Genomic DNA, 105,700 nt, shown 5'->3' with positions numbered 1-105,700 from the left:
CGTTGACGAGAAGCCCGCTTCGACCAACGCTGGCCTCGTCGTTCCGGCTCTGCTGCTGCTGGGCGTCATCGCCGCCGTCGCTTCGGACGACGACGACAGCTGATCGCCGAACGGAACTTCGGTTCCGCAAAGTTGAAGGGGCTGGCCCTTGGCCAGCCCTTTTTTTCATGTCCGGCCATCCGTCGCCCGCTCGGCTGCTGGCATAAAAAAACCGGCCGCGCGGGCCGGTTTTCCTATCGTCACTTGCGGCCTGTCAGGGGCGCAGCGTCTGGATGGTGATATAGCCCAGCCTCGGGCCAAGCCATTGCCGCGACACCGGCAGATGCCCGCCCTGCGGCATGAAGCTGTTCTGGAAGCGCGCGCCGTGGCCTTCGCAGCTTTCCAGGATCACCCCCGCCGCCGGTCCCGGCCCGGTGGTGCAGTCGAAGCTCAGCGGCCGTTCCAGCCCGTCGCCGCTGTAATAGCGCATGACGCGCGGGGCCGAGCCCGAGCGGCCGGCGCGGATCAGCGCCTCGGTCTGCGGTTCGGCGACCGACAGGTCGTTGCCCAGCCCCCGCGTGCCGATCACCATGCCGTCGCGCAGGATCAGCGCCTCTTTCGAGGGCGCCATATAGGTGCGCATGGCGCCGTTCTGGCCGGTCATCGCCATGACCTGCGTGCGGCCCAGCGATTCGAAGCCCACCAGGATCAGCGGCGCCGGGTTGACCCGCAGCGCCTCGGCGGCCATCTGCTCGGGCGTGCGCGGGGCCGGGGCCTCCTGGGCCGCGCCACCGCGCATTCCGGCCAGCGTGCCGCCGGCCGTCTTGGCGGCAATCAGCAGCGGGTTGGCCTCCCGGCCGGTATCGTCGTTGCCGCAGGCGGCCAGGCCGGCGATCAGCAGCGCCGAAAGGGCGGCCTTGTGGATACGGGTCGCGATCATCGCCAGAACCTCCCCCAGCCTTGGTAAAGTTTGACGGATTGCGCGTCCCGGACCTTGTCGTAGAGCCGCCCGTCCACGTTCACGCGCGCCCCGCCGTCGCGCGACAGCGACCGCAGCGTGCTGCTTGCGCGATCCCGCGTCGGCGTGCCCGCGGCCCAGGCCACCGGGATCGAGATCGTCAGCCCCTTGTCGAAGGAACCCTCGCCGAATTCCTCGTCGCTGAGGTTGGTCTTGGTGGCGAAGGCGCCGATGCGCCAGCCATTGGCGAATTCGCGGGTCAGGGTGAAGGTCGCGCCCTTGTCACCGGCCAGGTATTTGCCGACGTCCAGCTGCGCGGTGAAGCCATTGGCGAATTCGTAATAGGCCGAGACATGGCCGGTCGTGACCTCGTAGTCGCGGAAGCCGAAGACATCCTCGAAATCGCGCTTCTTGACCCGGTTCACCTCGGCGCCGAAGGCCAGGGGCGAATTGGCCGGCTTCCACAGCACCTCGGTCGAGACGCCGCCATAGGCGCGCTCCAACAGGCCGACGGTGACGCGGGAATAGATCGCCTCGGTCGGCTGGGCATACCAGGCCAGCGTCAACTCGGGGATCGTCGGGCTGTCGTTGCCGGTATACATGCGGGTGTCCGAACGCACGCGCGGCACGCCGTTCAGGTATTCGTTGGCCGGATCCGAGACATATTCCTCGGGCGTGTAATGCTCGCCGCGCTGGCCGGGGATGCCGGGGCCGCGCTGCTCCATGCTGCCGAAGGCGCGCTGGCGGATGGTGCCCGAGACGATCAGCCCCGGCATGAACTCGTAGCTCGCCTTCAACTGCGCCCCGGTCTCATAGCGCAGCGGGTCCTGCGGGTCGAAGAGCCCGATGTCCAGATAGGGCGCCAGGTTCCAGCGGAAGCGCGGGAACAGGCCCGGTGTCGTGACCAGGTCGCCCGGCCGCGGATCGGCATCGACCAGCTGCGAGGCATCGGCGATGCGGCCGGCCTCGGTATTCTCCAGCCGCTCGACGTCCGAGCGTTTCAGCACCACGGACGAGGTCGCCATGCCGTCGGTGTTCGAGGTGATGACCAGCGTTTCGACCGAGGGCGGCAGCGCGCGGGTCATCAGCCGGGCGGTGCGGCCCACGGCCTCGGACTGCTGGATATAGCGGGTGTTGCGGATGCGCACCTCGGCCCGGTTGCCGGACAGGGACATGGATTCGAGGATCTGGCCCTCGTCCTTCAGCGCCCCGGCCAGCGCAGTCTGGATCGCCGGCTGCGCGGTCGGATCTGCGGACCAGGCGCCCGACCAGCCCTCGGGATCGGCCGAGGGCGCGGGGCGCGGCTTGACCGGCGCCGGCGCCTTTTCCAGCCCCGAGGGGAAGGGCGCGTTGCGCGGGTTCAGCGCAAAGCTGAACTGGGCGCCGAACATGTCGCCGCCGATGGTATAGAGCCCGACCTGATAGCTGGGGCTGAAGGTGTAATAGGCGCCCAGGTTCAGCTTGCTGCCCGGCTCGCCGTCGCCCTGCGGGATCTCCTCGACATGGCCGTCGGGGAACAGGTTGCGGACCAGATACTTGTCATTGGAATATTCCGCCACCAGCCGCAGCTTGTCGGTGGCCTGCCAGGTGATCGAGCCGAAGGGCCGGGCCTTGCCGCGGAACCATTCGTCGACCTGCGGCTTGCCGCCGGTGTCGCCGATCTCGATCAGGCGCGGATCGCCCCCCAGCGTGCCCCAGCCGATGCCGACGCTGGCACGCAGCCGGGGCGTGATGGTCTTGGTGGCGACGATGTATTCGCCGGAATAGATGCCGGTGCCCAGGAAGTCCTGCAGGCCGATGGCCACGGCCGGACGCCAGCCCTGTTCGTCCACGACCTGGAAGCGGATGTCGAACGAGCGGTCCCAGATATGGCCCAGCTCGTTGTGGTCGTTGATGCCTTCGACCCGGGAATAGCGCAGCGCGGTGGTGATACGCGGATGCAGCTGGAAGATCACGTTATGGCGCCGCGCCGCCTTGTTGTAGGACACGGTGCCGCCCAGGGTGCCGTCGGGCAGCATTTCGGCCGTGGGCGTTTCGACCCCGCCCGGCAGGCCGTAGCTGTTCAGCACATCGCCGATCAGCGGGTCGGTGCGGGCCGGGCTGGTGCCGAGACCCAGAAGCAGCGCAACTGGCACGGTCGAGGCCAGCAGGCGACGGGTAAGCATCGAATGGGCGCGCATCGCGGCTCCTCTCAGGTCGTGGCCCGCAGCGAGGCGGCGGGTGGGCCGGCGCCGCGCGGGCCTTGCCGCACGGCGCCCGGATCTTGGCTTATTCGCTCGGGGCGGGCGGCTCGGGCAGGATCAGGGCCGGGGCCGGGACACCGCTTGTCGTATCCGACCCGCCGGAAGCCGGAGGGGTCGCCGGCGCCGCCGAACCGTCGGTCGTGGGCGTTTCGGCGTCCGGCGCGCCGGTCGCGGCGCCGGACGCCGGCGTCTCGGCCGTGCTGCCCGCCGAAGGGGCGGTTGTCGGCGCGCTGCCGGTCGCCGGCGTTTCGGGCGTCGTGTTGGTGGTCGGCGTCGTGCCGGTGGTGGTCTCCGCCGGTGCCGGTGCCGGTGCCGGTGCCGTCGTGGGGGCTTCCGTCTCGGGCGTTGCGGTCGCGGGCGTGGTTTCGGGCTTGGCCGCGGGCGCTGCCGGTTTCGGCTGGGCCTTGGGCTTGGGCGCGGCCGACGAGGCGCGGACCTGCGCCTTGGGCATGGTGTCGGTCGGCACGGCGCAGCCGCTCAGGCGCTGGCTGCCGACGCGCAGCCGCGCGGTGAAGGGCGTCTTCTGCCCGCCCGCCTCGCATTCCGCCGCCTGGATGTTCAGCGCAAAGACCGAACCGTTCATCGAGCCGATGAACTCGACCCCCCGGCCATAGGCCATGCGCCGCACGGTGACGCCGACCGATTTCGCGCCGGGCCGTTCGTAGACGGCGGTCTTGTCGGCGGCGGTCGCGGTCCAGCCGGGGCCGGCGGCGCGGAACATGGCCGTGCCCAGCGTGCTGGCCTCGGCGGTGGCGACGGGCTTGCCCTCGGTCCCGGTCTCGATCGGCGCTTCCAGCGGCGAGACGCCGGGCGGGCCGGAATGGGCGGGGGCCTCGGGTTCGGAGGACTGGAAGGGCAGTTCGCCGCAGGCGGCAAGGGCTACAGTCATCGAAAGAACGGCGAATGCCGAACGGAATTTCATCTGCTCTGTCCCGGTTCCGTGGGTTTTGCTTATGCTGATTGGCTACAGGAAGGGCAGGGCTGGGGCAAGCGCCGACAGGGCCCGGCTTGCGCCAAACCCCCGGTTTGCGCGATTCTTTGCACGCGGTTCAGCAGTTGGGCACATTGACGGCTAGGCCGCCGAGCGAGGTTTCCTTGTATTTGTCGCTCATGTCGCGGCCGGTCTGGCGCATGGTCTCGATGGCGGCGTCCAGCGGCACGAAATGCTGGCCGTCGCCGCGCAGGGCCAGGCTGGCCGCCGAGACCGCCTTGATGGCGCCCAGGCCGTTCCTTTCGATGCAGGGCACCTGCACCAGCCCCTTCACCGGGTCGCAGGTCATGCCCAGGTGATGCTCCAGCGCGATTTCGGCGGCGTTCTCGACCTGGGTGACCGTGCCGCCCATCACGGCGCAGATCCCCGCCGCCGCCATGGCCGAGGCCGAGCCGACCTCGGCCTGGCAGCCGCATTCCGCGCCCGAGATCGAGGCGTTGTGCTTGATCAGCCCGCCGATGGCCGCCGCCGTCAGCAGGAACTCGTCGAGCTGGCGCTCCGAGGCGCCGGGCACATGGTCGAGCCAATAGCGCACCACCGCCGGCACCACGCCCGCCGCGCCGTTCGTCGGCGCGGTCACGACCTGGCCGCCGGCGGCGTTTTCCTCGTTCACCGCCATGGCATAGATCGACATCCAGTCGTTGATGACATGCGGCGCGGTCAGGTTCATGCCGGATTCGGCCTTCAGCGCCTCGTGGATGGCGGCCGCGCGGCGGCGGATCGACAAGCCGCCGGGCAGGATGCCGCCCGTCGCCAGCCCGCGGTCCATGCAATCGCGCATCACCTGCCAGATGCGGCGGATGCCGGCGGAAATCTCGGCGTCGCTGCGATACACCCGCTCGTTCTCGCGCTTCATCTGGGCGATGGACTTGCCCGATCTTTCGGCCATCTCCAGCATCTCGGCGGCCGAGGCAAAGGGGAAGGGCACCCTGGGAGAGGCATCCGTGCGGGTATCGTCGCCGCGCGCCTCCAGCTCGCCCTCGGTCATCACGAAGCCGCCGCCGATGGAATAATAGACCTCGCGGAAGATCACGTCGCCCTGCTGGTCGGTCGCCATCAGCACCATGCCGTTGGCATGGCCGGGCAGGGCGCGGTCGTAGTCGAAGATCAGGTCGCGCGCCGGATCGAAGGCCAGCTCGCCCAGCCCCTCGGGCGACAGGATCTTCGTCTCGCGGTTGCGGGCCAGCGCCGCCTCGGCCGCCTCGGCATCCATGGTTTCGGGCAGGAAACCGGCCAGGCCCAGGATGGTGGCGCGGTCGGTCGCATGGCCCTTGCCGGTAAAGGCCAGGCTGCCGTGCAGGCTGGCGCGCAATCCATGCGCGCGGAACGGCTGCTGGCGCAGCGCGTCCAGAAAGCGGCCTCCGGCCACCATCGGCCCCATGGTATGGGACGAGGAAGGGCCGACTCCGATCTTGAAGATGTCGAAGACGGAAAGAAACATCGCGCACTCCTAGCTGGCGTGGAAAGCCTAGCCGCCGCGGCCCGTCCAAGCCAGCGCGGTTGCGACAGGCGACTTGAAGCTCCGCGACATTTGACGAAACCGGGCCTGCCGACTATTTAGGCATCAAGCATGAAAAAGCGGCAAATTCGGGCATGGCGCAAAAGCCTGCCGATCAGGCACAAGCCGTTTTCTTTCGCATTCCCGCCGACTGGCATACGAGTTTTCCCATGACACTGCCCGAACCCATCACCCTTGGCACCACGCGGCTTGGCCCGCCGGTCTTCCTGGCGCCCATGGCCGGGATCACCGACCTGGCCTTTCGCCGCGCCGTCGCGCGCCATGGCGGGGCGGGGCTGATGGTCAGCGAGATGGTCGCCTCGACCGAGATGGTGACGCCGCGGCCGTCCACCCGCGCCGCCGTGCGCGCCAAGGCGCTGACCGAGGGCGCATTGCCGGTCAGCGTCCAGATCGCCGGGCGCGAGGCGGGCGCCATGGCCGAGACGGCGCGGATCGTTGCCGGCATGGGCGCGCGCATCGTCGACATCAACATGGGCTGCCCGGCCAAGAAGGTGACGGGGGGGCTGTCGGGTGCGGCCTTGATGCGCGACCTCGACCATGCGCTGGGGCTGATCGACGCGGTGGTCGCCGCCGTGCCCGACCTGCCGGTGACGCTGAAGATGCGGCTGGGCTGGGACGCGGATTGCCTGAACGCGCCGGAACTGGCGCGCCGCGCGGCCGGGGCGGGGGTGCGGATGCTGACCGTGCATGGCCGCACGCGGGCGCAGTTCTATACCGGCAGCGCCGATTGGGCCGCCATCCGCCAGGTCGCGAACCTGCCCGGCCGGCCGCCGCTGGTCGCCAACGGCGACGTGGTGGACGCGGCCTCGGCCCGCGCGGCGCTGCGGCAATCGGGCGCCGATGCGGTCATGGTCGGACGCGGCGCGCAGGGCGCGCCCTGGCGGCTGGCGCAGATCGCGCACGCGCTTTGGGGCACGCCCCGGCCCGAGGTGCCGCAGGGCGCCCGGCTGGCCGAGGCGGTGGCCGAGCATTACGACGACATCCTGTCGCTTTACGGGCGCGAACTGGGCCTGCGCGTCGCCCGCAAGCACCTGGGCTGGTATGCCGAGGCGAACGGCGCCCCGAACCGCGCCGAACTGCTGCGCGCGCCCACGCCCGAGGCGGCGCTGTCCGCGATCCGCGCGGGCTTCGGCGATGCGCCCGCTGCCGATGTCCCCGAACAGAACTCCCCGGCCACTGAGGCGCCTTCATGACCAGCCGTGCCGCGTCCGACATGCTGCCCGATCCCGAGATGGAGGCCGGCGGCGGCTTTGTCCCGGCAGAGGTGGGGCCGAACTGGTCGGCGCTTCCGCTGCCGGCGATCATCCTGGACGCGCAGGGCCGCATCGCGGCGATGAACGACCTGGCCGAGGCCTTCCTGAATATCTCCTGCCGCTCTTCGCTGGGGCAGGCGCTGGAGGGGGCCGAGATGCTCAAGCGGCTGCGCATCGTGCCCACGCTGGGCTCGATCCTGGAACGGATGCGCGAGGGCCATGACGCGCTGAACCGCGCCGGCGTGCGTTTCGAGATCGGCGACCGCTCCGGCGGGCATTCCGACCGCATCGGCACCATCCATGCCGGGCCTGCGCCCAGCCCGGCGGGGGGCACGGTGATCCTGATCTCGCCCCTCGACGGGGCCGGGCGGCTGGGGCAGGGGCAGGCGGCGCGCTCGGCCGCGCGCTCGGCCATCGGCATGGCCGAGATGCTGGCGCATGAGATCAAGAACCCGCTGGCCGGCATCCGCGGCGCGGCGCAGCTGATCGGCATGAACCTCAAGGCCGAGGACCGCGACCTGGCCGACCTGATCGTCGCGGAATCGCGCCGCATCGTCGAGTTGCTGGACCAGGTGGAACGCTTCGGCGACACCTCGGCGCCGCGGCTTTCGGCCGTGAACGTCCATGACGTGCTGGAGCGGGTGCGCCGCTCGGCCGCGGTGGGTTTCGGCAAGGGGCTGCGCATCGTGCCCGACTATGACCCCTCGCTGCCGCCGGCGCTGGCCGATCCCGACCAGCTGGTGCAGGTCTGCCTGAACCTGGTCAAGAACGCGGCCGAGGCGATCGGGCGGGCGCGGCGGGGCGGCACCATCCGCATCCGCAGCTTCTACGACGGCACCCTGCGCCTGGCGCCGACCGAGGCCGAGCCGCAGGGCCGCAGCCTGCCCCTGCAGATCGAGATCGAGGACGACGGCCCCGGCATCCCCGAATCGCTGATCGCCGAGGTCTTCGAGCCCTTCGTCTCGGGGCGCGAGAACGGCACCGGCCTGGGGCTGGCGCTGGTTTCCAAGATCATCACCGACCATGGCGCCTGGATCGCGCTCGATTCGCGCTCCGGTCGCACCGTTTTCCGCATCTCCCTGCCCAAAGCCTGAGGTTTTCCCATGGACGGCACCGTTCTGATCGCTGACGACGACCGCACCATCCGCACGGTCCTGACCCAGGCCCTGACCCGCGCGGGCTGCCGGGTCCATGCCACCGGCTCGCTGGCGCAACTCCTGCGCTGGGTCGAGGAGGGGCGGGGCGACCTGGTCATCACCGACGTGATGATGCCCGACGGCAACGGCATCGACATGATCCCGGCGATCCGCAAGGCGCGGCCCGACCTGCCGGTGATCGTGATCTCGGCCCAGAACACCATCGTCACCGCCATCCGCGCCACCGAGGCCGCCGCCTTCGACTACCTGCCCAAGCCCTTCGACCTGCCGGACCTGATGGCGCGGGCGGGCCAGGCGCTGTCGCGGCGGCTGCGCAAGTCCGACCCGGCCCCGGCCCCGGCGGCGCCCGAGACCGGCGCCGATCCGGCCCTGCCGCTGATCGGCCATGCGCCCTCGATGCAGAACCTGTTCCGCATGGTCGCGCGGGTGCTGAACGCCGACCTGCCGGTGATGATCGCGGGCGAGGCGGGGGTGGGCAAGACCGTGGTCGCGCGCTCGTTCCACGACCTGTCGGACCGGCGCGAGGCGGGATTCGTCGTGCTGACCTCGGCCGACCTCTCCGAAGAGACCATTCACGGCACCGCCGACCGTGCCCAGGGCGGCACGCTGCTGATCGAGGATCCGGCCGGCTTCGACGCCGCCGCCCAGGCCCGGCTGATCGGCATGATCGAGGCATGGGAGGTCGGCCCCGGCCGCAACCTGATGCCGCGCCTGATTTCCACCACCGGGCCCGATCCGCAGGCGGACGTGGGTTCCGGGCGGCTGCGGGCGGACCTGTATTACCGGCTGGCGGGGGTGACGATCACCGTGCCGCCGCTGCGCGCCCGGCTGGACGACATCCCGCCGCTGGCGCGCCACCTGCTGGCGCGGGCCGCCGCGCAGGGCCTGCCGCAGCGCACGCTGTCCGAGGGCGCGGCGGCGCTGATCCGCGCCTATCCCTTTCCCGGCAACGTGCGCGAGCTGGAAAACCTGATGCGCCGGCTGGCGCTGACCGCCGCCGCCGCCGAGATCACCGAGGCCGAGGCCCGCACCGCCCTGGCGGAATCCAGCCCCATCGTGCCGCCCGCCCCGGCCGCCGGCCCCGCCGCGGCACCGGCCGGTCCCGCCGCGGCGCCGGTCCCGCCGCTGGGCGAGCCTGCGAACATGCGCCTGGCGCAATCGGTCGAGATGCATCTGCAACGCTATTTCGACCTGCACGGCGACGACCTGCCGCCGCCCGGCCTTTACGACCGCATCCTGCGCGAGATCGAAAAGCCGCTGCTCGAGATCGCGCTGGACGCGACCGGCGGCAATCAGCTGCGTTGTGCCGATCTTCTGGGCATCAATCGCAATACCCTGCGCAAGAAACTGACCGACCTGAATATCGAGGTGACACGGCGCCGCAAACTGATGTAAAACAGCCACAGATGGCCTTGCGAGAGTCGCTTAACGGCCACAGAAAGGCTGCGGCACAGCGGCGAAACCGTGAGGACGGGCAAAGGTGGCGGGAACGCTGTCCAGGGACACATGGGAGCGCGTCGCAAGGCTGCGGCGCCTGCGGCTTTATCGCAATACCGCGACGCTTGGACTTGCCCTGCTGGGGCCGGCGCTGGCGGGCCTGACTTTTGCCGTGATGGGGCCTTTCGCCGGCGCCACCTCGGGCGGGTCTGTGCTACGGCTGGTGCTGCTGGCGGACCTGCTCTACCTGATCGTGCTGACCGGCCTGGTGGTGGCGCGCATGGCGCGGATCGTCGCGGCGCGGCGCAAGTCGGCGGCGGGCTCGCGGCTGCACATGCGGCTGGTCGGGGTGTTTGCCACCATCGCGCTGGTGCCGACGGTGCTGGTGGCGCTGTTTGCCGGGCTGACGGTGAACATCGGGCTCGAGGGCTGGTTCTCGAACCGGGTGCAGCAGGTGGTCTCGACCTCGCTCTCGGCCGCCGAGGCCTATCAGGACGAGCATCGCCGCGACCTGACCAACGACGCCAAGCTGCTGGCCGGGGCGCTGACCCAGGCCGCGCGGCAGAACCCGATGCTGGACGACGGCGACCTGCGGCTGCTGCTGTCGGACTATCAAAGCCAGATCCAACGCGGGCTGCGCGAGGCCTATATCGTCGATGGCCGCGGCACCATCCGCGCGCGGGGCGAGCGCAGCTATCAGTTCTGGTACGAGGAACCCTCGCCCGCCCAGTTCGACGAGGCGGCGATGCGGGGCCTGGTGCTGATCGAGGATTGGCAGAACAACGAATTCCGCGCCCTGGTGCCGCTGGTGCCGCTGGCGGACCGCTATCTCTACGTCACCCGCGACGTGGACGGCAGCCTGCTGGGCCTGCTGGACGACACCCGGCAGACGGTGGGCGAATACCAGCGGCTGGAACAGGAACGCGGCCGGGTGCTGTTCGAGTTCTCGCTGCTCTACCTGGGCTTTGCGCTGCTTCTCGTGGCGGCGGCGATGTGGCTGGGCCTGTGGTTCGCCGACCGGCTGTCGCGGCCCATCGGCCGGCTGGCCGAGGCCTCCGAGCAGGTGGGCGAGGGCAACCTGGACTTCCAGATCCCCGCCCCCGATACCGGCGACGAGATCCAGACCCTGGGCGAAAGCTTCAACCGCATGACCCGGCAGTTGAAGCAGCAGCGCCAGGAGCTGGTCGAAAGCTACCGCGCCGCCGACGACCAGCGCCGGCTGTTCGATTCGGTGCTGTCCTCGGTCACGGCCGGGGTGATCGGCCTCGATGCGGCGGGCGAGATCGACTTCCTGAACCGCTCGGCCACCCGGCTGCTGGGCCTCGACCCGGCGACGGCGCATGACCGGCTGCTCTCCGAGGCGGTGCCGGAATTCGCGCCGCTGTTCGAGCGGCTGGCGCAATCGGTCAACGAATCGGTGCAGGACGAGATCCGCCTGACCCGCGAGGGCCGGGTGGAAAGCCTGCTGGTGCGCATGGCGATCCGGCGCGGCGCGGCCGGCGGCCTGGAAGGCTATGTGGTGGCGCTGGACGACGTGACCGACCTGGTCTCGGCGCAGCGCATGGCGGCCTGGGGCGACGTGGCGCGCCGCGTCGCGCATGAGATCAAGAACCCGCTGACCCCGATCCAGCTTTCGGCCGAGCGGCTCAAGCGCAAGTTCGGCCCCATCGCCGGCGAGGAACGCGAGGCGCTGGAGCAATACACCGAGGTCATCATCCGCCAGACCAACGACCTGCGCCGGATCGTGGACGAATTCAGCCGCTTCGCCCGCATGCCCGAACCCGACCGCAAGGAAACCGACATCGCCAAGCTCTTGCGCGATGCCGAGCTGATGCAGCGCGACGCGCTGCAAGGCGCGCTGGTCTCGGACATCCCCGACGAGCCGGTGATCGTCGATGCCGATGCCGGCATGATGCGGCAGGTCTTCACCAACCTGCTGAAGAACGCGGGCGAGGCGCTGGACGAGCTGCGCGCGAACCCGCCCCAGGGCTGGGTGCCGCAGGTCCGCGTCTCGCTGCGCTCGGCCCCCGATGCGGTGACGATCCGCATCGCCGACAACGGGCCCGGCCTGCCGCAGGACCGCACCCGGCTGTTCGAGCCCTATGTGACGATGAAGCCCGGCGGCACCGGCCTCGGCCTGCCGATCGTCAAGAAGATCGTCGAGGAACACGGCGGCAGCCTGATGCTGACCGACACTCCCGAAGGACGCGGCGCCATGGCCGAAATCCGCCTGCCGCGCGAACGCCAGCCGGTGCGGCTTTCCGCGCGCCGCCAGAAAAACGAGCAGGAAGCAATGAAATGAGCGATATTCTGATTGTCGACGACGAGCGGGACATCCGGGAACTGATTTCCGACATCCTGCGCGACGAGGGCTTCTCGACCCGCCTCGCCGCCAATTCCGACCAGGCGGTGGCCGAGCTGAACGCGGCCGAACCGGCGCTGATGATCCTCGACATCTGGCTCAAGGACAGCAAGATGGACGGGATCGACATCCTCAAGCAGGTCAAGCGCAACAATCCCGAGGTGCCGGTGGTCATCATCTCGGGCCATGGCAATATCGAGATCGCGGTGGCGGCGATCAAGCAGGGCGCCTACGACTTCATCGAGAAGCCCTTCAACATCGACCAGCTGCTGGTGGTGATCCGCCGCGCCATGGAGACGGCGCGCCTGCGCCGCGAGAACTCGACGCTGAAGCGCGGCGAGGCGCGGGCGGCCGAGATGCTGGGCAATTCGGCGCCCTTCCGCAGGCTGCGCGAACAGCTCGACAAGGTGGCGAAATCGAACGGCCGGGTCATGCTGACCGGCGAGCCGGGGGCGGGCAAGGAAATCGCCGCGCGCTATGTCCACGCCCAAAGCCCGCGCGCCCGCGAGCCCTTCGTCACCGTGCCCTGCGCCACCATCGAGCCCGAGCACATGGAAGAGGTGCTCTTCGGCCGCGAAACCCCCGAGCGCGGCATCGAGGCGGGCCTGCTGGAACAGGCGCATGGCGGCGTGATCTATTTCGACGAGGTGGCGGACATGCCGCTGGGCACCCAGCCCAAGATCCTGCGCGTGCTGACCGAGCAGCAGTTCCAGCGCGCCGGCGGCACCGACAAGGTGCGGGTGGACCTGCGGGTGATCTCCTCGACCAACCGCGACCTTTCGGCCGAGATTGCCGCCGGCCGCTTCCGTCAGGAGCTTTACGACCGGCTGAACGTTGTGCCGGTGGCGGTGCCCTCGCTGGCCGAGCGGCGCGACGACATCCCGCTGCTGGCCACGCATTTCATCGAGCAGTTCCATGCGGCCCAGGGCCTGCCGGCGCGCGCGCTGCCCGAGGAGACCTGCGCCGCGCTGCAGGCGATGAACTGGCCGGGCAATATTCGCCAGTTGCGCAACGTGATCGAACGGGTGCTGATCCTGGGCGACGGCACCGGGCCGATTCAGCCCTCGGAACTGGAAGGCCAGAACGGCAGCACCAGCACCAGCGAGGCCCTGGCGCTCGGCCCGCAGATCACCAGCCTGGCGCTGCGCGAGGCGCGCGAACTCTTCGAGCGGGAATACCTGCTGGCGCAGATCAACCGCTTCGGCGGCAATATCAGCCGCACGGCGCAATTCGTCGGCATGGAGCGCTCGGCTCTGCATCGCAAGCTCAAGTCGCTCGGCGTCGTCGGCGGCATGCGCGTCGAGGAGGAGCTGATGGGGAAATGATGGCGGTGCCATGCCGGTGGCGCGGTTTCATGGGTATTTATGGAACAGAGAAGGCCGGAAACTGCGCCCCGGCCACCCCCACGGTTCAGGCGGGACAGGTTTTGGCCAAATGACCGGGGCGACTTCTCCGTTCGCGGTCATCGGCTCCCCAGCCTGTACCGCGCAACCAGGCTAGGCGCAAAAGATTGAAAAACCCTTAACGACTTCTTCGTTCTGCAAATACCCATGCGACCGTCCAGCACGCATCAAAGGCGCACGGGTGGTCCTGACGCTTTCCCTGTATCCGTCGCCCGCGCCGCGCGCTAGGATCGCGCCTCACGAAGGGCATGAACCGGGGCCGGAATGAAGATCATCATCTGCGGGGCGGGGCAGGTCGGCTGGCACATCGCACGCCATCTTGCGGGCGAGCGCAACGATGTCACCATCATCGACACCAATGCCGAGCTGATCCGGCGCGCCACCGATGCGCTGGACGTGCAGGGCGTGACCGGCTTTGCCAGCCACCCCGACGTGCTGGACCGGGCGGGGGCGCGGGACGCAGACCTGATCATCGCCGCGACCCATTCGGACGAGGTCAACATGGTCACCTGCCAGGTCGCCCATTCCGTCTTCCAGGTGCCGCGCAAGATCGCGCGGCTGCGCAGCTCGGCCTATCTGGACGCGATCTATTCCGATCTCTACCGCACCGACCACCTGCCCATCGACGTCGTCATCAGCCCCGAGCGCGAGGTGGCGCGGGCGGCGATGCAGCGGCTTTCGGCGCCCTCGACCTTCGATGCCGAGACCTTCCTCGAGGGGCGGCTGCATCTGCTGGGGATCTCGCTCGAGCCCGACAGCCCGGTGCTGAACACGCCCCTGCGCCAGCTCAACGACATGTTCATCAGCCTCAGCGCCATCGTGGCGGGGGTGCGGCGCGGCGGCAAGCTGTTCGCGCCCGAGCCGGGCGACCAGCTTTTCGAGGGCGACCAGGTCTATGTCTTCACCCTGGCCGAGGACGTGCCGCGCACGCTCGAGATCTTCGGCAAGCCCATGGCCAAGCAGGAAAGCGTGGTCATCATCGGCGCGGGCAACGTGGGCCTTGCCGTCGCCCAATCGCTCGAGGCGCGCCCCGAGCGCATCCGCGTCAAGCTGATCGAGCGCAGCCGCGCGCGTGCCGAGGATGCCGCCGATGCGCTGAACCGCACCATCGTGCTGAACGGCGACGGACTGTCGGCCGAATTGCTGGAGGAGGCGGCCGTGCCGCGCGCCGATGCGGTCCTGGCCATCACCGACGACGACAAGACCAATATCCTGGCCGCGGTGCGCGCCAAGCAGGCAGGGGCGAAGCTCGCGATCTCGCTGGTCAACGACCCCACGCTGATGTCGCTGATGGAGCCCCTGGACATCGACGCCTTCATCAACCCGCGTGCCAGCACCGTCTCGACCATCCTGCGCCATATCCGGCACGGGCGGGTGCGCGACATCTATTCCATCGGCGATGCCGAGGCCGAGGTGATCGAGGCGCAGGTGCTTTCGACCTCGCCCATCGCCGGGCGGGCCGTGCGCGACATCGACTTTCCCGAAGGCGCGCTGATGGGCGCGGTGCGCAAGGGCGACCGCGTGGTCAAGCCCACGGGCGACCTGCGCATCGAGGAGGGCGACATCGTGGTGATCTTTGCCCTCGTCTCCGACATCCCCGAGGTCGAGCGCCTGCTTCAGGTCTCGATCGACTTCTTCTGAGTGCCGGGATGAGACTGCTGCTGCGCCTGCCGCTGATCGTGATCCTGGGGGGGATCGGCGCGCTGGCCATGGTGCTGCCGGGGCTCTACGCCCATGCGCTGGACGAGCACAAGACCGGCTCGATCTTCCTGGGTGCGGCGGGGATCTTCGTGATCCTGGCCGCGATCCTGGGCCTGGCCACCGCCGACCGGCCCGAAGGGCCGCGGGCGCGCAGCGTGCTTCTGACCATGCTGGGCACCATGGTCCTGCTGCCCGCCATGCTGGCCGTGCCCTTTGCCATGGCCCTGCCCGACACCGGCTTCTTCAATGCCTGGTGGGAGATGATCTCCTGCCTGACCACCACCGGCGCCTCGCTCTACTCGGCCGACCTGCTGCCGGCGCCGCTGCACCTGTGGCGCGCCATCGTCGGCTGGCTGGGCGGGCTGTTCATGCTGGTCGCGGCCATCGCGCTGCTGGCGCCGCTGCGGGTGGGGGGCTTCGAGATCATGTCCTCGCCCTATGGCCGCAGCGAAAGGTTCGAGCGGCTGCCGCGTTCGGCCGAGCCCTCGATCCTGGGCCAGCGGTCGCATCCCGCCTTCCAGACCGAACTGGCCGACCCGGTGCATCGGGTGATGCGGGCGGGCAGGGTGGTGCTGCCGGTCTATGCCGGGCTGACGCTGCTGATGTGGACGCTGCTTCTGATGCTGGGCGAGACCGGGCTGGTGGCGCTGACCCGCGCCATGGGCACGCTGTCGACCAGCGGCATCAGCCCCGTCGCCGGCCCCGCCGGGCAGGGCAGCGGCATGGCCGGCGAGGTGGTGATCTTCCTGTTCCTGATCCCGGCGCTGTCGCGCCGCTTCTGGCCCGGCGGGGGCGAGCTGAAGGCCAGCGAGAGCTGGATCGAGGATCCCGAGCTGCGCATGGCCGCGGGCGTGGTGCTGCTGGTCTCGGCCCTGCTGTTCGCGCGGCATTTCGCCGGGGCCATCGGCGTTTCCCCGACCGGGGCCAAGGGGGTGCTGGACACGCTCGACAGCGCCGCCTCGGCCGCCTGGGGCGGGATCTTCAACGGGCTGAGCTATCTGACCACGACCGGCTGGAACTCGGTCGAATGGCAGGGCGCGCGCAACTGGTCGGGGCTGAGTTCCCCCGGCCTGATGCTGGCCGGGCTGGCGATGATGGGCGGCGGCGTCGCCACCACCGCGGGCGGCGTCAAGCTGCTCCGGGTCTATGCGCTGGCCCGCCATTCCGAGCGCGAGCTGGAGCGGATCGTGCATCCCGCCTCGGTCGGCGGCGGTGGGCTGATGGCGCGGCGGCTGCGGCGCGAGGGGGCCTATCTGGCCTTCATCTTCTTCATGCTGTTCGCCAGTTCGATCGCGGTGACGGTGATGCTGATCTCGCTGCAGCGGATCGAGTTCGATTCGGCCACCATCCTGTCCATCGCGGCGCTGACCAATACCGGCCCGCTGGCCGGGGCGATTCCGCTGACCCCGACCTTCCAGGGCTCGGCCGGCATGGCGGGGGCGCCATGGGCGGGCTGGGCCGGGCTGCCGGCGCTGACCAAGGCGGTTCTGGCCGGCGCCATGGTCGTCGGCCGGGTCGAGACGCTGGCGATCCTGGCGCTGGTTTCGCCCGAATATTGGCGGCGCTAGGCGGGATCACATGCTTGCAAGCCGCCGCCCGCTCGCCTAAGTCTTGAAAACCAGCGATAAGAACAAGGTGCATCGAATGGCCGGCGACAAACAGAACCTCCAGGACGCTTTTCTGAACCATGTCCGCAAGGGCAAGGTTCCGGTGACGATTTTTCTTATCAATGGTGTGAAATTGCAGGGCGTCATTACCTGGTTCGACAATTTCTGCGTGCTTCTGCGCCGCGACGGGCAGTCGCAACTGGTCTACAAGCACGCCATCTCGACCATCATGCCGGGGCAGCCGATCAGCCTCTATGAGGGCGAGGACTGATTGGGCGAACCGACGGAAACCCGCGAGCGCCCGACACGCGCCTATGTGATCCATCCCGATCTGGGCAATTCGCGCACCCGCCGCTCGCCCGAACTGGCGCTTGAGGAAGCCGTGGCCCTGGCCCATGCGCTGCCCGCCATCGAGGTGGCTGGGGCCGAGGTGACGCGGCTGCGCAGCCCCGATCCGGGCATGCTGTTCTCCAAGGGCAAGCGCGAAGAGATCGGCCAGCACCTGAAGGCCGCCGCCGAGGGCGAGGGGGCCGAGCTGGTGCTGATCGACGGGCCGGTGACGCCGGTCCAGCAGCGCAACCTGGAAAAGGAATGGGGCGTCAAGATCCTGGACCGCACCGGGCTGATCCTCGAGATCTTCGCCGACCGGGCGCAGACGCGCGAGGGCGTGTTGCAGGTGGAACTGGCGGCGCTGGCCTATCAGCGCACGCGGCTGGTCCGGGCCTGGACCCACCTGGAACGCCAGCGCGGCGGCCTGGGCTTCGTGGGCGGCCCCGGCGAGACGCAGATCGAGGCCGACCGCCGCGCCATCGACGAGCAGGTGGTGCGCCTGCGCCGGCAGCTGGAGCGCGTGGTCAAGACCCGCGAGCTGCACCGCAAGGCCCGCGCCAAGGTGCCCTATCCCATCGTGGCGCTGGTCGGCTACACGAACGCGGGAAAATCCACGCTGTTCAACCGCTTGACCGGGGCCGAGGTCCTGGCCCAGGACCAGCTTTTCGCCACGCTGGACCCGACCATGCGGCAGATGGTGCTGCCCGGCGGCCGGCGGGTGATCCTGTCGGATACGGTGGGCTTCATCAGCGACCTGCCGCATGAGCTGGTTGCCGCCTTCCGCGCCACGCTGGAAGAGGTGCTGGCCGCCGACCTGATCCTGCATGTCCGCGACATCAGCCATCCCGAGACCGAGGAGCAGGCCGGCGACGTGGGCGAGATCCTCGATTCGCTGGGCGTCGAGGAGGACGTGCCGCTGATCGAGGTCTGGAACAAGATCGACGCGCTGTCGCCCGAGACCCGCGCCGCCCTGCGGCGCACCGATGCGCGGACCCAGGGCGTGCAGGCGATCTCGGCCCTGTCGGGCGAGGGGCTGGACGATTTGCTGGCCGCCATCGAGGCGCGGCTGGCCGAAGCCCTGGACGAGCCGCGCCGCGAGGCCGAACTGGTGCTGCCGCATTCGGACGGCCGGCGCCGGGCCTGGCTGCATGAGCAGGGCGTGATCGTCGCCGAGGAGGTGGCCGAAGAGGGCGTGCGGCTGCGACTGCGCTGGACGGACCGGCAAAGGGCGGCCTTCGAGGCGCTTTGACAGCCTCTCTCGGTCGCGGCGAGCATGGGGCCTTGGCTTGCCGAAGCCCGCGCGGCGGCGGCACGCCCGCCCCGGCGAGCCTTTGCGCCATCGGGCCTTTCATCTGCGATCCCATTGCCGCGGTCCGCAGAGCGGCCTCTTGTCGAAGCCCGCGGTGGTGGCGCAACTGCGCGAGCCGGCGGGCTTTTTTACGTTAACCCTCGGCCATTTCCGACGGGGCGCGACGCCGTTTCCCGTCGCCGGTCTGGCATGCCGGGTTCCCATGCCGGAACCGCGCGGGGGCGTTCACGCCAGCCGAATGCGCGGGGTTCAGCCGGCCGGGCGCTCGCCGGGGCGGCTGCGGCCTTCTTGCATCAGCGCCCGATAGGCCTGGGGCGTGCGGCCGGTAGCGGCCAGGAAGGCGCGCATGAAATGGCCAAGCCCGCTGTAACCCAGCCGGTCCGCGATCTCGGCCACCGGCTGGGTGCCGTCGCGCAGCGCCTCGGTCGCGCATTGCAGCCGCAGGTCGTAGAGCAGCTCCAGCGCGCTGCGTCCCCGGCTCAGCCGGCAGGCGCGGTCCAGCTGCGCCAGCGAGCAGCCCAGCCGCCGCGCCAGTTCGGCGATGGTCTGGCCGGATTGCAGCTCGGCCCGCGCCAGTTGCAGGAAATGCCCGGACAGCGCCCGCGCCTCGGCCAGGCTGGCGGGCGAGGGGGTGGATCGGCCCCCGCCGGGCCCCTCGTCCAGCCGTGACAGCACCGTGGCGATCTGCGCCAGTTCGCGCGCGGTGGCGGCATCCTGCGCCTTGTCGTGCGGCGCCCTTGATCCCAGCGCGGCCATGGCCCGATCCAGCAGATCCGCATCTGCATCCGCGCCCGCCGGCAGGCCGTGGCGCATCTGCGCGGGCAGCGCCAGGCCGCGGCACAGGGCGGGCGGGATCAGCAGCGCCAGCCCCCGCACCTCGGGCGGCGGCTTCAGCGAAAAGGCGGTGCCCGCGGGGATGAAGGCGACGCGGCCGGCCGGCAGCGCATGGTGGTGGCGCGGGAACATGATCGCGACCATGCCGCCGGTCGGGCGAAGCAGCACATGGTCGCCGCGGACCCGCGGGCTGCGCGGCGCAGCCGGGCTTCGCACCGGCCCGCCCCAGTGAAGGCCGGCGAGCGGGATCAGCCGCAGCCCGTCGCCCGCCCGGCCCTGCGGCAGCAGGGAACGGGGCCGGGGCCCGCCCGCCTCGGCCAGCCCGACCACGGTGGGCGACAGGACCGACGGGCGGCCCGCGGGGGCGGCAGGCGCCGGCAACCGGGGATCGGTATCCGCCGGTTCGAGGATCGTGCCGATATTGACGCCCGCCGCGGCCAGCCGCGCCAGGACGGGATCGGGCGGGACGATGTGGCGGCGGGCTTCATCCATCAGCCGCGGCTTTCAGCGAATCCATGACCAAAGGCTATCCCCACGACGCGAGTCGATGAAGGATATAGTCATCCCAGGGTTGCTAAAAGATTAATATGTCTTGCCCTGCTTGCGCGGTGCGTCGGTCAGGGGATCAATGCTGAGATAGAGCCTCCGCGCGCCCTCCTGCTTGCGCGGGCGCGCCGGTCAGGGGCCGATGCCGATGCGGGGCCAATCCCCCAGCCGCCCGCGAAAGAAGCTGCGCTGCGCCTTGGCATATTGCCGGGTGGCGATGACCGCACGGCGGATCGCCTCGTCGAGGTCGATCTCGCCTCGTAGATGCGCGACCAGTTCCGGCGCGCCGATGGCCTTGGCCCAAAGCGCATCGGGGCTCCAGCGCGGCAGCAGGGCGCGCACCTCGTCCAGCGCGCCCTGGTCCAGCATCAGCCGGAAGCGGCGGTCGATGCGTCCGGCCAGCCAGTCGCGGTCGGGGTCCAGCACCAAGAGATGCGCGGCGGCGGGGTCGATCAGCGGCGGCGGCGTCTCGGCCTGCCAGGCGGCGATGCCGCGGCCGGTGGTGGTCAGCACCTCCCAGGCGCGCTGGACGCGCACCGGGTTTCTCAGGTCGATGCGGGCGCGGGTCGGGGCGTCCAGATCCGCGACCATGCGCGCCAATCCGCCGGGCTCGCGCAGCAGCTGGTCGGCCCAGGCGCGGATTTCCGGCGGGGTGGCGGGAATCGCCGCCAGCCCGCGGCTGAGCGCGTTCAGGTAAAGCCCGGTCCCGCCGGTCACGATCAGCCGGCCGCGGTCCAGCAGCGCCGCCACCTCGGCCAGCCAGGCGCCGACGGAATAGTCGCGGCCCGGCGCGACATGGCCGTAAAGCGCATGCGGCGCGCGCGCCTCGTCCTCTGCCGTGGGCCGGGCGGTCAGCACGCGCCAGCAGGACCAGACCTGCAAGGCGTCGGCATTGACGATGGTGCCGCCCTGCCGCTCGGCGATCTCCAGCGCCAGGGCGGATTTGCCGCTGGCGGTGGGCCCGGCGATCAGGACATGGCGCGCCGGGTCCAGCCCGGCCAGGATCGGGTGACGCAGGGTCATTTCGGGTCGGGTCGGCAGTGGTTGAACATGGGGCCTGTTTGCGACATTTTGCCCGGCAATGAAACTGCCGCAAAAAAGGTGAACCATGTCGGAAAGCGCGTCCAAGACCCGCGGAAGCTATTCGCGCGTGATGCTGAAGATTTCGGGTGAGGCGCTGATGGGGGACCAGGGTTATGGCCTGCACCCGCCGACCGTCGCCCGCATCGCGCAGGAGGTCAAATCCGTCCACGACATGGGCGTCGAGATCTGCATGGTCATCGGTGGCGGCAATATCTTCCGCGGCCTCCAGGGCAGCGCGCAGGGCATGGAGCGGGCGACCGCCGACTACATGGGCATGCTGGCGACGGTGATGAACGCGCTGGCCATGCAGGCGGCGCTGGAGGCGCTGAAGATCCATACCCGCGTGATCTCGGCCATCCGCATGGACGAGGTGGCCGAGCCCTATATCCGCCGCCGCGCCGTCCGGCATCTGGAGAAGAAGCGCGTCTGCATCTTCGCCGCCGGCACCGGCAACCCCTATTTCACCACCGACACCGCCGCCACGCTGCGCGCCAACGAGATGAATTGCGAGGCGATCTTCAAGGGCACCAAGGTCGATGGCGTCTATGACAAGGATCCGAACAAATTCCCCGACGCGCGGCGCTATGACGACGTGACCTATGACGAGGTGCTGCAAAAGCATCTTGGGGTCATGGATGCCTCGGCCATCGCGCTGGCGCGCGACAACGATCTGCCCATCATCGTCTTCTCGCTGGACGAACCGGGCGGTTTCCGTGGAATTCTGGCCGGCACCGGCACATATACGCGCGTGCATGGCTGAAAAACCCGTATAGGCTTTGCCATGTCGGCGTGGCTCGGCTAAAAGCGGCGAAAATCACAGCACAGAGGCCATGACCGAGCATGTCCGACGAGATCGAGATCGACACCGACGACCTGGAACGCCGCATGAAGGGCGCGATGGAATCCCTGCGCCATGAATTCGCCTCGCTGCGCACCGGCCGCGCTTCGGCCAGCATGGTCGAGCCGATCATGGTCGATGCCTATGGCTCGCCCACGCCGATCAACCAGATCGGCACGGTGAACGTGCCCGAGCCGCGCATGGTCACGATCAACATCTGGGACAAGGCGCTGGTCGGCAAGGCCGAGAAGGCGATCCGCGAATCGGGCCTGGGCATCAACCCGCAGCTGAACGGCACCATCATCATGCTGCCGATCCCCGAGCTGAACGAGGAGCGTCGGCGCGAACTGACCCGCGTCGCCGCGCAATATGCCGAACACGCCCGCGTCGCCATCCGCAACGTGCGCCGCGACGGCATGGACCAGATCAAGAAGGCCAAGTCCTCGGGCATGTCCGAGGATGACCAGAAATTCTGGGAGGGCGCCGTGCAGGAACTGACCGACAAGATGATCGCCTCGGTGGACCAGGCGCTCGAGGCCAAGCAAGCCGAAATCATGCAGGTCTGACGCATGGCCGAGATCGCAGCCAGCCTGTCCAAGCCCGGCGGAGGGGACCAGCGGCCCCGTCATGTCGCCATCATCATGGATGGCAACGGCCGCTGGGCCAAGAACCGGGGCTGGCCGCGGCTGGTCGGGCATCGGCGCGGCGCCGAGCGCGTGAAGCAGATCGTGCGCGCCTGCCCCGACCTGGGGGTGAACTGGCTGACGGTCTATGCCTTCTCGACCGAGAACTGGAAGCGCTCGACCGAGGAGGTGCTGGGCCTGATGGGCATCTTCGCCCGCTATATCGAGCGCGAGGCCGACGGGCTTTCCGCCGAGGGCGTTCGCATGCGCTTCATCGGCGGGCGCGAGCGGCTGGAGCCCAAGCTGCAGCGGCTGATGGCCGGGATCGAGGCGCGCACCGCCGGCAACACCCGGCTGAACCTGACCGTGGCGATCAATTACGGCGGCCGCGATGAGCTGACCCGTGCCGCGGCGCGGCTGGCCGGCCGCATCGCGCGGGGCGAGGTGGCCGAGCCGACCGAGGCCGACCTGGCCGATTGCCTGGACACTGCCGGCCATCCCGACCCGGACCTGGTGATCCGCACCTCGGGCGAGACGCGGACCTCGAATTTCCTGCCCTTCCAGGCGGCCTATTCGGAATATGAGTTCACCAAGACGCTCTGGCCGGATTTCACGCCCGAGCATCTGGCCGAGATCCTCGACCGCTACGGGCTGCGCGAACGGCGCTTCGGCGGCGCATGAGCGGGGGCGGGCCACGGCCGGGCCGGCTGCGCGGCGCCTTGCAGCGCGGGCGCGACAAATGGGCCGATCTCTGGCCGCGCCTGCTGTCGGGCGTGGTGCTGGCGATGCTGGGGCTGCTGCTCCTGCTGTCCTCGGGGCTGTGGATCCGGCTGGGCGTTTCGGTCGTGATCGGGGCGATGATGTGGGAACTGGCGCGGCTGACCGGCTGGCGCCACCCCGAGTTCCGCAGCCCGCGCCATCCGGTGCTGATCGGCATCCTGTCGGGGCTGGTGATGCTGGCCATGCTGGTGCTGCCGGGCGACTGGCCGATGGCGCTGGCGCTGGTGCCGATGATCGCCGGCTGGCACGGCACGCATGAACACGAACGCCCGGCCTATCTGCTGTTCACCCTGGCGATCCTGGGCGCGGGCTATGCGCTGGTGGTGATCCGCGAGGTGATGGGCCTGCCGACGCTGGCCTGGATCGTCGGCACCGTGGTGCTGTCGGACGTGCTGGGCTATTTCATCGGCCGCCGCTTTGGCGGTCCGCGCTTCTGGCCCGCCATCAGCCCCAAGAAGACCTGGAGCGGCACCATCGCCGGCTGGGTGGGCGCGCTGGTGCTGGCGCTGGTCCTGCTGCTGGCCGGGCAGGCGCCCTGGCCGGTGCTGGTGCTGGGCCCGCTGCTGGCGCTGGCCGGGCAGTTCGGCGACATCGCGGAAAGCTGGCTCAAGCGCCGGGTCGGGGTCAAGGACAGTTCCGACCTGATCCCCGGCCACGGCGGGGCGATGGATCGGTTCGACGCCATGGCCGGGGCGCTGCTGGTGGCGCTTGTGTTGTTGATCGGCAATCTTTTACCCGTGATCGGAGGCTGAGAGCATGCGCAGCATATCGGTGCTGGGCGCGACCGGGTCGGTCGGCGAAAGCGCGTTCGATCTGGTGATGCGGGCCGGCGGGCCCGAGCGGTTCCGCACCATTGCCCTGACCGGCGGCGCCAATGTCGCGCGCCTGGCCCAGATGGCCCGCGCGCTTCGGGCCGAGATCGCCGTCACCGCCTGGCCGCAATGCCTGGCCGAGCTGCGCGCGGCGCTGGCCGGCAGCGGCATCGAGGCCGCCGCGGGGCCGCGGGCCGTGGCCGAGGCCGCCGCGCGTCCCGCCGACTGGACGCTTTCCGCCATCGTCGGCGCCGCCGGCTTGCCGCCGGGGCTGGAGGTGCTGAACCGCGGCGGCACGCTGGCGCTTGCCAACAAGGAAACCCTGGTCGCCGCCGGGCCGCTGGTCATGTCCCGCGCCCGCGAGACCGGCGCCCGCATCCTGCCGGTCGATTCCGAACATTCCGCGATATTCCAGGCGCTTCAGGGAGAAGACCTCGAAAGCGTCGAGCATGTGACCATCACCGCCTCGGGCGGCGCCTTCCGCGACTGGCCGCTGGAGCGGCTGGCGCAGGCAAGCGTGGCCGAGGCCAGCCGGCATCCGAACTGGGACATGGGCCAGCGCATCACCATCGACAGCGCCAGCATGTTCAACAAGGCGCTGGAAGTCATTGAAGCGCATGAGTTCTTTGGCCTTGGTGTCGAGCGGTTGCGGGTGCTGGTGCATCCGCAGTCGATCATCCACGCCATGGTCACGCATCGCGACGGCGGCAGCATCGCGCATCTGGGGGCGCCGGACATGCGCCATGCCATCGGCTATGCGCTGAACTGGCCGGCGCGCGCGCCGCTGCCGGTGCCGGCGCTGGACCTGGCGGCGCTTGGCAGCCTGACCTTTGCCCAGCCGGACGAGGCGCGCTGGCCCGCCCTGCGCCTGGCGCGCGAGGCGATCGAGGCGGGCGGCGCCGCCGGCGCGGTGCTGAACGCCGCCAAGGAACAGGCGCTGGACGATTTCATCGCCGGGCGCATCCGCTTTACCGACATGGCCCCGGCGGTCGAGCATGCGCTGGCGCTGGCCGCGCGCGAGGCGGGTTTCGGGCAAAGCCCGCGCGACCTTGCCGAGGTGCTGCATTGGGACGGCTTCGCCCGGCGTGCGGCGGCGCAATGGCAGGGGGCGGCATGAGCCTGGTTCTGGACGCGATGGGCGGATTCCTCTGGACCGCGGCGGCCTTTGTCGTCGCGCTGTCGGTCATCGTCACCGTGCATGAATATGGCCATTACATCGTCGGCCGGCTTTGCGGCATCAAGGCCGAGTGCTTTTCGCTGGGCTTCGGGCCGCGGCTGGTCTCGCGCCGCGACCGGCATGGCACGCTGTGGCAGGTGGCGGCAGTGCCGCTGGGCGGCTATGTGCGCTTCCTGGGCGATGCGGATGCGGCCAGCGCCGGCTCGGTGCCGGTCGAGCCGGCCCGTGCGCGCCAAAGCCTGACCGGCGCGCCGCTCTGGGCGCGCTTCGCCACGGTGGCGGCGGGTCCGGTCTTCAACTTCGCGCTGTCGATCCTGGTCTTTGCCGGCATGGCGATCTGGCAAGGGCTGCCGGTCGATGAGGTCGAGGTGGGCCGGCTGCACCCGACGCCGCCCGGCATCGAGATGCGGCTGCAGACCGGCGACCGCGTCCTGGCGCTGGACGGCCGGCCGGTCGAAAGCTGGCGCGACCTCGGCACGGCCGCGGCCGACCTGCCCGCGCGGGCCAGCCACGACTGGACCGTGCTGCGCGACGGCGCGCGGATCACCGTGCCCGGCCCGCATCCGATGCCGCCGCTGGTCATCGGCATTGCGCCGCGCAGCCCGGCGGCCACGGCGGGGCTGAAGCCGGGCGACGTGATCCTGGCCATGGACGGCGCCCCCGTCTCGCGCTTCGACGAGCTGCGCGAGCATGTGGCCAAGGCCGAGGGCCGGCCGGTGCTGCTGAAGGTCTGGCGCGAGGGCGAGGGCGAGGCCGACTATACCCTGGCCGCGCGCGAGCAGGATCTGCCCACCGACGACGGCTATACCCGGCGCTGGCTGATCGGCGTGACCGGCGGCGGCACCTATTTCGAGCCGGCGACCCGGCCCGCCGGCGCCGCCGAGGCGCTGGGGATCGGCGCCGCGCGCACCTGGGACATCATCGCCTCCTCCGTCTCGGGGCTCTGGGCGATGATCACCGGCCAGATCGGCAGCTGCAACCTGGGCGGCGCGATCTCGATCGCCGAGACCACGGGGCAGGCGGCTTCGGCGGGGGGCAGCAACTTCATCTGGTGGATCGCGGTGCTGTCGGCGGCCATCGGTTTCCTGAACCTCTTGCCGGTGCCGGTGCTGGATGGCGGGCACCTGATGTTCTATCTCTACGAGGCCGTGGCGGGGCGGCGCCCCTCGGACCGGGTGATGGACATCCTGTCGGCGCTGGGGCTGGCGGCGGTTCTGTCGCTGATGGTTCTGGGCCTCACCAACGATCTTTTCTGCCCCTGAGCGGCGCTAGGCTTTTGACAGCATGGCCCGCTTCGCGGTATCCATCGGGGCAAATATGGCGGGGCAAACCCGCCGGGCAATGCATTATTCGCGAGGGGCGGCGATGACGGACAGGAAACTCGGCAAGGGCGCGCTGGCGCTGATCTCGGCGCTGGCGGTGGCCGCGCCGGTCGCGATGGTGGCGACCCCCGCCTCGGCCCTTGTCTTCAGCAACGTGCGGATCGAAGGCAACCAGCGCATCGAGCCGGCCACGATCCTCTCCTACCTGGACCTGCCGCGCGGCCAGGACGTCTCGGCCGGGGCGCTGAACGACGCCATGCAGCGGCTGCAGAATTCCGGGCTGTTCGAGACGGTCGAACTGGTGCCCTCGGGCGGGACGCTGGTGGTCAGGGTGGCGGAATATCCCACCATCAACACCGTCGCCTTCGAAGGCAACAAGCGGCTCAAGGACGAGAACCTGGCCGAGATCGTCAAATCGCAGTCGCGCCGGGTCTATTCGCCCGCCCAGGCCGAGGCCGATGCCGCCGCGATCAGCCAGGTCTATGCCTCGCAGGGGCGCCTGGCCGCCCGCGTCGATCCGCGCATCATCCGCCGCGGCAGCAACCAGGTCGACCTGGTCTTCGAGATCCGCGAAGGCGACGTGACCGAGATCGAGCGCATCGGCTTCGTCGGCAACCGCGCCTTTTCCGACCGCCGGCTGCGCAACGTGCTGCAAACCAAGCAGGCCGGCATCCTGCGCACCTTCATCCGCCGCGACACCTTCGCCCCCGAGCGGGTGCCGCTGGACGAAAAGCTGCTGACCGATTTCTACCGCTCGCGCGGCTATGCCGATTTCCGCGTGCAGGCGGTGGCGCCGGAACTGGCGCGGGAACGCGACGCCTTCTACATCACCTTCCAGATCCACGAAGGCCCGCGCTATACCTTCGGCACCATCAACACCGTCAGCGAAATTCCCGGCGTCGATGCGGCGGAATTCGCCGCCCAGAACCGGGTCAAGCGCGGCGCGGTCTACAACCCGACCGACATCGACACCACCATCCGCCGGATGGAGGCGCTGGCGCTGCGCAAGGGGTTGGACTTCGTCAGTATCGAGCCGCGCGTCACCCGCAACGAGCGCAGCCAGACCCTGGACCTGACCTTTGCCCTGACCCGCGGCCCGCGCGTCTTCGTCGAGCGCATCGACATCGAGGGCAACACCACCACCCTGGACGAGGTGATCCGGCGCCAGTTCGCCACCGTAGAGGGCGACCCCTTCAACCCGCGCGAGATCCGCAACTCGGCCGAGCGGCTGCGCGCGCTGGGTTATTTCGCCGATGTGCAGGCCGAAAGCCGCCAGGGCTCGACGCCCGAGCAGGTGATCGTCGACGTGAACGTCGAGGAGCAGCCGACCGGCAGCCTGAACTTCGGCGTCAGCTATGGCGTCTCGACCGGCGTCGGCTTCAATATCTCGCTGTCGGAAAAGAACTTCCTGGGCCGCGGGCAACAGGTGGACCTGGCCTTTTCGACCGGCACGGATACGCAAAGCTCGGGCCTGACCTTCGTCGAGCCCTATTTCCTCGGCCGCGACCTGCGGGCGCGGGTGCAGGCCTGGTACAACACAACCGACCGGCTGAATTCCGACTACAACACCCGCACCGTGGGTTTCTTGACCGGAATCGAATTCCCGGTTTCCGAGAACGGCCGGCTGGAACTGCGCTACAAGCTCAGCAAGGATACGCTGTTCGACGTCGAAGAGCCTCATGAGGATTCCGAAGGCAACTTCGTCGGTTCGTCGCAGATCCTTTATGACGAGCAGGGTGGCTATTTCACCTCGGCGCTTGGCTATACCTACAGCTATGACAGCCGCATCGCCGGGCTGGACCCGGTGACCAGCTACCGGCTGCGCGCCGGCCAGGATTTCGCCGGCCTGGGCGGCGACGTGAAATCCGTCACCAGCACGCTTTACGCCGGCGTCGAAAGCCGCGCCTGGCGCGAGAACGTGACCATGCTGGCCGAGTTCGAGACCGGGGCCGTGCATATGCTGGACGACGAGGACAGCCGTTTCCTGAACCGCTTTACCGGCAACGGCAAGATCCGCGGCTTCGAGCCGAACGGCCTGGGTCCGCGTGACCTGGCGGCGCCGAACGAGGATGCGCTTGGCGGCAATTATTTCTGGGCGCTGCGCACCGAGCTGCAATTCCCTCTGGGCCTGCCCGAGGAATACGGCATCACCGGCGGGCTTTTCGCCGATGCCGGCTCGGTCTGGGGGCTGGACCGGACCAGCGGCACCAACGGGGTCGAGGTCGACGACGGCATGAAGGTCCGCGCCGCGGTCGGCGCCTCGATCTTCTGGACCACGCCGATCGGGCCGCTGCGCTTCAACTTCGCCAAGGCCCTCAAGAAAGAGGATTACGACGAAGAGCAGTCCTTCGACCTGACGATTTCGACCCGGTTCTGATGGCAGGGGGACGCGGCATCGCGGCGCTGGCCCTGGCCGCGCTGCTGGCGGTGCCGGCGCGCGCGCCCGCCCAGCCCGTGCCCGAGCAGCCTTCCGGGCAGGCCGGGACGCCCACGCCCGAGGCGGCGCCCATCGTGGTCGAGACGCCGCCCCCGAACGGCCAGGCGGTGCTGCCGGTCCTGACGCTGGACCAGGATGCGCTGTATCTGCATTCGCGCTGGGGCCAGCGCGTGCAGGCCGAGCTGGAGCGGCGCGGAAGCGAGATCGCGGCCGAGAACGAGCGGCTGGTCGAGCAGTTCGCCGCCGAGGAGCAGGAGCTGACGGCGCTGCGCCAGACCCTGCCGCCCGACGAGTTCCGCAAGCGGGCCGACGAGTTCGACAAGCGCGTGGTCGAGGTGCGCCGCGCCCGCGACGCCGCCCCCCGCGCCTTGCAGGCCGAGGCCGAGGAAGAGCGCCAGGCCTTCTTCCGCGCCGTGCTGCCGGTCCTGGCGGCGGTGATGCGCGAGCGGGGCGCGGTGGTGGTGCTGGACCAGCGCGCGATCTTCGTCGCCTCGCAATCCATCGACGTCACCGAGGTGCTGATCGAGCGCATCGACCGCGAGATCGGCGCGGGCCCGCTGGCCGATCCGCCCAAGGCCGATGCGCCGGTGCAGAGGGGGAACGGCGCGCCGCAGGATGGCTCGGGACAGGACGGGCAGGACGCGCGGGCGCCGGGTGACGATGCGGCGCGGGATGATGCGGCCCCCGAATCCCCGGCGGCACCCGAACCCGACCCCCAGCCGGGGGACGGCGCGGGCCCGCTGGCCGACCCGCCCAAGGCGGATGCGCCGGTGCAGACGGGGAACGATGCGGCGCAGGATGGCTCGGGACAGGATCTGTCGGTGCCGGGAGACGATGCGGCGCGGGACGATGCGGCCTCCGAGCCCCCCGCGGCACCCGACCCCAGGCCCGGCGGGGCGGAGGAATAAACCCCCACCCGCCCGCGGCAGGTGTGGCTGCTATCCGACCCTGCGGTCCAGATCGCCGATCCGTTCCGTCAGCAGCGCGAAGAAGGCATCGGCCTCGACCTCGCGGATGAAGGTGGCGTTGGGCGTCCGGCCGCTGACCCGCCACCAGTCGGCGACTGTCATGCCCAGGGTGTATTCGCCCTGGGTCTCGATCTCGACATTGATATAGCGGCCGGTGAACAGCTCGGGCTTCAGCAGCCAGGCGATGGTGCAGGGGTCGTGCAGCGGCGCGCCCTGGCTGCCGTATTTCTCGCGGTCATAGCGTTCGAAGAAATCGGTCCAGCTGGCGACGGCCTGGCCGACGCGACCCATGGCGCGCATGCCCTCGACCCAGGCGCGGCTGGTCAGGGCGCGATGCGTCACGTCGAGCGGCATCACCGTCAGCGGTGCGCCGCTGGCAAAGACGATCTTCGCCGCCTCGGGATCGACATGGATGTTGAACTCGGCGGTGGGGGTGATGTTGCCCACCTCGAAATAGGCGCCGCCCATCAGCACGATTTCCTGCACCCGCGGGATGATGTCGGGCGCGCGCAGGAAGGCGGTGGCGATATTGGTCAGGGGGCCGATCGGCACCAGCGTCACGCTGCCCGGCTTTTCGCGGCGCAGGGTCTCGATCAGGAAATCGACGGCATGGCCGGGGGCGAGCGGCATGGTCGGCTCGGGCAGGGTGACGCCGTCGAGCCCGGTCTTGCCATGCACATGCTCGGCCGTGATCAGCTTGCGGTGCAGCGGCGCGTCGCAGCCGGCATGGACCGGCAGGTCGGGTCGGCCGGCCAGTTCGCAGACCATCCGGGCATTGCGCTGGGTATGGTGCAGCGGCACGTTGCCGGCGACCGCGCCGAGGCCCAGCACCTCGATCTCGGGGCTGGCCAGGGCCAGCAGGATCGCCACGGCATCGTCCTGGCCGGGGTCGGTGTCGATGATGATCTTGCGCGCCATGGGCTGTCCTTCGCTGCGTCCCGGCCCGCAGGGAAGCCCGGCCGGGCGCGGGATGCAAGCCCCCTAGTCGCCGGCCGGTTGCAGGTGGGTGATGCCCGCCGCCGCCGCCCGCGCCAGCGCCGGGTCCAGCGACATGACCACGTATTCGCCGCGCCGCCACAGCTCGGCCATGTCGTCGTAATGGCGCGAAAAGGGATGGCCCGATTGCCCGGTCGAGATGACGAAGACCGAGCTGTCGGGGTCGGCCAGGTCATAGACGCCGCGATAGGCGGCCCCGGTCACGTTCAGCCAGGGATTGCGGCCCCGGCCCAGGAAGCCGGCATGGGCGATCGTCGCCTCGCCGCCCGAGGTCGGCTGGATCAGGTTCACGATATAGGAGATGCCGCGCATGTCCCCCAGCGCCGGGTGAACATGGCGGGCGCGGTGCAGGTCGCCCCAGCGCCAGCTGGCAAGGTCGGGGCCGAAGCGCGCCACCAGGTCCAGCAGCGCCGCGTCCAGCGCCTGCCGGGCGATCTGGGTGCAGGTCTCGACAGGGGCGGACTGGCGGATGTCGCACCATTCCGAGGCGCCGCCGGCGTCGCGAAACACCCGGTCGATGAAAACGGGGAACAGCTCGGTCAGGTCCTGCGCCAGCGGGCCGAGGTCGTCGCGCACCAGCCGGTCCTGCAAGGCCCGCATCCAGGCGGCATAGATCAGCGGCTCGGGCAGATGCTCGCTCATCGCGCCGTCCCAATTGGCCAGCAGCGCCAGCGCATCCTGGCGCAGCCGCTCGGGCGTGCCCTGGGCCGCGGGTTCGCCGGTGAACCACAGCTCGGCCCCGACCAGCGGCAGCAGGCCGCGGGCCACCGGGCTGACGATGTCGGTCTGCGCGGCGATGAAGCTGTCGCGCGAATGCACCTCGCGCGATTCGATCAGGTGGCGCAGCCGGCCCAGTCGGTAGCCGTCGGCCCGGTCGTGGCCCAGCCCGGCCCAGCCCGGCTCGGCCGCGCCGGTTGCGGCGACGATGCCGCTTTCGGGGCTCAGCTCGGCCAGTTCGGACGGTGCGGGGTCGAGCCCCTGCCAGCGGTTCTGCACGACCCAGCCTGGCGCGGGCATGCGTCCCGCCGTCTGGTGCCCGGCGGGACGCTGCGGCAGGGCGCCGGCCAGCACCTGGCCCACGCCCCGCGCATCGGCCAGCGTCACCGTCAGGGCCGGGGCGACCATGCCGCGCAGCGCCTGTGTCGCCGCCTGGCGGTCCTGCGCCCGCATCAGGCCGATCAGCGCCGACATGCTGCGGTCCTCGCCATGGCCGCCGGTCCAGGACAGCGCCGCGACATGGCCGGCCGGCAGGATGCTGGCAAGGTCCAGATGCGCGGCGGGGATGACCGGGCCGTTCTCGGTCTCGCGCAGGGTGATGGTCTGCGGCTCGGCGCCGCGGATGCGCAGGGTCTCGCGCCGGGTCGCGAACTCGGTCCAGCCCTGCGCGCCGCGATAGCGGTTGGGATCGCCGGGCTGGACCTCCTCGATATACAGGTCCTGGTCGTCGATCCAGGCCGGGGTGATGCCCCAGGCCAGGCCGGTATTGCGACCCGACAGCACCGCGGGAATGCCGGGGATGGTGCCGCCGATCACCCCGCCCGAGCCAAGCTCGATCCGTGCCAGATACCACAGGCCCGGCGCGGTCAGGGCGAATTGCGGGTCATTGGCCAGCAGCGCCCCTCCCGCCGCCGTGCGGCCGGCCGCGGCGGCAAAGCCGTTGGCCGAGGCCCCCGCCGCCGGCGCCAGATAGCCGGCCAGCGTCGCCGTCCAGTCCCGCGGCCCGGCGCCGCGTTCCGGGGCGGCAAAGCGGGCGCCCGGAAAAAGCGCGGCATAGCCGGGCAGCGGCGGCTCGCCCGGCATGGCGACCAGATCCTGCCCGCGTTCGGGCGCGGCCAGAGACAGCCGCGCGCGCAGCACCTCGCGGCGCAGCTGCACGCTGGACGAGGCCGCCAGCAGCTTCAGGATCGCCAGCGAATCCGCCGGTTCCCAATAGGCGATGTCGTCGGGATAAAGGAAGAACTCCGGCGCCCCGCGCCCGCGCGCGCCCAGGTTGACCTGCTCGATCCAGGCGTTGATGCCCGCGGCATAGGCTTGCAGCGCGTCCAGCACCTCGGGGTCCTGGGCCTCGAGCGAGGCGCGGGCATTGCGGTAAAGCCCCAGCCGGCGTGCCAGGTCGTCGGCGGGCAGCGCGCCCATGCCATAGATCTCGGCCAGCCGGCCTTGGGCCGCACGGCGCAGCACGGTCATCTGGAACAGCCGGTCCTGGGCATGGGCAAGCCCGAGCGCAAAGAACACGTCGCGGTCGCTTTGGCCGAAGATATGCGGCACGTCCTCGGTCGTGCGCACGATCTCGACCGGGGCCGAGATGCCCTGGACCGCATAGCTGCCGTCGTAATCGGGCAAGGAGCGGATGGCGAAATACCAGGCCAGCGTCACCAGCGCCAGGGTCAGCAGGATCAGCCCGACCGTCAGGCGCACAAGCCAGCGGAAAAGTGTCACCATGAAAAGGCACGGTCCCGAGCTTGGGCACGAGAGGTTGACCCCCGCGCCGGGTGATGAAATTCATCGGGGTGAATAGGGCAGGGCGCGGGCCGGATCAACGCGCCTTTTCGACACGAAAGGGAGAATCTGATGGCGCGGGTGGCATTTCTGGGACTTGGGGTGATGGGCTTTCCGATGGCGGGCCACCTGGCCGCGGCCGGGCATGAGGTGACGGTCTGGAACCGCAGCCCCGCCAAGGCCGAGGCCTGGGCCGCGCGCCACAAGGGCCGCCTGGCCGCCACCGCACGCGAGGCGGCCGGGGGCGTCGAATTCGTCATGGCCTGCGTCGGCAATGACGACGACCTGCGCCAGGTCTGCCTGGGCGAGACGGGCGCCTTTGCCGGCATGGGCCGGGGCGCGGTCTTCGTCGATCACACCACGGTCTCGGCCGCGGTCACGCGCGAACTGTCCGCGGTCGCTGCCGAGGCCGGGCTGGGCTTCGTCGATGCGCCGGTCTCGGGCGGGCAGGCGGGGGCCGAGGGCGGCCAGCTTTCGGTGATGTGCGGCGGCGCGCAGGCCGATTACGACCGCGCCGAGCCGGTGATCGCCGCCTATGCCAAGATCTGCAAGCTCATGGGCCCCTCGGGCGCGGGGCAGCTGACCAAGATGTGCAACCAGATCGCCATTGCCGGGCTGGTGCAGGGCCTGTCGGAATCGCTGCATTTCGCCGAAAAGGCGGGGCTGTCGATCCCCGAGGTCGTCGAGGTGATCAGCCAGGGCGCCGCCGGCAGCTGGCAGATGGCGAACCGCCACCAGACCATGGCCGAGAACCGCTTCGACTTCGGCTTTGCGGTGGACTGGATGCGCAAGGATCTGGGCATCTGCCTGGCCACCGCCGACGAGACCGGGGCAAGCCTGCCGGTGACGGCGCTGGTCGACCAGTTCTACAAGGAGGTGCAGGCCATGGGCGGCGGGCGCTGGGACACCTCGTCGCTGATCGCGCGGCTGCGCCGGTGACGCCCGTGCTTGCCAAGGACGCCGGGATCGCGCTATCAGCCGGCACGGGGGCGGTTAGCTCAGTTGGTAGAGCGTCTCGTTTACACTGAGACGCTTGACCGCGAAGCGCCCGGAAACTAAAGGCAAAATCACGGCTTGTTCCCAATTCTGCAAGCCGTGTTCCCAATCGGGGCGGTAGCTCAGCGGTAGAGCGACACGTTTACACCGTGTTGGTCGGGGGTTCGATCCCCTCCCGCCCCACCATTTTCACGCCTCATCCTGCTCCCCGATCCATGCCGGCGTGCTGCCGATCTCGGGGATCAGCAGCAGGGTTTCGGCGTTCATATGCTCGACCTCGGCCCGGCGCGCGTAGTGCTTCGCCATCTTCTCGGACAGGTGGCCCAGCATCGATTTCACCCGCTGGATGCCGCCGAACACCTCGGGGTTCCTGGCCACGGCATTGGCGATCTGGGTCGCGTTCGTGTGCCGCAGGCCGTGGAAGGTCGGTGCGAACGCCCCCTCCTCATATTTGTCCTTTCGATCCGGTCTCAGCTTAAGGCGAATCAGTTCGGTTCGCCATGAAGCTCCGAAGCCGCTGCTCGTCCACGGCCGGCCGCGCGAGTTGGTCAGCAGCGGGCGGCGCGGATCCACGACGCCGGCCTTTCGGCGCCCGGCACGCTCCATGTCCAGGATCGACAGCACCACCGGGTGCAGCGGAATCGGCGTAGCGTTGCGGGTCTTGCCCTGCTGGAGATACCAGGTCCCGCCGTCAATCCGGCTGTCGCTCAGGCGCAGCACCACGTCGCCGCGCCGCTGGCCGGTGTAGATGGCGACCAGGGCGACCTTGACGATCTCCCGCTTACCCTTTCCGATCAGCGTTTGCAGCGCATCCTCCGGCCAGGGCTCATAAGCCCCCTCGCTCTGCACGCGATCGATCCCGCTGCACGGGTTGGCATCGACAAAGCCGCGCGGCTTGCTCCATGCAAAAACAGCGCTGATATCGTCCAGTCGACGGTTGGCCGTGGCCGGTCGATCCGCGAGGCTGTCATAGAGCGCCTGCACATGGATCGGCCGGATCGCCCCGGCCTCGAAGCTGCCCCAGCGCGCTTCCATCAGCGCCAGCGCCAAATCGCGCATCGCCTTGGACTGTCTGGGCAGCGTCTTATACCGCTCGCTGTCCCGGTGCTGGCGAATCATGGCGGCGATGCCTGTCGGACTTTCGGCCTCGCCAGGTGCCGCACCAAACACCTTGCGGTGCGCATCGTCATATGCGGCGCGGTATTCGGCCGAGAACGGGTGCGGCAGCGGCGCCCGCTCCTCTTTGCCGTTACGCACCACCCTGAAATAGAAGAACTCCCGGCCGGCGCGAACCTTGCGCTGCACGTATTTTTCAAGCCTCAGTTCAGCCGCCACGGCTCGCCCTCAAGATCGGATCGTCATCGCCCTGATCCTCGGGGGCGATCCGCTTCTCAACTTCCGCCCATTTCCATCGCGAGGAAACCCCGATCTTCACAGGCCGGGGCAGGTGGCCTTTGCGCACCCACTCCCACAGCGTGCTCTCGCTGATATCGAGCATCTCGCAAAGCGTCCTGGAGCCGACATAGGCGATAATGCGCGGCTCCAGGGTGACGCGCTCGGGCACTGTCGCTGGCTGAATGTGCTGGTGCTTGCCCATCACGCCATCCTCCTCTCTTCTTCGATCAACAGATGCTGGCAGGTCATTCCCCGCCCCCTTCGATCGCCGTCGGCGCGCTGACATCGCGCGCGGCGGCCTCGATCGTCTTCACCGCCTGCATGTAGAGCCGGACGCCGTTGAACATCTGCTTTGCTAGCGCAGCGCGGGCGAGAGCCTCGTTCGGACTGATCTTGCCGTCGCGCAGCTGCTGGAGGTCGGCGGCAAGCCCGAGGATGATATCCCGCAGTCCCAGGCTGTCTGCGACCGGCGTGCTGACATAGTCCCGCTCAGCCATAGCGAGCCTCCTGATAGATTTTCCGATTGGCTTCGTCGGCAATGACCTCGGCTAGCGCGCCGATCTGCTTGACGATCCGCATGTCCGGGTTCCGGTTGATCGGGCCGGTGCGATAGGAGTGCTGTTCGCATCCCCAGCAGATCGGCGGATAGTCCGTTTGCGCAGGGTCTTGCCAGCGCAGCGGCCGCTGCTTGCCGCAGATGGCGCATTCGAAGGGATCAGGGCGGGGCGGATATATCGGCATTATGCCTGGCCCTCCTCGCTGTCGATGTTGGTGAGCACCGGCCGGAAGGTCACCGCGACCACCCACGGGTTGCTGGCCCAGGGCGCGCGCTCGGCGTTCAGGCTGTCCCAGAGAACCTCGAATGCATCAGTCGCCTTATGGTGCCAAATGCCCGCCCGCACCGCGCCCTTACTGACGGTATGGTCGTAGTAGCCCCTGCCACTTTTCAGCCGCTCGATGCCCTCGGCCCGCGCATCGTCCTCGCTGATGTCCTGCAGCCGCTGCACGCGCACATCGGTGACGTGCAGGGTCAGGCGGCTGGCCCAGCGAGGCATGTGGATGCCGGGGCGTAACTTTCCGGCACGGATCATCATGCAGGCGGGCTCGATGATCCAGTCATTCGCCGGATACCCACGCGGCTCATAGGGCGAGCATTTCGAGGGTGCAACATGATCCATCTGGGCATCAAGGCACCATGCCTCGCGCACCCAGAGGCGGTCGCCGGGGGCGAAGCGCGGAACGACATGCAGGCCGCCCGGCATGTCCAGATCCTCGGTGAACCAGTAGTGCCCGGCCTCGGCGGCCGCCCGGCGGCGCTGGTCAAGATGCCAAGCAGGGTCCACATTGAGGAGACGCCGCGTCTGCGTCTTGCCGGTGCCGGGCGCCGCGATCTCGCGCAAGATGGCGCGGACCATGGGGGCGGAAAAGAGGATGGGACGGTCAGCCATCACCGCTCTCCCGCCAAAACGGCCCGGTCATGTTCCGCCTGACGTTCTTCCGCGGACGGGAAGAACACAGCGGCGTGCCGGTTCAACACGTCGGCCACCTTCAGCATCGTCTCTTCGGGATCGGCCCACATATCCTGCGGCATCAGCAGCAGCGGTGCCCGCAGCGGAATGGACGTGCGGCCATCTGCCGTGCGGCGCGGCTTGTCGCCGCAGTAGATCGCAAGGGCGCCGCGAGTCGGTATCGTGCAGGACGTGGGCAGCACGGTGAAATAGTCGTCGTCAGCCATCGCCCACCTCGCATTCCTCCGGCTTCTCTCCCTCCGCGGTCGGCGGAAACCCCGTGCCGCGCAGCCATTCCCATTCCGCGTCGGTGCCGAGGAATTCGACCCATTCGCCTTCGCCGCGCATCTGGCCGGGTCCGGGCTGCTTGATCCAGCGATCAGACATGGTCCCGGCCCTCCGCCTGCGCGCGCAACTCCGGATCGAGCGGATCAAGCCCCTTCTCGGCCCGCCACGGCTCAAAGCAGTGATCGCCGTCCAGGACCATGCGCATTGCCATGACCGCGACCTGCACGGCCTCCTTGCGCACCCGGTCCGCGCTTTCCTCAAACGTGGCCGTCGCCAGTTCGCCGACCTCCTCGACCAGAGCGGCGAAGGTGACGTTCTTGCCGGGGAATTTCGCGCGGGCGCGGGTAAGCTCGGCGAGGATTTCGCCGGCCAGGAGTTCCTCGCGAGTTGCTAGGCGCGCATTTTCCCCCTCGCGCCCCGGCGCCTCCTCGGCCGGCCCCTGCCAGGTACTGCGGCCGATCTCGACAGATACGATGGGGCCGGTCATGCCCGGCCCTCCGACAGTGCGCGCAGGGCGAGCGTGATGATCTGCTTCATTGCAGTCCAGGACACCGACCGCTTGTAGCTCGCTTCCTCGCCGTCCTCGTCGGTGTATTCGATGGTCTCCGTCACCTCGCCCATCAGGACGGGCTTTAGGTGGTCGAAGACCGGATTCGGGCAAGCATCCAGCAGCACCTTCGCCGCCTCCGCGATCCCCGGTGCCAGCTCAGCGCGCTGGTTCCACCGCCTCGTGCAATCCGCCTTCGCCAGGGCAAACCGCACATCTGGGCCTCCCTTGGCCGAGCCGACGACATCCTTCGTCCACCGTGGCGTCATGATGGTGTTGCACGCGAAGTTGTTGCACCGGACGGCCGCGCCGGTGTAGCTCGCGGTCCCGCCGCAGAACGGGCAGGGAAGAAGTTCTGTCCCGATCATTGGAATTGCACCCCCGTGACCAGAACCGCGCGATCATCCTCGGCCAGGCAGCGGCACCACATTTCGTCGAATTCGGCCGAAGATCCGCTGTTGCGGATCCAGAAGCGCGTCACCTCGAAATCCTCAAGGGGCAGATCGTCCTCGGAGTAGTCGGCATAATATGCTGCCGCTTCGAGGATCCGCTCGCGCGTGATCGTTTCGGGCCGCACGTCGCCCCAGGCAAAGCACGCCCAAGGTTCGCCATCCGCGTCGGTAAAGAACTCAAGGCGATGCGCCGTGTTCATAATCGGTGCCTCCTGACAGCTGACCATTCTGGATGGCCGCCCGCGCGGGGCGACACACCGGAAGGGTCAGGAAAACCGGCCCATATAGACCGGCAGGCCGGTCTCCTCGCTGGCCGCGGTGGCGATCTGCGTGAAGTGCGCGCGGCGCTGGTATTCGACGCGATGCCACTGGAAGCCCAACCCGACACCACCGCCACCAGCCGCGCGCCAGCGGAACAGGCAGGTCAGTTCCTCGGGCTCCTCGCCGTTGTAGATCGGGATCGAGAGAGTGAACTTCTCGGGGATGATCACCCCCTCCTGAACCTTGGTATCGCTTTCGAACACAAGCTTGCGGTCGCCATTGTCCAGGCGCACGGCGGATTTGTAGACCTGCCCCACCGTCGCCTCGAAATCCCGGCTGATCTCGATCATGGTCGCGGCTTCGGGCGTGCCGACATCGACGCTGTTCTCTTCCAGGAACCGCGCAAAATCCGCCTGCGGATGGATCTTGCCCTCCATCTCGTCCCAGCGGGAAAACTCCTCGGATGGCCGCAGGGCGAGCGTCACGGCATGGGCATTGTGGCCCGGTTCCGGGAAGGCTTCGCCCTGGTTGTGCTCATGCCAGTCCAGCCGAGCCGAGATCGTCAGCGCGTCGAAGTCCGCGATGATGATGGACCGCCCGGACTTGTAGCGGTTGGCATAGGCCGAGAGCGACGCGCGATCATCGACGGTGACCGTCTGGCGCACACGCGAGGCCAGCCGATTGGGGTCGCTGATGTCATGCAGCTTGATGCGCTCGGGCAGGGCCGCCCAGGTGCGGCCGTCCGGGCCGTCGATCACCGGCGATGCGATGCGTGCGGCTTCCATCGCCGCGTCGAGAGCCTTCTGGGGTTCGGCCTCGAACACGACATAGGGCGGGGTTCCGGGTGCTTGTGCCATGGTGCCTCCTTTGGCGATAGGCGTGGATCAGGATTCGCTGGAACGGCGGCGCTCCAGCTCGTCCTCGAAATCCATCTGGTTGGGATCGCGCCGGGTCAGCCGGCCATCGTCGGTCGCGAAATAGATGCCGGTGCCCATGCTGCGCGTCGGCTTCTTGATGGTGATATCGGGCACCACTTCGAGCTGGCCGGCCTTGTTCACCTTGATGCTGACCTTCATCGACAGGCTGCCGCCGTTGCCGGTCTCGCGGATCGCCTCAATCAGCTCGGACAGCTTCTGATCGCCGGTCTCCAGCAGCTCGCCGCGGCGAAAGCCCTGGATGAATTCGAGGAAGTTGAGCTCGTGGCGGGCCATGCCTCAGGCCTCCTCGTCCTGCTCGATCCGCGCGCGGACGAAGCAATCCTTGGCCTCGACCAGCTTGCGCATCCCGGCGGTCTTCTCGGCACCCTCGGCAAGCGTGCCGTCCATCTCCTGCGCCAGAGCGTCGATGGGCTTCACCACCGCCTGCAGATGCGGCGGCAGGTGATCGTGGCGGAGCCACTTCAAAAGGCGGTTCATGCGTTTCTCCTATGCAAAGCCCGGAACCGCCGGGCACGGTGTGAAAGGAAAGGTGCTGGCCGCCCTGGACACGGGAGGGAGGGAGGAAGCTCAAGCCAGAGCGGCCAGCCAGTAAGGGTGCGACGAAAGCAGCCAGGCACACCCAACTCGACGAAGGACCGAAGCCCTCCGACAATCTCAGACCTGATCGGCAAGCACCTTGCGGGCTTCGACCAGCAATTCGGAATTTCCCAGATGCGCCAGCTGCTCGGTCATGCGCCGAACCAGATCCCGCAAGCGCAGGTTCTCCTCGATCAGCGCAGGCGCGCGCTCGGCCATCAGCTGCGGGTCCAGGATCGTCACGGCCGAACTCCCGCCCGCTCCGACAGCGCCACCCAGCCCGCCTCGCGAGCCTGCACGGCTGTCGGCGACAGCAGGTCCAGCACCGCGCCCCAGTCGATCTGACCGAGCAACACTCCGATCCCGATCCCCAGGATCACAAGCAGCACCACGCCGAGCCAGACAAAGACCACCGCCCAGGACACCGGCCGCCGCTGATCGGGTTCGCCCCAGCCAAGCCCGGCCTCGGGAACGCCACGGATGCGCACCAGATCGTCGGGCGCATGGTCATGCACCGGCACACCAGCCCCGCGCCGATAATGCATCCCGCGCAGAGCGATCTCCTCGGCCTCTGCCTCGACCCGCCGCCGGCGCGCATCCAGAGCCGAGCCGTGATTGCGAGCGGGGGTCATGCTGCACCCCGGCGCTTAAACCGGACGGCGGACACATCAACCAGGTTGATGGCCACGGACCGCTCGGGCTGGCGAATGGCCGCAAAGCAGTTCGAAATTCCGTCCATGGGCATGTTGGCCAAGTGCCCAAACAGCGTGTCAGCGTCCTTCGCGCTGACGTTGAGGATCGTGAGATCCTGCCCATCGCGAAAACGAACCATCAAATCACCAGCAGCCGAAGCCTCGGCCGCCTGCGTCTCGGTCTTGAGGGGTGCTGTCGTCACCAGAGGTCTCCCAGTCGGCGGGGTGCCGATGGACCGAATGTGCGATTATCGCATCATATGGTCAAGCATCAAAATGCGATAATCGCACTATTAGGGCTGACAGCCCGATTCGCGCTCGCTATCCTGCCAGCAGGGTGGGCGACGATGCGCACCTGCCAGCGCCGGGCCTCGGCGCATGAAAAAGCCCGCCGGGTAGCGGGCCTAGGGGTGCCTATGCGCGGTGCGGTTCAGGAGATTTTGGGCGCCATGATTGCGGCCGCACTGTTAGCGGGTGGTCCGGTGATTATCGTCTTCGCCGCCTCTGGCCAGGTCAACGAAGCGCCAAGCGAGCCAGAGCAAAAGCAGCAATACGATCTGTGCGCCTGCGACCCAGACGAGGGGATCGCTGAACAAGGCGTCGGTTTCATGCCGGTAGTAGCGGCGGACAAGCACGCTGCCTTCGGGCCATCTTGTATCTTCAGGGTTGATGGATCGGCGGATGATTGCCTAAAGTTCTTGATATGTTCTTGCGAGTCGGAGGGCGGGGTGACCGAAGAAGAGCTTAGGAAAGCGGTGGAAAGGGCCATCCTCAGTCTACCCCCTCACCGGGCCCATTGGTTGGCGGAGTGCTTTCGTCTCGCTCAACAAGAGATGGAGTTTGAAGCATCTCATCCAACTGCCTTTGTAGAAGCCGTAATCCATCGCTGTTCAGTTGATCGACCCCCCGCAGCAACACCTCCCGGTCGCGCGCTATGCCCTCATCGGCGATGATTCTGGCGTTGAAGAACGACAATACCTTCGGCACCTCATCTTGCTGAAGGAGGCGCTTCCCCGACATGATTTTTGACATCATGTTGCTTGCAATGCCGAGATGATCAGCAAGCCTCTTCTGTGTTCCGCGAGGCATTCCAGCTAGGCGCGCTCTAATCCAGTGGCGATCGATCTTCTCCATGGTGTGAGATGTTGCGGAAATCGCACGTGAATGATACGGGCGATTTTCGCACGATTGGCGGTTGACAAATGGTGCGATAATCGCATCATTTGTCGCCATGATGGAACCTGCGCACACAATCATTCAGATCTGCGGCGGTCCGCAGGCCGTTGCTGAGATGACCGGCCGCGACGTTTCGCGCGTCCGGCGATGGGCATATCCAAAGGACCGGGGCGGTGCCGATGGCGCGATTCCCGCGGACGTGCAAGGAAGGCTGCTCCAGCAGGCTGTGAAGCGCGGCATACCGCTTACCCCCGGACACTTTTTCCCCGATTTTATCTCCCCCACCTCCGAGGACGCGGCATGACTGTCCATCATCCCGCGCCCTCTTTCCGTTCTGGTGATCGTTCTTCTGCACGGGGACACAACAGCACAGGACCATCTGAAATGTCTTTCCGAAAATGCGGCGGCGAGGAGGCCGAGCGCGCCTGGTTCGCCGGGCTGCTCTGGCGGGCCTTTCCCGAGGCGCGGAGCGAGAACGAACTGGCCGAGCTTGCGGCCGAGGTTCTGACCTCGGACAGCCGTCCGGTGACCTCTCGCACGGTGCGCAACTGGCTGCGCCGCGAGAACGCCCCGCATTTCCGCTATGTCCTGAAGGTGATCGCGTTGGTCGGCGCCGAAGCCGTGTTCCAGGTCATCGATCCGGAGGTGCAGTGATGCGGGTCTGGTGGCGCATCGCCCAGCGGTATTACGCGGCCCGCCATCGGCGGGCCCTGCGGCTGGCCGGCGAGTCCTCGGCAGCGGCGGATCGATTCAAGTCGCAGTCGGAAAAGTTTTTCAGCAAGATCAAGGGGGCGCGGAAGCAATGAGCAGTTCGCGCAAAGGCTGTGGCGGCGGCCTCTACATCTGGAAAGGCCAGCAGTATCGGGGCGCGGCCGCCGTGGCCGAGGCTGCGGGTGTCAATGCGCGCACTGTGCTTTATCACCTCGACCGGCATGGTGATCTTTCTCGCCTCGGCATCGGCTCGGGCGGCCACAACCAGAAGCCCGGCCGTCGCGGCAGGCAGGTGTCTTTGTGCGGGCGTCGGTGGAACTCCATCCAGGCGATGGCGCATGATCTCGGCATCAGCAGCAAGGCGGCGCATCGCTATATCAGGGCCGGAAATGTTGATGGGCTGATACGTGCCCTGATGGCCAAGCAGGTCGGCGGGGTGCCGGCATGATCCTGGCGGGGCCCTCCTCAGTGCGCCGCATGGATTTCCGCGCGCGCGGCCGAGGACAGGAACGCGCTGCGCGTCATGCCGCGCCGCGCCGCCTCGGCGTCGATGGCGTCCAGGAGGCCAGGGTCCAGGGAAATGTTCACCCGCTTGGGCGATCCGCGATCCAGAATCAGCGCCACATGGGCGATCTGTGCGCCCTCGCGCCATTCGGCAAGGTCGGGATCGGCCAGGATGTCGTCTACACTGCGGGGGGCCGGGACGTCGAGGCCGTCCTCGCGCATGCCCTGGACATGGAAGGCCAGTGCCCGCTCGCCGCGCTGGATGGCCTGTTCAACGGTGTCGCCGTCCGAGATGGCGCCGGGGAAATCGGGAAAGCTGATGCCGAAGCCGCCGGCTTCATCGGTGTGCAGGAAAGCAACGTAACGCATGGTGGTCTCCTTTCAGCGCCATCCGGCCTGTCGATAGATCGACATGACGGTGCCGGCCTTGATGTCCTTGTTCGGGTGCGGAACGGTCACGCGGCCGGGCTTCTCCGGGTGCTTGAACTGCCAGTGATCGCCCTTGACCGCGACCCGGACCCAGCCGTCCGCCTCAAGCATCTTGATCAGCTTCCGGCTGTTGCGTTCCATTCCCGCCCCTCTTTCTTGTGTATAGTGATACACAACAGCGCCGGACAATGCAAGGCGCTTGTGTTTTATGATACACAATATCAGGGGCGAATCTGCCTCTCCGTGTTGGATCGGGCGAACTGCCCCCAAGCTTGCCGCCCGATCCTTTTTTATGGCAGCGGAGCGAACCGCCGCCGGCACTCAAAACAGCGAACCTTGGCCTTGGCCACCGCCGCTCCTGCCATTGCCATGGCCAAGCGCTTCGTTTACCCGGCCTTGGTTGGTTCCGAGCATTGCTGCAATGTGTTGCTGCTTGAGGCCTTGCTGGTAGAGCAGGCGAGCGGTTGCTGCCTCCTTGTCGTCAAGGCTGGACCGCTGAACCGTGATGTGGTTCAGCAAGACACCCGTTTCCGGGTGATAGTAAGTGGCCATGGTTTTTCCTTTCACATGGCTGCTCTGGGGCCGTCCTTTGCTGCTGGGCGACGGCTTCACCCGCAGGGCGACTCGTTGGCGCGAGTCGTCCTGCATCTCCCATTGTCTGGCACGAAGAGGGAACAGTTCAATCCATATTTAGTGGATGGATCATGTGCAGCCCCAAGCTTCTGGGGTGTTCGTCGCCTGAACGGGTGCGGACGAGGTGTAGAATGACCGCGCCCTCCGCCAAGCCGCTTTTCCGGGCCATCAGCGGCCAGGGTGCGACGGTCAAGGAGCCGCTGACGCTGATGCCTGAGGCCCCGATCCATGTCCGGCCGCGTGTCGAGGTGCGCCGGGCCGAGGATTTCTATCCGACCGGCCAACCCGAGGCGGTGCGCGGCCTGCTGGCGCGCGATGGCGCCCGGATTCGCGAATGCGGCGGCGTCTGGGAGCCGGCCTGCGGCGACGGGGCGCTGGTGCGTGAGATCCGCGCCGCCGGAATCGCCTGCCATGCGTCCGACCTGATCGACCGCGGTTGCGATGGCGCGGTCGTTGCTGACTTCTATTCCTTCGACCGCAGCCCGGCGCGGGCGATCATCACCAATCCGCCGTTCTGCGAAATCAACGCGCGGGACGGACATGGCCGCTGGCTGCGCCATACGCTGGACATGCCAGGCTGGGATTACCTCGCGCTGCTGCTGTCCTGGGACTGGCCAGCGGCGCGGGCCAACGGGCTCGGCGCGCTGCTGGACGCCCGGCCGTTCTCCTACTGCTATCTGATGCGCTGGAAGCTGGATTTCACCGGCGAGGGCTCGCCGCCCCAGCGTAATGACTGGTTCATCTGGGACCGCAATTGGCAGGGCACGGAACCGGCATTTCGGTTCATGAACCGCGAGGACGGCCAGGCGCTGCATCAGGGGGTGCTGCTATGACGATGGACGCCATCGAGGCGCTGACCAATGCGGTGATCGGCCTGGCGGCAAGCTGGCTGGTAACCTGGGCCGTTTTGGGGTTCTCGCCTGCCGCCAGCGCCGGGATCACCGGCATGTTCTTCGGACTGTCCACCGTCCGCACATTCGTGCTGCGTCGCGTGTTCCGCCGGATCGGGCGCGGAAGGGGGTGCTGACATGAGAAAGCACCGTGACAGGCTCGGCAACGCATACCGCAAGGGCGGGCGCGATGGCATCCGCGATCTTCGCGACGACCTCCTGGCGCTGCCTGAGCCGATCACCCACGCCGACGTGGTGCGGGTGACGGCGCTGAACATCTCCCGCCCGAAATTTCAACGCATCGACCGCCGCGCCCAAGGCGCGGGAAGTGTCGATCACCAAGAGGAAGAGCATGGACCCGATTGCTGATTTCTGGGCCTATCCGCTGCGCCATGGCGACCGGCTGCAAAGCTACGACTGGATGCCGCTCTATGTGGATCGCCTGTTGTCGTCGCATTTCGTGGCCTCGGCGATCTACAACGGCCGGCGGCAGGATATCAGCACCGCGCTGCTGCTGTGGGCCGCCAGCATGAAACAGGATCCTGCCGGCACGCTGCCCGACGACGATATCGAGCTGGCGCAGCTGGCGCGGTTCGGGACCGATATCGAGGGCTGGCGCGAGGCCCGCGCCGGTTCCCTCTATGGCTGGCGGCCGGTGCATATCGACGACGCGCCGCCAGGTGCGCGGCCGCGTCTCGGCCATCCGCTGATCGCCGAGATCGCGCGCGACCAGTTCTCCCGCAAGCGCGGGCGCGAGCGGGGCCGCGAGGTTGCGGCCTGGGCCACGATGAAATCGCGCGTCCGGTCCAAGCTTCGCGAGGCGAAACATCCGCGCATCGCGGAAAACGAGTTCGCAGTCGAGCAGATCGCGCAATGGCTGCGGGACAACGATCTCTATGTGACCACCGAGAACGTCCGGGTCGCGATGGAAGCCGTCATGGGCGGGCCGAAGGTGGTTTCGATGAACGGGTGAGGTGTCTGACGGTCGGGTGACCGTGGTGTAAAACGCTGTAATCGCGCTGAAATCAACTGAAATGAACTGTAATGATTACAGTTGATGACAGTCAGATTTCAGCATGATTTCAGGTCCGCAACTGTAATTGCCCTACAGGACAAGGACAAAACATCACACCGACAAGACACAGACATGAAAACCCTTACAGGCGGCAAGGGGGTCGCCTGTGGATAAGTCAGCAGGCTGGAGAAAAAGGGTGATGGGATGAACAGCGAGGAACAGGCACAGGGCGAAAAGCGCGTAATGCAGCTTCTGGTCGAGCCGCTGAAGAAGCGAGGGCTGGCGAAGCCGACGACGCTGACCGTTGCGGGTTTCGAGGAGATGGTCAGGGATATGTGCGCGCGCCTGGCCTATATGTCGGAGGCGAGCCTCATGGCTCTGGAAGAGCAGGTCGCCGCCAATCCGGGCGGGAAGGATCGCGACCGTTTCCCGATCGCCAACCTGATCCTCTCCTGGGCGGCGGACATCCAGCCGCCGGGCGACGGTGCATCGCCGTTGATCAGGGCCGTCTTTGCTCATGCCTGCGGGCAGGCGGCGCTGGCGGAGGGCTGGGCGCCGGAGCTGCTGGCCGAGTTGCGCAAGACGCGGCGCTGGCCGGGCGGGTGGGCGCTCAAGACTATTCGGGATGCCGCAGCCAGATCTGTGCAGCGACTGCAGGATCTCGACGCCCGGTTGGCGCGGGAAGGCGAACTCGCACCGGCGGACCGGGAATGGCGGGATCAACGCATCGCGGTGCTGCAGCGGTGCCGCGAAATCGCGGAAGGGCGGGCGTGATGAACGCGATGTGGCCGCGTCGCGCCGCGGTGCGCGAGATGACGATCCAGCAGGCGCTGGAATGGGCTTTCGCTGTCGAGCATGCCAGGATCGACTTCGACGAAACCGGGGCGCATGAGTTCGACCGGCCCGGTGTCGACACCATCTGGATCTTGCAGCGCCATCGGGAGCTTGGCTGCCGGGTCGATGGTGGCGGCACCAGCGAACCGCATCCCGATGCGCAGATCATCGCGGCTGCGGTCGAGGCGCTGCCGATCGGTGTGGGCGGGCGGCGCATGGCGCTGCTCGTTGCCGAATGCGCTCGGGCGCGGCGTGTGCCGGACTGGCGGGAGGATGAGAAGCTGGGCGTTTTGCCCTGCGGATGGGATATGACCGACGATGGCGAATGGTTGGCCGGCACGCGCAAGCTGGATGCCGTGACCTTTCGAGACGCAAAGAGCAGGACGAAAACCTATCGGCCGGTGATCTGTCCCATCAGCTATACCGGAACGGCTGCTGTCCTGGCCAATCGGCGTCGCGAGTATCTGGCATGGTATGGCGCGCTGCTGCACCTGCTGTCGACGTTGTCGTGGTGCAGCGCGTTCACCGCTATCAGGCTGGTGGACGGGCTTCCTGAACTCTCTCCATGGAATGCCTATTGACTTTCCCCTGGCTTCCTTGACATTGTGCCGTTACCACACGTGCGCCCGGAGGAGAAATCCTCGCGGGCGCTTCTCATTTCCGGGATACCCGAGCGCGCCCGCCGACAGGCGCGAGTGTATGGCTAGCTGCGGCAGCGGGGCGGCTGGCCGATATCAGAGGCAATCATGCTCAAGATCAGCGTCGATGATCGGGAGTTGCAGGCCAATATGTCCCGGTTGGCGGATCGCGATATCAACGTGGCCGCGACCTGGGCGCTGAACGACACCGCTGCCGATGTGCTGAAGCATGTGCAGGACCGGATGGGCGAGGTCTTTGACCGACCGACCAGGTTCACGAAGAACGCCTTCACGATCAGGGGCGCGCGGCCCAGCAATCTTGAGGCCGAAGTGATCGAACGGCCCACGGTCGGAAAGCGCCATTACCTGAAGGTTCAGGAGTTCGGCGGTCAGCGCGGCCAGACTGGTCTGGAAGGTCTGCTGGATGCGCGGTTGGCATATACGGGGATCATCGCTGCCGCGGTTCCTGCCGGCGGCGCCAAGCTCGATGCGCACGGCAACTGGTCGACCGGAGAACGCAACCAGGCGCTTTCGGCGGTGCAGGCGCAGCGCGATACGACCTCGAACACCACGAAGGTGGCGCGGAAGCGCAACAAGCGCCGGGCCGGGTTCTTCGTTCCGCGCGAGGGATCGAAGCTTTCGCCGGGTATCTGGAAGCGGAACCCCGACGGGTCCATTGCCAAGGTGCTGCATTTCACCCGGTACATGCCGACCTATGACAAGCGGCTTGGGTTCTTCGACGGGGCCGAGGAGGTCTTTCGGGACCGGCTGCCGGGGCACCTGCGCCGGACCTTCGCGAAGATGGTCGAGCGGCGGGCCTCCCCCGACTGAAATCCGGTCGGGTCCTTCCTCGAAAACGATCTGTCGGGGGTCATTCGCGCCCCGATGCTCGAAAATTTTTTTAGGCCAGTGAAATCATGGAGATGGGGTTGTTGTTGGGGTCTGACGCGCCGGCGCCGGATGCTGCGCCAAAGCTTCTTGCTGTCGAGGTCGACGACGATCTTGCCGAAAAGCTGCGCCGCTTCCCGCTGCCGGACGGTGTGCTGGACGCGGACATGAACCAGGAAGAGATCGCCCAGGCGCTCTCGACCACCGTGAACACGATTTCGAAATGGATCCGCGACGGAATGCCGGTGGCGCAGGTGGGCGGCAACGGCCGTGCCTATGTGCTGCGCCTGTCGCATTGCTGGGCCTGGCGCCATGCCCGCGAGGCTGAGGCTGAGACCAGATCGCGGCACAATGAGAACCAGATCAACCTGTTGCGGGCGGAGTTTCTGGGGGTCGATGTCAACAACCCCGCCGCGCAGCTCAGCGCGAAAGAGCGCCGTGAACTGGCCGAAGCTGACATGCGATGGTCCGAGGCGCAGCGCAGGCGCGGCCAGCTGGTGCCGCTCACCGACGTGATCGAGCTGCTGGAAAGCATCGGAAAGATCGTTCGCGACGGAATCGAATCCATGCCCGACCGTCTGGAGCGTGAATTGGACCTGGCGCCGCCGGAGGTGGCGGCGGTGGGTCGTATCGGCGCCGACATCCTGAGCGCCATCGCGGACAGGATCGATGAAGAAGAATTGCAGGGCCGCGATCTGCCGGATGTGGAACCGGGGGCGCGGCTTCTGATCTGAGAGGGTATGCAGGGATGCGGACGCTCGACAGCTTCGAACCGTTGCCGCCCTATGCCGACCCGCGCGTTGCCCTGAAATTCGCGATTCCCGCCTGGCGGCCCGCTGAGAAGATCTCGGTCACCGAGGCCGCGGAAAAGTACATGCGGGTCAACGTCTCCGGGCAATGGCAGCCCTTCCGGCGTGACGTGACGCCTTATATGGTCGAGCCGACCGACATGATCGCGTCGCGCGCCTATCGCGGCATGGCGTTCTGCGGCCCGTCCCAGTCGGGCAAGACGCAGATGCTGCAATCCGCCATCACCTATACGATCTGCGCCGATCCGGGACGGGTGGCGCTGTTCCAGATGACGCGCGAGGCAGCGGCGGAGTTCGAGCGCAACAAGATCGCGCCGATGGTGCGCAACAGCCCGGAACTTCGCGCCCGGCAGGCGCAGGGCAGGGGGTCCGACAACATCTATCACAAGCTGTTCACGGGCGGTACGCAGCTGACCCTGGACTGGCCGACGATCACCAAGCTCAGTTCGGCGACCATCCGTCTGGTCCTGGGAACCGACTACGATCATTTCCCGGAAAGCATCGACGGCGAGGGCGATGCCTATTCGCTGATGCGGGCGCGGGCGCGAACCTATCTTTCGCGTGGCATGGTGGTTGTCGAAAGCAGCCCCGGCGCGCCGCTGAAGGACGAAGCGTGGAAGCCGGTCACGCCGCATGATTGCCCGCCCGTGGAATACGGCGTGCTGTCGCTCTACCCGCATGGAACGCGTGGGCGGTGGTATTGGCCATGCCCGATCTGCGGCGAGGAGTTCGAGCCGTCGTTCCGGCGCCTGCGCTATCCTGAAAGCGCGGACCCCATGGAGGCCGGCGAGGCGGCGCAGATGATCTGCCCACATTGCCGCCAGGGATTCGGCCACGAGTTGAAGCGCGAACTGAACTGTTCCGGCCGGTGGCTGCACGAAAGCAGCGTGCCGGGGCCGGACGGTTTGCCGGCCCTGGTGCCGATCGAAAGCGGGCTGGTTCGAAAGACGGACATGCTGAGCTATTGGCTCGACGGCGCAGCAGCGGCCTTTGCGTCCTGGCGCGAGTTGGTGACCCAATACCGGCAGGCGGTCCAGACATTCGAGGCCACGGGCGATGAGGAAAAGCTCAAGACGGTGATGAACACCGGCCTTGCGCAGCCGTATTTCCCGCGCTCGGCAATATCCGAACTGGAGGTGACCGTGCAGGGATTGCGCGAAAAGGCCCGCGGCATGGACCTGCCGAAGGGCGTCGCCCCGGCCTGGGCGCGCTATATCACGGTGTCCGTCGACGTTCAGGGAACCCGGTTCGTCGTCGGCGCGACCGCCTGGGGCGAGAACGGCCAGCATATGCCGATCGACCGGTTCGACCTGTTCCAGGCGCCGGGAGGCGACGAAAGGACGGTGAAGCCCTTCGAGATCGCCGAGGATTGGGTCGTGCTGGAGGCGCTGGCCGAGCGTAGCTGGCCGGTTGCGAACAGCACCGCACGGATGACGGCGGTTTCCATCGCCATCGACATGCATGGCGGGGGCGCGACCACCGATAACGCCTATCGGTTCTATCGCGGTCGACGCCGCGCGGGGCAGGGGCAGAGGTGGTATCTCACCCGCGGCGAGGGGGGCTTGAAAAAGCCGGATCGGGTCTGGCTGAAGGCTCCGGAAAGCGCCAGCCAGAAGGCCAAGCGCCGGCGCGTGGCCAAGGATATCAGAATCCTGTTCATGGCCACGGATCGGCTGAAGGATGCCGTCATGGCATCGCTGCGGGCGGATGCGGGGCATATCAACGCGTGCCTGATCCCGGAATGGATGGGCGATGATCACCTGACCGAATTCACCGCCGAACGCCGGCAGGATGATGGTTGGGCCAAGCGGCCCGGCATGGTGCGCAACGAAAGCCTGGACCATCTCGTCCAGGCGCGCGCGATGCATATCATCAAGGGCGGCGAGCGGATCGATTGGTCCGATCCCGTCGATTGGGCGTCGTGGGGCGAAAAGAACCCGCACCTGATCCTGGTCGCGATGGAAGCCGAGGCCGAAGCGCCCGCTGCCGAGCAAAACGAAACCGATGATGCGGCGACACCGTCGGTGCCGGCCACACCGCCGGCACGCCGGCCTGTCCATGCGGCCGCCGCGGCGCCTGGTCGCGGTGGCTGGATCCAGAAAAGAGGAAGGTGGCTCTGATGGCCTATACCGCAGCGGACCTTGCCGCGCTCAAGGCGAACATCGCCAAGGGGGTCACCTCGCTTGAGGTGGCGGGCGAGAAGGTCACCTTCCGCAGCCTCGATGAGATGCTGAAGCTTGCCGCCGTCATCGAGGCGGAACTGGATGCCGGCCTGTCGCGGCGCGGCGGGTTGCATCTGCCGACCTTCTCGCGGGGGTGACATGAACATTCTCGATCGCGTCATCATGGCGCTGTCGCCGCGCCGGGCGGCGCAGCGCGAGAAGGCCCGCACCATCGCCATGCATTACCGTGCCGCGAGGCTCGGCTATCGCAACGACGGGATTCGTCCCAGCGGGTCGGATGCCGACCTTGCCGGCCGCAACCGGCGCATGATTGCGTTCTATGCGCGGGACATGATCCGCAACACGCCGTTCTCGGCGCGCGTGCAGCAGGTCATCACGGGCAATGTGGTCGGAGACGGCATCATCCCGAAGATCCAGCCCTCGAAGGGGCTGGCCGATGAGGTCCAGAAGAGGATTCGCGCGCGCGGCCTCGATCTGATCGAGGATCATCTCGACACCACCGATATCGATCGCAACGGCCTGTTGAATTTCTACGGGCTGCAAACAGCGGCGATGAACACCATCGTCGATGCTGGCGAGGTTCTGATCCGCAGGCACCGCCCGGCGAATGCCGGGCTGGCACTGCCTCTCCAAATCGAGGTGCTGGAGCCGGACTATATCGACGACAGCCGTTTCGGCCGTTCGATCGAGGGCAACGAGATCCGCGAGGGCATCGAGTACGACAAGGACACCGGAGACCGGGTCGCCTATTGGCTCTTCGCGCAGCATCCCGGCGGCGAGTGGCGCCCCGGAACATCGCCCTACATCTCGGAACGGGTGCCGGCGGAGGACATCATCCACGTCTTCCGGGCCTTCGACCGGCCGGGGGCGACCAGGGGTGTCAGCTGGTACACGCCTATCGCGGAAAAGCTGCTGAACATCGACGATTCGGAAGATGCGCATCTGATGCGTCAGAAGATCGCCGCATGCTTTGCCGCCTTTCACCGCATGGGTGCGGATCGGAAGCCGCGGGTCGAACTCGGCGGGACGCTGCAGCCCGGCGTGATCATGGAGATCGCCGAAGACGAGGAGATGGAATTTTCCGACCCGCCGGAGGTCGGCGATTTCGGCGATTTCCAGAAGAGCGTGCTGCGTTCGGCGGCGATGGGCGTCGGCATAACCTATGAAGCGCTGACCGGCGATCTCAGTGGGGTGAACTTTAGTTCCGCCCGCATCGGCCGCCTGGAAATGGATCGCAACATCTCCCGCTGGCAATGGCTGATGATGGTGCCGATGTTCCTTCATCCCTTCGGCCGCTGGTTCGTCGAGGCCTGGGCCGAGGCCGAGGAGGATGAGGTTTTCCAGAGGCTGATCTGGGAGGATCGCCGCACCGTCAGGCTCAGTTGGGTGCCGCCGCATCGCATCCTGGTCGATCCGGCCCGCGAGTTCGGGGCGCTGCGCGAGGCGGTTCGCTCCGGGTTCCAGTCGCGTCAGGGCGTCGTTCGCCAGCTTGGCGTCGATCCCGAGCGGCTGTTGCAGGAGCAGCTGCAGGACAAGGAGGAAGCCGACCAACTGGGCCTGCCCTTCGACAGCGATCCGCGTGCGGACGTGTCGAGGAAAAACCCGACCTTTACCGACAAGGATCACAACGATGAATGAAATCTTCCTGACCGGGACGGTCGGCAATTCCTTCTGGGAAGAGGATTGCTTCACGGCCAAGACTGTTCGCGAGATGATCGCGGGCATGTCGGGGCCGCTGACCGTCCGTATCAACTCCGGCGGCGGCATCGCGACCGAGGGACAGGCGATCTATACCTCGCTGAAGAACTATGACGGCGATGTCACGGTCATCATCGAGGGTATCGCCGCCTCGGCCGCCTCGCTGATCGCCATGGCTGGAGACAAGATCGTCATGCCCCTGGGCTCGATCATGATGGTGCACGATCCGGCCAACTGGTGGACGCAGGGGCGTGGAACCGAGGACGATCACCTGCACGCGGCGAAATCGCTCTCGGTTCTGGCGAATGCCTATGCCGGCATCTACGCCGCACGCGCCGGCATCTCGGTCGAGGAGGCGCGCGACATCATGAAGGCGGAAACCTATTTCGACGGCCCCGGCGCTGTCGAGGCGGGTTTCGCCACGGAAACCGATGAAGGCACCGACGCGGCCGCCGTGGCGCTCTTCGACTACCGACTCTATCCGAAGGCTCCCGAAAGCCTGCGGCAGATCGGTGACGGGCTGGCGAGGCAGGCCAACGTATCGATGATCGCGGCGATGATGGCCGCGCCGTCTCAAACCAAGCAGAAAGGGAAAGCGATGCCGAAGGGTAAAAAGGCGCAGGGGCGCGCACAGATGGACGATCAGGAAGAGGGGCGCCTGGAAGAGGACGATCCCGAACTGAACGAAGAGGACGATCCCGAACTCGAACAGGAGGATGATCCGGAAGCCGAAGAGGACGAAGACCCCGAGGCCGAGGAGGATGACGATCCCGAAGCCGAGGAAGAGGACGAACCCAACGCCCATGCCACGGCGATCCTCAACTTTGCGGCTTCGCGGAAGATCGGCGCGGATATCGCCATGGGCTGGATCAAGCGCGGGCTGACCATCAGGCAGGCCACCAAGGAGTACAAGATGAAACATGCCAGGGGCGCCACCATGGCCCGGCCCGGTGCGCCGCGCAGCTCCATCATCCGGGACGAGCGCTCGACGCGTCGCACGGCGATGGCGTCGGCGCTGCATGCCCAGATTACCGGCCGCGATCCCTCGACGCCGGCGGCCCGTCCCTACATGGATATGTCGCTGGTCGAGATGGCTGCGGCGGCCATCGGGCACCGGGGCAAGATCCGCTCGGCCGGCGACAAGGTCACGGTGTTCATGGATGCATCGCATTCGACCTCGGATTTCCCGGCGATCTTCCAGAACGCGCTGAACAGGGTGCTGCTGGAACGCTACAGCGAGTTCCAGCCGACCTATCGCAGCATCTCGAAGAAGAAGAACTTCCGCGACTTCCGGCCCATGCCGCTGGTCCGGGCGGGTGATTTCCCGATGCTCCTGCCGGTCGGCGAGACGGGCGAGATCAAATGGGGCACCTTCGGGGAAAGCGGCGAAACCGCCGTGATCGTGCCCTATGCGCGCGGTCTGACCATCAGCCGTCAGATGATGATCAACGACGATCTGGGGGCGATCAACGATCTGCTGTCGAGCTACGGCGAGACGGTGGCGCATTTCGAGGAGCGCACCTTCTATTCGGGGGCGCTGACGGCGGTGCTGTCGGACGGCAACCCGCTCTTCCACGCGTCCCGGAACAACCTCGCCCCGGCGGGCGGTGGGATCGAGGCCGATACGGTCTCGGCCGGCCGGGCCGCCATGCGCGTGCAGGAATCGATCGACGGGCTCAAGCTGAACCTGTCGCCGTCCATCCTGCTGGTCGGGCCGGAAAACGAAACGGCGGCCGAGATGTTCGTGGCGCAGATCACGCCCACCGCGACGGAAGCGGTCAACCCGTTCTCGGGCAAGCTGAAGCCGGTGGTGACCACGGAAATCGAGGACGGCGCCTGGTATCTGCTGTCCGAGCGCGCGCCGTGCTGGGTCTACGGCTTCCTGGAAGGGCAGGAGGCGCCCCGCGTTCGCACCGAAGAGCCCTTCGGAACTCAAGGCTTCTCGATGACGGTGGAACACGACTTCGGCTTCGGCGCCGCCGACTTCCGCGGCGGCTGGAAGAACCCCGGCTGACCGGCGTCGATGAGATCACCCTGACAAAGAGCCGCCCGCGGGGCGGCTCTTGTCGTTCATGACACTGAAATTCCGGAGCGGAACATGAAAAACTATCTGCAAAAGGGGACTTCGGTTTCCATCCCGGCGCCGGCGGCGGTCAATTCCGGGGATATCGTGGTTGCAGGCGTACTGGCCGGCGTGGCTGGTCACGATGCGGCCCTGGGCGATCCTGTCGAAGTCCATCTGGTCGGCTGCTACGAGCTGAGAAAAATCTCGGCGCAGGCATGGACGGTCGGCGCCGCGGTCTATGTCACCCCGGCCAGCGGCCTTTGCACCGTCAGCCCCGCCGCCGGCGCGATCTTCATCGGCGTGGCGATCGAGGCTGCGGCAAACCCGTCCGGCACCGGCAAGGTCCGCCTGAACGGCGCTGCGCCCGCGGAGCCCGAGGTCTGATGTCCCGCCTGTTCCTCGGGATGACGGGTCTGCTTTCCGGCGTGTTCGGCGATCAGGTCCGGTTCATCCCGCAGGACGGTGCGGAACGCGACATCCAGTCGCTCTTTCGCGAGGCGCCGATCGAGGTCGAGGGGGCGGATGGCCAAGTGGTTCGCATCGACGCGCCCAGCTGGCGCGTTCGCCGCGATCTCGCACCCGAGGCCCGGAGAAACGATCTGATCGTCGTTCCGGACGGCCGCACCTACAAGGTGATGGTGGTCCATCATTCCGGCTCCCCCTCGGTCGATGCCTTCCTGATCTGCGAACTGCAGCTGAGCGCCTGACCATGCCGCATTATCGATCCTCCTACCGCGCCAGCGTTCTTGCCGCGCTCATCGCCAATGCCCGTTTTTCTGGGTTCACCGCCCTGAAGGTCTGGCCAGGTTCGGTCGATGCCGACAGCCTGCCGGTGATCGGCGTCCTGACGCCGCAGGACCGCTGCGAGCGCGACACCCAGAAAACCACCGTCCGACGGACGCTCTTGCAGGTCGCGGTTCGGCGCCTTGGCGGTGATGATGTCGAGGACGTGCTGGATGATGACAGCGAGGTCATCGAGGCAATCGTGCTCGCAACTCTGCGCAGGCTCGACCAGCCCTGTGCGCTGGAAGACACCAGCGTGGTCTCCAGTACCGTGGCGGAACGCAATGTCGGCACCCTTGTCATGAGCTTCCGGCTGCAATCCTGGCGGCCGGTCGCGACCCTTCCCTGAAATCCAGCCCTGGAGTGAAACACCATGCCTGACGGTATGCTTGGTTATGGCGCGACGGTGCGCATCGGGCGGGGCGCGACCCCGGCCTTCACCGAACTCGAATTGATCGGCGATCTCACGCTGCCGGATGAGCAGGTGGACGAGGTCGAGGTTACACACATGAAGTCGCCCGGCCGGCGCCGGCAGTTCATCGCCGGGCTGATCGACAGTGGCGAGATCACCATCCCGATGAACTACATCCCCGATTCGCCGACCGATGTGCTGCTGCGGTCTATCAAGGCCTCGGGCGAAGAGGTCATTTTGGAGATTACCCTGGCCGGCGCGGAAGATCCCGAGTCGTTCTCTGCCTTCCTCAAGGGTTACGGACGCTCGGCGCCGATCGGTGACAAGATGACGGCCGAGGCCACCTTCCGCCTTTCGGCCCAGATCGTGAGTGGGGGCTGATCATGGCGGATTTCACGGGCGAGGTGATCGCGAAGGTCGGCGGCCAGGAATATCGCCTGGCGCTCGGCCTGCGCGGCATCGCGAGGCTGCAGGAAGAATACGGCGCCAACCTCGATCCGATCCAGGGCATGGGGCAGGCCGAGGGTGATCTGCCGGATTTCAGCGTCCTGCTGCGCATCGTCGATGTGGCGCTGGAACGGCACCATCCCGAGGTTGCGGGCGATGTCGCGGAACAACTTCTCGCGGCCGACATGAGCCTGCCGGGAAAGCTTCTGACGGCGGCATTTCCCGACCAGAAGAGCGAGGGCCGGCCGGGAAAGAGCAAGGCGAGGCGCTGAACCTCGCCAGGCTCTACGAAGCGTGGCTGTCGCTTGGACAGTGTCCCGAGCGGTTCTGGCTGATCACGCCTCGCCTCCTGCTGATCGAGATGGAAGCCGCCCAGGGACGGATCGAGCGGCAGGAGGATGTGATCCTGACGGCGGCATGGGCTTCAGCCGCGTTGCAGCGCGCGACAAAGCTTCCGAAGCTCTCGGAAATGCTGCGACGCGGCCCAAAGCCAAAGCAGGATCTGCGCATGTATCTGGACGGCGCCAAAGCCCGATTGCCCGCCATCACGATGGATCAGTGGCGGGCTCGGGCTGGAGGGTAATTTCGTAGAGAATAAGGGAGATGTCTGATCCCTTAATGACAATTTCTGCGTTGGCTTTGATGTTGCAGTCCTTCGGTTCCCGGAAGCCATCGAGGCTGCAATTTTGGATTTTTGCTAGGGTGTCCCGATCAACGGCAAGCTCAGCGCGATAGGTGCCGTGTCCAGTCCTTACCCCCCAGCTACCCATCATTCTCCCAATTTTCCCCTCAACCAATACCTCTTTCCCGGAGATCGTATTGGTGACTTCTGCAATAGGCGGCAGCGCGTCCTGTGCTGCCGCCTGAAACGCCATCAGTGAAAATGCGATGGCTGCAATTGCCTTCATGGAAATCCTCCTGCCTGGAGACGATAGATGACCAGTTCTGCGACGGTTGGCCGCCTTCGTGTCGGCCTGTCACTGGATAAAGCTGCCCTTCAGGAAGGGATGAAGCAAGCGAAAGCCGGCCTCGCCCGGTTCTCTGCGGATGTGAACAAGAGGCTTGGCGCGCTCGGAAGCGTGCCGGGCGTCCAGTCCTTGCAGGGCGCGCTGGCGTCGATCGGCACCAATGCCGCCGCGGCCCTGGGCAAGGGTGCGGCGCTGGCGGCGACGGCGCTGGCCGGGCTGTCGATTTCCGCGATCAATGCCGCCGGGGAGATCCAGAACCTGTCGCGGCTTTCCAACGCCACGCCCGAGGAGTTTCAGGCCTGGGCGGCCGGGGCGCGTACCGTCGGCGTCGAGCAGGACAAGCTGGCCGACATCCTCAAGGACATGAACGACCGGGTCGGTGACTTCATCTCGACCGGCGGCGGGCCGATGAAGGATTTCTTCGAGGTGATCGCTCCCAAGGTCGGCGTCACGGCGGATCAGTTCCGCAAGCTGTCGGGTCCGCAGGCCCTCCAGCTCTATGTCGACAGCCTGGAAAAGGCCAACGTCAACCAGCAGGATTTCACCTTCTACATGGAGGCCATCGCTTCCGACAGCACCGCGCTGCTGCCGCTGCTGAAGAACGGCGGCAAGGCGATGCAGGAATATGCCGCGCGGGCGAAGGCGCTTGGCGGTGTCATGAGCAACGAAACCGTTCGTTCGCTCGCTGCGATGAAGGCGAGCCTGAGCGAGGTGGGGATCGTCATGCGCGGCGTGCGCAATACCCTCGGCGCCGCCTTCGCCCCCATGGTCGATTCCATCGCCAAGGCGTTCGTTTCGCTGATGACGCAAGGCAGCGGCCTGCGGGTGGTGTTCGACGGGATCGCGGGTGCCGTCAGGATCCTCGTCAACTTCCTGTCGTCGCTGGTGACCATCGTTTCATCGGTTGCATCGGGGTTGTGGAACCTCACGAAATCCGCGGCGCGGGCCGTCGATGAGGCCACCGGGCTTTCCGACGCGTTCCGGTTGATGATCGCAAATTCGCCGGTTGGGCTGATCTATCGGGCCGTCACCGGGCTGGCTGCGCTAATCAAGGCGACAGGGGGCGTGTCGGGCGCATTTGCCGAACTGAAGAACGTCGCCGCCGAGGTATTCGACCGGATCGGTGTAGCGTTCGACATGGTTCCGGCGGCCATCGAGGCAGGGGTGGAATCCATGAAGCGGATATTCTTCGCCGGTCTGCATGACATGCTGGCGAACTTTTCCTGGTTCCTGTCCCGGATTGCTGCCGGGTTCAATAAGTTGTTCGGAGCGGCTCTCAGCGAGGCGGAGCCATTCCAGGACGCGATCGCGGGGCTTAGTAAGGCATCGTCCGATGCAAGGGATGCTGCCGACGCTGCTTCTGGTGAACTAAAGGAGGTCTGGTCACAGGTCAGCGCCCCGCTGCAATCGGTCGCCCGTATCAATGGTCTGATCGCCAAATCCGCCGAGGACGCGGCGAACAGCCTGGGCGATGGCGCCGGCGGCGCGGGTGGTGGGCTCGCGGCGGCCGCCGACAAGGCCGGGAAATCCGGCTCCAGCGCAGCCGCCAAACTGACGCCCTTGCAGGAGGTGCTGAAGCGCCTGCGCGAGGAAAGCGAAAAGATGAAAGCCACGCTCTGGATGTCGGATACCGAGGCCAGCGTCTGGGAAAACCTGCGCGAGGCCAAGGTGGCGGCTACCAGCCAGAGCGGCAAGGAAATCGCGGCGCTGACCCGGACCAACGAGGGGCTTAAGCAGCTGAAGGAATCGACCGACAGCTGGCGCGACAGCCTGAAAACGACCTTCGGCGATCTCGTGTCCGGCGCAACGTCCTTCAAGGATGCGCTGCGCTCGGTCCTTCAGCAGCTGGCGAAGATGTGGGCCGACAGCGCCTTCATGAGCCTTTGGGGCGGCACGGGCTTGGGCAAGTGGTTCGGCGGCCTCCTGCCGAAGATCGGCGCCAATGCCAATGGCACCAATAGCTGGCGCGGCGGCCTGACCCGGATCAACGAGCGGGGCGGCGAGATCGTGGACCTGCCGTCGGGCACGCGGATCATTCCGCATGATGTGTCCATGCGCATGGCTGACAGAGCGGCGCAGGTCGAACGCACGGCTATCGAGATCATCCCCAGCCCGTATTTCGATGCGCGGGTGGCGCAGATTTCGACGGCGGGCGACATGCGCACCGCACAGCTGGCGCGTCAGGCCATGCCGGGCCAGCTGCGCGACATGCAGGCGAGGGGCACCAGGTGAACCGCGATATCATCGACGTGCCGCTGATCTTCAACCGGGCGCTGAACGTGGATTGGCGCCCGGACTGGCGGGGCCAGCCCCCGGCCGAGGGCACGGACGGCTCGGAACAGGTGGTCTACAACCGCTTGCCGCGCTTCGTCGGCTCGCCGTCCTTGGTCTTTCCCCCCGAGATGATCGGCGGCTGGCGGGCGTTGATCCTGCGTGCGGAAGGCCGGGTGAACGCCTACCGCATGCGCATGGTCGATCCTGCCGTGTTCGATCTTGGTGATGGCGACGACTGGAGCCGCCAGTGGCGGGCTTACCAGGCGGGCATGTGGGTCGAGCCCCGGCCGCAGGTGGTGTGTCCTGCCGGCGCGGCGGCCGGCGCCTCGAGCGTCGTGGTCGATGAGCGCGCTGCGCCGCGGCCGATCCCGGTCGGCTGTTACCTCAGCCATAACGACTGGCCTTTCGCCGTGGTCGGCAGGTCCGGCAGCGGCGCGGCGACGACCTTGCAGGTGAAGATGTTGCGCAGGGCGATACCGCCCGGTGCGTCCATCGACCTGATGGCCCGCGGCCTGTTTGTCGGCGCCTCGGATGCGATGGGCTTTCCGGCTTACGACCTGGACCGCGTAGCGCGGCCGCAGCTCGAACTCATGGAGTGGATCAACCGATGAGCGTTCTGCCCGCCGGCTTCAACCCGCGCGCCGATTCCGTGGGGCTGATGGACATGGTCTCCATCGACACCGCCGACGGCGTTTTCCGCTTCCTGCTGGGCGCCGATGGCCGGTTTGTCGACGTCGCGGCCCGCGAGTGGATCGGTAGTCAGCTGATCGACAGTTCGGAATTGCGGCTCTCGATCCAGGGCGAGGCGCCGGCGGGATCGCTGTCGCTGACCTTCATCCCCGATCCCGATGACGGCGACCTGGTCGCCCAGGTGCGGGCGCTCGGGACCGACTACGTCAGGGGCCGCGAGATCGTCTTCTGGCTCCAACCCCTCGGCTCGATGGCCGAGTTCCACGCGCCGGTCCATGCGCCGGTGCGCTGGCTCACCCGGCGGGGCGGTCACATCGAGTTCGACCTGTCGGGCGGGCTGGAGCGCCGGATCACCCTGACCTTCGAGGGGCCGTTCACCGGGCGCAATACCGCGCCGGGGCTGCAATACACCGTGGCGGATCACGCGCGGCTCATCGGGGCGCCGAACAGCTCGCTGCGCTTCATGCCGACCGACACGTTCCAGGAAGAGAAGCTATTCGGCTGATTGTTTGTCATCATGAGTGATATTGGGCGGACCGTCTTCAGCAATTCCTTTGGCGATATCTGAACTTAACTCATATGCGGCTTTTAGAAAAAAGTGTATGAAGTTCACCAGTTCGATCACCTCTTCTTCCGTTCCATCGGCGTCATGGGTCGCATCGGCTCCAAGTAGCCTGACCTTGTGCGCCCAGTCTGCAATCGGCTTGGTGATAACGCCTTTCGACAAAAGGTCGTTTATTCGGTCATAAATGCTCTTTCCCTTCCCTCCCAAGTCTTTGGTGCACAAGTCGATCACGGTTCTGGAGGTGGCAATTGGGATACTGGGGTCGAAGCGCTGTTGGATCATCCGATCTATGTCGGGGACGAGGCGCTGCACACGTTCCGGCCAAGATGGGTGTGATGGAAGCTTTGGTGGTGCAGGGTATAGCGTCAGACGATCCATCGTCAGCCGGGAGTTTTGCCGGCCAGTGCTGCTCTTTCTCAAATACAGAGCATGGTTGGCGTATTCTACGCGATTTAAGTGAGTAATCGCTAATATTGGGTTGAAGCAACTTTGGCAGAACAACAGCCCTGCATATGGCGCCATGTCTTTCAGGAGTGAATCGAACTTTGTTCGCGAAGTTGTGTTGCTGATATCAATTCTGGCGACGTCACCAAGGCTGGTCCCTATTGTTTTTATTCTTTCAGCGATTTCCTCCGAAACATCGTCCTTTGCTCCAAATTCATGAATTTCGGCAAACGTAGCAAGATCAGCTTTTCCGCAGTGCGGGCATACAATGGAGGCAGTCAGCATGAATAACACCTTGCAGGAGAATCGGCCGTGGGTGGTCTCAGCAGACACTATTCGCTCGGTGATCCAGAGTCATGGCGGCAATCGAGTCTTGCTTGAGATCGCGATGCTGGATTTTGTTGCCAAGGCCGATCCCCGGTCGGTCGTTCTTGGGCTGGTCGATTACATTCTGGCGTCGCGCGAGCAGCGGCCTGGCGATGTTTCCTGACGCTGATGTCACCGCTTTATGCAGAACTGAACCGCTGGCAGAGGGTCACCTACCAGTGGGGCGAGAACGATTGCGTGACGCTTTGCGCTGACTGGATCTTGCGCATGCGCGGCGTCGATCCGGCCGCCGATGTCCGCCTGACCTACGAAAGCGCGGCCGAGTGCCAGCGCGTGACCCGGTTCTTCACCGATCCGGTCGGCGCCGTCGGCCCCTGTCTCGACCGCGCCGGCCTCGCGCGCACCGGCCAGCCCCGCCCCGGCGATGTCGGGGTGATCCTGCTGCTGAGCGAACGCGGCGTGGCGCGGCCGCATATGGCGCTCTGCCTCGGCCGCACATGGGCGCTGAAAGACCAGTCCGGCGCCGTCAACGCGGTCGTGCCGCTCAAGATCGCCGCCGCATGGGAGGTTGGCTATGAGGCTCCGTAGCCTGGCGCTGGCCGCGCTGCTTTCCACCACATGCTTCAGCACGCCGGCCGAGGCCGGTCCGGTGATCCCGTTCATCCAGGGCGTCTGGGTCGGCCTGACCACGGGCGCCGCGGCCGGGGCCGGGATCAGCGGCGCTTTCGCGGTTGGCATGAATGCCGGCGCATGGCTGGTTGGCGGGTCGTTCCTGTCGCGCGTCGTGGTGTCCATCGGCATGTCGGCGCTGGCCCAGAGCCTCGCGCCCAAGCCGCAGATGCCATCGCCGCCCGAGATCATGGCGAACTACGCCCAGGACGTGTCCTGGCAGGACCGCGTCTATGGCCGGGTGCGCAAGGGCGGCCCTTATGCGCTGGCGGCCTATTCCAGTGCCTCGATGACGACGCCGCTTGGCGCGGACAACCGGCGCAAGCGGCATTACGGCGTGATCATCGCCGCGCATTCGACGCTGGGGCCGGTGCAGCACTATCTGGACAAATGGCCGGTCGAAACCGATGCCAACGGCTGGGTGCTGACCGATCCGGTGCTGTGGCGCAACCCACCGGCGAAGTCGACGGACTATCACGGCTCGATCCGCGCCTATACCGGCCATTCCGGCCAGGGGGCCGATCCGGTCTGGCGGGCGACCTTCCCCGAGGTATCGGAATCCGACGATTTCTCCGGCCTGTCCTATGCGGCGCTCTCGGCGGCGCGCCCGTCGATGGAGGAGTTCCAGAACATTTATCCCGGTGGTCGCGAATGGGCCTATGCGCCGGTCTGGGACGGCTGCGACACGGTCTATGATCCGCGCACGGACAGCCGCAGCTGGTCGAACAATGCGGCGCTGGTCATCGCCGATGTCGCGACCTGGTTCGGCAAGGAGGTGGACTGGGACGAGGTGGCGGCCGAGGCGGATATATCCGACCAGCTGGTGACAAACCGGGACGGCGGCACCCAGCGGCGCTGGACCATCAATACGGTGCTGCGCAGCGACATGACCTGGGAGCAGGTGCGGGCGCATCTGATGATGTGCTGCGATGCCTGGTTCTACGAGCGGCCGGACGGGAAGCTCGGCTTCAAGGTCGGGGCCTATTCCGCCCCCACGTTGACCCTGACCGACGAGGATTTCCTGTCGCTCTCGATCCGGCACAAGGCCACGGGCCCGGACGAGGTCGGCAGCTATGCGCTGCGCTATGTCGAGCCCGCCCGCGACTGGAGCGGCGAGGTCAGCGGCGCGATCATCCTGAACCCGCTCGGGGATCGGTCGGAAGAGGAATGCAACGGCGTCGACAGCCACAACCAGGCCTGGCGCATCATCTGGCGTTGGGCGAAGGCGGCGCAGCCGGAATGGCAGCTCAGCGGCACACTGAAGGTGATCGGCTACGACTGCATCGGCGAGCGGTTCTTGCGCATCCGGCATGCCGAAGCCGGGATTGACTGCGTGGTCGAGGTGGCGATGCTGAGCCGCAACGCCGGATCGCACACCTTTTCCATCGAAGCCGCCTCGGTCGATCCGGGGGATTTCGATCCCGACGCGTTGGCGCTGGAGCCGCCCAGGACGCTGCGGGCGACGATTTCCGAGGATCGGATCGTGACGGCGCCGGGCTCGCTCTCCGGCTCGGTGATCGAGGGAACGGGCGGCGTGGCCATGATCGAATATGTCTGGCCGGCCCAGCCCGAGGATCTGCGTCAGCAGCTGCGGTTCCGCTCGCCCGGCGCCGGCATCGCCGACTGGCAGATGATCGATGTCGGCGCCGGGCAATCGACGCAGGTGCTGTCCGCCCTGGTCGACGGGCAGGATTACGAGGCGCAGATCCGCAACCGCACGGGCGGCAACCGGGTCAGCGCATGGGTGCCCGAGGCGCCGCTGGTCCTGCGCGCCGTGGCCAACAGCGTGCCGCCGGCGGCGATGCAGCATTTCACCGGGGCGGCGGCGGGCTCATCCGTTGGCCTGGCCTTCATCCCGCCGAACGACCCGGTCTATGCCGCCGCGCGGATCTGGCGCGCGACGAACAGCACGTCGTTTGACGACGCGGTGCATGTCGGCACCGAATACGGCGCGCCGAACCTGGCCGACGAATGGAGCGATCCGGCGCCAGGCGTCGGCGATCACAGCTACTGGATCGAGCCGCTGAACGGCTCGGGCATTGCCGGCCCGCGCAGCGGCCCGGTCACGATCACCATCATCTGAAGAGGGCAGACATGGCGACACAGATCGCTGGCCCCGTCCGGTTGCCGGACGGGACGATCCCGGCGCATGGCCGGGTGATCTTTCGGCCGAAGAACGGCGGGATCGTCGGCGCGACCACGATTTCCGGCGGCCCGGTGGTGGCGCCGATCAGCGGCGCCGGCATGATCGATGTCGAGCTGGTCGGGCGCGCCGGCGGCGTGCCCTACACCGTGACGGTCGAGCATTGGTCGGAGGCCGAAAACCGGCTGGTGACCACCATGCTGCCCGATGTGGTTCCGACCGGCGCGGCGGGACCGTTCACGCTGATGGACCTGGTCGCGGTCGAGATCCCGCGGGATGCCAGATCGGAGGCGACCTGGAAACGGGGCGACACGATCAACATCGGCGGCCAGTGGATCGATGAATTCGGCCGGCCGGTGGACCTGACCGGCATGACGGTCTCGGCCGCCATGCGCGGCCCGGATGGCATCACGCGGCCGCTCACCGTCCATGTCAGCGATGCGGTCAAGGGCATGCTGGAAATCTCGATGTCCGCCGGCCTCAGCGCGCAGCTGCCGCTCGGAGCGCATTGGGTTGACGTGAAAGTAACCAGCGGCGTCCGCATCAGCAGAACGCAATCCGGCACCATTCATATCGTCAGGGAGGTGACGCCGTGAGCATCCTCGACAAGTCCAGGCTGCTGCTGTTCGTCGGCGGCACAGTTCCTACCACGGGCGTTTCGGCCGCTGACCTTTCCGCTGAAATGATCGCTCGCCGCAACGCCGACAATCAGGGCGATGTCCTCGCGCTCCAAACCGACACGGAAGCGTCCACCGGCCAGTTGATCATGGCGAGCATCCCTGCAGCGCAGACGCACATCTCGCTCTCGGCAGGCCAGATGCTGCGGTTCCGCTGCCCGTTTGCGAACACCGGGCCCGATCCGATCATCAGCATCGGCGGCATGGAGTTCGTCATCAAGGCGCGCAATGGGAGCACGTTGGCCGCTGGCGATCTGCCGGGCGGCCAACGATTGCTCGGCTATATCTACTGGAATTCGCCCGACAGGAAGGAAATCCGCCTGTCGGAGTCCGTGCGCATTCCCGACATCAGCGGCCTGGCAACTTCTCTCGCAAGCAGCGGGAAAGCCTTCACTTCGCGCACTGCCGCCGTGAACTTCGGCCAGGCCAACCTGCCCGGTTCGCTCAGTCTCATCACGACGATCGAGGGCGAGTATCTTGCGGTGCGCAGTTTCAGTAACGCTGCCGACGATCCTCTGTTCGAGACGCAACCTAGTTGGGGCGTGGCGTTGAGATTGCCGCGCCGAGAATTGCTGGACAATGAGGTTTCGGCTCGATCGTCCATGATCCGCCCTGTGGCCGACGTGAGCGGATATATTCTGGCCTCGGTGGATCGCAACGGCAACTACGTGATGCCGGGCTGGGCGCAGGAGAGCGACGGCGGCTGGCCGTCCTGGATCTACGACGAGATCTGGACCAAGGTCGAACCCATGCTTCCCGAACTACCGCCCAGCGGCGTGATCCGGGAAGTCAGCGGCGAATACATTTTCAGCCAGCATGATGCGAACGGCAACTTCATCATGCCGGGCTGGGCCCAGGAGAGCGACGGCGGCTGGCCCGCCTGGATCTATGACGAGATCTGGGCCGATACCAGCAGCCGCATGCCTGATCTGCCGCCCAGCGGGGTAATCCGGGAAGTCCAAGGGTCGGGGTTGATCTTTAGCCAGCACGACCGGGACGGTAACTATGTGATGCCGGGCTGGGCACAGGAGAGCGATGGCGGCTGGCCGGCTTGGGTCTATGACGAGATCTGGGACAATCTCAGCGATCGCATTTCCGATCCGGGCTCGGCCTCTCAAGAGATCGACTCGCCGTTCTATGACAAAGCCGCCGAAACGACCTTCGCACGGGCCAGGTCCGATCTGACGAAAATCGCCGTCATCGGATCCTCCACGCCCTGGGAAATGCGGACGGAAATCGCCGGTGCGTTCGACGGTCTTGTGCCAGCTTACGGTGGGGTCGAGGTCGTTGACGTGACGAACGACTGCAAAAGCGGAGAGCGCTCGATGCACACGGCGGCGCGCCTCGGTGCTATCCCGGCGCGCCTGACCATCAACGGGGGCGTCATTCCCGCGTCCGGGTCCGTGCTGGTTACTGCCGTCAACATGACCGGCAACAACCAGTTGAAAGCCTATGAGGGCCGGCTGAACCGCTGGACCGATGACGCGCAGACTGGCGGTCAGATCCCCGGAACACTGTCTTGGTCTGCGGCCGACAGTTCTCTGATCTTTACCCGTGCAAACGCCGGGGCGGAAATTTCCATAGGCTGGGAGGTTTCGTTCTTCCCAACGCTCGGACCCACCCTGCGGGACCGCTTCTTTGTCATCCATACCGGCTGGAACGATGCACCGGGCGGATCGACCTGGGAGCAGATCTTTGAGCGGCGCGAAGCGATCGTGAACTATCTCGACGCGCGGGACATCCGCTTTTCGATCTGGACGGACATGTGCGATATGGATTGGGCCCCTGAAAACCCGAACCGAGCAAAGTTCGCCAGCGGCAATGCCGCCATGATCGCCAAATGGGGCCCGCTGGTCTGGGACATGAACGCCTATTTCCTCAGTTCGAGGGTGTGGACCGATGCCGCGGCAATCCCGTCCGACATTCTAAACGGCCTTGCCCCCGGCTACGCTGGCCCGACCACGGAGGATCTGGCGCAACAGGCGGCCGGCAATCGCTGCCCGTCGCTGTCGCGCGACGCGGGCCACTTCAACGCGCTCGGGCGCTATCTCGCGGCGCAGGAATTCCGCCGCCATCTGATCAACAACAACCTTTATCGCACGGAGAGCTAAGCCGATGCCCGATACCGTCGCATTTTTCGGCCAGAAGGCGATCACTGGCCCGATCCCGCTGACGCGGCCCAACATCTACGACAAGGATGCGCTGATCATCCTCGATCCTGGCCGGTTGACTGGCGCGTCGCCTGGGGTTCGCCCGGCTGTCATGGCCCGAGGCCGGGCGCCCTACGCGGCCCGGAACTTCAACCAGGTGATCAACGACAGCATGCGCCCCGAATTCGTTTGGAACGGCGGGCCGGATAACTTGGGCGTCTTGGATTTCAGCGGGGACCGTTCGCTGACAACGGAAGGCCGCGTCAACATCAACACGGGCGAATGCACGATCATCCTCACCGTCCGCATCCGCGCCTATGGCCCGACCTCATCCAACCTTAGGATTTTGGAACCGGGTGATACGCCAGGCGGATCGCCCGCAATTCGACCCGTTGCCGATGCTGACGGGGTAACGAACCCACGTGTCGCGGTTTTTGCGTCGGGGGCGACCGGCGTTTATGTCCCGACCAGCAACCCGAACGACTGGAAAGTCATCGGCGCGTCGATCAGCTCGACCGGCCCCAGCTATACCTACAAGACCGGGGATGCGCTGCACACCCGCGCCGCCGCTTACCCGGAGGTTACCGAAATCCGGCATCCCATCTTCGGCTGCGACATTCTCGGTCGCGGCCTTTCCGCCGGAGGCGCGGGCGATTTCCAGCTGCGTGAAGCCCGGTTCTTCGACCGGGCGATGGGGGCGGATGAGTTGACCGAAGATTGCCAGCGGCTGGAATCGCTGTTCGGCATTACCTGAAAACCGAAGGCATTCCCCCGGCATCTCAACAGCCCCGCCCAGGCGGGGCTTCTTCTTTGGCAAGCGGAGAGACGATGGATACCCCGCCTGAACCCGGCCTGCTTCAGCAGGCGCTATTCTATGCCGCCATGGTCGGAGCCTGGATCACGGGCGAGGCGGGCAGGGCGGCGCTTGCCGGCGCCGCTGGCGGCCTGGTCCGCTGGTGGATGACCGTGGGAAAGTGCCGGCTGCGCGACGGTGCCGTGATGGCCGCGGCAGGCAGCCTGATGTCGCTCTATTTCAGCCCCGTTATGCTTGCGCTGCTGGAGCGGTGGATCGGAGAAATCCGGGGTGATGCCGCCGGCGCCGCCGGGTTTGCCTCGGGACTGGCCGGCATGTCGCTGGCCAAGCTGGTGTTGGGCGTGATCGAGGCGCATGCCCGCAAGCTTGGAGGGCGCCCGGATGCCTGATTGGTTCAAGACCTGGCTGCGCGAGGAAGCGCGGGCATGGGCTTTCGCCGTGGCCCTGATTGTCGCCTGGTTGGTGCTGCGGATGTTGTGAGAAAGCCCCGGCTGCCAGCTGCATTGCAGCCGGGGCTTGCTTCGTGTCATCCCAATACGAAGCGTGCAGACCCTATCCCGCTATTCCGAAATCGCAATCCCCCACTCGGCTGCCCGTCTCTCCAGCACGGCAATCGCGGCCTTCCAAGCCCCAGGACTTTTGTCCCGTTTCCCTTTCTGCCGTCGACCGGCACATCCTCATGAGGTAAAAAATGGCAAACAGGTTCAGCACCTTCTTGCACGGTGGCAATGCGCCAGCGCTCGGCTCCTATGTCGTGACCCCCAGTGATGACGCGGATCTCCCCGAGGCCATCCGCGCCGTGACCATCGGCACGGCCGGCACATTGGCTTGGCGCGGCACTGATGGAGCGAGCTATGTGACCGCCACGCTGCCGCCTGGAACCTATGCGCTTGGCGCGGATCGCATTCTGGCCACCGGCACAACGGCTGCCGACATCACGGGTTGGGTTTGATGCTGATCGGGTTGGGCATCGGCATAGGGTTCTCGCAAGGCGTTGCCGCGTCGGCGGGTGGCCCACGACATCCTCGACGCGCCACCAGCCCCAGCGCCACCATCCTGTTCGCCGGGCACAGCTTTGTGCAGACCGCCTATGGTGCGCCTGCGGGGGAGGAAGCATGGCCCTTTGGCGGTGTGCTGGATATCGCCTGGCCCGGCACGGCGCTGTCCGACTACGTCAGCTATGGCTCGCTGCAGGATGTCCGGGCGCTGAACGGCCATCTGCGCAACTCGGCCTATGACGCGGTGATCGTTTCCGAATTCACCGATCCGACCGGCCCCGGCTTTCCGGCCTTCGACAGCACAGAAGGTAGGAACACTCTCCAGCAGGCTTACTGGGACGCGCTGGACGCCGCGGCGCGCGGCGCCGAGATGATCATTCAGGACATCTGGCCGCCGCAGGGTCGCGATGATCTCCATGCCAATGCCACGGGCTTTTCACAGGGCCTGCGGCAGTGGCTGGAGCTGCACACTGGGCAGCAGGTGTGGATCATCCCCGCGTTCCCGTTCGTGGCGGCGATGCGTGCCGAATACGGCGACGCGATCTATTCGGACGGGCTGCACCTGGCGCGGCCGGACAGCCCCTATCCGCGCGGCTTGTCCTATCTGGTCTACAGCTTCCTGACCCAGGAGCGTTGCCCGTTCGTGCGGGCTGGCGACGAGGCCGTCGATCAGATGGCTTGGGACACGCTTCTTGCCCATGAGTGCGCCGGCATGGGCGGGGCGGTCGAATACAGCTCCTCGCTGGTCGGAGATCCGTTGCCCGAACCGGAGCCGCTTCCAGACTGATCGCCGGATTGAGTCCTGGTGGGTCAATCGGAGGGCACCGTAACACCCAGCTCTGCCGCCAACCCCTCCAGCGCGGCAATGGTCGCGTCGTAGCTGTTCCCGGCCTTGGGGAACCGCGCCTTGCGGCTGCGATACCAGCGCAGCCATTTCGGCAGCTCGTCCAGGGGATAGGTTGCCGACCAGATCTCGCCGGTCAGGGTGAAGGTGGTGTCGTCATGCGTTGCTTTCATGGCGGCGTTTTGCGGCGGGGCGCGGGCGGGCGCCAGACTGCCTGAAGCCCGGCCTCTCTCAGTTCGCGAAGGCGTCGATCAGGTTCAGCACCGCGAGGATCTTCCGGGTGCCGCTGTCGACGCGGTAAATCCGGCCATCGTCCCGGTAGTAGTTCCACCCTCGGCGCTGCTCCAGGCCGTACCGGTCCAGATCGCGGATCAACAGGTAATCGCCGATGCGTAGCGTATCGCCGACGCGGGTGCCGTAACGTTTGCCGACCTGACCGGGCGGAATGCAGGGCGGGTTCTTCTTGGCGAGGCCGGGCGGGCAATCGGTCACATAGCGGACCGGCGCGCGGTGGCTGTCCCTGTGGCCGCGGTCGTCGTGATGACGCGCGGGCCCGCCTTTGCCATGCCCCCGTCCAGGATCGGCGACGGCCGGGGCCGAACCAAAGGTGGCAACGGTCAAGGCGGTCAGCAGCATCGGTGCCAGTTTCATCGTTCGTGCTCCGTAGAATTCACAGAGCAATATAGCTTTGGCCCCAGCGGCAGTTGCATCACAAAAACATGCGCTGGCGGAAAGCTGCCAGCGAGAACATCCGGGAACAGACCCGGATCGTTCCCGAACCGGTCAGTTCAGAACCGGGACCATTCCGCGAATGAACGCGGAACATCCCGCCCACGTCGCCCCGCCTCGTGCGGGGCTTTTTCATGGAGAAACGCATGATCCCAGCAGGGTTCAAGGGCCGCGCCACGCGGCTCACCGATATCGACGTGGCGCGCACGGCGCGGCTGATCGGCGCTGGCGAGGATGAAATCCGCGCCGTGATCGAGGTCGAGACCTCCGGCGGCGGCTTCGACGGCCAGGGCCGGCCGAAGATGCTCTTCGAGCCGCATGTGTTCTGGCGCGAGCTGGGGCCGGGGCAGAAGCGCACCGCGGCTGAGGCCTCGGGCCTGGCCTATCAGAAATGGGGCACGAAGCCCTATCCCAAGGACAGCTACCCGCGCCTGGCGCTGGCCATCAAGATCGACGCGAATGCCGCGCTGCGCTCGGCCAGTTGGGGGCTGGGGCAGATCCTCGGCAGCAATCACAAGGCCGCAGGCTTTGCCACGCCCGGCGACATGGTCGAGGCGTTCTGCCACAGCGAGGCCGCGCAGCTGGAGGCGATGATCAGCTTCATCATCTCCGAGGGGCTGGATGACGAACTGCGCCGGCATGACTGGTCGGCCTTCGCCCGCGGCTACAACGGCCCGGGCTATGCCACCCACGGCTATCACACCAAGCTCGCGGCGGCCTTCAAGCGCTGGCAGGCCATTTCCGACACGCTCGCGCCGGCCTGTCCGAAGATCGGCCTGGGCAGCCGCGGCGATGCTGTGCGCCACGCCCAGCAGCGCCTGACCACGCTCGGCTTCGATCCTCGCGGGGTGGACGGGATCTTCGGCGCCAACACCCGCACCGCTACCATCGCTTTCCAGAAATCCGCCGGCCTCAAGCAGGACGGCATCATCGGGCCCAAGACCTGGCCCGCCCTTCTCAAGGAGACCTGATCCATGAATTCCGTTTTCGTCCGCATGGCGATCTATGTCCTGTCGCCGCTGCTCACCATGCTGGCCGGCCTGCTGGGCGGCTGGGGCGTCAGCTATGACGCCGCCACGCACATGCTGACCATCAACGTCGAGGCGGTGATCGCCGCTGCTGTCGCCGCCGCCGGCCTGTCGGGTGCGATCTTCGCGAGATGGGGGGTGAAGTAGTGCGCTCGCCCTATGAGGCCGCGCTGGCCGCGTCTCTGGTCGCCGGCCTTGCGGTCGGCGCCATATTCGCGGCGGCCGCGCTGATCACGGCGCAGGCGATGGGGGTGCCGGTCGGATCGTCCAGGTGACGGCGCTGCACGTTGCGCCGTCATCATCATTTTCGCTCTGGCTGTGGTGCCCTCAAAGCAACCGGGCTGGCGCTGGAGCGATCCGCGATCTTAGCAGTGCGCAAGATCCATGCTTGTGGCAGCCGATATGGCCTGCTGGTCGGGAGCGATCCGAGCCGCTTCGCCCTTGAGGGCCTCGATTCTGATTTTCTGATGGTATGGGCCGCTCTTGTGCGTCATGATGTTGAACCATGCCACCACGGCCTTCCCGAAGATGCTCTGAAGCTCAGGTCTCATGTTTTTTATTGCTTTAATCAAAGAGTTGGAGGGCTGACCCTTGCTGGATTTTTCTACCAACCTGCTTCTCTGAAGCGCTATAAGAAAGGCCCTTTCAGAGCCCCTGCTGAAGCCAGTCCGGCTCATCATCGAGAGTGAGTCCAGAACCTCATCTGGCAGGTCTTGAGGCGTCTTTAGCAGACTGCTTGCTGCATCATGGAAGTCTTCTGAGGCAACCGCCAGAAGCCTGTTTAGCACACGCCGGCGTTCAAGCCTGCGGTGAAGATACCTGCTAAACAGCGCCACCGCCCCTCCGCAGAGGGCGATTGCCAAAATGTCCCAGATGTACATCTCAAACCCCCTTTCTTCCTGACTTTCGGCCTCGCCTGTGGTTCTCCCGAGCGATCTGTTCCTGGAGGCGTTTGTCGCTTAGCCTATGATCAAGTTCGATCGCCCTTCGTTCGTTCCATGCCCCAATGATAGCTGGGGATCGCCAAACCGCAAGCAAGAGGCAAGCCATCACGGCAACGACAAAATAGACTTCGAATCTGCTGATTCCTAAACTTTCGCCCCATAAGCGGAGTTCCCTGACAAGACCAGATGCCCCGCAGAAGCCACCATCGCAAGGCTCGAGATGAGCTTCCGTCGTGCTCTGCAACTTCCTCTCCGAATCACAAATTACAATAATTTCGCTCGTAGCGGGTTAACTTTGCGTGCGTTGCAATGCAATTATCTACATCGCTCTTTCTTGCTAGTGTCTGGCGCGGCGCTACGGCGGTGTTGTAGGCGCAGTGCAGACTTGTTCCCTGCCATCTGGACTCAGTCGTTCACTTTCTGTTCTCATGGCGGCGGAAGGGAATCGCCATGACAGAACTGCTATTCGAGCCCGGCACCACACACGTCGTCGTCACATGCTGGCGGTGCAAACGCGATCAGACGTTCTATCCTCAGGACTTGCCCGAGGGCATCGATTACTGGGCGTTCTGCGGTAGAGCGGTGTGCAAGGGCTGCGCGGCCCACCATCCGCATGTGACACGGTATCCCAAACCGCTGGACCCGTGGCAGCGGTCTCGGCCGAGCGATTGAGCGGGTCGCAGACTGTGTTCCCAAACCCCCGGTTTGTTCCGGTCGAAATCGATCTTTTCTGCTGATAGGCTGGGAACATGAAGCGGAACAATTTCAACTTGATCGGGTCGGTTGCGTCTCGTTTACACCGAGAATGTCGGGGGTTCGAGTCCCTCACCGCCCACCAGTCCCCCGGAGGCCGCGAATGACCGGCGCCCTGTCCAGCCTGCGCATCATCGAGATTGCCGGCATCGGCCCCACGCCATTCGCCGCCATGTGGCTTGCCGACCACGGCGCGCAGGTGGTGCGCATCGCCCGGCCCGGCGCGCCGCAGATCTTTCCGCTCGACCGCGACGTGCTCGACCGCGGCCGCGATTGGCTGGAACTGGACCTGAAATCGCCCGAGGGCCACGGGATCGCCCGCGACCTGATCCTGCGCGCCGATGCGCTGATCGAGGGCATGCGCCCCGGCGTGATGGAGCGGCTGGGCCTCGGCCCCGAGGATTTCGCGGAAAACCCGCGCCTGGTCTATGGCCGCATGACCGGCTGGGGCCAGACCGGCCCGCTGGCCCATTCCGCCGGCCACGACCTGACCTATCTGGCGATCACCGGCGCGCTTTCCGCCATCGGTCCCGCGGATCATCCGGTGCCGCCGCTGAACCTGGTCGGCGATTTCGCCGCCGGCTCGATGTATCTGGTCTCGGGCATGCTGGCGGCGATCCTTGCTGCGCGCGAGACCGGCCGGGGCCAGGTGGTCGATGCCGCGATCACCGACGGGGTGGCGCATCTGATGGCGATGATCTCGGGGCTGCGCGCCAACGGGTTGTGGCGGGACCAGCGGCAGGCCAATCTGCTGGACGGGGGCGCGCCCTATTACAGCTGCTATCCCTGCGCCTGCGGCGGCTTCCTGGCCATCGCCGCCATCGAGCCGCAGTTCTGGGCGGAACTGGTCCGGCGACTGGGCCTGTCCGAGGCCGACCTGCCCGACCGCGCCGACCCGGCGAACTGGGCCGCGCTGCGCGCGATCCTGGCCGCGCGCATCGCCACCCGCAGCCGCGACGACTGGGCGACCGTGCTGGAGGGGACCGATGCCTGCGCGGCCCCGGTGCTGTCATTGGACGAGGCGCCGCGCCATCCGCACAACCGCGCCCGCGGCGCCTATAGCGGCACCGATCCGCGCCCGGCGCCGCTCATGTCGGCCGGTCTGGGCGCGCTGCGCAAGGGGCGGCGGCTTGCGGTGGAGGAGGCGCGCGATCTGTGGCGCTGAGCCGCCATTTCGGTTGACTTGCCCGGCCGAATCCGCGATATACCCGCGACCGGCCGGGCACATGTCCGTTGCCGGCATCATATTTTGAACCTCACCCGAAACAATGGGTGCGCTGTCCGAAGGCGGGGCCTGGCCCCGGCAACACCTGCAAGGCAGGGGCCGAAGGACGCGGCAGAGCAAGGAAAGACGGAATGTTCGCAGTTCTCAAGACGGGCGGCAAGCAATACCGGGTTCAGGCCGGTGACGTGCTGCGCGTCGAAAAACTGAACGCCGAAGCCGGCGACAAGGTCCAGTTCAACGACGTGCTGATGATCGGCGCGACCGTGGGCGCGCCGCTGGTTGCCGGCGCCGCCGTGCAGGCCGAGGTGATCGACACCATCAAGGCCGACAAGATCATCACCTATGTCAAGCGCCGCCGCAAGCATTCGTCGCAGCGCACCCGCGGCCACCGCCAGCAGCTGACGCTGGTCCGCATCACCGAGCTGCTTGAAAAAGGCGGCGACAAGACCGATGTGAAAGCCGCCGTCGGCGCGCGCACCAAACTCGAGCCGGCCGCCAAGCCGGCAAAAGCCAAGAAGTCGGAAGCCGAAGCCTCGGCCGAAGACGCCAACTGAGGCAGAAGGAGACTGAGCCATGGCACATAAGAAAGCAGGCGGTTCGTCCCGCAACGGCCGCGACTCGGCCGGTCGTCGTCTCGGCGTGAAACTCTTCGGCGGCCAGCAGGCCGTCGCCGGCAACATCATCGTGCGTCAGCGCGGCACCACCTGGTGGCCGGGCCAGAACGTCGGCATGGGCCGCGACCACACCCTGTTCGCCCTGACCGACGGCCACGTGACCTTCAAGAAGGGCCTCAAGGGCCGCACCTATATTTCCGTGCTTCCCGCCAATCTCGAGGCCGCCGAGTAAGCCGATTTCAACACTCGGGTGCTAAATAGGGGGATCGGCAGGGCCGGTCCCCTTCGCGTTTTCAGGGGCCGCACCCATATGATTGCGAGTAATTGGGGGAGAATAGTGACATGAACGAATTGATTTCCTCGGATGCGCGGCAGATCGAGATCGTGACCGAGCGCTTCGTCCTGCGCCCGCTGCGGGCATCGGATGCCGGGCTCATCGCGCATTACACCGCCGATCGGCGCGTGGCCGAGGGAACCCGTTCGATCCCGCATCCCTTGCCGCCTGGCGCCTCCGAAGCCTATGTCCGCCGGGCGATGGCGGCTGACCGGGACGAGGATGTCTGGGCCATCGACGGCTCGGCCAACAAGCTGGCCGAGGTGCTGGGCGTGGTCTCGCTGACGCGGATCGACAAGGAACAGTCCGAACTCGGCTTCTGGATCGGGGCGGGGTTCTGGAACACCGGCTTCGCGACCGAGGCGGTCTCGGCCCTGGTCGAGGCCAATCCGCACGGCTCGCGCACGCTGTTTGCCGAGGCGTTCCAGGACAATCCCGGCTCGGCGCGGGTGCTGACCAATTGCGGCTTCGAATATCTCGGCGATGCGGAAAGCTGGTCCGTGGCGCGCGCCGCCCGCGTGCCGACCTGGACCTATCTGCGCAAGATGGCCTGACCGGCCGCACCCGCCGGCATTCCGCGAAAAGGCCCGCATGCGTCATGCGGGCCTTTTTCCTGCCACGGCGGCCGCCCTGCCTGCATTCGGCTCATGGCCTGCGCCTCGTCCCCGCTACTCCGGTCTGGCGATCAAGATGACGGACAGGGCGATGCGGCAATGTCGCCCATGGGTATTTGAGGAACGAAGAAGATCCTGGCGCCGCCCACGTCTTCTCCGTTCCTCAAATACCCATGGCGCAACCGTGCCGGTCGCGGTTTGCCTGCAGCCTTTCGCGCTGCCGAACCGAGCCTGGGCCCGGCGTCAGCGGCGCAGCGTGATGGCGTTGCCGGCGCCGGTGATCACCACCTCGCGCAGGTCCGCCAGGGCGGCGTTGGGAAGCGTCAGCGCCACCGTCACCGTATCGCTGGCAGGCTGCGGCGGGTTGGCGGCGGCGAAGGTGTCGGGCAGGGGCGGCTTGCCCACCAGCCGCAGGCGCAGCACGCCGTCCTGATCGGGGCGGATGCGTCCCCTGGGCATCGGCACCTCGGTGACCAGCGCCACATCCCACCAGCCCTTGCTGGCGGCAAGCCCGGTCACGACCAGCATCCGCCCTTCGTAGAGCGGCTCCCATTTCGCGCTGGTGATCTGCGCCAGCGGCAGGCGGCCGTCCTCGATCGCGGTCGGATAGCCGCCTTCGGGCTCCAGCGTCTGCTGGCGGGGCGCGCCGCTGCCGCCGCCGAACCAGCGGAACGGGTTCAGGCTGCTGTCCCCCATGCGGCCGCAACCGCCCAGCACCAGCATCGCACAGGCAAGAATGCCCAAGGTTCCCGACCGCATGAAGGCTGCCCCCGTTTTCCCAAGTCTTTGGCGCAGTGATAGGCCAAGTCGGGCGGGCGCGAAAGCCTCTTTGACCTTGCCGCCCCGTCGCGCTATGCCAGTGCCGCCCGATGCGAGAGGATGCCCCGATGGCCACGCCCGCCTTTGAAGAAATCGCCGAGACCTTCGATTTCCTGGAGGATTGGGAAGAGCGCTACCGCCATGTCATCGAACTGGGCAAGGCGATGGCGCCGATGGATGCCTCGTTGCAGGTGCCCGCCACCAAGGTCGAGGGTTGCGCCAGCCAGGTCTGGATCATGCCCCGGATCGAGGCTGGCCGCTTCGACTTCCAGGGCGACAGCGATGCGCTGATCGTGCGCGGGCTGATCGCCATCCTGCATGCGCTTTATTCCGGCGTGCCGGTCGGCGAGGTGGCGGCGATCGACGCCAGTGCCGAGCTTGGCCGGCTGGGGCTGGAGGAGCATCTTTCGGCGCAGCGCTCGAACGGGCTGCGCGCCATGGTCGAGCGCATCCGCCTGCTGGCTGCGGCGGCCTGAACTCAGCCGCCGCGGCGATGCGAGATCCAGCCGCCGCCCAGCACGCGCGTCCCTTCGGTCGCGTAAAAGACGCAGGCCTGGCCGGGGCTGACGCCCTCTTCCGGGGCCAGCAGTTCGATCTCGGCGCGCCGCTCGCCGGTCGCGCGCAGGATGGCCGGCCGCGGCGGCCGGGTCGAGCGGATGCGGGCGGTGATCGGGATCTCGCCGGCGAAGGGCTCGTCGCCCAGCCAGTTCACCTCGGTCACCGGCACGATCCGGGTCGCCAGCGCCTGCTTGGGGCCGACGACGACGCGCCGCGTCTCGGGCTCCAGCCGCACCACGTAAAGCGGATCGCCCAGGCCGCCGATGCCCAGGCCGCGGCGCTGGCCGATGGTGTAATGGATCACGCCGCGATGCGTGCCCAGGATGTTGCCGTCCATGTCCACGATCTCGCCCGGATCGGCGGCGCCGGGGCGCAGCTTTTCGATCACGCCGGCATAGTCGCCATCGGGCACGAAGCAGATGTCCTGGCTGTCGGGCTTGTCGGCGACCGAAAGCCCGTATTGCGCCGCCAGCGCCCGCGTCTCGGCCTTGCTGGCCAGCCCGCCCAGCGGGAAGCGCAGGAAATCCAGCTGCTCCTGCGTGGTCGAGAACAGGAAATAGCTCTGGTCGCGGGCCGGGTCGGCCGCCATGTGCAGCTCGGCCCCGCGCGGGCCGTCGAAGCGGCGGATGTAATGCCCGGTCGCCATGCAATCGGCATCAAGCTCGCGCGCCGTCTCCAGCAGGTCGCGGAACTTCACCCGCTCGTTGCAGCGGATGCAGGGCACCGGCGTCGCACCGGCCAGGTAGGCATCGGCGAATTCCTCGATCACCGATTCGCGGAACCTGTTCTCGTAATCCAGCACGTAATGCGGAAAACCGATGCGCTCGGCCACGCGGCGGGCGTCGTGGATGTCCTGCCCGGCGCAGCAGGCGCCCTTTTTCGCCAGCGCCGCGCCATGGTCGTAAAGCTGCAGGGTCACGCCGATCACGTCATAGCCCTGCGCGGCCAGCATCGCGGCCACGACCGAGCTGTCCACGCCGCCCGACATGGCCACGACCACGCGCGTCTGCGCCGGCGGCTTGGCAAAGCCCAGCGAATTCACGGTCGAATCTGGCGCGTCATGGCGCAGAGAGGGGCTTGGCGCTGTCATGGATCGTCCTTTGCGCGGGCGCGCTGCTCTGGCCCGCAGTTCATGACATTTATAGGTAAAAACCGGCAATTCTCAAGGGCCGGGCCTGGAAAAACCCTGCGCCACTTCACCGGGGCTTAAGAAGTTTGCGACACAAGGAGGCAGAGAGAACAGGGACTTGCCGATGTTTTTGAAGAAAACTCCCGGTCTGCGCACCGTGATCCTGCCCGATGGCAGCATCCTGACCCAGGCCGATCTGCCCCAGCCGCAGACCCGCTGGGTGGCCAGCCGCAAGGCGGCGGTGGTCGATGCGGTGCATTACGGCCTCTTGTCGCGGGACGAGGCGATTCGCCGCTATGGCCTGACCGAGGAAGAGTTCGACGCCTGGGCCAGCGCCTTTCGCCAGCATGGCCGCAATGCGCTGAAAATCACGCATCTGCAGAAATTTCGGCAACCGTAAGTTGAGACAAATTTGATAAATAGGCCGGTAACGTGATATTAACCTTTTGCTGAGAGGTTTTGCCAGTAGCCTGGTTAGCAAGGGGAAATGACATGCGAATCCTTCTGGTCGAGGATGATCCGACCACGGCGCGCAGCATCGAGCTGATGCTGACGAACGCGAGTTATAATGTTTATCGCACCGATATGGGCGAGGAGGGCATCGACCTTGCCAAGCTCTATGACTACGACCTGATCCTGCTGGACCTGGACCTGCCGGACATGCACGGCATGGAGGTCCTGCGCCAGATCCGCATGTCCCGCATCGACACGCCGATCCTGATCCTGACCGGCTCGGACGACACCGAAAGCAAGCTGCGCGGCTTTGGCTTCGGTGCCGACGACTACATGACCAAGCCCTTCAACCGCGAGGAGCTGGTCGCCCGCATCCAGGCCATCATCCGCCGTTCCAAGGGCCATAGCCAGTCGGTGATCCGCACCGGCGAGATGGTGGTGAACCTGGACGCACGCTCGGTCGAGGTGGGCGGGCGCGCGGTCAATCTGACCGGCAAGGAATACCAGATCCTGGAGCTTCTGAGCCTGCGCAAGGGCACGACGCTGACCAAGGAGATGTTCCTGAACCATATCCATTTTACCGTAACGTGTTGATTTTTCATAGTCCGAATATGCCGTTTCAGCCTGCATTTCCCGATTCCCCTTTCGTTCGCCGTGCGTTCTGCGCCTCTCTGGCCTTCGCGCGCATGTCGGCTTTGCGGCTGTAGTGGCGCGCCATTTGCTCGCTCGAATGGCCCGTGATTGCCATCACATGCTCAATGCTCATGCCCGGCAGGCTGGCAATTTCAGCGGCGGCGGAATGGCGCAGGGCATGTATGTCCCAAGCCATGGCGTCGATCTTGACCCGCACTTCCGTCACCAGTTTGTGGGCTAGCGAGTAGCTGCACGGCCGGCCGTTTGGCTGCGCTATGATTGTCTCGCCCTGTCGTGGCGTCTGTTCGAGGATCGCGGCCAGCCCATCGGTGAACGGCACGAAGATGCCGGCCCCGGTCTTCTGTTGCCGAACCCAGATCCCGCCGTCCTCGATATCGTCCCAGCGCATTTTCAGCACGTCCCCGATTCGCTGCCCTGTCCCCAGCAGCATCTCGAAGATGAGCAAGGGCAGGGGCGCGGCCTCCCCTCTGAACGCCTTGATCTTGGCATCCGGCCAAGGCTCGCGCGGTGGGCGCAAGCCCTTGAGCTTCTCGACCCCCTCGGCTGGGTTGCGGTCCAACCAGCCGATCCGAACGCCATGCGCCAGCAGCGTGGATAGGGTGCCGATCTTGCGGTTGGCGTCGGTGGGCGTGTCTCGCAGCGCGTCCCGCATCTCGTAGATATGGGCGGTGCGCAGCGTGGCCGGATCGATGTGACCCGCAACCTCTTCTAGATAGCCGAAATGCCGACGATAGGATTTCTTGGTGTTCTGAGCGAGCGCGGGCCAGCGTTCGGATTCCATGTATTTCTGGATCAGGCCCTTGATCGTGCGCTTCGGGGCAGGTGGCCGGCCGCGCATCAGCAGGGCATATTCCGCCGCAAACTCGGCTGTTCCCGGCGCAGCATACATCCTCTGGGTCTTGCCCCAACGGCAGAAATAGAGATAGCCCTTCTTGCCTTTTTTATAAACGTAGCTTGGCAAAGACCGCTTCACCTCTTGCGGCTCCAATTGATCAGGTCAGCGGGCAGGGCATCCTTCGGCGTCTCGAATATCAGTTCGATCTTGTCGCCCTCGGCCTTGGCGCCGGCCACGATATAGCCGGCTTCCTTGCTGGCGATCAGCATGCGCTTGAGCGTGGTTTCCGGCCTCCCCATCTACGCCTCCCTCTGTGCGGTGCGATACGCTTTCAGGATCGCGATGAGCCAAGCGCGGGCGGGGGTGTCCGAAAAGCATGTTATTGCGAAGCCATCATTTAGGCTGACATGCGCGCGTGGCGTGTGGGTGCCAATGAGCGATTGACCAGTGGGCAGCAGGCATTGCATCAGAGACAGGGCGGCGTCTAGCGAGCCATCGAACGCATCGACGCAGGTAGCCCATAGGTCGTCGCCCAAAGCGCCGTGGACGATGCCCGACATTTCCAGAGACAGGGCCGGGGCGCCGTCAATGGTCAGGTCACCACGCTCCACCGCCGCAATCAGCTTGTCCATCGCTTCACTCATCCCCGCCTCCCTGTCCGGTGCGGCGGTTCCACCCATCTCGCAGCGCCTCATAGCTATCATGCTCACAGTTTGGCATGATGCAGTCCACGGTTTGGCACTCGGTATAGAACCGTCCACTGGACGCGGGGCTGTAGTCGTCGCAATTGACGAAAACTGGCTGCCCACACAGCGGACACGGCAGAAACTCGCTCTTCCATGCCATCACCCCCTTCTCCCCCGTGCTGGACAGGGCGGCGCGGGCGGCATTGAATTGCGCGAAGGTAAAGCGATCTGCCAGCCAGTTGGCCCCGTCGCCATAGAACAGCGACAATTCGTCGGTGTCCGCGTGCCCTTCCACCTCGCTATCGAAAAGGTCGGCAATGGCTGCGAACGGTTCCAGCGCCTCCCGCAGCCTCCGGTTTTCCTCGGCCAGAGCGGTGATGAGGTCGGCTGCGCGATGGGTTAGGCGACCTGTGGCAGTCCTTGCATCGTATGCCAGCAAGAGCTCCACCAGTTCCCGCGTGTCGGTCATTGATTCCCCCCCGCATCACGATCCCAATACTGCATATCGTCGTATATAATATCCCAAGCTGCTACGGTATCCCATGCGTAATCGCCAGACCCAAACTCAATCCCCTGAATTTTCAGAAGATCAATTGCATAACTGATCGCGTCAGATTTTTCGAAATCTGCTTTAGCTATAAGTCTTCTCACCATCGCCTCTACGAATTTAGACAGCGACCATCCGTTGGATGCTTTACGTATTTTAGCATAGATTGGAATTTGATGGAAATATTCAGCGCCGTTTACACTGATCGCACGATTGCCCTTGCTGTATTTTACGGGCCTTTCTGGGAGCTTTTCATAACATCGACCACACAGCCAATATCCGTCGATAATATCGCCATGGGGGTGTAGGCACGGGGTCTGTGTCATTTCAGCGTCTCCATTTCAGCGAGGATGGATTTGCAAAATGAGGTCAGTGGGGCATGATAATTCATTGCAAAGTCCGTGTTGTTGATCCGATCCATTATTTTGTCGACCGCCCGCTGCATTCCCTCCAGCGCCTTCTCGCGGCCATAGGCTTCAAGGGCGGTTTCGGCTTTCTCAGCGCGTTTGATCGCTTCCGCCAGTGCCCCGCAAACCGTATCGTGGGCCTTGGTCAGCCGCTCGATCTCGGCGCGGGCTGCTGCGAGGTCAGCCTTCGTCTGGCGCAGTTCTTTTTGCATCGGAATGAAGTCGGTGAACCTAGCCATCACTCCTCTCCTTTCAGGGCGCGCAGGGCGGCGTCGAAATCGGAAAATACCCCGGCGACGCTGCGCTTGAGGTCGCGCCCGTCTCCCCGCCATGCAGCATCCGCAATCATTTCGAGGCGGTTCCGCGCCATATTCGCCGCCTCTATCACCGCCGCGACCGTCTCGCTGGGCTGGGGCGGGTGGGCGCCACAGACGGCGCACGGGATATTCGGGTGCTTGGGGTTGTCCTCACAGGCAGCGCAGGCAGGCACCGCCTCTTGCGCGGTCGGGGTTGCGGCCGGTTGTAAGTAGAGGAAAATATCTTCTGGACGTCCGTTTTCCCGGACGAATTCCGAAATTTCATCGTCAGTCATCAACTGCTGTTCGTCCTGTGGGGCTGGCGTCAGGGCGGCTTCCGCGTTATCCCAGTTGACCACAAGAGTAGACGCAACAACCCCGTGCTCGGCGGCATCAGCCATAGCCCGACCGGCTTTAATCAGCGCCCGCACCTGCTGGCCCGAGGCGCAGAGGTCGGAGCGGACATAGGCTGCCTCACAGTCCTTCATCACCTCATAGGGATTAGCTTCAACCCAAGTGAGGTTGTCCTGATCTGCCCAGATCAATTCAGGCGCATCAGTCATCGCTGCCTCCTTCGGCTTCGGGGGTGGTGGGATAGAGCGTGGCCTTGACGCTGGCGATCCAGTCATCCATCGCCGAAACTTTTTCGACGGCCCACGCATCGAGCGGGTCGGTCGAAAGGCTGCCGTCGGGCATCGTGATGCTGGTTTTGATGTTATCGTATTCATCGGCCAGCAGATCGCAGCCCGCCAGCAGCAGGGCGCGCATGCCCGCCGCTGCCTTCCGGCGGGCGAGGACTTCGCGGATCGCGTCAGCCGCCATGATGCGGTTATCTCAGATCAGCCCGGAAAGCGGGTCGCGCAGGATGTCGTCAAGCCGTTCCAGTTCTGCCGTGTCGATGGGGGTCATGCCGATGCCTCCTGAATATCCGCAGCCGCGCGTACGATGGCGGCGGCAAAGGCGCAGGCCTGCTGCATGGTCATGGCGATGGTCACGCCTTCCTCGGCCATCGTATCCACGGCGCGGATCAGCACCCGGTCTTCAATGGATGTGACCCGCGCCAGATCGCCGCGCAGTCCGGGGTATTTCGGGGTGTCGTCAAAAATGATGGTCATGGATATACCTCCTTGCCGGGCCGGTCAGAACCAGTCGCCCAGGATTTGGTCGTCGTTTTGCGCAATCATCCGGTCCACGCGGGCCAGTAATTCCTCGCTAGATCCGTGTGCGGCATAGAAAGCGCGCGGAGAGTAGTGATAGGCGCCGGGGCCGAATTCGCGGCGATGATGGCGCGGGCAGAGTGGGAGCAGCCGCATATTGCTGCGCGGCTTGCCTTCGTGATGGACCTCGACCGGCCAGCAGCCGCACACCAAGCAGGGCAGGTGAGCGACGGCTTGCATGTGGCGCTTTTCGTCGGCGGTCTTGTGGTCGCGGCGGGTCTTGCCGTTGCCGACCTTCTGGCCCATCGGCCCCTTGAGGCGGGCGAGGAACGTCATGACCGCACCTCACCGATATGCTCTGCACTTCGGCGTCTGCCATGGTTCTCATGATACCCAAGAACCTTCTCTGCCGCGCCCCTAGCTGCCGCCGCTTCCTCTAGGGTGGCGAACGTTCCTAGAGAAATCTTCTTATTGTTAATGCCAATTTGGGCTACCCACTTCCCTCTAGTTTGGTAGACTCCACTGATGCCGCTTTTGTTTTTTTTGCTCATTGCTAAGTTGTGAGCATTTCCGGCCATGTCTGTTATCCGCAAGTTGTTTATGCGGTTATCAAGCTTGTTTCCGTTGATGTGATCGATAATACCAGTAGGCCAGTATCCATAGTGAATGCACCAAGCCACGCGGTGTTGGAGGAGTATTTTCCACAAAACAACTACTCTGCGATATCCGTGAACCGGGGAATCATCTCCTGCGGGCTTGCCGGCGCGTCTTGTATTCCACGCTTTACAATGATTTTCTTTTCGAAACCATTTCGCATCACGGGCTTTCCAGAGCATAACCCCTGTTTTCGGATCGTAATCAATTAACTCCCTAAGAATTTCTGGTGTTATTTCTTGGCCGCCCTTGGTGAAATACGACTTCACAACATTGTCCTGACTCTGCGTCTCGAACCGCTCTTTGCCATGGCATTGCGCACAGGCTGGGTTGGCTTCTTCGACAAGGCGGGATGTGTGGATCATGCGAAACCGCTCCTTTCCGCCTCGGTCCACGGCACAGCGTGGCGCGCACCGTATTCGTAGATGACCTCGATCAGATCGCGCATTTGCTGCACATTCAGGTGCGACGACCGGTAGCCGACCGGGAACGGGCCGCTTCCGTCCAGCCCCTCGGCAAACTGGCACTGGTGCCCAGACGAGTGCATGAACGCGGCTTTCCACGTGTCAGGCACCCAAAGCCGTCCCTCGGGCTTGGCCTGCGACACGTCGCGCAGCATGGCCCATAACTTTTTGTTCTGCGGCGGGGTCCGGGTCGGCGCGAGGATCGAGACGGTCGAGAACTGCGGCGCCTGCCGGATCGCTTCGGCGGCATAGGCGCGCTGACTGTCACCAAGCAGGTAGATCACCGGCATCAGCCAGCCTCCTGCCGCATGGATACCAGGGCCCGGCGCAGGTAATGGCGGGCGTGTTCGATGGCCTCGTCGGAAGCCTGAAAGCCCATGATATGCATGGCGGCTGCGTCAAGCAGAAGGTCGTCGCCGCGTGTCCAGCCGCCTTCCTGGACGGCTTGGATGGCGCCACGGCAGACCTGATCGGGGATGGGGCGAAGGGCGGTCATTGGCCGGCCTCCTTGACGGAGAACAGCACCGCCTCATGGGTCTGCTGGCGCTGGACAGCACCGGAACGATGCAGCCTTGCAAGCAGGCCCTTGGCCTGCGGGAGGGTCATGCCGGCGCGGTTGGCGTAGTCGGTGGCCGTGAGCGGAATGGCGCTGCCTTGGCGGTAGAAGGGAGCAAGGGCGTCCATCAAAAAGCCTCTTTCTCTTGCCAGACGCGGACGCCATTGATCGACCGGGCCTTGTGGTTGCGGCGCACGTAGTCCTCGATGAATGCCGTGACGGCATCCCGGTCATTGGTGGCTATGTCGTGCAGGGCCGCGCGATGGTCCTCGATCTGGTAGCGCGTGACAGTGCGCAGGCCCTTCACGGTGTCCCTGCTTGCGGCTGCCGCGCGGCGTTGCGCTTCTTCGGCCTCGCGCTGCGCCTCGGCGGCTGCGCGCTGCGCCTCAATGTCAGCGGCATTCGCGGCGCGCGCGGCTTCTTCGGCCTCGCGCATCTTGCGCGCCGCCTCGGCCCTTGCCGCGCGCTCGGCGGCTTCCTTCTCGGCGGCCAGCTTCTTTTTGAAACCGTCAACCAGAGAGACAAGGCCACTTTCGATGCGCTTGGCGTCGTCAATGCTCGGCTTCCAGCGCGCGCCCTCGGCCTTGTAAGCGTCATAGAGCGGGGCCGTGGCCGATTTCTGACCAGCCTCAAGACCCAGCCGAAACTCGCGCATTGCCTTGCGCAGCGCATCAACGGCCTTCATCTGGCCTTCGTTCTCAACTGGCGTTCCGTCCAGCCAGTTTTCTGCTTCCATGCGCTCACTTTCGTATTGAGCGCAAATAGCGTCGATGGGATCAGGAGGGTTGTTGCCTCCCATGACGGCGCGCGGATTCATCTCGTTCATTTTGAGCCTCAATAGGGGATTTCGCTGGCGTCGATCACGTCCGGCTTTCTGGCGTTGATAGTGGCTTGCAGCTTTCGCATCAGCGGCGCGAAGCTGTCTGCGGGAAGGTCGTGCAAATGCTCGATGCCTGCAGCTTTGGTGATCTGGTCCTCGGACACGCCGGCCTCGTCTGCCTTTTCGCGGATCTGGACGAATTGCTCCTGGCTGATCGTTTTCACCTCGACCCGGATCCTGTCATCAGGGCGCGGCGCGGCGCTCTGCGCATCGTCGTCAATTTCGGCTGACAGGCCGAGAGCCGCCTTGAGCGTGTATCGCTGCAAATAGGTGACCGCACTTCCGACGGCCTGGAAAGGGTTCTTGCTGCCCGAGCCATCCGGCGCGCACGTCAGCGACGTTTCCTCGCTGTGCCCGTGCGCGTGGGCGATGATGCAGGTGACGCGGACGCCGCCATTGCCCTGATCGGTGCGGAACCGATACGACAGGCCGAACTCCGAAAGGATCGGGTCGATCACCTTGGCGATGCCGGCCAGCGTCTCATGCTTGTAGTGCGTCCGCCCCTTGCTTGACGTGAAATCAACGGTGGCGTCTTTGACAATCGGCGGGATCTTGGACCGGGCCGCCGCCAGCGCAGCAGCGAACGCAACGCGGGCGTTGTCCCGGTCGTGGTCGCGCTTGAGCGCCAGCATCCGTTCCAGCTTGTCCAGGTCGGCATCGGGGTTCAACACCAGCCGCTCGATCATGTTGATCATGGGGTCGGCCGGAAGGTGCGCGACAGACCCATCATGCTTTGCGATAGCGTTCATGGGATGCTCCTATTCCGCTGCCAGATCGTGGCGCAGGTCGCGCATCTGATCGGCGTATTCGTCGGCGTCGTCTTGCTCTGCGGTCTGGCGCCATTCGATCAGCGCAAGATCTTCCTGCCGCGCGACCTCATCTTCGCCCAGCAGCGCAACCGCAGTTTCGCGGGTCTGCTTGCGACCGTCGAAGGTCCAGCTATCCAGAGAGATGTTGTTGACCCACTGAATGGACCGCATGCCGTAGCGGTCGCGGTGGCGTGACCAGAAGGCATCGATTTCAAACAGCGCCTCGGCCTCGACATAGCCTTCTGCGGCGTCCATGGTCAGGGTTCCTGTGTGATAGTCAAACCGGCTCATTTCCTGCACCCCTTCCCCTCGACGAAAACCGGGTGGCTCGCCGGGCAGCGAACGGTGGTCTGCTGCTGGATGACGATATTGCGCGGGACGTTGCGGTCCATGCGCTGGAGGTAGCGCAGCGCCGCCTCGGGACCGGCCAGAGCGGCAACGGCGCAGACATTGCTGGCCTTGCTGCTGCCGGCAGAGACGCCCCAGCCGAAGGTCTGCATGCCGGCGGTGAACGATCCGCTCGGATTGGTGTCCCCGAAGCAATTCGGGAAACTGTAGCCGTTCAGCTGCGGCGCGATGGCGCTGGAAGCGGAAGCCCGGCTGCGGGTCTGGTTGTTGACGGTTACGGCGCTGGACGCCTGCGACTTGCTGGTGGCATTGCCGCCTGTCACGTCGCCGCGCGGCTGTTCCGGCTGCGTCGGCGCCCAGCATTGGCCCTGATAAAGCTCCGTGCCCGGCGGGCAGAACCAGCCTTCGTCGCTGATCGCATGCGCTGACCCGGCCAGCATCGTGAGGCCAAAGGCGATGGCGATGGTTTTCATGGCGATACTCCTTAGACCCAGCCGTTCCCGTTCGCCCCGCGCTCAGCGGTGAACCAGTCACCGAAGCGGGACAGCGGACGGCGGAAAATGACGATGGTGGCGATGAAGGTGAGAGCGGACAGCATCAGCGCCGCTCCATCAGAGCGGCACATTCGTGGCTCGTGAGAGCGAAACAGTCGGCGGGGCGGGAGGCGCTGGCGCTCCATGCGTATCCGGCAAAGGCGCCGATCCCGAAGAACAGCATGGCGACGGCGGACAGGATCAGCACAACGACAACGGTTCCGTCCGTGGGCTCGTCGTAACGGTGGAAGGTGGACATCACGCGCCCTCCGAAATGCAGGTATTGAAGAAGTCTGCCGCAGTGGCGAAGGAGTCACCGCCGATCAGACCCTGCGCATAGCCAGCCATGTAGGCGGACAGCATCATCTTGCGTTCTTCGGAATGCGGCTGGGTGGGGATGTAGCCGACCGCCCATTCGGCGCCGGTCTCGAAGCTGTGCAGCGAGCGGCCGTCCTCGACACCGCGATAGACGACAGCAGCAACGTCGCGGCAGACAGTCTCAAGGGCGGGGTTCGCCACGGCCGGAGATGCCGACAGGGCGAGAATGATCAGGGAGCGTTTCATTGCACCACCTCGCACACGGGGCGCTCAGGAAGCGGGGCGGAAAGCGTGACGCTGCCCATGCTGATGAAGCAGTGCCGGATCGCGTCAACAACGTCCGGGTTGTCGAGGCACAAGCCTGCGATCAGGCCGGCGGGAACGGGGGATAGCGGGGCTTGCATGACAGGGGGTGTCTCCATCTCGGGGTGGTGCCAAGGCTCGGCTTCGTCGCTTGGCTTGAGATGAAGAATGGGGTAAGTTTACCCCTCTGTCAACAAGAAAAGAGTAAAAATACTCCACATTGCTTCCGCCCCCGATTCGCCCATGCTATACAGGGCAAGCCGGGACTCGGTTCCTGGCGCGGAAGAAGGGGTGTGATTCGGGGTGTGGGAAGGTGGTAGGGGAGGCGTTGAAGCACCTCCCCCTGGGCGTCAGAAGGGCCAGAGGCCCAGATCGTGAAGCCCGGCCAGAATGGTGATGATCGCCGCGAGGACGAACAGCAGCCGTTCCGCCACCTTCAATCGGTTCTGCATTGGATGTTCCGCAGCAGCGCCCGACGCGTCGGGCATGGTTGAAGCCACACCCAGTATTTATACCCCGCCCTAGCGAGGCGGCTTGGCTTCGGGTGAGCGCTCACCTTCGGCCGGCGACGGGATGAGGCTTATGAGGCCCTTTCATGGCATCCCGCCTTCGCAGCCCTGGATGGGCCACTTAGGGGTTCCACCCCCTGACGACAGTCTCCGGGTGCCCTCTCGGATCGCAGACTGTCGCTGCGGCCAGTCTGGCATCTTCCGCGCCGGAGTCGAGTCCCGGTAGCCAGCGCCGGGCTGCGGCGCATGAAAAAGCCCGCCGATTCGGGGATGACAGATGCTTCCGGTTCGCTACTCTGACGCGATGAAAGACGCTCCTGCACACCTCGTCCTCAAGCTGGACACTGACGAACCGATTGAACTGGGGGCCTTCGTTGGCGCGTTCACCAGCATCGGAAACGAATTGGAGCGTTTCGTCGGGGAGCGTTACCCGGACTTCAAGGGTAAGGCGGAGTTCTACGTCAGGGAGGTGCGGGCCGGCTGTGTCGAGGCAGATATCATCCCGTTGCTTGGGTCCGGGATGATGTTCGCTCTGAGTCAAGCTGAAAGCCTTATGCTGGTCGAGGATTTCGTTCGGAGGTGGGGATCGCGAATCCAATCCTTCGTCCGGCGAGACCGAGCAGCGCAGCCAGACACCAAAGCAGAGGTTAAAGACTACCTGAACGCTGTAGTCGCAATAGCCAACGACCCGAACGCTGCATCAAGCCTGTCCGCTGCCGTGTTCGAGGACGGAAAGCGGGAAATAAAGATCGGATTTCAGTTCACATCCGAGGAAGCGCGGGAGGCGATAGCCGCGATAGAGGACCGTCGCGCCCAAGAGAAGAAAGACGACGATCACAGCAAGATTCATCACCGGGTGCTGATGGTATTCACACGGTCGGACATCTCCGACGTCGGCGTCGGAAAGCCATCTGGTGAGCGCGTTCTGATCTCAGAAATATCAGATCGCCCCTTGGCGCTCATGTATGGCGCTGATCTTGCAGCAGAGCGCATAAAGCACGAGATACGCGATGCTGACGACAACCTCTACAAGAAGGGATTCGTGGTTGATGTCCGCGTCCAGGCTCCGAACGGTCGCCCGGTAGCCTATGCGGTGATGGAGGTCCACGAAGTCATCCACCTGCCAGAAGAATAGGCCGCTAACCCTCCCAATCCCTCAGCATATCCGCCCAGTCGCACAGCATCCGCTCGGCGCCATAGTCGCCCTGTCGGTGCCGTTCCTCGGCGGCCGCCAGCAGGACGAACGGCAGGTCCATCAAGGGCACGGTGTCCGGCTGCAAGGTCTGCAAGCGCAGCAGTCCCAGCACCACGCGCGCGGCTGCCTCGATCTGTTCAACTTCCTCGCTGCGCGGCGTCTCCGACATGCTTACCCCTTGTTAACAAAGGCTAACCGCCTTCCCCTGCGCAACCGTCTTTTCGGACAATTGACCGGCAGGCGGATTCTTGCCTAACATCAAGTTCACGATATGTTCGCGAGTCGAGGGAGGGGATGATGCGGGACGATTGGGTTACGAAGGTGTTTGAGAGGTTGAGTCCACAGGGTCGTTCTGATCTTCTCCGTTTTGCAGAGCTTCTTCTTCAGCGCGAAGAAGAGACTGAGCAAAGAGACGCAGTTGCTCGTGGCTGCTCGGATTCCGAAGGCGGCGCATGATGCTGTTCATCTTGGCCACACCCTGGACGACATCAGGATTGACCTCGTCACCGAGGTATCGAACATTCCCTGCGTAAAAGTCAGACAGGGACACCTCGAAGAAGTCTGCGATCTTCGTCGCATCTTCGGCGTTCGGCTTCTCTGACTTGCCCTGATTTACGTTCTTCAGAATGTCGTATGATACACCGGATCTGGTGGCCACGTCGCGGAGGGATTTCCCGCGTCCAGTGACCTTCATGGCGTGCCTAAGTGCTTCAATAAAAGTCATTTCCATGGGGCAAATATACCCCATGGCCTTGGCCATGCGAATGGAGTAAATCTGCGCTTGCCTTATAGGGTAATTATACCCCATAATGCGCGGCATGGAACAACTCATCTCAGACATTGAAGCCTACTGCGCGCGCGAGGGGGTTAGCCCCCAGAAGCTCCTCCGGGATGCCATCAATGCTCAATGGGGCCAGTGGCAGAAGTGGAAGGACGGCGAAGCCAGCCCGACGATGAAGGTCGCTGACCGCATCCGAGAATACATGAAGCAAAACAGTTCGGTGCATGCAATTGCACGTGGGGATTCCTCCCCCTCCCGTCAACCCCGCCGGTCCGGGACCGGAAGGCGAGGTGTGGCATGAAGGCGTCAGCCCGACAAAGCGACGAGCGCCTGCTGACCATTCTCGACCGCGCCTATCGCGGCGAAACCCTCAGCCGGATCGCAGACGACATGGGCCTCGCGAAAGAGAGCGTCCGCACCCAGACGCGTCGTGTCCTTCGCGCTGACCTTGCCGAGAGCGGCGAGCCTTCCGGCGTGGTCCGTCTGGCCTACCCGTGGGCGAGGGTCTGATGATCGAAGCCCTCGCCATCCTCGCCCTTATGGCCTTCGTCGCCCTGCTGATCGCGGTGGTGAGGCTGTGACATGGCAGGCACCCCACACACCTGCGGCCGATGCGGCGCCCCGGCGCCCTACGGTTTTGGCCCGCCTCTCGGCCATCCTGACCGGGGCCGCGTCTGGGCCTGCCGAGAACACGTCGATGCCGCGCGAGAGTGGCACCGGGCAACGTATCACACCGGACCTGACAGCAAGAGCCGTCCGGGTCTGCAATCGCGATCCGGCGCTGATCGAACGCTACCTGCGGGTGCATCAGATCCTCGACAGGAGAAGTTGATTTGACGCTCGCCCGTATCATCCTTCCATGGCCGCCCCGCGCCACCAGTCCCAACGCAAGCGGGCAGGGGCAATGGCGCCGCAAGGCATCCGCAGCCAAGGGCTACAAGCTGGCCTGCTGGGCGCTGTGCGAGGCCGAGAAGATCCGCCCCGTCGATGCAATCGCCGTTGACGTGCTGGTGACGTTCTGCCCGCCGTCCCGCCGCCGGTTCGACCTCGATAACGCGCTGTCCCGATGCAAGCAGGGCCTCGACGCCGTGGCCGAGGCTATCGCCGTCGATGACAGCCAGTGGCGCCGCATCACCCTGGAGCGCGGGGAAGCCTGCCGAGATGGCGCCGTAATCGTTCACATCATGGAGGCCGAGGCATGAACGCCGATACCTATGTCTACGTTATCGCGGCAGAGGGCGATTGCCACACCAAAATCGGCATCGCCTACCAGCCAGAGAAGCGTCTCAGGCAAATACAAACCGGGAATCCATACTTTCTCTATATCGCCCGCCAGTGGGGACCAATGCCCCGTTCTCAGGCAGAGAAAATGGAGGTGAGGCTTCACGAATTCTTCGGTGATTTTTCCATCCGAGGCGAATGGTTTTTTGTCAATGCTGACGAAATTTCCGCCTTCGTGTCTGTCGCGATGACTGGAAGCGCCGATGACGCGGCGACGGCCCGCGAGCGCCTTTTCGAGAAGGTAGTTCACGGATGAGCGGGACGGTAAACATCGCCCGGTCAATCTTCGATCACGCTGTCTTTGCCGATGAGCCAAAGACCGAGCGTGAAGCGTGGATATGGCTCATCATGGAAGCGTCGTGGAAACCCCGGACGCGCCGGGTCGGCAGCGTTGTGGTGAATACGGAGCGTGGTCAGCTCGCTGCGTCTGTGCGCTTCTTGGCCGGGGCGTGGAAATGGACGGCACCGAAGGTGCAGCGCTACCTGAAACGCCTCGAAAAAATGGAGATGATCCGTTCCCAGGCCGATACAGGGGTGACGGTAATAACTATCTGTAATTACGACGAATATCAGGGCGTAGCGAAATCCACCGATACAGTCGCGATACAGTCGCGATACAGCGCCGATACAAACGAGAAGAAGGATGAAATAAGGGAAGAAGGTAATAAGAAGGATGCTAAAGCATCCAGGGCCGATGTGGCCGAGCCAGATCCAGCATCCCCTTCATTCGATGAATTCTGGGCCGTTTGGCCTCTTGGAAAAATCTCGAAAAAAGACGCCGAAAAGGCCTTTCGCAAGCTGTCTCCGCAGGACCGGAGGTTAGCGACCGAGCGATCAAGGCCATGGGCCGAGCAATGGCGACGAAGTCACCCTCACGCCAGCCCCATTCACCCAGCCACCTACCTCAACGCCGGTCGCTTCAACGACGAAATCCAGCCTAGCCTGACCATCATCAACGGATCGAACCATGACCGCCAATCTCCCCAGCAAAATCGCCACACTGCCGCCGATGACCGCTTTGGACGTATCGCAGATGCAGCCGTCCGAAATCGCGCACCATCGCGCCCAGATTTTGGCTTCGGTTGAGGTCGTCCTGCACGGCTACTGGCAGCCCGACGATGCGCAGGGGCTGCGTGCTGCGGTGCTGGCCGACTGGTGCGACGAGTTGGAGCCTTGGCCGGTCGAGAGCATCCGGGCGGCTCTGCGCAAGCACCGCAAGGACTTCCCGAACCGCCGGCCGAATCCGGGTCATATCCTGGCAATCCTGACCGACGCCTGGGGCCGCCGGAACGCCGATCAGGTCAAGGCCGCGATGGCACCGGCTCCCGAGCCTCCGAAGGAGCGCGTCAGCGCCGAGGCAGCCGCCGCCATCATGGCCGAGATGGGTGTTCGCAACCCGCTGGCGGTCAAGACCATCGCAGGTATCGAGGCCGCAGAATGACCCCGGCGCAGATCGAAGAAGCCCGCGCCATCGCCGCCCAGCCGGGCCGCGCTGCCGTCCTTCGCGCCATCCGCGACGTGTCTGCGCAATCCGGCGTCCCGGTCGGCGCCATCATGGGCCATGACCGCCGCCCCCGGATCGTCGCCGCCCGCCATCTGGCGATGCGCGTTGCCCACGATGCCGGCGTGTCGTTGGCCGAGATTGGCCGCGTCATGGGCCGGGATCACACCAGCGTCATGCACGCGGTTCGCAAGTCCCCCAACCGCACAGAGGTGAATGGATGACCGCACAAGCTCACATTTTCACCGGCACGGAGATCAGCACCGGCCGTCGTCGCCCGTCCGAAATCGTCGCGGAATACGACGCAAAGCGCGCGGCGTTGGCCGATGCGCTGGCAGCGTTCGAGGACGCTGGGTCCGCCCTCAAGGCAGCCGCCACCATCGGCGGGACGTGGGGCAACGTCACGCTGGACACCGGCCGGGGCATCTATCCCAGCTTGCTGGAAAAATCGCTGCTCCAATCGGCGTGGCGGCATGTCTACGAGCTGTATGGCCTGGAGCAGATCGCCAGCGCCTCGGCAAAGCGGGCCTATGAACAGATGTTCAGCGCACCGCCGCCGTTCACGGTCGAAAACATCCGCGAACAGTTCGGCGAGCTGGTTTCCGATCCGTGGGGCAGCGTACTGCGCGGGCTGGCCGAGGTGTTCAGCGGGCTGGATCCTGCTTTCCGCTCGCACGAGAAGATGAAGATCGGCGTGAAGGGCCTGCCCAAGCGCGTGATCCTCGATAACGTGGCCGGCTACGGTTCGTGGGGCCGGGATCGACTGCGCGACATCCTGAACGCGCTGGCCGCTTATCAGGGCAAGCCGCTGGTCGAATATCGCGAGATGGAGGCGCTCCTGAACGGTCAAGGATTACTTGACAGCTGGACTGCACCGAAGGACATGCACCGCGAGGAAGCGACCTTCCCGGCGCGTGGCGTCTGGCTCAAGCGGTTCCAGAACGGCAACGGGCACCTGTATTTCAGCCCCGAGGCCTTGGCCGACATCAACCGCGCGCTGGCCGAATACTATGGCGAGGTGCTGCCCGACTGCCCGGATGACGACGCTCGGCCGACCCGGCAGCGCGCCAGCACGGCCGTCAGCAAGGATCTGCAATACTACCCCACGCCGGCCGCGGTGGTGGATCGGGTGCTGGCCGACCTGCGCTATCGGATGCCGGGCCAGCGCGTTCTGGAGCCGTCCTGCGGCTGCGGGCGCTTCATGGACGCCCTGCGCGCCGCCGGCGCCGATGTGATCGGCTGCGAGGTGGACCCGGTTCGCGCCGCGTTGTGCGAGGCCAAGGGGCACCGTGTCATGCGGATGAATTTCCTCGAAACCGTGCCGACCGCCGATTTCGACCAGGTGGTGATGAATCCGCCGTTCTATGGCCTCCACTATGCCAAGCACGTGCGGCACGCGCTGAAATTCCTCAAGCCCGGCGGCCGGCTGACCGCGATCCTGCCCGCCTCGGCGCGCTACGACCATGGCGAGCTGGATGACCTGCGCCCGCATTGGGATGACCTGCCGGTCGGATCGTTCAGCGAGAGCGGCACGAACATCAACACCGTCGTCGCGACGATAAGGAGGTCGGCATGACCCTGACCGCCCCGTCCCACCTGCGCGGCCCTATCCGCCGCTCCGATCCACGCTGGGGTGAGCGGCTGGCTTGGATCATCCAGCACAATGACGCCCGGCACCGGCAGTCCGACATGGCCGCAGCCCTCGGCATTCGCCAGGCATCCCTCAGCCTGATCATGACCAAGGCCGGCATCCACAAGCCGCACGCCGCGCCCCGCGCCAGAGCGATGTGTCGGCACGGCCTGCGTCTCGGAAGGATGGTGGAGATGTTCGACGCCCTGCCGGTCGATCTGCGCTCGGATCTGGCGAGAGAGGCCGCAGATTTGCGCGGGACGATAGCGGATGCCATCGCAGCACGGCTGGCACCGCCAAAAACCGGGTCAGGAGCGGCCAATGGCTGATTTTCCGACCCACGACAGCCCGGAGCGAAGGAAGCCTCTCACGGGCCGCCAGAAGGCCGCACAGCGCGAGACAGCCCGCAAGGCGAGGCAGGCGGAGCGGCGACACAACCACGAGCAGGAGCGGATGATGACCAGGCAGGTGAACGAGGAGAAATGGCAGGATGAGTGACGACGCGGTGATGATGGCGTGGGCGTTGGTGACGCTGATCGGGATCGGCACCATCGCCGTGCTGATCGGTGAGGGATTGGCTGCGCTGGCCCGCTGGTATTTCCGGCGTCGTGGCTGGCTGCCTGAGAGGGAGATCGTCCTGCGGATGCCAATGAACAGCCGTGTCACGACCTTTGAGCGGAAATGGGAAGGCGACGACAAATGACCAAGGCTCGCACAAAAGGCCAAAAGCTTGCCATGCGACGCCGCCGTGCGCTGCTTACCGCCGCGCCGGAGGGGCTGCCCGAGCTGGCGCCCATCGAACGGCGGTATCAATCCGGGCGCAAGGTGACGGCCGACCGCGACCCGCAGCGCACCGTCCTCAAGGCCCGCTGCGCACACATGGGCAAGGACGACACCAAGGAGAACCGCCGCATGATGCGAATGGCGATGATGGGCGATCAGGCAGGCCAAGCCATCGCCCTCGGGGCAACCGGCCCCAAGGAGGCCGCGCGGCTGTGGCAGGCGTTCACGACGCTGGATGCGGCCGACGAGGTTTATCACCGCCGCATCCTCGGTCGGTCCCGGCATGCGAAATGCGGCAAGGTGGAATTCATGCCGGAACGGTTCGAGGCTCGCCCCGACGATAAGCCCAGCTATCGCACCGAGGACCAGAAGGACGCGGCAGCCGTGAAGGCGTGGACGCAATGGCATGGCGCCGTGGGACACCTCGCATCGCATGAACAGTCTGCGATCTGGGACGGCGTGTATCTGCGCGGGGAATTGCAGCGCGGTGGCGTCCTGACGACGATGGGCAGCGCATTCGTCCAGGCATTGCGCATTCTTTCAGGCGTTTCTGCCACAAAGGGCTTGATCTGATAGCCGAAACGTGTAATTTGGCATCATCGCAAGGAGTTGCGACTTGAGGGCGGGGAAGGCCGCCCTTTTCGATTCCGCTCTTTGGCGGTGCGATGTAACGAGGCACGGTCGCGCATTAGGTTGTGGCGATATAGCTGTTCGGCCCAGACGTGGGGCATCGCATCTCCTGAGCGCGGCGCGCGTGAACGAAGGTGGGTAGCCCTGATGGGTGACAATCTCACGGACGCGCTCAACAGGTCTCCGGCTCTGCGCGGATTGATCACCGCAGGCATCCGGACTTGGAGCAATATCAAGAAATTCGATAATGCTCGAAAGTCCACATCGCAAGTGTGGCCGGTGGGGTAGCTGCCACCGTCAGTTTCTAGGGGATCGCTACAATGCGCGGTCTTGCGTATCGCAGGCACAACGAAGAGAAGGCCAAGGCGAAAGCGGCGGTTATCTCTCGTGTGTTCCATGGCGTGAAAGAGCCTGACGCCTCGCGCATTGGTAAGGTGGCGCACACCCGTGTCGTGTGCAGCGGCCCCTGCTGCGGAAACCCTCGCAGGCATTTTGGCAAGATGACGATGCAAGAGCGCCGCTCGCCGGCAATGCTCAACGACTAATCCGCTACGCTCGTAGGCGAGCACGTTCACGGCCCCGCCCGAGAGATCGGCGCGGGGTTTCCCCATTTCATGGAGGCCGCAATGGCTGATGTATTCAAGGGCGATCTTGCTTTCGCGAAGGTCGTCGAGACTCCGGAGGGCCCGGCGCTGCTGGTTGGCTATCGCGTCATCCGGGTGCAGGGCCTCAAGGATGACAGCGAGTTGGACGCCATCTGTCGCGCGCTCAGGGGCTCGGCCGATGCCGAGATTGCCGGCGTCGGCCTGCAAGGCGCGTCCGACGCAATCGTCAGGGCGGCTCGCGGCATCAGTTCAGGCCGAGGCTAATCCCATGCTCATCCTTCTCGCCCTGATCCTCGCCGCGTCCCTCATCGCCATGCAGGCGGCGGGGCTGTGGGTGGACCCCCGGTAAATCAAGAGGAAATCAAGATGGCTGCAAAGCACGGAGGCAAGCGCCCCGGCGCTGGTCGTCCTGCTGGCGCCCGCAATCGTGCGACGGCGGAACGCAAGGCCAGCATCACCGAGCTTGCGCAGGACTATGGCGAGGCCGCCCTGGCGACTCTGGCAGAGGTGATGCGAGACAGCGATGCTCCGCACAGCGCGCGAGTTGCTGCAAGCAATGCCCTGCTGGATCGCGGCTATGGCAAGCCCCGTCAGGAGGTGGACCACTCGTCCAGCGACGGCAGCATGACGCCGATCACCGGCTTTGACATTCGGGTCGCAAGTGCGCCTGCAAGCGACACTGACGCGTCCGCAGGCTGACTTTTTCGTCAGCGAGGCCAAGTATCCCGCCTTCGTCGGAGGTTTCGGGAGCGGCAAGAGCGAGACGCTGGCGCAGCGGGCAATTGCTGATGCTGCGCACTCCGGGTCGGCGCTGATCGGTATCTACGCGCCGACCTACGACTTGCTCAAGCTGGTCAACGTGACGCGCATCGAACTCAAACTGCACGAGCATGGCATTCGCCACAAATGGCACTCGCAGGACAAGGCGATCTACACCAGCCACCCCGGATTCGGTGACTTCATTTTTCGCACGATGGACACGCCAGAGCGGATCGTGGGCTACGAGACGTTCCGGGCGCATGCTGACGAGTTGGACACGCTCAAGACCGAGCATGCACGCACTGCGTGGAACCAGATCATTGCCCGCAACCGGCAGGTGCTGAAAGACCGTCCAGACGCGCTGAACAGGGCGGCAGCCTACACCACACCCGAGGGCTTCCGCTTTACGCATGACCGATGGGTCGTCAACGCAACGCCTGATTACCGGATCTACCGGGCGCCGACCTATTCCAACCCGTTCTTGCCGTCCGACTACATTGACGGCCTGCGCGCCAGCTATCCGGCGCAATTGATCGAGGCCTATATCGAGGGGCAATTCGTCAACCTGACCAGCGGCACGGTTTATAGCAGCTATGACCGGATGCGCTGCGAAACGGGCGAGACGATCCGCGATGGCGAACAGCTTTACATCGGCCAGGATTTCAACGTGGGCCAGATGTTCAGCGCGATTGCCGTTCGGCGCGTCGATGGCTTCCACGTGGCGCAGGAGCTTGCCGGAGTGCTGGACACGCCGGAATTGATCCGGGTGTTGCGTGAGCGGTTCGCTGTCCATCCCATCCGCATCTACCCCGATGCCTCGGGCAAGAGCCGCAAGACTGTGGATGCATCGCGATCCGATCTGATCCTGCTGAAAGAGGCCGGATTCAAGGTTGTGGTGAACCCGAGCAACCCGGCGGTTCGGGATCGTATCGTCAGCGTGAACCACGCGTTTGAAAGCGCAAGGCTGCACGTCAATAGCCGAGCATGCCCGACGCTGGCGGCGGCGTTGGAGCAGCAGGCTTACAACCCGAAAACCGGCGAACCGGACAAGGAGGGCGGCTTTGACCATCCGTGCGATGCGATTGGCTACCTCGCCGTCAAGGAAATGCCTGTGCGCCGGCCGAGGCGGGAACAGGCAACGGTCAAGCCGCCGGCCGAGCCGCCAGACTATCGCCGCCGCGAGGTCGAGCATGACGAAGATGCATGGAAGGTGCTTTGATGCTTGAACTTGCCGCCCTGAAAACCATGGTGCAGCGGGCATCGGACCTGACCGAGCCTGACCGCAATCTGTCCGAGCGCGACCGGGACTATTACAGCGGACACCAGCTTACGGCAGCCCAGAAAGCCGAATACGCCAAGCGCCGGACCCCGCTGATCGTCAACAACCGTATCCAGCGCAAGATCGATGCGATGATCGGGATCGAGCAGAACGGCCGCACCGATCCGCGGGCGTTTCCGCGCGCGCCCGGCGATGAACAGGCGGCTGATATCGCCACCAAGGCGCTGGTGTTCGTGGACGATATCACGCGCTTTGACGCCAAGCGGTCGGAGGCATTCGAGAACCTGCTGGTTGAGGGATACGGCGGCGTTGAGGTCGTCGTGGAAGAACGGCGCGGCCTGCTGGAAGTGGCAATCAACCGGCTTCGCTGGGAGGATATCTTTTTCGACCCCTACAGCCGGGAAAAGGACTTCTCGGACGCCACGTTTCTCGGCGTGATGCGCTGGATGACGCTGGATCAGGCGCTTGAGCTTTATGAGGGTGATTATCAGCCGCAGGACGGCAACGAGGCAGAGAGCCTTGAGGATCTGCTGCAAGCCACCATGGAGGGCGTTGGCAACAGCTACGACGACCGGCCCGAGGATCAGGCGTTTACCTGGGCGGACGTAAAGCAGAAGCGCGTTCGCGTGGCTCAGATGTATTACCGTCAGCGCGGCGTCTGGTATCTCTGCGTTTTCACGGGCGGCGGCACGATCATCCATCAGGAATCGCCGTATCTGGACGAGGACGGCAAGACCGCTTGCCCGATCATCCTGATGACCGGCTATGTGGACAGGAAGAACTGCCGCTTCGGCGTGGTTCGTTCGCTCATCTCGATGCAGGACGAAATCAACGCCCGCCGCTCGCGCATCCTGCAAGACCTGTTCAACCGGCAGGTTGTCATTGCCAAGGGCGCGGTCGATGCCCGCGAGGTCCAGCGCCAGCTTGCCAAGCCTGACGGGGTGGTTGAGGTCGATCCCGATGTTATGGAGGGTGCTCGCGAAGGCGGGATGAGGCCGTTCGAGGTCGTGAACCGCGATGGCGACATTGCTGCGCAATTCTCTCTGCTGACCGAGAGCAAGGAAGAAATCGACAAGCTGGGACCGAATGCCTCGCTCTTGGGGCAGTTGACCGGCCAGCAGTCGGGCAGGGCGATCATGGCCCAGCAGAATGCCGGGATGGCCGAGCTTGCACCGATCTATGACAGCCTCCGCGATTGGACGATCCGCTGCTACCGCGCGATGTGGGCGCGGATGAAGCAGTTCTGGACCGAGGAACGCTGGATCCGCGTCACAGAGGAAACCGAGGCCCCGCAATTTGTCGGCATCAACCAGTTTCAGGGCTGGGACGTTGACCCGCAGACCGGGCAGATCGTGCCGCAAATCGCGAACAGCATCGCGGAAATGGACGTCGATATCATCATCGACACCGCGCCCGACATGGTGACGCTGCAACAGGAGCAATTCGACCAGCTTGCCAAGATGGCCGGTTCCGGCGTGCCGATCCCGCCCGATGTGCTGCTTGAGGCGTCCAGCCTGCGCGACAAGGCCAAGCTGATCGAGAAGATGAAAGAGGCCAACGCGCAAGCCGCACAGGCTCAGCAGGCCGCCCAGCAGGCGGAACAGGCGCGTCAGGACATGGACACGCAGTCGCAGGCGCAGTTGCGTGGCGCTCAGGCCGTCAAGAACGTGACCGATGCGCAAAAGACCGCATTCGAGATCCAGCAGGCCCAGACCAGCACGGCGATAGCCGCTGCGCTCGGCCTGCCGATGCCCGCCGCCGGGGCCTAACCGGGCGAATACCCGCCGCCGGGGAACGGGCGGTTTCGTGACCATCAGCGACAATGAGGAACGCAACATGTCGGATGACGTGCTGAACATCTTTGGCGAAACGGACAATGAGCAACCGGAAGTTGCGGAAACATCGGGACAGGAAGCCCCTGAACCGGAGAGCGCGCAACCGGAAGGCGAAACGGCTGAAAAGCCGGTCGAGTCCACGGGCGAAAACGAGGCTGAGCCGCCGGCAGCCAAAACCGAGGAAGAACAGCGCCATGTCCCGTATGAGGCGTTGAGGGATGAGCGAACCAAGCGTCAGGCGGCTGAGCGTCGGATTGCCGAGATGGAGGCGGCGCAGCGGCGCGCGCATATCGAGGCTATCGAAGATCCCGGCGAGCGCGCTCAGGCGGAACAGCAGCAGATTGTTGCTGCGGCCGTGGCTCACAAGATGCACCTGTCCCGGCAATATGCCGAGCGCCAGTATGGCGAGGCGTTTGTTCAGGAGGTCGTGGACTTCTTCGAAGATCCACAACATGCGCCGATGAGCCATCAGTTCATGCGCGCGGCCGATCCGTTCGGCGCTGCGGTCGAATACTACAACGCGGCAAAGGCGTTGCGGGAAATCGGCCCTGATCCGAACAGCTATCGCGAGAAGCTGCGCGAGGAACTCAAGGCCGAACTCATGGCCGAACTCTCCCCCACGAAACCGAAAGCGCCCCCTCGCTCCATGGCCTCTGCGCCAGCGGCGGGCGGGGATTCCAACCCTGTCGGCTCCGGCTTTGACGCCCTGTTCGGGGAAAGCTGAGCCTCCCATAAGAGGAAAGAGCGATGGCTGATACCGTCCTCAATACGGACCTTTACGTCCAAAAGTGGCTGCGCCAGTATTACCAGGAATACGTGCGCACATCCGGCTTCCTGCCCTACATGGGCACGGGCACCAACTCCATCATCCAGGTCAAGCGTGAGCTGACCGATGTTGGCAAGACCATCAACATCCCGCTGATCACCCGCCTTAAAGGCTCGGGTGTCACCGGCAAGAACGTCCTGACCGGCAACGAGGAAGCGCTCGGCAACTTCAACCACCAGATCACCGTCGATTTCCTCCGCCATGCGGTCGTGATCGATGAGGTGGACGAGAAGTGGACCGAAATCGACCTGATGAAGGCCGCCAAGGACGCGCTGACCGCCTGGGCCGCCGACAAGTTGCGCGCCGACACGATCACGGCATTGGGGTCGATCAACGGCGTGGCCTATGGCACCGCCAGCGCGGCACAGAAAAACACGTGGACTGCGGCGAACGAGGATCGGGTGCTGTTCGGCAATGCCGTGGCGAACTACGACGCCACGCATTCGACCGCGCTGAACAACATCACCGCTGGCATGACGCTTTCGGCGTCCATCCTGTCGCTGATGAAGCGGATCGCCAAGACGGCGGACCCGCACATTCGCCCGACGCGGGTCAACAACTCGGCTGGCCGCGAATACTTCATGGTGTTCACCGGCTCCATGGCATTCCGCGATCTGAAAAACGATACGGTCATGCAGCAGGCCAACCGCGAAGCGCGCCCGCGCGACGTGGAGAGCAACCCCATCTTCCAGGACGGCGATCTGATCTATGACGGCGTGATCGTCCGCGAAATCCCGGAAATCGGGGGCTTCAACAACACTGCGGGCGCCCCGGTGCGGATCGAGCCCGTCTATCTGTGCGGCGCGCAGGCCCTTGGTCTGGCGTGGGGCATGGAGCCGAAAACCATTCGCGACGATTGGGATTACGGCAAGCGCAAGGGTGTCGGCACCAAGGAGGTGCGCGGCATCGACAAGCTGCGCTTCGAAACCGGCTCCGGTGGCGCCTTCAAGGATCATGGGCTGGTCACGGGCTACGTGGCCGCCGCCCTGGACGGCTGACGCTTTGGTGCGAGGCCCTGCGGGGCCTCCATCCCAAGCGCCATGAGGTGAATAATGGAACGCACGAGGGACGAGGTTGCCCTGCGCGCGCTGCGGCTGCTTGGCGTCGTGGCAAGCGATGAGCCGGCAACCGCAGATCAGGCGCAGGGCGCGCTCATGGTGCTGGACAGCGTCTGGGCCGAGGTTCGGGACGAAGCGCAGGCGACTTGGGACATTGCTACCGGCGTCCCGCAGGAGGCGTTCGTGCCGCTGGCGAACCTGCTGGCGGCGGAAATGGCCGGTGAATATGCCACACCCGCCCCGATGACGCGTCCCCGCGCCAAACTGCGGCTCCTGGCGGTCATCCGAAAAGCTGAGCCGCGCGACTGCTGCGACGTGGACCCCTGCGCCGATTATGGGGCCGGGGCGCGGGTCGTGATCGTCGGGAACAGCACCAGCGACGTATGGAATGATGGAGGCACTTGGTAATGCCGACTTTTGCCAATGGCACGCCTCTCGTTACCGTTCGCGGCCTGCTGAACGATACCGGCCTGCGGAAGAACGACTATGCCGCGCAGGAAGATCCGACGCCGGACTATGACGAGAGGTTCGGTTGGGAGCCGGGATCGCGCATCCTAGCGGGCGGCGTGGAATGGGTTTGCAAGGATGCCACCACGGGCGCTGCGGTCTGGGTTCCCGCGTCCGACGAAAGCGCGGTTGTCATCGCGACGGAGGCGAAGGCCACGGCTGATGGCGCTGTCATCGACGCCGAAACCGCTCAGCTCACCGCCACCGCCGCCGACGCCAAGGCGACGGAGGCGCAGGCAGTGCAGGCGCGGCGGGATTTTGCACGGTGGTATCTCACGGATTACCTGCACCCCGACGACATGATGGCCGCGCTAGAGGGCGATATCGCCGGGCAAAACGAGGTCCGGGTTACCGACGCCATCAGGCAGATGCATGACGATATGCTGTTCTGGTCGGCGCAATCCGGCGGTCGGCAGTCCATCGCGATCTATCCCTGCCTGCGGCTCGCGGTGTGCAAAGAGGCGTTCAGCGAGACGGCCTGCCAGGCGCTTTGGGACATGGACGGCTCGACCTATGGGGCAAACCGCTTCTCGTTCCGGTTCGACAGCACCGAGTTTCGGATCAAGAATTGGCTGGCCGTTGCGTCAATTAGAACCAGTGGGTATTGGGCGCACCACAATATCACCTATCCCGTCCCCGAGGTGTTTTTCCGCTGGGAGCAATCCGGCGGGAATGCCTATCTATCCTCGATAGAGGGCGGCTGGTCCATCGTCGGGTCTGGGTCATGGACCGAGCCGGTCGCGGTCAAGCTCTACAACATGCAGCACCTGCGCATCGCCGGTCTGCATGTGCGCGGCCTGCGCAACATCAGCCTGATGATGGAGAATGTCGTCAACAGCGATTTTGACGATGTTAACCTGTTCAATACTGGCTGGCAGCCGACAGAGTTCGGCGGCACGCTTGGGCATATGCCGGCGGCTGTCCGGTTTTCGAATGTCGGCGCGGTCGTGACCGCCACCCAGGCGGTTTTCGATGCGCAGCATGTTGGCAAGCTCTTCTGCCTGTCGCAATCGGGGCAGGTTGACCGCGATCTGCGCCTGAATTTCTGGGCGGAAATCGCCAGCGTGGACAGCCCGACGCAGATCACGCTGGCAGAGGCCCCGAGCGTCAACGTCACGGGCCAGACAGGCTCTTTCGAAGCCCTGCGCGCATCCACATCCGGGACGACATGGACGCTGTCCGCGCCGGTTGGGCAGTCTCTGGTCGGCCGCTTCGTGACGCTGGGTTTCGCCCGCTTCCCCGGCGCGGCGATGACCAATCTGGGGACGCTGACCACCACCGTCATCGCCCACTCTGGCGATACCATCACGGTGGCCGACGCCCCGGCGTCCGATGTGACCAACGCGTTGCTGGCCCTCGCGCCGCAGCTGCATGTTGAT

General features: G+C 65.8%; 137 protein-coding genes, 1 tRNA gene and 1 pseudogene (2 of these 139 only partly in view). 83 read left to right on the top strand and 56 right to left on the bottom strand.

Features of this window, described 5'->3' with window-relative positions:
- A protein-coding gene (locus tag E3U25_RS07305; RefSeq protein WP_370362691.1) for a hypothetical protein crosses the window boundary here: on the top strand, nt 1-103 show its 3' portion. It extends 101 nt beyond the left edge of the window; only the last 103 of its 204 coding nucleotides appear in the window; its start codon lies off the left edge, out of view; the stop codon is at nt 101-103.
- A 150-nt stretch (nt 104-253) separates the two neighbouring features.
- Here E3U25_RS07305 and E3U25_RS07300 read toward each other — a convergent pair whose 3' ends face one another.
- The 4 genes from E3U25_RS07300 to E3U25_RS07285 all read right to left on the bottom strand — a co-directional run bounded on the left by E3U25_RS07300 (nt 254) and on the right by E3U25_RS07285 (nt 5,612).
- Nucleotides 254-919: a YjbF family lipoprotein gene (locus E3U25_RS07300; protein ID WP_072462776.1), complete on the bottom strand. Its 666-nt coding sequence runs from the start codon at nt 917-919 to the stop codon at nt 254-256.
- Nucleotides 916-3,117 (bottom strand): YjbH domain-containing protein, encoded by a 2,202-nt coding sequence (locus E3U25_RS07295; RefSeq protein ID WP_116220774.1) that lies wholly within the window; start codon nt 3,115-3,117, stop codon nt 916-918. Before E3U25_RS07295 ends, E3U25_RS07300 begins: the two co-directional genes overlap by 4 nt.
- A gap of 88 nt (nt 3,118-3,205) precedes the next feature.
- Nucleotides 3,206-4,102, bottom strand: coding sequence for a hypothetical protein (locus E3U25_RS07290; RefSeq protein WP_116220775.1), 897 nt, complete (start codon nt 4,100-4,102; stop codon nt 3,206-3,208).
- A gap of 127 nt (nt 4,103-4,229) precedes the next feature.
- Nucleotides 4,230-5,612: an L-serine ammonia-lyase gene (locus E3U25_RS07285; RefSeq protein WP_072462779.1), complete on the bottom strand. Its 1,383-nt coding sequence runs from the start codon at nt 5,610-5,612 to the stop codon at nt 4,230-4,232.
- A 227-nt stretch (nt 5,613-5,839) separates the two neighbouring features.
- Between E3U25_RS07285 and dusB the strand changes: the two genes are divergently transcribed.
- The 9 genes from dusB to hflX all read left to right on the top strand — a co-directional run bounded on the left by dusB (nt 5,840) and on the right by hflX (nt 18,189).
- A complete protein-coding gene (gene dusB / locus E3U25_RS07280; RefSeq protein WP_116221674.1) occupies nt 5,840-6,883 on the top strand; it encodes a tRNA dihydrouridine synthase DusB in 1,044 nt (347 codons plus the stop codon).
- The gene (locus E3U25_RS07275) at nt 6,880-8,037 is read left to right on the top strand and encodes a two-component system sensor histidine kinase NtrB (RefSeq protein ID WP_116220776.1); all 1,158 of its coding nucleotides are present in this window, start codon (nt 6,880-6,882) and stop codon (nt 8,035-8,037) included. The genes dusB and E3U25_RS07275 overlap by 4 nt, the downstream gene beginning before the upstream one ends.
- Before the next feature lie 9 nt (nt 8,038-8,046).
- Nucleotides 8,047-9,495 carry a response regulator gene (locus E3U25_RS07270; RefSeq protein ID WP_036754729.1) on the top strand — a complete coding sequence of 483 codons (1,449 nt, stop codon included), beginning with the start codon at nt 8,047-8,049 and terminating at the stop codon, nt 9,493-9,495.
- A gap of 85 nt (nt 9,496-9,580) precedes the next feature.
- Nucleotides 9,581-11,839 (top strand): sensor histidine kinase NtrY-like, encoded by a 2,259-nt coding sequence (locus E3U25_RS07265; protein ID WP_114535482.1) that lies wholly within the window; start codon nt 9,581-9,583, stop codon nt 11,837-11,839.
- Nucleotides 11,836-13,224, top strand: coding sequence for a nitrogen assimilation response regulator NtrX (gene ntrX, locus E3U25_RS07260; protein WP_036754721.1), 1,389 nt, complete (start codon nt 11,836-11,838; stop codon nt 13,222-13,224). The genes E3U25_RS07265 and ntrX overlap by 4 nt, the downstream gene beginning before the upstream one ends.
- Nucleotides 13,225-13,566: 342 nt before the next feature.
- Nucleotides 13,567-14,943 (top strand): Trk system potassium transporter TrkA, encoded by a 1,377-nt coding sequence (trkA, locus tag E3U25_RS07255; RefSeq protein WP_036754718.1) that lies wholly within the window; start codon nt 13,567-13,569, stop codon nt 14,941-14,943.
- Nucleotides 14,944-14,951: 8 nt separating this feature from the next.
- Nucleotides 14,952-16,571, top strand: coding sequence for a potassium transporter TrkG (locus E3U25_RS07250; protein WP_036754716.1), 1,620 nt, complete (start codon nt 14,952-14,954; stop codon nt 16,569-16,571).
- A 76-nt stretch (nt 16,572-16,647) separates the two neighbouring features.
- On the top strand, nt 16,648-16,881 hold the full coding sequence (hfq, locus tag E3U25_RS07245) for an RNA chaperone Hfq (protein ID WP_010394165.1): 234 nt from the start codon (nt 16,648-16,650) through the stop codon (nt 16,879-16,881).
- A complete protein-coding gene (gene hflX, locus E3U25_RS07240; protein ID WP_116220777.1) occupies nt 16,882-18,189 on the top strand; it encodes a GTPase HflX in 1,308 nt (435 codons plus the stop codon). It abuts the gene before it with no gap.
- Between the two features lie 309 nt (nt 18,190-18,498).
- Here hflX and E3U25_RS07235 read toward each other — a convergent pair whose 3' ends face one another.
- Complete coding sequence (locus tag E3U25_RS07235; RefSeq protein ID WP_116220778.1) at nt 18,499-19,575, bottom strand: helix-turn-helix transcriptional regulator; 1,077 nt, start codon at nt 19,573-19,575, stop codon at nt 18,499-18,501.
- A 186-nt stretch (nt 19,576-19,761) separates the two neighbouring features.
- Nucleotides 19,762-20,652 carry a tRNA (adenosine(37)-N6)-dimethylallyltransferase MiaA gene (miaA, locus tag E3U25_RS07230; RefSeq protein ID WP_116220779.1) on the bottom strand — a complete coding sequence of 297 codons (891 nt, stop codon included), beginning with the start codon at nt 20,650-20,652 and terminating at the stop codon, nt 19,762-19,764.
- Between the two features lie 85 nt (nt 20,653-20,737).
- Between miaA and pyrH the strand changes: the two genes are divergently transcribed.
- From pyrH to E3U25_RS07190, 8 genes are all read left to right on the top strand, one after another.
- Complete coding sequence (pyrH, locus tag E3U25_RS07225) at nt 20,738-21,472, top strand: UMP kinase (protein ID WP_024844453.1); 735 nt, start codon at nt 20,738-20,740, stop codon at nt 21,470-21,472.
- 80 nt (nt 21,473-21,552) lie between these two features.
- A complete protein-coding gene (gene frr / locus E3U25_RS07220; protein WP_072462785.1) occupies nt 21,553-22,116 on the top strand; it encodes a ribosome recycling factor in 564 nt (187 codons plus the stop codon).
- 3 nt (nt 22,117-22,119) lie between these two features.
- Entirely contained in the window at nt 22,120-22,854 is a 735-nt protein-coding gene (gene uppS, locus E3U25_RS07215; protein ID WP_072462786.1) for a polyprenyl diphosphate synthase, read from the top strand.
- Nucleotides 22,851-23,705: a phosphatidate cytidylyltransferase gene (locus E3U25_RS07210; RefSeq protein WP_116220780.1), complete on the top strand. Its 855-nt coding sequence runs from the start codon at nt 22,851-22,853 to the stop codon at nt 23,703-23,705. Before uppS ends, E3U25_RS07210 begins: the two co-directional genes overlap by 4 nt.
- Nucleotides 23,706-23,709: 4 nt before the next feature.
- Nucleotides 23,710-24,882 carry a 1-deoxy-D-xylulose-5-phosphate reductoisomerase gene (gene dxr, locus E3U25_RS07205; RefSeq protein ID WP_036754701.1) on the top strand — a complete coding sequence of 391 codons (1,173 nt, stop codon included), beginning with the start codon at nt 23,710-23,712 and terminating at the stop codon, nt 24,880-24,882.
- Entirely contained in the window at nt 24,879-26,204 is a 1,326-nt protein-coding gene (gene rseP, locus E3U25_RS07200; RefSeq protein ID WP_116221675.1) for an RIP metalloprotease RseP, read from the top strand. Before dxr ends, rseP begins: the two co-directional genes overlap by 4 nt.
- A 103-nt stretch (nt 26,205-26,307) precedes the next feature.
- Entirely contained in the window at nt 26,308-28,641 is a 2,334-nt protein-coding gene (gene bamA / locus E3U25_RS07195) for an outer membrane protein assembly factor BamA (protein ID WP_036754698.1), read from the top strand.
- Nucleotides 28,641-29,609 carry an OmpH/Skp family outer membrane protein gene (locus E3U25_RS07190; protein WP_244294888.1) on the top strand — a complete coding sequence of 323 codons (969 nt, stop codon included), beginning with the start codon at nt 28,641-28,643 and terminating at the stop codon, nt 29,607-29,609. Before bamA ends, E3U25_RS07190 begins: the two co-directional genes overlap by 1 nt.
- A 30-nt stretch (nt 29,610-29,639) precedes the next feature.
- On the opposite strand, the gene E3U25_RS07185 is transcribed toward E3U25_RS07190, so the two are convergent.
- Nucleotides 29,640-30,587, bottom strand: a complete 948-nt coding sequence (locus tag E3U25_RS07185) for a nucleoside hydrolase (protein WP_116220781.1) — start codon at nt 30,585-30,587, stop codon at nt 29,640-29,642.
- A 63-nt stretch (nt 30,588-30,650) separates the two neighbouring features.
- A complete protein-coding gene (locus tag E3U25_RS07180; protein WP_116220782.1) occupies nt 30,651-33,107 on the bottom strand; it encodes a penicillin acylase family protein in 2,457 nt (818 codons plus the stop codon).
- A 129-nt stretch (nt 33,108-33,236) separates the two neighbouring features.
- Between E3U25_RS07180 and E3U25_RS07175 the strand changes: the two genes are divergently transcribed.
- Both E3U25_RS07175 and E3U25_RS07170 read left to right on the top strand, forming a co-directional pair.
- Nucleotides 33,237-34,103, top strand: coding sequence for an NAD(P)-dependent oxidoreductase (locus E3U25_RS07175; RefSeq protein ID WP_116220783.1), 867 nt, complete (start codon nt 33,237-33,239; stop codon nt 34,101-34,103).
- A gap of 168 nt (nt 34,104-34,271) precedes the next feature.
- Nucleotides 34,272-34,346: transfer RNA gene (locus E3U25_RS07170), tRNA-Val, on the top strand.
- Nucleotides 34,347-34,349: 3 nt separating this feature from the next.
- Here E3U25_RS07170 and E3U25_RS07165 read toward each other — a convergent pair.
- The 16 genes from E3U25_RS07165 to E3U25_RS07090 all read right to left on the bottom strand — a co-directional run bounded on the left by E3U25_RS07165 (nt 34,350) and on the right by E3U25_RS07090 (nt 42,050).
- Complete coding sequence (locus E3U25_RS07165; protein WP_116220784.1) at nt 34,350-35,495, bottom strand: tyrosine-type recombinase/integrase; 1,146 nt, start codon at nt 35,493-35,495, stop codon at nt 34,350-34,352.
- Nucleotides 35,485-35,757 carry a helix-turn-helix transcriptional regulator gene (locus E3U25_RS07160; RefSeq protein ID WP_083539167.1) on the bottom strand — a complete coding sequence of 91 codons (273 nt, stop codon included), beginning with the start codon at nt 35,755-35,757 and terminating at the stop codon, nt 35,485-35,487. Before E3U25_RS07160 ends, E3U25_RS07165 begins: the two co-directional genes overlap by 11 nt.
- 43 nt (nt 35,758-35,800) lie before the next feature.
- Nucleotides 35,801-36,052, bottom strand: coding sequence for a hypothetical protein (locus E3U25_RS07155; protein ID WP_116220785.1), 252 nt, complete (start codon nt 36,050-36,052; stop codon nt 35,801-35,803).
- A 243-nt stretch (nt 36,053-36,295) separates the two neighbouring features.
- Nucleotides 36,296-37,003, bottom strand: coding sequence for a hypothetical protein (locus tag E3U25_RS07150; RefSeq protein ID WP_116220787.1), 708 nt, complete (start codon nt 37,001-37,003; stop codon nt 36,296-36,298).
- Nucleotides 37,003-37,290, bottom strand: coding sequence for a hypothetical protein (locus E3U25_RS07145; protein WP_116220788.1), 288 nt, complete (start codon nt 37,288-37,290; stop codon nt 37,003-37,005). Before E3U25_RS07145 ends, E3U25_RS07150 begins: the two co-directional genes overlap by 1 nt.
- Entirely contained in the window at nt 37,283-37,450 is a 168-nt protein-coding gene (locus tag E3U25_RS07140) for a hypothetical protein (RefSeq protein ID WP_166435387.1), read from the bottom strand. Before E3U25_RS07140 ends, E3U25_RS07145 begins: the two co-directional genes overlap by 8 nt.
- Nucleotides 37,443-37,838 (bottom strand): hypothetical protein, encoded by a 396-nt coding sequence (locus tag E3U25_RS07135; protein WP_116220789.1) that lies wholly within the window; start codon nt 37,836-37,838, stop codon nt 37,443-37,445. The genes E3U25_RS07140 and E3U25_RS07135 overlap by 8 nt, the downstream gene beginning before the upstream one ends.
- Nucleotides 37,835-38,266, bottom strand: a complete 432-nt coding sequence (locus tag E3U25_RS07130) for a hypothetical protein (RefSeq protein ID WP_116220790.1) — start codon at nt 38,264-38,266, stop codon at nt 37,835-37,837. Before E3U25_RS07130 ends, E3U25_RS07135 begins: the two co-directional genes overlap by 4 nt.
- Nucleotides 38,263-38,550, bottom strand: a complete 288-nt coding sequence (locus E3U25_RS07125; RefSeq protein ID WP_116220791.1) for a hypothetical protein — start codon at nt 38,548-38,550, stop codon at nt 38,263-38,265. The genes E3U25_RS07130 and E3U25_RS07125 overlap by 4 nt, the downstream gene beginning before the upstream one ends.
- Nucleotides 38,551-38,616: 66 nt before the next feature.
- Nucleotides 38,617-39,468: a DUF2303 family protein gene (locus E3U25_RS07120; RefSeq protein WP_116220792.1), complete on the bottom strand. Its 852-nt coding sequence runs from the start codon at nt 39,466-39,468 to the stop codon at nt 38,617-38,619.
- 27 nt (nt 39,469-39,495) lie between these two features.
- Entirely contained in the window at nt 39,496-39,822 is a 327-nt protein-coding gene (locus tag E3U25_RS07115; protein ID WP_116220793.1) for a hypothetical protein, read from the bottom strand.
- Nucleotides 39,823-39,825: 3 nt separating this feature from the next.
- Entirely contained in the window at nt 39,826-40,026 is a 201-nt protein-coding gene (locus tag E3U25_RS07110) for a hypothetical protein (RefSeq protein WP_072462872.1), read from the bottom strand.
- 177 nt (nt 40,027-40,203) lie between these two features.
- A complete protein-coding gene (locus tag E3U25_RS07105) occupies nt 40,204-40,368 on the bottom strand; it encodes a hypothetical protein (RefSeq protein ID WP_166435388.1) in 165 nt (54 codons plus the stop codon).
- Nucleotides 40,365-40,757, bottom strand: coding sequence for a hypothetical protein (locus tag E3U25_RS07100; protein ID WP_116220794.1), 393 nt, complete (start codon nt 40,755-40,757; stop codon nt 40,365-40,367). Before E3U25_RS07100 ends, E3U25_RS07105 begins: the two co-directional genes overlap by 4 nt.
- The gene (locus E3U25_RS07095; protein ID WP_116220795.1) at nt 40,754-41,020 is read right to left on the bottom strand and encodes a hypothetical protein; all 267 of its coding nucleotides are present in this window, start codon (nt 41,018-41,020) and stop codon (nt 40,754-40,756) included. Before E3U25_RS07095 ends, E3U25_RS07100 begins: the two co-directional genes overlap by 4 nt.
- Nucleotides 41,021-41,588: 568 nt before the next feature.
- A complete protein-coding gene (locus E3U25_RS07090) occupies nt 41,589-42,050 on the bottom strand; it encodes a helix-turn-helix domain-containing protein (RefSeq protein WP_147304447.1) in 462 nt (153 codons plus the stop codon).
- Between the two features lie 327 nt (nt 42,051-42,377).
- On the opposite strand from E3U25_RS07090, the gene E3U25_RS07085 reads away from it, so the two are divergent.
- From E3U25_RS07085 to E3U25_RS07075, 3 genes are read left to right on the top strand one after another with little or no spacing between them, the layout of a single operon-like run.
- Nucleotides 42,378-42,647 (top strand): hypothetical protein, encoded by a 270-nt coding sequence (locus E3U25_RS07085; protein WP_116220798.1) that lies wholly within the window; start codon nt 42,378-42,380, stop codon nt 42,645-42,647.
- Entirely contained in the window at nt 42,647-42,799 is a 153-nt protein-coding gene (locus E3U25_RS07080) for a hypothetical protein (protein ID WP_166435389.1), read from the top strand. Before E3U25_RS07085 ends, E3U25_RS07080 begins: the two co-directional genes overlap by 1 nt.
- A complete protein-coding gene (locus tag E3U25_RS07075) occupies nt 42,796-43,152 on the top strand; it encodes a hypothetical protein (RefSeq protein ID WP_116220799.1) in 357 nt (118 codons plus the stop codon). Before E3U25_RS07080 ends, E3U25_RS07075 begins: the two co-directional genes overlap by 4 nt.
- Nucleotides 43,153-43,169: 17 nt before the next feature.
- Here the strand turns inward: E3U25_RS07075 and E3U25_RS07070 are convergent, their stop codons facing one another.
- The 3 genes from E3U25_RS07070 to E3U25_RS07060 form a co-directional block, all read right to left on the bottom strand.
- Nucleotides 43,170-43,577 (bottom strand): type II toxin-antitoxin system HicB family antitoxin, encoded by a 408-nt coding sequence (locus tag E3U25_RS07070; protein ID WP_116220800.1) that lies wholly within the window; start codon nt 43,575-43,577, stop codon nt 43,170-43,172.
- A gap of 12 nt (nt 43,578-43,589) precedes the next feature.
- Nucleotides 43,590-43,778 (bottom strand): type II toxin-antitoxin system HicA family toxin, encoded by a 189-nt coding sequence (locus tag E3U25_RS07065; protein WP_116220801.1) that lies wholly within the window; start codon nt 43,776-43,778, stop codon nt 43,590-43,592.
- 180 nt (nt 43,779-43,958) lie between these two features.
- Nucleotides 43,959-44,189 (bottom strand): hypothetical protein, encoded by a 231-nt coding sequence (locus E3U25_RS07060; RefSeq protein WP_116220802.1) that lies wholly within the window; start codon nt 44,187-44,189, stop codon nt 43,959-43,961.
- A 212-nt stretch (nt 44,190-44,401) separates the two neighbouring features.
- On the opposite strand from E3U25_RS07060, the gene E3U25_RS07055 reads away from it, so the two are divergent.
- From E3U25_RS07055 to E3U25_RS06975, 17 genes are all read left to right on the top strand, one after another.
- Nucleotides 44,402-45,103 carry a hypothetical protein gene (locus E3U25_RS07055; protein WP_116220803.1) on the top strand — a complete coding sequence of 234 codons (702 nt, stop codon included), beginning with the start codon at nt 44,402-44,404 and terminating at the stop codon, nt 45,101-45,103.
- Nucleotides 45,100-45,297, top strand: a complete 198-nt coding sequence (locus tag E3U25_RS07050) for a DUF7220 family protein (RefSeq protein WP_147304448.1) — start codon at nt 45,100-45,102, stop codon at nt 45,295-45,297. Before E3U25_RS07055 ends, E3U25_RS07050 begins: the two co-directional genes overlap by 4 nt.
- A gap of 1 nt (nt 45,298) precedes the next feature.
- Entirely contained in the window at nt 45,299-45,529 is a 231-nt protein-coding gene (locus E3U25_RS07045; protein WP_116220805.1) for a hypothetical protein, read from the top strand.
- Nucleotides 45,513-46,133, top strand: coding sequence for a DUF1376 domain-containing protein (locus E3U25_RS07040; RefSeq protein WP_116220806.1), 621 nt, complete (start codon nt 45,513-45,515; stop codon nt 46,131-46,133). The genes E3U25_RS07045 and E3U25_RS07040 overlap by 17 nt, the downstream gene beginning before the upstream one ends.
- Before the next feature lie 246 nt (nt 46,134-46,379).
- A complete protein-coding gene (locus tag E3U25_RS07035) occupies nt 46,380-46,949 on the top strand; it encodes a hypothetical protein (RefSeq protein ID WP_116220807.1) in 570 nt (189 codons plus the stop codon).
- Nucleotides 46,949-47,590, top strand: coding sequence for a hypothetical protein (locus E3U25_RS07030; protein WP_116220808.1), 642 nt, complete (start codon nt 46,949-46,951; stop codon nt 47,588-47,590). The genes E3U25_RS07035 and E3U25_RS07030 overlap by 1 nt, the downstream gene beginning before the upstream one ends.
- Nucleotides 47,591-47,755: 165 nt before the next feature.
- The gene (locus E3U25_RS07025) at nt 47,756-48,478 is read left to right on the top strand and encodes a hypothetical protein (protein WP_166435390.1); all 723 of its coding nucleotides are present in this window, start codon (nt 47,756-47,758) and stop codon (nt 48,476-48,478) included.
- Between the two features lie 86 nt (nt 48,479-48,564).
- The gene (locus E3U25_RS07020; RefSeq protein ID WP_281029239.1) at nt 48,565-49,269 is read left to right on the top strand and encodes a terminase small subunit; all 705 of its coding nucleotides are present in this window, start codon (nt 48,565-48,567) and stop codon (nt 49,267-49,269) included.
- Nucleotides 49,270-49,283: 14 nt separating this feature from the next.
- Nucleotides 49,284-51,464, top strand: a complete 2,181-nt coding sequence (locus E3U25_RS07015; protein ID WP_116220809.1) for a phage terminase large subunit family protein — start codon at nt 49,284-49,286, stop codon at nt 51,462-51,464.
- Nucleotides 51,464-51,664, top strand: coding sequence for a phage head-tail joining protein (locus E3U25_RS07010; protein ID WP_072462889.1), 201 nt, complete (start codon nt 51,464-51,466; stop codon nt 51,662-51,664). Before E3U25_RS07015 ends, E3U25_RS07010 begins: the two co-directional genes overlap by 1 nt.
- A 1-nt stretch (nt 51,665) precedes the next feature.
- Nucleotides 51,666-53,165, top strand: coding sequence for a phage portal protein (locus E3U25_RS07005; RefSeq protein ID WP_116220810.1), 1,500 nt, complete (start codon nt 51,666-51,668; stop codon nt 53,163-53,165).
- Nucleotides 53,158-55,239, top strand: coding sequence for a head maturation protease, ClpP-related (locus tag E3U25_RS07000; protein ID WP_116220811.1), 2,082 nt, complete (start codon nt 53,158-53,160; stop codon nt 55,237-55,239). Before E3U25_RS07005 ends, E3U25_RS07000 begins: the two co-directional genes overlap by 8 nt.
- 84 nt (nt 55,240-55,323) lie before the next feature.
- Complete coding sequence (locus E3U25_RS06995) at nt 55,324-55,674, top strand: DUF2190 family protein (RefSeq protein WP_116220812.1); 351 nt, start codon at nt 55,324-55,326, stop codon at nt 55,672-55,674.
- Entirely contained in the window at nt 55,674-55,997 is a 324-nt protein-coding gene (locus E3U25_RS06990; protein ID WP_147304449.1) for a head-tail joining protein, read from the top strand. Before E3U25_RS06995 ends, E3U25_RS06990 begins: the two co-directional genes overlap by 1 nt.
- A gap of 2 nt (nt 55,998-55,999) precedes the next feature.
- Nucleotides 56,000-56,422, top strand: coding sequence for a hypothetical protein (locus E3U25_RS06985; RefSeq protein ID WP_116220814.1), 423 nt, complete (start codon nt 56,000-56,002; stop codon nt 56,420-56,422).
- A gap of 24 nt (nt 56,423-56,446) precedes the next feature.
- Nucleotides 56,447-56,866 (top strand): phage tail tube protein, encoded by a 420-nt coding sequence (locus tag E3U25_RS06980; protein ID WP_147304450.1) that lies wholly within the window; start codon nt 56,447-56,449, stop codon nt 56,864-56,866.
- Nucleotides 56,867-56,868: 2 nt separating this feature from the next.
- The gene (locus E3U25_RS06975) at nt 56,869-57,204 is read left to right on the top strand and encodes a hypothetical protein (RefSeq protein WP_116220816.1); all 336 of its coding nucleotides are present in this window, start codon (nt 56,869-56,871) and stop codon (nt 57,202-57,204) included.
- A 273-nt stretch (nt 57,205-57,477) separates the two neighbouring features.
- Here E3U25_RS06975 and E3U25_RS06970 read toward each other — a convergent pair whose 3' ends face one another.
- Nucleotides 57,478-57,840, bottom strand: coding sequence for a hypothetical protein (locus E3U25_RS06970; RefSeq protein WP_147304451.1), 363 nt, complete (start codon nt 57,838-57,840; stop codon nt 57,478-57,480).
- 27 nt (nt 57,841-57,867) lie between these two features.
- Between E3U25_RS06970 and E3U25_RS06965 the strand changes: the two genes are divergently transcribed.
- From E3U25_RS06965 to E3U25_RS06955, 3 genes are read left to right on the top strand one after another with little or no spacing between them, the layout of a single operon-like run.
- Nucleotides 57,868-60,132 carry a phage tail tape measure protein gene (locus E3U25_RS06965; protein WP_147304452.1) on the top strand — a complete coding sequence of 755 codons (2,265 nt, stop codon included), beginning with the start codon at nt 57,868-57,870 and terminating at the stop codon, nt 60,130-60,132.
- Nucleotides 60,129-60,785 (top strand): hypothetical protein, encoded by a 657-nt coding sequence (locus tag E3U25_RS06960; protein WP_072462899.1) that lies wholly within the window; start codon nt 60,129-60,131, stop codon nt 60,783-60,785. The genes E3U25_RS06965 and E3U25_RS06960 overlap by 4 nt, the downstream gene beginning before the upstream one ends.
- Nucleotides 60,782-61,369 (top strand): hypothetical protein, encoded by a 588-nt coding sequence (locus E3U25_RS06955; RefSeq protein WP_116220819.1) that lies wholly within the window; start codon nt 60,782-60,784, stop codon nt 61,367-61,369. The genes E3U25_RS06960 and E3U25_RS06955 overlap by 4 nt, the downstream gene beginning before the upstream one ends.
- Here the strand turns inward: E3U25_RS06955 and E3U25_RS06950 are convergent.
- Nucleotides 61,358-62,158 carry a DUF4145 domain-containing protein gene (locus tag E3U25_RS06950; protein ID WP_116220820.1) on the bottom strand — a complete coding sequence of 267 codons (801 nt, stop codon included), beginning with the start codon at nt 62,156-62,158 and terminating at the stop codon, nt 61,358-61,360. The two genes, E3U25_RS06955 and E3U25_RS06950, sit on opposite strands and share 12 nt — an antisense overlap.
- Here E3U25_RS06950 and E3U25_RS06945 point away from each other — a divergent pair.
- The 9 genes from E3U25_RS06945 (at nt 62,157) to E3U25_RS06905 (ending at nt 70,438) form a co-directional block, all read left to right on the top strand.
- Entirely contained in the window at nt 62,157-62,363 is a 207-nt protein-coding gene (locus E3U25_RS06945) for a hypothetical protein (protein ID WP_147304453.1), read from the top strand. The two genes, E3U25_RS06950 and E3U25_RS06945, sit on opposite strands and share 2 nt — an antisense overlap.
- Before the next feature lie 5 nt (nt 62,364-62,368).
- Complete coding sequence (locus E3U25_RS06940) at nt 62,369-62,788, top strand: DUF6950 family protein (protein WP_116220822.1); 420 nt, start codon at nt 62,369-62,371, stop codon at nt 62,786-62,788.
- Nucleotides 62,775-64,952, top strand: a complete 2,178-nt coding sequence (locus tag E3U25_RS06935; protein WP_281029238.1) for a phage tail protein — start codon at nt 62,775-62,777, stop codon at nt 64,950-64,952. Before E3U25_RS06940 ends, E3U25_RS06935 begins: the two co-directional genes overlap by 14 nt.
- An 11-nt stretch (nt 64,953-64,963) precedes the next feature.
- Complete coding sequence (locus tag E3U25_RS06930; protein WP_116220823.1) at nt 64,964-65,608, top strand: hypothetical protein; 645 nt, start codon at nt 64,964-64,966, stop codon at nt 65,606-65,608.
- Nucleotides 65,605-67,800: a hypothetical protein gene (locus E3U25_RS06925; protein ID WP_116220824.1), complete on the top strand. Its 2,196-nt coding sequence runs from the start codon at nt 65,605-65,607 to the stop codon at nt 67,798-67,800. Before E3U25_RS06930 ends, E3U25_RS06925 begins: the two co-directional genes overlap by 4 nt.
- 4 nt (nt 67,801-67,804) lie before the next feature.
- Nucleotides 67,805-68,593 carry a hypothetical protein gene (locus E3U25_RS06920; RefSeq protein ID WP_116220825.1) on the top strand — a complete coding sequence of 263 codons (789 nt, stop codon included), beginning with the start codon at nt 67,805-67,807 and terminating at the stop codon, nt 68,591-68,593.
- 74 nt (nt 68,594-68,667) lie between these two features.
- The gene (locus E3U25_RS06915) at nt 68,668-69,042 is read left to right on the top strand and encodes a hypothetical protein (protein WP_072464399.1); all 375 of its coding nucleotides are present in this window, start codon (nt 68,668-68,670) and stop codon (nt 69,040-69,042) included.
- 302 nt (nt 69,043-69,344) lie between these two features.
- On the top strand, nt 69,345-69,605 hold the full coding sequence (locus tag E3U25_RS06910; RefSeq protein ID WP_116220826.1) for a spike base protein, RCAP_Rcc01079 family: 261 nt from the start codon (nt 69,345-69,347) through the stop codon (nt 69,603-69,605).
- Nucleotides 69,605-70,438, top strand: coding sequence for a hypothetical protein (locus tag E3U25_RS06905; protein ID WP_116220827.1), 834 nt, complete (start codon nt 69,605-69,607; stop codon nt 70,436-70,438). The genes E3U25_RS06910 and E3U25_RS06905 overlap by 1 nt, the downstream gene beginning before the upstream one ends.
- Before the next feature lie 23 nt (nt 70,439-70,461).
- Here the strand turns inward: E3U25_RS06905 and E3U25_RS06900 are convergent, their stop codons facing one another.
- Complete coding sequence (locus E3U25_RS06900) at nt 70,462-70,668, bottom strand: hypothetical protein (protein WP_116220828.1); 207 nt, start codon at nt 70,666-70,668, stop codon at nt 70,462-70,464.
- Between the two features lie 58 nt (nt 70,669-70,726).
- The gene (locus E3U25_RS06895) at nt 70,727-71,146 is read right to left on the bottom strand and encodes a hypothetical protein (protein ID WP_116220829.1); all 420 of its coding nucleotides are present in this window, start codon (nt 71,144-71,146) and stop codon (nt 70,727-70,729) included.
- Nucleotides 71,147-71,370: 224 nt separating this feature from the next.
- Between E3U25_RS06895 and E3U25_RS06890 the strand changes: the two genes are divergently transcribed.
- The 3 genes from E3U25_RS06890 to E3U25_RS06880 are packed head-to-tail and all read left to right on the top strand — an operon-like array spanning nt 71,371 to nt 72,527.
- Nucleotides 71,371-72,195, top strand: a complete 825-nt coding sequence (locus E3U25_RS06890) for an N-acetylmuramidase domain-containing protein (protein ID WP_116221679.1) — start codon at nt 71,371-71,373, stop codon at nt 72,193-72,195.
- Nucleotides 72,196-72,198: 3 nt separating this feature from the next.
- On the top strand, nt 72,199-72,399 hold the full coding sequence (locus E3U25_RS06885; protein WP_116220830.1) for a hypothetical protein: 201 nt from the start codon (nt 72,199-72,201) through the stop codon (nt 72,397-72,399).
- The gene (locus tag E3U25_RS06880; protein WP_276330401.1) at nt 72,399-72,527 is read left to right on the top strand and encodes a hypothetical protein; all 129 of its coding nucleotides are present in this window, start codon (nt 72,399-72,401) and stop codon (nt 72,525-72,527) included. The genes E3U25_RS06885 and E3U25_RS06880 overlap by 1 nt, the downstream gene beginning before the upstream one ends.
- 90 nt (nt 72,528-72,617) lie before the next feature.
- On the opposite strand, the gene E3U25_RS06875 is transcribed toward E3U25_RS06880, so the two are convergent.
- Nucleotides 72,618-73,133, bottom strand: a complete 516-nt coding sequence (locus E3U25_RS06875) for a hypothetical protein (RefSeq protein ID WP_116220831.1) — start codon at nt 73,131-73,133, stop codon at nt 72,618-72,620.
- Between the two features lie 919 nt (nt 73,134-74,052).
- Between E3U25_RS06875 and E3U25_RS06870 the strand changes: the two genes are divergently transcribed.
- The 4 genes from E3U25_RS06870 to E3U25_RS06855 all read left to right on the top strand — a co-directional run bounded on the left by E3U25_RS06870 (nt 74,053) and on the right by E3U25_RS06855 (nt 76,676).
- A complete protein-coding gene (locus E3U25_RS06870; RefSeq protein WP_181180865.1) occupies nt 74,053-75,114 on the top strand; it encodes a CaiB/BaiF CoA transferase family protein in 1,062 nt (353 codons plus the stop codon).
- Nucleotides 75,115-75,305: 191 nt separating this feature from the next.
- Nucleotides 75,306-75,728 (top strand): 50S ribosomal protein L21, encoded by a 423-nt coding sequence (gene rplU, locus E3U25_RS06865; RefSeq protein WP_116220832.1) that lies wholly within the window; start codon nt 75,306-75,308, stop codon nt 75,726-75,728.
- 19 nt (nt 75,729-75,747) lie between these two features.
- Complete coding sequence (gene rpmA, locus E3U25_RS06860; RefSeq protein WP_114535471.1) at nt 75,748-76,020, top strand: 50S ribosomal protein L27; 273 nt, start codon at nt 75,748-75,750, stop codon at nt 76,018-76,020.
- A 110-nt stretch (nt 76,021-76,130) separates the two neighbouring features.
- Nucleotides 76,131-76,676 (top strand): GNAT family N-acetyltransferase, encoded by a 546-nt coding sequence (locus E3U25_RS06855; RefSeq protein WP_036754676.1) that lies wholly within the window; start codon nt 76,131-76,133, stop codon nt 76,674-76,676.
- 303 nt (nt 76,677-76,979) lie between these two features.
- On the opposite strand, the gene E3U25_RS06850 is transcribed toward E3U25_RS06855, so the two are convergent.
- Nucleotides 76,980-77,495, bottom strand: a complete 516-nt coding sequence (locus E3U25_RS06850) for a hypothetical protein (RefSeq protein WP_116220833.1) — start codon at nt 77,493-77,495, stop codon at nt 76,980-76,982.
- A 128-nt stretch (nt 77,496-77,623) separates the two neighbouring features.
- Here E3U25_RS06850 and E3U25_RS06845 point away from each other — a divergent pair, with 128 nt between their 5' ends.
- Nucleotides 77,624-78,031 carry a SufE family protein gene (locus E3U25_RS06845; RefSeq protein WP_036754663.1) on the top strand — a complete coding sequence of 136 codons (408 nt, stop codon included), beginning with the start codon at nt 77,624-77,626 and terminating at the stop codon, nt 78,029-78,031.
- A 2-nt stretch (nt 78,032-78,033) separates the two neighbouring features.
- Here the strand turns inward: E3U25_RS06845 and mnmA are convergent, their stop codons facing one another.
- Nucleotides 78,034-79,203, bottom strand: a complete 1,170-nt coding sequence (gene mnmA / locus E3U25_RS06840) for a tRNA 2-thiouridine(34) synthase MnmA (RefSeq protein WP_036754660.1) — start codon at nt 79,201-79,203, stop codon at nt 78,034-78,036.
- 163 nt (nt 79,204-79,366) lie between these two features.
- Here mnmA and sciP point away from each other — a divergent pair, with 163 nt between their 5' ends.
- Together sciP and E3U25_RS06830 are read left to right on the top strand one after the other, a co-directional pair.
- Complete coding sequence (gene sciP / locus E3U25_RS06835; protein ID WP_036754658.1) at nt 79,367-79,642, top strand: CtrA inhibitor SciP; 276 nt, start codon at nt 79,367-79,369, stop codon at nt 79,640-79,642.
- A gap of 92 nt (nt 79,643-79,734) precedes the next feature.
- Nucleotides 79,735-80,271, top strand: a pseudogene (locus E3U25_RS06830) (response regulator); the annotation flags it as partial.
- A 43-nt stretch (nt 80,272-80,314) separates the two neighbouring features.
- Here the strand turns inward: E3U25_RS06830 and E3U25_RS06825 are convergent.
- From E3U25_RS06825 to E3U25_RS06730, 20 genes are all read right to left on the bottom strand, one after another.
- The gene (locus E3U25_RS06825) at nt 80,315-81,310 is read right to left on the bottom strand and encodes a tyrosine-type recombinase/integrase (protein WP_244294894.1); all 996 of its coding nucleotides are present in this window, start codon (nt 81,308-81,310) and stop codon (nt 80,315-80,317) included.
- An 8-nt stretch (nt 81,311-81,318) separates the two neighbouring features.
- Nucleotides 81,319-81,483 (bottom strand): hypothetical protein, encoded by a 165-nt coding sequence (locus tag E3U25_RS06820; protein WP_166435391.1) that lies wholly within the window; start codon nt 81,481-81,483, stop codon nt 81,319-81,321.
- On the bottom strand, nt 81,484-81,828 hold the full coding sequence (locus tag E3U25_RS06815) for a hypothetical protein (RefSeq protein ID WP_147304454.1): 345 nt from the start codon (nt 81,826-81,828) through the stop codon (nt 81,484-81,486). It lies immediately after the preceding gene.
- On the bottom strand, nt 81,821-82,339 hold the full coding sequence (locus E3U25_RS06810) for a hypothetical protein (protein WP_116220837.1): 519 nt from the start codon (nt 82,337-82,339) through the stop codon (nt 81,821-81,823). The genes E3U25_RS06815 and E3U25_RS06810 overlap by 8 nt, the downstream gene beginning before the upstream one ends.
- Nucleotides 82,336-82,743 (bottom strand): hypothetical protein, encoded by a 408-nt coding sequence (locus E3U25_RS06805; protein ID WP_147304455.1) that lies wholly within the window; start codon nt 82,741-82,743, stop codon nt 82,336-82,338. The genes E3U25_RS06810 and E3U25_RS06805 overlap by 4 nt, the downstream gene beginning before the upstream one ends.
- On the bottom strand, nt 82,740-83,063 hold the full coding sequence (locus E3U25_RS06800) for a hypothetical protein (protein WP_116220838.1): 324 nt from the start codon (nt 83,061-83,063) through the stop codon (nt 82,740-82,742). Before E3U25_RS06800 ends, E3U25_RS06805 begins: the two co-directional genes overlap by 4 nt.
- Complete coding sequence (locus tag E3U25_RS06795) at nt 83,063-83,683, bottom strand: hypothetical protein (RefSeq protein ID WP_116220839.1); 621 nt, start codon at nt 83,681-83,683, stop codon at nt 83,063-83,065. Before E3U25_RS06795 ends, E3U25_RS06800 begins: the two co-directional genes overlap by 1 nt.
- Complete coding sequence (locus E3U25_RS06790; RefSeq protein WP_116220840.1) at nt 83,676-83,942, bottom strand: hypothetical protein; 267 nt, start codon at nt 83,940-83,942, stop codon at nt 83,676-83,678. Before E3U25_RS06790 ends, E3U25_RS06795 begins: the two co-directional genes overlap by 8 nt.
- Nucleotides 83,943-84,025: 83 nt before the next feature.
- Nucleotides 84,026-84,235, bottom strand: a complete 210-nt coding sequence (locus E3U25_RS06785; RefSeq protein WP_116220841.1) for a hypothetical protein — start codon at nt 84,233-84,235, stop codon at nt 84,026-84,028.
- Nucleotides 84,236-84,259: 24 nt separating this feature from the next.
- Nucleotides 84,260-84,613: a DUF968 domain-containing protein gene (locus tag E3U25_RS06780; RefSeq protein WP_147304456.1), complete on the bottom strand. Its 354-nt coding sequence runs from the start codon at nt 84,611-84,613 to the stop codon at nt 84,260-84,262.
- Nucleotides 84,610-85,296, bottom strand: coding sequence for an HNH endonuclease signature motif containing protein (locus E3U25_RS06775; protein ID WP_116220843.1), 687 nt, complete (start codon nt 85,294-85,296; stop codon nt 84,610-84,612). The genes E3U25_RS06780 and E3U25_RS06775 overlap by 4 nt, the downstream gene beginning before the upstream one ends.
- On the bottom strand, nt 85,293-85,685 hold the full coding sequence (locus E3U25_RS06770) for a recombination protein NinB (RefSeq protein ID WP_116220844.1): 393 nt from the start codon (nt 85,683-85,685) through the stop codon (nt 85,293-85,295). The genes E3U25_RS06775 and E3U25_RS06770 overlap by 4 nt, the downstream gene beginning before the upstream one ends.
- Nucleotides 85,685-85,891 (bottom strand): hypothetical protein, encoded by a 207-nt coding sequence (locus tag E3U25_RS06765; RefSeq protein ID WP_116220845.1) that lies wholly within the window; start codon nt 85,889-85,891, stop codon nt 85,685-85,687. The genes E3U25_RS06770 and E3U25_RS06765 overlap by 1 nt, the downstream gene beginning before the upstream one ends.
- Nucleotides 85,888-86,079, bottom strand: a complete 192-nt coding sequence (locus E3U25_RS06760; protein ID WP_116220846.1) for a hypothetical protein — start codon at nt 86,077-86,079, stop codon at nt 85,888-85,890. Before E3U25_RS06760 ends, E3U25_RS06765 begins: the two co-directional genes overlap by 4 nt.
- Nucleotides 86,079-86,777 (bottom strand): hypothetical protein, encoded by a 699-nt coding sequence (locus E3U25_RS06755; protein WP_244294897.1) that lies wholly within the window; start codon nt 86,775-86,777, stop codon nt 86,079-86,081. The genes E3U25_RS06760 and E3U25_RS06755 overlap by 1 nt, the downstream gene beginning before the upstream one ends.
- Nucleotides 86,778-86,785: 8 nt before the next feature.
- Nucleotides 86,786-87,580, bottom strand: a complete 795-nt coding sequence (locus tag E3U25_RS06750) for an ERF family protein (protein ID WP_116220847.1) — start codon at nt 87,578-87,580, stop codon at nt 86,786-86,788.
- A gap of 9 nt (nt 87,581-87,589) precedes the next feature.
- A complete protein-coding gene (locus E3U25_RS06745) occupies nt 87,590-87,931 on the bottom strand; it encodes a hypothetical protein (RefSeq protein ID WP_147304457.1) in 342 nt (113 codons plus the stop codon).
- Entirely contained in the window at nt 87,928-88,461 is a 534-nt protein-coding gene (locus tag E3U25_RS06740) for a hypothetical protein (RefSeq protein WP_116220849.1), read from the bottom strand. Before E3U25_RS06740 ends, E3U25_RS06745 begins: the two co-directional genes overlap by 4 nt.
- A 124-nt stretch (nt 88,462-88,585) precedes the next feature.
- Nucleotides 88,586-88,780, bottom strand: a complete 195-nt coding sequence (locus E3U25_RS06735; RefSeq protein WP_116220850.1) for a hypothetical protein — start codon at nt 88,778-88,780, stop codon at nt 88,586-88,588.
- A complete protein-coding gene (locus tag E3U25_RS06730; RefSeq protein ID WP_116220851.1) occupies nt 88,780-89,085 on the bottom strand; it encodes a hypothetical protein in 306 nt (101 codons plus the stop codon). The genes E3U25_RS06735 and E3U25_RS06730 overlap by 1 nt, the downstream gene beginning before the upstream one ends.
- Before the next feature lie 843 nt (nt 89,086-89,928).
- Between E3U25_RS06730 and E3U25_RS06725 the strand changes: the two genes are divergently transcribed.
- A complete protein-coding gene (locus E3U25_RS06725) occupies nt 89,929-90,786 on the top strand; it encodes a hypothetical protein (RefSeq protein ID WP_166435392.1) in 858 nt (285 codons plus the stop codon).
- Between the two features lie 4 nt (nt 90,787-90,790).
- Here the strand turns inward: E3U25_RS06725 and E3U25_RS06720 are convergent, their stop codons facing one another.
- Together E3U25_RS06720 and E3U25_RS06715 are read right to left on the bottom strand one after the other, a co-directional pair.
- Entirely contained in the window at nt 90,791-91,015 is a 225-nt protein-coding gene (locus tag E3U25_RS06720; RefSeq protein ID WP_116220852.1) for a hypothetical protein, read from the bottom strand.
- A 144-nt stretch (nt 91,016-91,159) separates the two neighbouring features.
- Nucleotides 91,160-91,666, bottom strand: coding sequence for a helix-turn-helix domain-containing protein (locus E3U25_RS06715; RefSeq protein WP_147304458.1), 507 nt, complete (start codon nt 91,664-91,666; stop codon nt 91,160-91,162).
- A 258-nt stretch (nt 91,667-91,924) separates the two neighbouring features.
- On the opposite strand from E3U25_RS06715, the gene E3U25_RS06710 reads away from it, so the two are divergent.
- From E3U25_RS06710 to E3U25_RS06615, 20 genes are all read left to right on the top strand, one after another.
- Nucleotides 91,925-92,137, top strand: a complete 213-nt coding sequence (locus E3U25_RS06710; protein WP_116220855.1) for a hypothetical protein — start codon at nt 91,925-91,927, stop codon at nt 92,135-92,137.
- 323 nt (nt 92,138-92,460) lie between these two features.
- The gene (locus tag E3U25_RS06705; protein WP_116220856.1) at nt 92,461-92,829 is read left to right on the top strand and encodes a RusA family crossover junction endodeoxyribonuclease; all 369 of its coding nucleotides are present in this window, start codon (nt 92,461-92,463) and stop codon (nt 92,827-92,829) included.
- A complete protein-coding gene (locus tag E3U25_RS06700; protein ID WP_116220857.1) occupies nt 92,826-93,164 on the top strand; it encodes a GIY-YIG nuclease family protein in 339 nt (112 codons plus the stop codon). The genes E3U25_RS06705 and E3U25_RS06700 overlap by 4 nt, the downstream gene beginning before the upstream one ends.
- On the top strand, nt 93,161-93,994 hold the full coding sequence (locus E3U25_RS06695) for a hypothetical protein (RefSeq protein ID WP_147304460.1): 834 nt from the start codon (nt 93,161-93,163) through the stop codon (nt 93,992-93,994). The genes E3U25_RS06700 and E3U25_RS06695 overlap by 4 nt, the downstream gene beginning before the upstream one ends.
- Complete coding sequence (locus tag E3U25_RS06690) at nt 93,942-94,349, top strand: hypothetical protein (RefSeq protein ID WP_147304461.1); 408 nt, start codon at nt 93,942-93,944, stop codon at nt 94,347-94,349. The genes E3U25_RS06695 and E3U25_RS06690 overlap by 53 nt, the downstream gene beginning before the upstream one ends.
- Entirely contained in the window at nt 94,346-94,633 is a 288-nt protein-coding gene (locus E3U25_RS06685; RefSeq protein WP_116220859.1) for a helix-turn-helix domain-containing protein, read from the top strand. Before E3U25_RS06690 ends, E3U25_RS06685 begins: the two co-directional genes overlap by 4 nt.
- Entirely contained in the window at nt 94,630-95,985 is a 1,356-nt protein-coding gene (locus tag E3U25_RS06680) for a DUF4942 domain-containing protein (RefSeq protein ID WP_116220860.1), read from the top strand. The genes E3U25_RS06685 and E3U25_RS06680 overlap by 4 nt, the downstream gene beginning before the upstream one ends.
- Nucleotides 95,982-96,368: a hypothetical protein gene (locus tag E3U25_RS06675; protein ID WP_116220861.1), complete on the top strand. Its 387-nt coding sequence runs from the start codon at nt 95,982-95,984 to the stop codon at nt 96,366-96,368. Before E3U25_RS06680 ends, E3U25_RS06675 begins: the two co-directional genes overlap by 4 nt.
- On the top strand, nt 96,361-96,537 hold the full coding sequence (locus E3U25_RS06670) for a hypothetical protein (RefSeq protein WP_166435393.1): 177 nt from the start codon (nt 96,361-96,363) through the stop codon (nt 96,535-96,537). The genes E3U25_RS06675 and E3U25_RS06670 overlap by 8 nt, the downstream gene beginning before the upstream one ends.
- Nucleotides 96,530-96,742, top strand: a complete 213-nt coding sequence (locus E3U25_RS06665; RefSeq protein WP_116220862.1) for a hypothetical protein — start codon at nt 96,530-96,532, stop codon at nt 96,740-96,742. Before E3U25_RS06670 ends, E3U25_RS06665 begins: the two co-directional genes overlap by 8 nt.
- On the top strand, nt 96,739-97,395 hold the full coding sequence (locus tag E3U25_RS06660) for a hypothetical protein (RefSeq protein WP_147304462.1): 657 nt from the start codon (nt 96,739-96,741) through the stop codon (nt 97,393-97,395). Before E3U25_RS06665 ends, E3U25_RS06660 begins: the two co-directional genes overlap by 4 nt.
- 377 nt (nt 97,396-97,772) lie before the next feature.
- Nucleotides 97,773-97,997 carry a hypothetical protein gene (locus E3U25_RS06655; protein WP_147304463.1) on the top strand — a complete coding sequence of 75 codons (225 nt, stop codon included), beginning with the start codon at nt 97,773-97,775 and terminating at the stop codon, nt 97,995-97,997.
- 81 nt (nt 97,998-98,078) lie between these two features.
- Nucleotides 98,079-98,321, top strand: coding sequence for a hypothetical protein (locus E3U25_RS06650; RefSeq protein WP_147304464.1), 243 nt, complete (start codon nt 98,079-98,081; stop codon nt 98,319-98,321).
- A gap of 102 nt (nt 98,322-98,423) precedes the next feature.
- Entirely contained in the window at nt 98,424-98,756 is a 333-nt protein-coding gene (locus tag E3U25_RS06645; protein WP_208861513.1) for a hypothetical protein, read from the top strand.
- The gene (locus tag E3U25_RS06640) at nt 98,719-100,035 is read left to right on the top strand and encodes a phage terminase large subunit family protein (protein ID WP_208861514.1); all 1,317 of its coding nucleotides are present in this window, start codon (nt 98,719-98,721) and stop codon (nt 100,033-100,035) included. Before E3U25_RS06645 ends, E3U25_RS06640 begins: the two co-directional genes overlap by 38 nt.
- Nucleotides 100,035-101,864, top strand: a complete 1,830-nt coding sequence (locus E3U25_RS06635) for a portal protein (protein WP_116220865.1) — start codon at nt 100,035-100,037, stop codon at nt 101,862-101,864. The genes E3U25_RS06640 and E3U25_RS06635 overlap by 1 nt, the downstream gene beginning before the upstream one ends.
- Nucleotides 101,865-101,901: 37 nt before the next feature.
- Nucleotides 101,902-102,654: a hypothetical protein gene (locus E3U25_RS06630; protein WP_147304465.1), complete on the top strand. Its 753-nt coding sequence runs from the start codon at nt 101,902-101,904 to the stop codon at nt 102,652-102,654.
- A gap of 23 nt (nt 102,655-102,677) precedes the next feature.
- A complete protein-coding gene (locus E3U25_RS06625) occupies nt 102,678-103,754 on the top strand; it encodes a phage capsid family protein (protein WP_116220867.1) in 1,077 nt (358 codons plus the stop codon).
- 54 nt (nt 103,755-103,808) lie between these two features.
- Nucleotides 103,809-104,222, top strand: a complete 414-nt coding sequence (locus E3U25_RS06620) for a hypothetical protein (protein WP_116220868.1) — start codon at nt 103,809-103,811, stop codon at nt 104,220-104,222.
- Nucleotides 104,222-105,700, top strand: partial view of a hypothetical protein gene (locus E3U25_RS06615; RefSeq protein ID WP_116220869.1) — the 5' portion only. It continues 918 nt past the right edge of the window; the window shows 1,479 of its 2,397 coding nt (coding positions 1-1,479); its start codon is at nt 104,222-104,224; its stop codon lies beyond the right edge, outside the window. Before E3U25_RS06620 ends, E3U25_RS06615 begins: the two co-directional genes overlap by 1 nt.

The organism is Paracoccus versutus, assembly GCF_029909795.1.
Taxonomy (GTDB): domain Bacteria; phylum Pseudomonadota; class Alphaproteobacteria; order Rhodobacterales; family Rhodobacteraceae; genus Paracoccus; species Paracoccus versutus.
The sequence above is the reverse complement of the archived record's forward strand: the minus strand, read 5'-3'. Positions and strand labels throughout refer to the sequence as shown.

Coding starts and splice junctions, on each gene's coding strand:
- E3U25_RS07285 (WP_072462779.1), bottom strand. CDS start 5,612: ATGTTTCTTTCCGTCTTCGACATCTTCAAGATCGGAGTCGGCCCTTCC.
- E3U25_RS06795 (WP_116220839.1), bottom strand. CDS start 83,683: ATGACTGATGCGCCTGAATTGATCTGGGCAGATCAGGACAACCTCACT.
- E3U25_RS06665 (WP_116220862.1), top strand. CDS start 96,530: ATGAGTGACGACGCGGTGATGATGGCGTGGGCGTTGGTGACGCTGATC.
- sciP (WP_036754658.1), top strand. CDS start 79,367: ATGTTTTTGAAGAAAACTCCCGGTCTGCGCACCGTGATCCTGCCCGAT.
- E3U25_RS06765 (WP_116220845.1), bottom strand. CDS start 85,891: ATGACCGCCCTTCGCCCCATCCCCGATCAGGTCTGCCGTGGCGCCATC.
- E3U25_RS06915 (WP_072464399.1), top strand. CDS start 68,668: ATGGATACCCCGCCTGAACCCGGCCTGCTTCAGCAGGCGCTATTCTAT.
- E3U25_RS06900 (WP_116220828.1), bottom strand. CDS start 70,668: ATGAAAGCAACGCATGACGACACCACCTTCACCCTGACCGGCGAGATC.
- E3U25_RS06785 (WP_116220841.1), bottom strand. CDS start 84,235: ATGACCATCATTTTTGACGACACCCCGAAATACCCCGGACTGCGCGGC.
- E3U25_RS07110 (WP_072462872.1), bottom strand. CDS start 40,026: ATGAACCGCCTTTTGAAGTGGCTCCGCCACGATCACCTGCCGCCGCAT.
- E3U25_RS06725 (WP_166435392.1), top strand. CDS start 89,929: ATGCTTCCGGTTCGCTACTCTGACGCGATGAAAGACGCTCCTGCACAC.
- E3U25_RS07020 (WP_281029239.1), top strand. CDS start 48,565: ATGGAGATGGGGTTGTTGTTGGGGTCTGACGCGCCGGCGCCGGATGCT.
- E3U25_RS06970 (WP_147304451.1), bottom strand. CDS start 57,840: ATGAAGGCAATTGCAGCCATCGCATTTTCACTGATGGCGTTTCAGGCG.
- pyrH (WP_024844453.1), top strand. CDS start 20,738: ATGTCGGAAAGCGCGTCCAAGACCCGCGGAAGCTATTCGCGCGTGATG.
- E3U25_RS07145 (WP_116220788.1), bottom strand. CDS start 37,290: ATGGCTGACGACGACTATTTCACCGTGCTGCCCACGTCCTGCACGATA.
- E3U25_RS06950 (WP_116220820.1), bottom strand. CDS start 62,158: ATGCTGACTGCCTCCATTGTATGCCCGCACTGCGGAAAAGCTGATCTT.
- E3U25_RS07290 (WP_116220775.1), bottom strand. CDS start 4,102: ATGAAATTCCGTTCGGCATTCGCCGTTCTTTCGATGACTGTAGCCCTT.
- E3U25_RS06620 (WP_116220868.1), top strand. CDS start 103,809: ATGGAACGCACGAGGGACGAGGTTGCCCTGCGCGCGCTGCGGCTGCTT.
- E3U25_RS07080 (WP_166435389.1), top strand. CDS start 42,647: ATGCGGGTCTGGTGGCGCATCGCCCAGCGGTATTACGCGGCCCGCCAT.
- E3U25_RS06695 (WP_147304460.1), top strand. CDS start 93,161: ATGAGCGGGACGGTAAACATCGCCCGGTCAATCTTCGATCACGCTGTC.
- E3U25_RS06935 (WP_281029238.1), top strand. CDS start 62,775: ATGAGGCTCCGTAGCCTGGCGCTGGCCGCGCTGCTTTCCACCACATGC.
- E3U25_RS07175 (WP_116220783.1), top strand. CDS start 33,237: ATGGCGCGGGTGGCATTTCTGGGACTTGGGGTGATGGGCTTTCCGATG.
- E3U25_RS07115 (WP_116220793.1), bottom strand. CDS start 39,822: ATGGCCCGCCACGAGCTCAACTTCCTCGAATTCATCCAGGGCTTTCGC.
- E3U25_RS07250 (WP_036754716.1), top strand. CDS start 14,952: ATGAGACTGCTGCTGCGCCTGCCGCTGATCGTGATCCTGGGGGGGATC.
- E3U25_RS06845 (WP_036754663.1), top strand. CDS start 77,624: ATGGCCACGCCCGCCTTTGAAGAAATCGCCGAGACCTTCGATTTCCTG.
- ntrX (WP_036754721.1), top strand. CDS start 11,836: ATGAGCGATATTCTGATTGTCGACGACGAGCGGGACATCCGGGAACTG.
- E3U25_RS06815 (WP_147304454.1), bottom strand. CDS start 81,828: ATGAGTGAAGCGATGGACAAGCTGATTGCGGCGGTGGAGCGTGGTGAC.
- E3U25_RS07160 (WP_083539167.1), bottom strand. CDS start 35,757: ATGGGCAAGCACCAGCACATTCAGCCAGCGACAGTGCCCGAGCGCGTC.
- E3U25_RS07150 (WP_116220787.1), bottom strand. CDS start 37,003: ATGGCTGACCGTCCCATCCTCTTTTCCGCCCCCATGGTCCGCGCCATC.
- E3U25_RS07050 (WP_147304448.1), top strand. CDS start 45,100: ATGACGATGGACGCCATCGAGGCGCTGACCAATGCGGTGATCGGCCTG.
- E3U25_RS06760 (WP_116220846.1), bottom strand. CDS start 86,079: ATGGACGCCCTTGCTCCCTTCTACCGCCAAGGCAGCGCCATTCCGCTC.
- rseP (WP_116221675.1), top strand. CDS start 24,879: ATGAGCCTGGTTCTGGACGCGATGGGCGGATTCCTCTGGACCGCGGCG.
- E3U25_RS06700 (WP_116220857.1), top strand. CDS start 92,826: ATGAACGCCGATACCTATGTCTACGTTATCGCGGCAGAGGGCGATTGC.
- E3U25_RS06855 (WP_036754676.1), top strand. CDS start 76,131: ATGAACGAATTGATTTCCTCGGATGCGCGGCAGATCGAGATCGTGACC.
- miaA (WP_116220779.1), bottom strand. CDS start 20,652: ATGACCCTGCGTCACCCGATCCTGGCCGGGCTGGACCCGGCGCGCCAT.
- E3U25_RS07070 (WP_116220800.1), bottom strand. CDS start 43,577: ATGCGTTACGTTGCTTTCCTGCACACCGATGAAGCCGGCGGCTTCGGC.
- bamA (WP_036754698.1), top strand. CDS start 26,308: ATGACGGACAGGAAACTCGGCAAGGGCGCGCTGGCGCTGATCTCGGCG.
- E3U25_RS07155 (WP_116220785.1), bottom strand. CDS start 36,052: ATGGCTGAGCGGGACTATGTCAGCACGCCGGTCGCAGACAGCCTGGGA.
- E3U25_RS06965 (WP_147304452.1), top strand. CDS start 57,868: ATGACCAGTTCTGCGACGGTTGGCCGCCTTCGTGTCGGCCTGTCACTG.
- E3U25_RS06920 (WP_116220825.1), top strand. CDS start 67,805: ATGCCCGATACCGTCGCATTTTTCGGCCAGAAGGCGATCACTGGCCCG.
- E3U25_RS07040 (WP_116220806.1), top strand. CDS start 45,513: ATGGACCCGATTGCTGATTTCTGGGCCTATCCGCTGCGCCATGGCGAC.
- E3U25_RS06985 (WP_116220814.1), top strand. CDS start 56,000: ATGCCGCATTATCGATCCTCCTACCGCGCCAGCGTTCTTGCCGCGCTC.
- E3U25_RS06890 (WP_116221679.1), top strand. CDS start 71,371: ATGATCCCAGCAGGGTTCAAGGGCCGCGCCACGCGGCTCACCGATATC.
- E3U25_RS07190 (WP_244294888.1), top strand. CDS start 28,641: ATGGCAGGGGGACGCGGCATCGCGGCGCTGGCCCTGGCCGCGCTGCTG.
- E3U25_RS06735 (WP_116220850.1), bottom strand. CDS start 88,780: ATGTCCACCTTCCACCGTTACGACGAGCCCACGGACGGAACCGTTGTC.
- E3U25_RS07210 (WP_116220780.1), top strand. CDS start 22,851: ATGAGCGGGGGCGGGCCACGGCCGGGCCGGCTGCGCGGCGCCTTGCAG.
- E3U25_RS06685 (WP_116220859.1), top strand. CDS start 94,346: ATGACCCCGGCGCAGATCGAAGAAGCCCGCGCCATCGCCGCCCAGCCG.
- E3U25_RS06780 (WP_147304456.1), bottom strand. CDS start 84,613: ATGACGTTCCTCGCCCGCCTCAAGGGGCCGATGGGCCAGAAGGTCGGC.
- rplU (WP_116220832.1), top strand. CDS start 75,306: ATGTTCGCAGTTCTCAAGACGGGCGGCAAGCAATACCGGGTTCAGGCC.
- E3U25_RS07295 (WP_116220774.1), bottom strand. CDS start 3,117: ATGCGCGCCCATTCGATGCTTACCCGTCGCCTGCTGGCCTCGACCGTG.
- E3U25_RS07100 (WP_116220794.1), bottom strand. CDS start 40,757: ATGACCCCCGCTCGCAATCACGGCTCGGCTCTGGATGCGCGCCGGCGG.
- uppS (WP_072462786.1), top strand. CDS start 22,120: ATGGCCGAGATCGCAGCCAGCCTGTCCAAGCCCGGCGGAGGGGACCAG.
- E3U25_RS07300 (WP_072462776.1), bottom strand. CDS start 919: ATGATCGCGACCCGTATCCACAAGGCCGCCCTTTCGGCGCTGCTGATC.
- E3U25_RS07025 (WP_166435390.1), top strand. CDS start 47,756: ATGCTCAAGATCAGCGTCGATGATCGGGAGTTGCAGGCCAATATGTCC.
- rpmA (WP_114535471.1), top strand. CDS start 75,748: ATGGCACATAAGAAAGCAGGCGGTTCGTCCCGCAACGGCCGCGACTCG.
- E3U25_RS06885 (WP_116220830.1), top strand. CDS start 72,199: ATGAATTCCGTTTTCGTCCGCATGGCGATCTATGTCCTGTCGCCGCTG.
- E3U25_RS06650 (WP_147304464.1), top strand. CDS start 98,079: ATGGCTGATGTATTCAAGGGCGATCTTGCTTTCGCGAAGGTCGTCGAG.
- E3U25_RS06690 (WP_147304461.1), top strand. CDS start 93,942: ATGCAGCCGTCCGAAATCGCGCACCATCGCGCCCAGATTTTGGCTTCG.
- hfq (WP_010394165.1), top strand. CDS start 16,648: ATGGCCGGCGACAAACAGAACCTCCAGGACGCTTTTCTGAACCATGTC.
- E3U25_RS06715 (WP_147304458.1), bottom strand. CDS start 91,666: ATGCCGCGCATTATGGGGTATAATTACCCTATAAGGCAAGCGCAGATT.
- trkA (WP_036754718.1), top strand. CDS start 13,567: ATGAAGATCATCATCTGCGGGGCGGGGCAGGTCGGCTGGCACATCGCA.
- mnmA (WP_036754660.1), bottom strand. CDS start 79,203: ATGACAGCGCCAAGCCCCTCTCTGCGCCATGACGCGCCAGATTCGACC.
- frr (WP_072462785.1), top strand. CDS start 21,553: ATGTCCGACGAGATCGAGATCGACACCGACGACCTGGAACGCCGCATG.
- E3U25_RS07015 (WP_116220809.1), top strand. CDS start 49,284: ATGCGGACGCTCGACAGCTTCGAACCGTTGCCGCCCTATGCCGACCCG.
- E3U25_RS06990 (WP_147304449.1), top strand. CDS start 55,674: ATGTCCCGCCTGTTCCTCGGGATGACGGGTCTGCTTTCCGGCGTGTTC.
- E3U25_RS06750 (WP_116220847.1), bottom strand. CDS start 87,580: ATGAACGCTATCGCAAAGCATGATGGGTCTGTCGCGCACCTTCCGGCC.
- E3U25_RS06675 (WP_116220861.1), top strand. CDS start 95,982: ATGACCCTGACCGCCCCGTCCCACCTGCGCGGCCCTATCCGCCGCTCC.
- E3U25_RS06940 (WP_116220822.1), top strand. CDS start 62,369: ATGTCACCGCTTTATGCAGAACTGAACCGCTGGCAGAGGGTCACCTAC.
- E3U25_RS06910 (WP_116220826.1), top strand. CDS start 69,345: ATGGCAAACAGGTTCAGCACCTTCTTGCACGGTGGCAATGCGCCAGCG.
- E3U25_RS06930 (WP_116220823.1), top strand. CDS start 64,964: ATGGCGACACAGATCGCTGGCCCCGTCCGGTTGCCGGACGGGACGATC.
- E3U25_RS06800 (WP_116220838.1), bottom strand. CDS start 83,063: ATGGCTAGGTTCACCGACTTCATTCCGATGCAAAAAGAACTGCGCCAG.
- E3U25_RS07085 (WP_116220798.1), top strand. CDS start 42,378: ATGTCTTTCCGAAAATGCGGCGGCGAGGAGGCCGAGCGCGCCTGGTTC.
- E3U25_RS06980 (WP_147304450.1), top strand. CDS start 56,447: ATGCCTGACGGTATGCTTGGTTATGGCGCGACGGTGCGCATCGGGCGG.
- E3U25_RS06645 (WP_208861513.1), top strand. CDS start 98,424: ATGGCTGCAAAGCACGGAGGCAAGCGCCCCGGCGCTGGTCGTCCTGCT.
- E3U25_RS07075 (WP_116220799.1), top strand. CDS start 42,796: ATGAGCAGTTCGCGCAAAGGCTGTGGCGGCGGCCTCTACATCTGGAAA.
- E3U25_RS07235 (WP_116220778.1), bottom strand. CDS start 19,575: ATGGATGAAGCCCGCCGCCACATCGTCCCGCCCGATCCCGTCCTGGCG.
- E3U25_RS06850 (WP_116220833.1), bottom strand. CDS start 77,495: ATGCGGTCGGGAACCTTGGGCATTCTTGCCTGTGCGATGCTGGTGCTG.
- E3U25_RS06655 (WP_147304463.1), top strand. CDS start 97,773: ATGCGCGGTCTTGCGTATCGCAGGCACAACGAAGAGAAGGCCAAGGCG.
- E3U25_RS07275 (WP_116220776.1), top strand. CDS start 6,880: ATGACCAGCCGTGCCGCGTCCGACATGCTGCCCGATCCCGAGATGGAG.
- dxr (WP_036754701.1), top strand. CDS start 23,710: ATGCGCAGCATATCGGTGCTGGGCGCGACCGGGTCGGTCGGCGAAAGC.
- E3U25_RS06955 (WP_116220819.1), top strand. CDS start 60,782: ATGAGCGTTCTGCCCGCCGGCTTCAACCCGCGCGCCGATTCCGTGGGG.
- E3U25_RS06820 (WP_166435391.1), bottom strand. CDS start 81,483: ATGGGGAGGCCGGAAACCACGCTCAAGCGCATGCTGATCGCCAGCAAG.
- E3U25_RS06710 (WP_116220855.1), top strand. CDS start 91,925: ATGAAGGCGTCAGCCCGACAAAGCGACGAGCGCCTGCTGACCATTCTC.
- E3U25_RS07030 (WP_116220808.1), top strand. CDS start 46,949: ATGAACGCGATGTGGCCGCGTCGCGCCGCGGTGCGCGAGATGACGATC.
- E3U25_RS06745 (WP_147304457.1), bottom strand. CDS start 87,931: ATGAGCCGGTTTGACTATCACACAGGAACCCTGACCATGGACGCCGCA.
- E3U25_RS06775 (WP_116220843.1), bottom strand. CDS start 85,296: ATGATCCACACATCCCGCCTTGTCGAAGAAGCCAACCCAGCCTGTGCG.
- E3U25_RS07140 (WP_166435387.1), bottom strand. CDS start 37,450: ATGTCTGATCGCTGGATCAAGCAGCCCGGACCCGGCCAGATGCGCGGC.
- E3U25_RS06730 (WP_116220851.1), bottom strand. CDS start 89,085: ATGAAACGCTCCCTGATCATTCTCGCCCTGTCGGCATCTCCGGCCGTG.
- E3U25_RS07090 (WP_147304447.1), bottom strand. CDS start 42,050: ATGGCGACAAATGATGCGATTATCGCACCATTTGTCAACCGCCAATCG.
- E3U25_RS06755 (WP_244294897.1), bottom strand. CDS start 86,777: ATGAACGAGATGAATCCGCGCGCCGTCATGGGAGGCAACAACCCTCCT.
- E3U25_RS07130 (WP_116220790.1), bottom strand. CDS start 38,266: ATGATCGGGACAGAACTTCTTCCCTGCCCGTTCTGCGGCGGGACCGCG.
- E3U25_RS06805 (WP_147304455.1), bottom strand. CDS start 82,743: ATGACACAGACCCCGTGCCTACACCCCCATGGCGATATTATCGACGGA.
- E3U25_RS07270 (WP_036754729.1), top strand. CDS start 8,047: ATGGACGGCACCGTTCTGATCGCTGACGACGACCGCACCATCCGCACG.
- E3U25_RS06770 (WP_116220844.1), bottom strand. CDS start 85,685: ATGCCGGTGATCTACCTGCTTGGTGACAGTCAGCGCGCCTATGCCGCC.
- E3U25_RS06660 (WP_147304462.1), top strand. CDS start 96,739: ATGACCAAGGCTCGCACAAAAGGCCAAAAGCTTGCCATGCGACGCCGC.
- E3U25_RS06945 (WP_147304453.1), top strand. CDS start 62,157: ATGAATAACACCTTGCAGGAGAATCGGCCGTGGGTGGTCTCAGCAGAC.
- E3U25_RS07000 (WP_116220811.1), top strand. CDS start 53,158: ATGAATGAAATCTTCCTGACCGGGACGGTCGGCAATTCCTTCTGGGAA.
- E3U25_RS07035 (WP_116220807.1), top strand. CDS start 46,380: ATGAACAGCGAGGAACAGGCACAGGGCGAAAAGCGCGTAATGCAGCTT.
- E3U25_RS07055 (WP_116220803.1), top strand. CDS start 44,402: ATGACCGCGCCCTCCGCCAAGCCGCTTTTCCGGGCCATCAGCGGCCAG.
- dusB (WP_116221674.1), top strand. CDS start 5,840: ATGACACTGCCCGAACCCATCACCCTTGGCACCACGCGGCTTGGCCCG.
- E3U25_RS06680 (WP_116220860.1), top strand. CDS start 94,630: ATGACCGCACAAGCTCACATTTTCACCGGCACGGAGATCAGCACCGGC.
- E3U25_RS06975 (WP_116220816.1), top strand. CDS start 56,869: ATGGCGGATTTCACGGGCGAGGTGATCGCGAAGGTCGGCGGCCAGGAA.
- E3U25_RS07010 (WP_072462889.1), top strand. CDS start 51,464: ATGGCCTATACCGCAGCGGACCTTGCCGCGCTCAAGGCGAACATCGCC.
- E3U25_RS06875 (WP_116220831.1), bottom strand. CDS start 73,133: ATGTACATCTGGGACATTTTGGCAATCGCCCTCTGCGGAGGGGCGGTG.
- E3U25_RS06635 (WP_116220865.1), top strand. CDS start 100,035: ATGCTTGAACTTGCCGCCCTGAAAACCATGGTGCAGCGGGCATCGGAC.
- E3U25_RS06905 (WP_116220827.1), top strand. CDS start 69,605: ATGCTGATCGGGTTGGGCATCGGCATAGGGTTCTCGCAAGGCGTTGCC.
- E3U25_RS07185 (WP_116220781.1), bottom strand. CDS start 30,587: ATGGCGCGCAAGATCATCATCGACACCGACCCCGGCCAGGACGATGCC.
- E3U25_RS07180 (WP_116220782.1), bottom strand. CDS start 33,107: ATGGTGACACTTTTCCGCTGGCTTGTGCGCCTGACGGTCGGGCTGATC.
- E3U25_RS06995 (WP_116220812.1), top strand. CDS start 55,324: ATGAAAAACTATCTGCAAAAGGGGACTTCGGTTTCCATCCCGGCGCCG.
- E3U25_RS07060 (WP_116220802.1), bottom strand. CDS start 44,189: ATGGCCACTTACTATCACCCGGAAACGGGTGTCTTGCTGAACCACATC.
- E3U25_RS07125 (WP_116220791.1), bottom strand. CDS start 38,550: ATGAACACGGCGCATCGCCTTGAGTTCTTTACCGACGCGGATGGCGAA.
- E3U25_RS07065 (WP_116220801.1), bottom strand. CDS start 43,778: ATGGAACGCAACAGCCGGAAGCTGATCAAGATGCTTGAGGCGGACGGC.
- E3U25_RS06790 (WP_116220840.1), bottom strand. CDS start 83,942: ATGGCGGCTGACGCGATCCGCGAAGTCCTCGCCCGCCGGAAGGCAGCG.
- E3U25_RS06670 (WP_166435393.1), top strand. CDS start 96,361: ATGGCTGATTTTCCGACCCACGACAGCCCGGAGCGAAGGAAGCCTCTC.
- E3U25_RS07005 (WP_116220810.1), top strand. CDS start 51,666: ATGAACATTCTCGATCGCGTCATCATGGCGCTGTCGCCGCGCCGGGCG.
- E3U25_RS06720 (WP_116220852.1), bottom strand. CDS start 91,015: ATGTCGGAGACGCCGCGCAGCGAGGAAGTTGAACAGATCGAGGCAGCC.
- E3U25_RS06895 (WP_116220829.1), bottom strand. CDS start 71,146: ATGAAACTGGCACCGATGCTGCTGACCGCCTTGACCGTTGCCACCTTT.
- E3U25_RS06740 (WP_116220849.1), bottom strand. CDS start 88,461: ATGAAAACCATCGCCATCGCCTTTGGCCTCACGATGCTGGCCGGGTCA.
- E3U25_RS06625 (WP_116220867.1), top strand. CDS start 102,678: ATGGCTGATACCGTCCTCAATACGGACCTTTACGTCCAAAAGTGGCTG.
- E3U25_RS07120 (WP_116220792.1), bottom strand. CDS start 39,468: ATGGCACAAGCACCCGGAACCCCGCCCTATGTCGTGTTCGAGGCCGAA.
- E3U25_RS06810 (WP_116220837.1), bottom strand. CDS start 82,339: ATGACCGACACGCGGGAACTGGTGGAGCTCTTGCTGGCATACGATGCA.
- E3U25_RS07045 (WP_116220805.1), top strand. CDS start 45,299: ATGAGAAAGCACCGTGACAGGCTCGGCAACGCATACCGCAAGGGCGGG.
- E3U25_RS06870 (WP_181180865.1), top strand. CDS start 74,053: ATGACCGGCGCCCTGTCCAGCCTGCGCATCATCGAGATTGCCGGCATC.
- E3U25_RS07135 (WP_116220789.1), bottom strand. CDS start 37,838: ATGACCGGCCCCATCGTATCTGTCGAGATCGGCCGCAGTACCTGGCAG.